Source organism: Phytobacter palmae (genome assembly GCF_039409775.1).
Classification (GTDB): Bacteria; Pseudomonadota; Gammaproteobacteria; order Enterobacterales; family Enterobacteriaceae; genus Phytobacter; species Phytobacter palmae.
The window spans coordinates 115,344-218,415 of sequence record NZ_JBCIVJ010000008.1 but is presented as its reverse complement, the minus strand read 5'-3'; the positions used below and the strand labels follow the sequence as shown (position 1 = coordinate 218,415).

Sequence of the window (103,072 nt, the reverse complement as noted above, 5' to 3'; positions counted from 1 at the left end):
ATTAACTCCAGATGCAGGCGCAGACCTGCCAGCGGCGTGCGTAACTCATGAGCTACGTCGGCAGTAAACAGGCGTTCGCGATCCAGGGTAACGGTAAGACGAGAAACCAGTTGATTGATTGCAGAGGCTACGGCTTCCACCTCACGTACCGGATTTTCCAGCACAATGGGTTCAAGATTACCCGGCGTACGCGCATCCAGCTCGCGCTGTAATGCCGACAGGGGGCGGGTAATGGTTTTCAACGCCTTAAAACAGAGCAGAAGGGCGAGGCCAATGATCAACAGGCTCGGCACCAGCAGACTGGCGACAGCTTCGTGCACTTCATGCTCGATCTGTTTGTGATTGTTATGGTTGTGAATAGCGCTTTCCACCAGGAGCTGGACTTGCTCTTTGCTCTCATGCCATAGCCAGAACACGCTCACCAGTTGACAAACCACCAGAATGGCTCCGACGGTGAGCAGCAAACGGCTTCGCATCGACCAGTTCTTGAGCTGAAATATCGCCATGCTTATTCCTGTTTATCGGCGTGGATCAACATATACCCGTAGCCGCGCACGGTGCGGATACGCGATTTGCCGATTTTGTCACGCAGATTATGGATATGCACTTCCAGCGTATTAGTGGCCGGTTCGTTATCCCAGTTGTAAATGTCGTTATAGAGGATTTCACGGTGCACCGGCGTGCCCACTTTCATCAGCAGGCGTGACAGCAGCGCGTACTCTTTTGGCGTAAGCTCCAGCAACTCTTCGCTGAGCCATACCTGACGGCGGGTCAAATTCAGTCGCAAATTACCATTCGTTAATTCACTGTCCGCCTGATTATTGTGGCGACGCAGCAGGGCACGAATACGCGCGTTAAGCTCTTCGAGTGCAAAAGGCTTGACCAGATAATCATCCGCGCCGGTATCCAGCCCGGAAATACGATCGGCGAGCGTGTCCCTGGCGGTCAAAATCAATACCGGCAGCGTAAACTTCTCGCGGCGGACGCGCTCCAGGAAATGAAGGCCATCTTCATCCGGCAGGCCGAGATCAAGCACCATCAGACTGTAGTGTCCGGTTGCCAGACTCAGGCCCGCTTCATGCGCGGTGGATACGCCATCGCAGGCGTATCCTTCACTTTGCATGGCCAGAATCAATCCCTGTAATAACAGTGCATCGTCTTCTACGACCAGAATTTTCATTTCGGCTCTCCACGGCAGGCAGTCAAAATATCATCTTGCGCACGGTACTCCTTCGTACTGACCCCTGTCATACCCAACATGGTCGAGAAGAGATTATCCTGCGAAAAGTGCTTTTGCTGTGCCTCTTTTTGCAGGCACTGATTATCTACGCCGTAACGCTTTTGATAATCCTCAGACAGCCAAATAAGCATCGGGATATGTTTTTGTGTTTCCGGGGCGATGGAATAAGGCAAACCGTGTAAATAGACCCCGTCTTCACCCAGCGATTCACCATGGTCAGAAAGATAGACCAGGCTGGTGGTGAATTTATCCTGTTTTGATTGCAGTAATTTAATGGCTTTGTCGACAATATAATCAATATACAAAATGGTGTTGTCGTAAGTGTTCACCAGTTGTTCCTGCGTACAGGTCTGAATTTGGCTGGTATCGCAGGTCGGGGTAAATTTACGAAACGCCGCCGGGTAGCGGTTATAGTAGGTCGGCCCATGGCTACCAATAGTGTGCAATACAATGACGCCGTCATGTTGCAGGTTATTGATATAGTCTTCGAGCTGATGAAATAACGCTTCATCCTGGCATTCACCGTCAATACATAACCCTGGCAGATTCAGCGCAGTCACGTCCTGATGAGGAACCCGATCGCAGGCACCTTTGCAGCCACCGTCGTTTTCATTCCACAACACCTGGATGCCTGCGCGCTGAATAATATCCAGCAGCCCTTCCTGATGATGGGCCAGTTCTTCGTCGTAATTCTGGCGCGGCATGTTGGAGAACATACAGGGCACCGAAATGGCCGTTGCCGTACCACAAGAAGTGGTGTTCGGGAAATAGACCACATTATCCTGTTTTAAACGCGGATTGGTGTCATGAGCATAACCGCCCAGCGAAAAGTTAGCGGCACGCGAGGTTTCGCCGACGATCAAAATGGTCAGGTTTTTACGCGGGCCATTTTGCATTTGCGCGCCTTGTTGTGCGTCTTCGCCAATACGCACCAGCGGTAAATTATCCATGCGATGATGGCTATACCAGGATAAGCCTGCGGTGATGCTGTTTGATGGACTGAGCGATTTAACCAGTTCTTTATTATTACGAAATAGTGAGGCGTAATCTTTATAGAATAACAGCGCAACGAAAACGATCAGTAATGCAGAAACCGCAATGCTAACGAGGCGACTGATAATACTGCGCCAGGTCGAGACCGGCGCTTTGATTTTAATCCACCAGGCGATAAGCACCATTAACACGCCTGAAAACAGCAGCACCACAATCATACGAGGTGATAGCAGGGCGAAACTTTCAGCCGGCGTGGTATCCAGAATATTGGTCACCATTGAGCGGTCGATAATAATGCCAAAGCTCATGATGAAATATTGCGCTGCCGCGCTGACCAGAACAAAGAGGCTGATCGTCAGACGGTCCAGGCGTAAAAACGAGGCCAGGGTTAAGACAATATTGATAACGCTGAAAGCCACGACAGGCATTGAGGCAAATACCAGCGCGTTATGCAAAGAGTCCACTGGCAATAAATTAAATGCCTGGCGATAAAATGCGATGTTTAATATCAGTGCGATATAGAGCGCAAATAAAATCAGAAAGCTCAGGCGGCTTAAGGTCGGCCGGGAAAGACGAAAAGTAGGCATGACAACGATCCTGACAAAGACAGGATCACTATTCTGAACAAGAATCTTTAAGACAACCTTAAGAAATTAAGGAAACGTGACGGCGCGAGCACAAATCGTACTCGCAGCGCTATTAACCCAGGGCCTGAACCGCTTTTTCCAGCGCTTCACGCAGCAAATGTCTGTCATGGCGGTAAGGGATATCGCTGGCTTCCAGCACCCCCTGAATAACTACCCGGTCAGAGACAGCAGAGACATCCACTTTTGGCCCAACAATAACGGCATCAATGATCGGTTTACCGACATACTGCTCCATGATTGTCAGCTTATCCTTAAGCGTCAGGTTGGCTGCGGCCACACTCAGCTCTCTGCCGAGGTTACCGATATAGACCACTGGCGCGGGGGTACGGCGCAATGCCTGAGAAAGATCTTCCAGCAGCAGTAACGGCAACAGGCTGGTATAAAAACTCCCCGGGCCAATTAAAATCAGATCCGCTTCGGCAATCGCCTGAACGGCCTCCCGCGTGGCGTGTACTTTAGGGAACAGCATCAGTTCCTGTACCGGAGATTCCAGCAGGTCGATATTCACTTCGCCATAGACCATATGGCCTTCGTTGTCTGTTGCCATTAAATCAACCGGCTGCTCAGACATCGGGATAAGAAAAGCATCCACTTTTAGCAGATTACGAATAAGATTTATCGCCTCCAGAGGGCGCACGCTAAGGTGGTCTAGCGCCTTTAACATCAAATTTCCGAGGTTATGGCCGGAAAGTTCGCCATTACCGCTGAAACGATACTCAAACATCGCCGAAGCGACGCTGGGTTCAGTAATAAGCTGATTTAAACAGTTGCGCATATCGCCCCAGGCAATCCCTCCCTCAGAGCGGCGAATTCGCCCGGTGGAACCGCCGTTATCCGTGGTCGTCACAATGCCGGTGAGCCGCGAGCCTAATGATGATAAAGCCGACATCACGCGGCCCAGACCGTGCCCACCGCCAAGCGCAACGACGCGATCCAGATCCGCAAGAGTGCGATTACGCATAAACCTTCCTTATAAATGATTACCGCGCTACGTTAACCTAAATACCACCTAATGACGATGCTGTGCAGGGTGGAAAATGACGTATATCAAAGCAAAAAAGGGATTTTCACGTACTCTGTAATGAAAATGCACGATCATGTCGCTATATAAAAGTTTATACAGCGTTAATGATGTTGGCGAAACAAAACGCTTCGCGCTACTATCGCCATAACGAATTTATCTCGTTACGCACAACATACACTCTAGCCTCTGTACCTAAGTCTGACGATAGGGTCCTTTGGCCGTGGCGATACCACCGGTATCAGCCACCAGGGTGCAGGAAGAAATGACTGCATCTCCCGTATTTGGAAAGGTGTACATGGCCACACAACTGACTGACCCGTTCGCGCGTAAGTTCTTTTACTTGCGTTTGTCGATCACTGACGTATGCAACTTCCGTTGCACTTACTGCCTGCCCAACGGCTACAAGCCGGGGGGCGTCACCAATAAAGGTTTTCTCAGCCTTGAGGAAATTCGTCGCGTTACGCGTGCGTTTTCTGCTATGGGCACCGAAAAAGTTCGTCTGACCGGTGGTGAACCTTCACTGCGTCGCGACTTTACCGACATTATCGCCGCCGTGCGAGAAAACCACGCTATCCGCCAGCTTGCGGTCACTACTAATGGTTACCGTCTGGCCCGGGACGTGGCGCACTGGCGTGATGCCGGACTGACGGCTATCAATGTCAGCGTCGACAGCCTCGATGCGCGGCAATTTTTTGCGATTACCGGTCAGGATAAGTTCAAGCAGGTGATGGACGGTATCGATGCTGCTTTTGCCGCGGGCTTTGAGAAGGTCAAAGTCAATACTGTGCTGATGCGCGACGTCAATCATCACCAGCTCGACACCTTTCTTTCCTGGATCAAACCTCGCCCCATTCAACTGCGTTTTATTGAACTCATGGAAACCGGTGAAGGCAGCGATCTCTTTCGAAAACACCATATCTCCGGCGATGTGCTGCGCGGCGAACTGCTTAAACGCGGCTGGATACAGAAGCTGCGCAGCCGCAGTGACGGTCCTGCACAGGTTTTCTGCCATCCGGATTATGCCGGCGAGATTGGTCTCATCATGCCCTATGAAAAAGACTTTTGCGCCAGTTGTAATCGGCTACGGGTCTCTTCTGTCGGAAAACTGCATTTATGCCTGTTTGGCGACGGAGGGGTAGATCTGCGCGATCTGCTACAGGATGACAATCAGCAGGCCGCGCTGGAAGCGCGCATTGCCGCGTCCCTTGCGCACAAAAAACAGACCCATTTTCTGCATCAGGGCAACACCGGCATTACGCAAAATCTGTCTTACATTGGCGGATAACGGCCGCAAGGAGAAAAGAAATGAGTCAGGTTAGTACTGAATTTATCCCTACCCGTATCGCGATTCTTACTGTTTCCAGCCGTCGCGGCGAAGAGGATGACACTTCCGGGCATTTCCTGCGCGACTCAGCGCTGGAGGCGGGACATAAAGTGGTGGCGAAAGCCATTGTCAAAGAGAACCGCTATGCCATTCGCGCGCAGGTCTCTGTGTGGATTGCCAGCGATGACGTCCAGGTGGTGCTGATTAACGGTGGCACCGGTTTTACCGATGGCGATCAGGCGCCGGAAGCCTTATTGCCGCTATTTGACCGTGAAGTGGAAGGGTTCGGCGAGGTGTTCCGCATGCTCTCTTTCGAAGAAATTGGCACCTCCACGCTGCAATCACGCGCAGTAGCCGGGATCGCCAATAAGACGCTGATTTTCGCGATGCCCGGTTCCACTAAAGCCTGTCGTACCGCATGGGACAATATCATTGCGCCGCAGCTTGATGCGCGCACGCGCCCGTGTAATTTTCACTCCCACATTAAGCCCTAGTTTATGTCACAACTCACCCATATTAACGCCGATGGCGAAGCGCATATGGTGGATGTCTCTGCCAAAGCCGAAACCGTGCGGGAAGCCCGCGCCGAAGCGTTCGTGACCATGCAACCGCAAACGCTGGCGATGATTATTGACGGCAGCCATCACAAAGGTGATGTCTTTGCCACGGCGCGTATTGCGGGCATTCAGGCGGCAAAACGCACCTGGGATTTAATCCCACTGTGTCACCCGCTGTTGCTCAGCAAAGTGGAAGTGCAATTACAGGCACAGCCTGAGCATAACCGGGTTCGCATCGAATCGCTCTGCCGCCTGAGCGGGAAAACCGGGGTGGAAATGGAAGCGCTGACGGCGGCGTCGGTGGCGGCACTGACAATTTACGATATGTGCAAAGCCGTGCAGAAGGATATGATCATTGGCCCGGTACGCCTGCTGGCGAAAAGCGGCGGTAAGTCCGGCGATTTCAGGATAGAAAAAGATGATTAATGTACTTTTTTTCGCGCAAGTGCGTGAATTGACCGGGTGTGACCGATTAACGCTCAATGAGACGTTTCCGTCTGTGGAAGCGGTGCGTCAGCATCTTGCCGCGCGTAACGATCGTTGGGCGCTGGCGCTCGAAAAGGGCAAACTGCTGGCGGCGGTAAACCAGACGCTGGTGAGTCTTGAAAATCCCCTCGCCGACGGCGACGAAGTGGCCTTTTTCCCGCCAGTGACCGGGGGCTAAGATGGCACAGACACGTATCGTGGTTGACCATGCGCCGTTTAGCGTTGGCGAAGAGTATCAACGGCTTAGCGAGCGAGATGAAGATGGCGCGGTGGTGACCTTTACCGGCAAAGTGCGTAATCATAACCTTGGCGATAATGTCAGTGCTCTGACGCTTGAACACTATCCGGGAATGACGGAAAAGACGCTGGCGGGGATTGTTGACGAAGCGCGAGAGCGCTGGCCGCTGGGTAACGTCACGGTGATTCATCGTGTGGGCGAACTCTGGCCCGGCGATGAAATTGTCTTTGTCGGCGTGACCAGCGCACACCGTAGCAGCGCCTTTGAAGCAGGGCAGTTTATTATGGATTACCTCAAGACGCGTGCGCCGTTCTGGAAGCGTGAAGCCACGGCGCAGGGTGAACGCTGGGTAGAGGCGCGCGATAACGATAAACAGGCGGCGCAACGCTGGTAACGCTTAGTCGGGATTGTGTTAATCTTGAAGCTGGGTATCCACTTTTTCAGGAGTCATTATGGACAGATTCCAGCGTTCCGATTCTATCGTTTCACCTGCCCGCGCCGGTTTGCAAATTTATATGGCGCAGGTCTATGGCTGGATGACCTGTGGGCTGTTGCTGACGGCGTTTATCGCCTGGTATACGGTATTTAATGAAGCCGTATTAATGGCTATCTACTCCAGCCGGATGGTCTTCTTTGGGCTGATCATCGCGCAACTGGCGCTGGTTTTTGTGCTCTCCGGATTGATACACAAACTCAGCGCGGCCATGGCGACCACGCTATTTATGCTCTATTCCGCCCTGACCGGGCTGACGCTCTCGGGCATTCTGTATGCCTACACCGCCGAGTCTATCGCGGCGACTTTTGTCGTGACCGCCGGGATGTTCGGCTCGATGAGCCTTTACGGCTATACCACCAAACGCGACCTGAGCGGTCTTGGCAGCATGCTGTTTATGGGGCTAATCGGTATCATTCTGGCCTCCCTGGTTAACTTCTGGCTGAAAAGTGAAACGCTGATGTGGGCGGTAACCTATATCGGAGTGGTTATTTTTGTCGGCCTGACCGCCTATGACACGCAAAAGTTGAAAAACATCGGTACACAGCTTGATGTGAATGATAAAGCGCACCTGCGGAAATATTCGATTTTAGGGGCGTTAACGCTCTATCTCGACTTTATCAACCTGTTCCTGATGTTGCTGCGTATTTTCGGTAACCGTCGTTAATTCTTATCCCGGATGCGGCGCGGCCCTGTCCGGGCTAAGGATCCACTGGCCCGGATTCTGCTTATTCACCTCAGGGAGAAGAGATGAAACCTTTTGGCTGGCTTTCGCCTGCGCAAATTAAACCCACAGAACTCCTCGTCAATGTCTGCCTGTGGCTGGCGGCGGGCATGGTGCTGGGTATCGGTGTCGCCTGGCTTGCGCTGCGTCTTCCCGTTGTACGGGAGTGGTTTATTCCCGGCCCGGCCATTGTGGTATTGATGATTGCCTTATTTATCAGTGGCCTTATTCTTCACTGCCTGTTTGCGCGCTTTAGTACGCCGGTAGCGCTGTTCTGGCTCATTTTGATGAACCTGCTGACCGGGCTACTTTTCGCCACTCTCTTTTCGCTGGCGGGAACAGCCTTAGCGCTTGGCGTCACTGGCGCGATGTTCGTTGTCAGCGCGGTTATCGCCCATTACGCAGACAGCAATATCAGCGGTGGTGGCTACTATTTGTTGATGTTGCTGGTGGGGCTTAGCGTGACAGCGCTGGTCAATATCGTGCTGCACAATGGTCCGCCGGAATGGGCTGGCTGTGTGGTGATGGTATTGCTGTTCGGATTAACGGCGGCGGGTAGTAGTTCGCGGATCCAGATATCCGCCCGCGAACTCTACATGAAGGAATTTACCACGGTACAGGCCTGCGCCATCCATGGCGCATTGCGGGTCTGGCTGAATATTGCGAACCTGGTGTATGAACTGCTACGTCTGGTAACCTGCGTCATTGATGGTATACGCTCCCGTTAATCAGCCTTTGCCATCGCCTTCTCATTCCTGGCTCGCAATTTCTTCGCCCGGCTTTCCAGTATCAGATAGGCAATCAGTGCCAGCAGAAGCGGGATAAAATAATACAGTACGCGGTAGGCCAGCAGGGCCGCGATAATAATGCCTTGTGACGTATGCTCTCCGGCCAGCAGCGCCAGAAATACGGCTTCCAGTACGCCAATTCCCGCCGGGATATGGACAATCACCCCGGCGATACTGCTGACCAGTAACACGCCCAGTACGAAGAAGAAATTGCTCTGATGCCCCATCAGCAGCCAGATAATCACCCCCATGGCTATCCAGTTGGCGCTGGAAATAGCCATCTGGGCAAGGGCGAATTTCCACGATGGGATCACTAACTTCTGCCCACGAATCGTGAAATGGCGACGTTTCGCAAAACCACAGGCCCACAGATAGAAAGCGATAAAAAGCAACAGCACCACGCCAATAATGCGCAATGTCGTATCGGAAATGTACCAGTGCGCCGGGATGTCCACCACGCCGAACGTGAAGATGATGCCGCCGAGTAAAATATAACCCAGCCAGTTGGTCGTGATACTGAGCGAGAAAATCCGTGTGATGGTACTGCTGGGTAACCCGAGGCGGGAGTAAAGCCGATAACGCATGCCGATCCCGCCCACCCAGGTGCTGAGCGTCAGATTGAAGGCATAGCAGATAAACGACACCAGCATCACCTGGCGTTTAGCCAGTTTGTGCCCGCAATAGGCGCGACCCAGCAGGTCATAGCAGCCATAGATCAGATAACTGACCACGACCAGCGCGGCAGCCCCCATCAGCACCAGGCGGTTATAGTCGTGTATCACCTTCCATACATCATCCCAGTTGACCTTTTGCGCATACAGCACTAACAGGACCGCTACTGCAATAAAAAAGAGCCAGGTAAGAACTTTTTTTGCCAGCCGCCAGCGTGGATGTGATTTCGCCATCAGGATTTTCCCCCCGAATTTTCAGAAGCGATGCGATCCTGAGTCTCTATTTCCGGCTGGACTGGGGGCTTCACCTGGGCCAGCCTTGGCGTATGTGCGGGCAGCCAGCCAACAAGTGCAGGGAAATGGCGCAAGAAGTGGAACACCACCACACTCTTGGCGAGGTTCCACCAGGTACGTTTCGGCGCCATCGACTCGTCTACGCGCAGGCAATCTTTGCTGATAATCGCGTTGAGGTTGTCGCGCAGCGTCTGGTTGAATTCACGATCGTGAATGATCAGGTTGGCCTCCAGATTCAGCGACAAGCTTAATGGGTCCAGGTTGCTCGAGCCGACGGTTGCCCAGTGATCATCCATCAACGCCACTTTGCCATGCAGCGGACGACGGCGATATTCGTAGACCTGTACCCCGCCTTTCAGGAGATAGTTATAGAGCAGCTCGGCACCGACTTTGACGATCGGCATATCCGGCTCGCCTTGTACGATAAGCTTCACTCGTACACCCCGACGAGCGGCGTTTTTCATTGCATGCAGCAGGCGATAGCCGGGAAAGAAGTAGGCATTGGCGATAATCACTTCGCGCTTCGCATTGGCAAGCATTTTCAGGTAATGGCGTTCAATATCATCACGGTGATCATCGTTATCGCGCCAGACGAATAGCGCCTGGGCTTCACCGGGCGTGCGGTTATCCTCTGCCTGATGGCGACGTCGTTGCCACCAGCGTCTGACCGGCGCGTTTTCAGGCAGATTTTCCACTTCGAACTGCAAAATATCGGCCACCACCGGGCCCTCAACCCGCACAGCATAGTCCTGTTTGGCTTCGGGGCCGTAGCTGGTGACATGTTCAGCGGAAAAATTAATGCCGCCGACAAATGCCACCGTGTTATCGATGACCACGATTTTACGGTGCATGCGGCGAAAGACGTTGGTTCGCATACCAAACAGCCGTGGACGGGGATCATAGTAGCGGAAGACAACGCCCGCAGAGGTCAGCGCATTGACGAACTCATCACTGAGATCCGGCGAACCATAGCCGTCGAGCAACACTTCGATATTTACGCCGCGACCGGCGGCTTTGAGTAAAACCGCATGCAGCTCACGACCCACCTCATCTTCAAACCAGATAAAGGTTTCGAGGATAACTTTCTGCTGTGCCTGCTCAATGGCGGCATAGACCGCCGGATAAAAGTTTTCGCCATTTTCGAGAAGCTGGATGCGATTACCCTCTTTCCATGTGCATTTCATAAGTGGATCTCCGCACTTAAAGGGGCATGGTCGGATAAATGGCGCCAGTTGCGCAGCGGCAGCGCTGTGGGCGAACTGACACTGGCATTTTTCACATAGATACGGTCCAGACGTAACAGCGGCAGGCTGACCGGAAAAGTGCGGGCAGGGCGGCCATGGGCGCGGGTAAAGATCTCTTCCAGTCCGGCCTGCACTTTTAACGGATGGTTCGCCCGCTGCCGCCAGTCGTTAAAATCGCCGGCTACCACCACCGGTTCGTTGTCCGGCAGCGAATTTACCCACTCCGCCAGCATGGTGAGCTGTGCCTGACGATGGGCTTCGCGCAAACCCAGGTGCACACAGATCACATGCACAGGCCGATCAATGTCAGGCGGCACAATACGACAATAGAGCAGTCCGCGTTTTTCACTGCCGCCAACGGACACGTCACGGTTCTCATAGTGTTCGATAGGAAAACGAGAAAGCACGGCGTTACCGTGATGGCCTTCCGGATAGACAGCATTGCGCCCATAGGCGTAGTCGCTCCACATCGCGTCAGCAAGAAATTCGTAGTGGGTGGTATCCGGCCAGTTCTCCACATGCAGTGGATGAACCTCATGCGCGCCCATCACTTCTTGCAGGCAAACTATATCGGCGCTGACGGTGCGCACTGCATCGCGAAGTTCCGGTAAAATGAAACGCCGATTGAAGGCAGTAAAGCCTTTATGGGTATTAATGGTGAGTACTTTCAATGAAAATTGACGAGTTTGTTGGGTCATAATTCTCCTGCCAGCCTCACTATCCTGATGAAAATAAATTGTAGTCTCTGTCACAAAAAGATGCGGGGTTACAGAATTTTCTGTAAATATCAGTACTCTTTGTTAAGAGAAAAATTCGTCAGGAGAGATGCCATGAAGTGGCAACAACGTGTTCGTGTCGCAACCGGTCTGAGTTGCTGGCAGATTATGTTGCATATGCTGATTGTGGCGGTGTTAGTAACAGCCTGGATGAGCGGCGCGCTGGTGCGGGTCGGTCTGGGGCTGTGCGTCCTTTATGGCGTTACGGTGCTGCTGATGCTGTTTTTGCAGCGTCACCATGAAGAGCGCTGGCGCGGTATTGGCGATGTCCTGGAAGAGCTGACAACCACCTGGTATTTCGGTGTCGCAATGATCGTGCTGTGGCTACTGTCACGCGTGATGCAAAACAACCTGTTGCTGGCCCTGGTCGGGCTGGTTATCCTCGCCGGTCCCGCCGTCGTATCCCTGCTGGCAAAAGAAAAACGCATCCAGCCCAAATCCTTCAAAGCGCATTAAGGTATGAAGGGCGTAAGGTTACATTACCTTACGCCGGAACATCGCATATGCCACTGAACCCGTTGTGACCGTTATCACCAGTAGCGGCCACACGCTTTGCCAGATAATCGCGAAGCTCGCATCCTTTAGATAGATCTGCTTGGTGATGTCCGTAAAGTGACGGATGGGGTTAATCCATGTCAGATCCTGCAGCCAGATCGGCATATTCTCGACAGGCGATACATACCCCGAAAGCAATATTGCGGGCATCATAAAGACAAACACCCCAATAAACGCCTGCTGTTGCGTCGAGCACAGGGACGAGATCAGCAGGCCGAAGCCTACCAGCGACAATCCGTAGATAAGCATCGTGAAATAGAAGAGCAGTAGCGATCCGGCAAAGGGAATTTTATAGGCGAGGATCCCGGCAAGCAGCACGATAGTGGCCTGGAAGGTGGCGACCACCAGCGCAGGTATCGCTTTACCAACAAAAATCTGCCAGGTCGCCAGCGGTGAGACCAGCAATTGATCCAGCGTACCCTGTTCACGCTCCCGGGCAACCGACAGTGAAGTGACGATCATCACGCCAATGGTGGTGATCATGGCGATAAGCGATGGCACGACGAACCACTTATAGTCCAGGTTTGGGTTGTACCAGTTGCGGATCACCAGTTCGCTATTGTTCGGCTTCGTTTTTCCCTGCATCAGCTCCTGCTGATACTCTTTAACAATCTCTTGCAGGTACCTGGCAGCAATCTGGGCGCTGTTAGAGTTTCGACCGTCGAGAACCAGCTGTAGCGGCGCCTGGGTGAAGGTATCCAGCTTGCGGGAAAAGTCAGCCGGAAAACGCACCAGCAGCAGCGCTTTTTGCTCGTCGATTATCGGGCGAATCTCCTGAGGGCTTTTTAGCATCAGCACATGGGTGAAGGCTTTAGCCCTGGCAAAGCGTTGCGTCAGCTCCACCGCATGTTTGCCATTATCTTCGTTGTAGACGGCGATGGTGGCGTTAGTGACCTCAAGCGTCGCGGCAAACGGGAACAACAGTACCTGGATGACAACCGGCAGGATCAAAATGGCACGGGTCTGCGGTTCACGCAGCAGCGACTGCAACTCTTTGCGAATCAGTGTCCATAAGCGATGAAACATGGTGCCTCCTTAATCCAGCCGCCGTTTGGTTTTCATCCACGTAAGGCCGATAAACATGGTTGCCGAAGCCAGCAGAAACAGCACGTTGATGACCAGTACCACCGGAATATTGCCCGCCAGAAACAGGCTTTGCAGAGTACTGACGAAGTAGCGCGCCGGAATAATGTAGGTCACCGCCCTAATCACCGCAGGCATACTGTCAATCTGGAAGATAAACCCGGATAACATGATCGACGGCAAAAAGGCGGCGTTAAGCGCCACCTGCGCGGCATTGAACTGATTGCGCGTAATGGTCGAAATCAGTAGCCCCATCCCCAGGGTGCTGAGCAGGAACAGGCTGGTGATAAAAAACAGAATCACCAGCGAACCACGATATGGCACCCCGAGAATAAATACTGACACTAACATGCACAGCAGCATTGCCAGCATGCCAAGGAAGTAATAGGGGATAAGCTTGCAGAGCAGGAGCTCTGTACGGGTAACTTCGGTAGAGAGCAGCGCCTCCATGGTGCCGCGCTCCCATTCGCGAGCCACCACCAGCGAGGTGAGGATCGCACCGATCACCGTCATGATGATGGTGACCGCGCCGGGAATAATAAAATGCTGGCTGATAGCCGCCGGGTTAAACCAGTAGCGCATCTGTACGTCTATCAGCGCGTCGAAGCTCTCGCCCCGATCTTCTGCCCGCTGTTGTTGCCAGATCTGCCAGATCCCCTGCACATAGCCCTGAACGAAGTTGGCGGTATTGGGTTCGCTGCCATCGGTGATCACCTGTAGCGGGGCAACCTCACCAGGGCGCGCCATCTGCCCGGCAAAATTCACCGGGATGACCACCAGCCCGCGAATGCGTCCGGCCTGCATCATCTGAATAAGTTGCTGACGATTATCACTGACTGTCGCCTCAAACCAGGGAGAACCGGTCATGGTATGGGCGAAGTCCAGCGCCTCTTCGCTGTGCTGTTCCAGTAAAATGCCCACGCGCAGCTTGCTGGAATCGAGGTTAATGCCGTAGCCAAAAATAAACAGCAGCAATAACGGGATCACCACGGCAATCAGCCAGCTACTGGGATCGCGCACAATCTGGCGCGTCTCTTTGACGCAGAGCGCGCGTACGCGGCGCAGGGAGAGAGGACTATGCATCGTGATGCTCCTTATCCCAGTTATGAATTAGCGTGATAAACGCATGCTCCATGGTCGGGTCGGTGTGCTCTGCATCAGCAGTCTGTGCTTTCAGGGCATCCGGCGTGCCGCTGGCGATAAGCTTACCGCGATAGACCAGCCCGATGCGGTCGCAATATTCGGCTTCGTCCATAAAGTGGGTGGTGACCATTACCGTCACTCCTTTCTCCACCATGCTGTTGATGTGCAGCCAGAACTCGCGGCGGGTCAGCGGGTCGACGCCGGATGTCGGCTCATCAAGAAACAGAATGTCCGGTTCATGCATGAGTGCGCAGGCCAGCGCCAGGCGCTGTTTAAAGCCCAGCGGCAGGGAGTCAGTCGCCTGATTGGCAATCGCTTTAAGGCCAAAGGCGTCCACCATCCGTGTGATCTTATCCTGTTGCGCCCGTCCACGCAGGCCATAGACGCCGGAGAAAAAACGCAGGTTTTGCGCCACCGTGAGGTTGCCGTAAAGGGAGAATTTTTGCGCCATATAACCCAGATGCTGGCGCGCCTGGCCGGAGCTGGTTTTCAAATCCATATTCAGCACGAGTGCTTTACCAGAGGTGGGAACCAGTAATCCGCACATCATCTTAAAGGTGGTGGACTTACCCGCACCATTTGGCCCGAGCAGGCCGAAAATTTCGCCGCGCTTCACGGCAAAGTTGACATGATCGGTGGCAGCGAAATCGCCGAATTTTTTCGTCAGTTGCCGGGCTTCGATCACCGTCTCATCAGGTTTACCGTCCACCGTATGCAGAATAGCCCCCAGTGGCGACTGGGTGAAAGCGGCACCGCCCAGAAGGTCGATAAAGGCGTCTTCAAAGCGTGGCGCGGTCTCGTCAATATCTAACCGGGTCAGTGACGATGCGCTACGCAGAGCATCCACGCTCGATTCCTTTGCCAGAATCACCCGCACAGACCGCCCCTGAATCATCCCATCGCTGACCTGCGGCAGTTTCAGCAAACGTTGCAACAACTGACGGTTATTTTCCTGTGGACTGCTGGCGAGAAAGCTGCGTCCGGCCATGGTTTGCGTCAGCGCGCGCGGTTCTCCCTGGTAAAGCAGTTCCCCTTCGTTCATCAGCAGCACATCGCGGCACTGTTCCGCCTCGTCCAGATAAGAGGTGCTCCATAAGATCAACATGCCGTCTCCGGCGAGAGTATGCACCATCTGCCATAGTTCGCGGCGTGATATCGGGTCCACGCCGACGCCCGGTTCGTCCAGCAACAGCACTTTAGGCTGGCCCACCAGAGTGCAGGCAAGCCCCAATTTCTGCTTCATGCCACCGGACAGTTTACCCGCCAGACGCCCGGTAAAGGGGGCGAGGGCGGTGAATTCCAGCAGTCGGGTAAAGGTCTCTTTGCGCAGATCTCCGGTGACGCTGCGCAGATCGGCGTACAGATTGAGGTTTTCCAGCACCGTGAGATCTTCATACAGGCCAAATTTTTGCGGCATATAACCAAGCGATGCATGCAACTCACTGTTGTTGGCGATGGGATCAAGGCCAATAACCTCCGCGCTGCCTTCATCGGGTTTCATCAGACCGGCGAGCATACGCATCAGGGTGGTTTTCCCGGCGCCATCCGGCCCCACCAGCCCCGTGACATACCCGGCTTTCACGGTGCAGTCCAGGCGGGCGACGGCGGGTTTATCCATCCCGGCGAAGCGCTTGACCAGGCCGTTGAGACGGATCGTTGCCTCACTCATTCCGTGCTCCATTGTCGAAGCGTACGGTAACCGGCATCCCCTGGCGCAGGTCGTCATCGGCGTCGGTGACGATAATGCGCAGCCGGTAAACCAAATCGGTACGCAAATCCGGCGTTTCCACCGTTTTCGGGGTAAATTCAGCCGTCGGGGAGACAAAGCCAATTTTGCCGTGATAAGGCTTATTGGGACGACCATCAACGTAGAGCAACACGGTCTGGCCAGGGCGGGCCTGATGCAAATTGGTTTCGCTGATGTAGGCGCGAACCCAAACCGGGCGGGTCAGGGAGAGCGTCAGAACAGTGCTGCCGGCATTTAACATGCTCCCTGGTTCCACGGCGCGGGTCAGCAGCGTACCGTTCGAAGGCGAGACCAGTTGCGTATCCTGCAAATCCAGCTGTGATTGCGCCAGTTGTGCCTGCGCCTGTTCGAGGCTGGCTTTTGCCTGGGCTATCTCCTGTGGGCGATTACCGGTGCGGTACTGGCTCAGTTTATCCTGCGCTGATTTGAGCGTAGCTTGCGCCTGATCGCGTGATGATCGCGCATTTTCCAGGTCATTAGCGGAAATAGTCCGGCTTTTCCACAGCCCCTGCTGTCGCTGATAAAAATTTTGCGCGTAATCGTAGGCCGCCTGCGCCTGGTTCACCGCCGCTGCCGCCTGGGAAATCTCTTCATCGCGATAACCTGCTGTGACCAGATCGTATTTTGCCTTCGCCGTCGAGACGTTTGCCTTCGCCTGTAAAAGGGCGTTCTCATAAGGGGCTTTGTCAATTTCGCCAAGCGGCTGCCCGGCGGTAATCGCATCCCCTTCATCAACCGCCAGCGAGGCGAGTCGTCCCCCGACCCGGAAACTGAGGTTCACGGTGCGAATATCGACATTCCCGTACAGCGTGAGGGCTGCGGTCTGTCGGCTTTGATACCACATCCAGCCCCCGCCAAGCGCGGCGAGTACGATAACGACAATCAACACGATGACGACAGGCTTTTTCATAACCCGGAACTCCTTGTTAATCCCTGCAGGATAAGATCGATATGGCACGTGATGACCTGGCAAATCAGGTCGGCTTTCTCATCGTCGAATTGCGCCCATCCGGTGCGCAGCAAAATAGTTTCGCGTCCCAGGCGGAAGGCGAGGATCTCGCCGATCAGCGCATGGGTATGCAAAATGGTTTGCGTATCATTGGCTTCTCTGCCGGTGTAAGCCGCAATCAGCCGGGTAAGATGACTGTGCAACGGGGCGATCACCTGGTCATGTACTAACTGGTAGGCGCGGGTAGGGGAGAGCTGTTCGCGCGAAATAAATTTACTCAGATTAAGTGTGTCGTCGTGGGTGAGCAGCACAATCATGTTTTTGCAGGCCTGATGAATCAGGTCTCGTATCGCCTCTTTATCGGGTTCAGCGTGGGTAAACAGCCGTTCGGCAGCTTCGGCGTGGGGACGAAAATTTGCGCCGATAAAATCGGCGATCCACTGGGCGCAGGCGAGATACAGATCCTCTTTTGAACCGAAGTAGTAAGGGATTGCGGCAATATTCTGCCCGGCCAGCGCAGCGATATCGCGTGTGGTGGCATGCAATCCGTATTCGCCAAACTGCGCAAGAGCGGCGGCAATCAACTGGTTTCTGGCCTGTTCACCTTTGCTGGTAGTCGAGTTCATATTCATAGGCGGAATAAAATTAATCAATCGATTGATTAACTTTATGGTGATTTTTTCGCCGTGTCCAGTGGGGGAATATCACCTTTTTAGCGGTAAAAATAACCTGCCGTTGCCCAGGCCACGTGCCATCCGGGTCAGGAGGATCGGAGAAATATTTCTCCAATGATTAGCAGAGCGATATTTTATGCGCTATGTCACAAAAGCTGTTACACTCCGCCCCTTCATGACATTGTGGTTTTTGTCATCCGTCATATTATTATCTCCTCGAAAACTACACCTGTTATGGTCGGGGCGGTGCGGAGTTGTTATGTCTTTTGATTCCCTTGGCCTGAACCCGGAAATTCTGCGTGCTGTTGATGAGCAGGGCTACCGTGAGCCAACCCCTATTCAGCAACAGGCGATCCCTGCCGTGCTGGAAGGCCGCGACCTGATGGCGAGCGCCCAGACCGGTACCGGCAAAACCGCGGGCTTTACCCTGCCGCTGCTGCAACGTCTGGTGCAAAAAGAGCCGCACGCTAAAGGCCGTCGCCCGGTGCGAGCGCTGATCCTGACGCCAACTCGCGAACTTGCCGCGCAAATCGGCGAAAACGTACGCGATTACAGTAAATATCTGAACCTGCGCTCGCTGGTGGTTTTTGGCGGTGTGAGCATTAATCCGCAAATGATGAAGCTGCGTAGTGGTGTCGATATTCTCGTCGCTACACCGGGTCGTCTGCTGGATCTGGAACATCAGAACGCCGTTAAACTGGACAACGTTGAGATTCTGGTACTGGATGAAGCTGACCGCATGCTGGACATGGGCTTTATCCACGATATTCGCCGCGTATTGGCTAAATTGCCTGCGCGTCGTCAGAATCTGCTCTTTTCCGCGACCTTCTCGGATGACATCAAAAGCCTGGCCGAAAAGCTGCTGCGCAACCCACTGGAAATCGAAGTGGCGCGCCGCAATACCGCCTCTGAGCAGGTGACGCAGCACGTTCATATGGTCGATAAGAAACGTAAGCGCGAACTCCTCTCCCAGATGATTGGTGAAGGTAACTGGCAGCAGGTGCTGGTCTTCACCCGCACCAAACATGGTGCAAACCATCTGGCGGAACAACTGAATAAAGACGGTATTCGCAGCGCGGCTATCCACGGTAACAAAAGCCAGGGTGCGCGTACCCGTGCGCTGGCAGACTTTAAATCGGGCGATATCCGCGTACTGGTCGCAACCGACATTGCTGCCCGTGGTCTGGATATCGAAGAGCTGCCACACGTCGTGAACTACGAGCTGCCGAACGTGCCGGAAGATTATGTACACCGCATTGGTCGTACTGGTCGCGCTGCGGCAACCGGTGAAGCGCTGTCGCTGGTGTGCGTTGATGAACATAAATTGCTGCGTGACATCGAGCGCCTGCTGAAAAAAGAGATCCCCCGTATTGCCCTGCCGGGTTACAATCCAGATCCGTCTATCAAGGCCGAGCCGATTGTGAATGGTCGTCAGAGCCAGGGCCGTGGTGGCCGTGGTCAGGGTGGTGGCGGTGGTCGCGGACAACAGCAGCCTCGCCGTAACGATGGTGGTGCGCCGAAAGCGCCACGTGCGCAGGAAGGAAGCAAACCGGCGGGTGAGAAACCGCGCCGCCGTCGCCCGCGTAAACCCGCGGCGAGCGCCTGACGCCTGATGCGACTAACAAGCCCTGCCAACTGGCAGGGCTTGTTGTTTCAGGGTCTTAGCTCACTCCAGAGGGGCGTGAAGAGAAGGGTTATCCCTGCGTTGGTCTGAACTGCGCAATCCACGCCTGGCGCTGTTCCCGCGCCCGTTGCGCTACCCGCGCCTGCGGGTCGGAATTAAATCCGTGATACGCCCCAGGCCATACATTCATCTCTACCGCCACACCCGCGCGAATCAACCCTTGCGCGAAGCGAAGATTCTCATCAAGAAACAGATCCAGCGTGCCCACGCCAAGCCAGGTTGGGGGCAAATGAGTCAGATCCGTAGCCCGTCCCGGCGCGGCATAAACCGACACACCCTCCGAACCCGGCTCGCAGCCCAGAAGGGATGTCCAGCCAAAGCGGTTATATTCACGCGTCCAGACGAACTCGCCGGTGACCGGGTTGGGGTTTTCTTCCGTCACCGTCCGATCGTCGAGCATCGGGAACATCAGGTTCTGAAAGGCAATAGATGGGCCATTGCGATCGCGGGCCAGCAACGCCAGTGAGGCCGCGAGTCCTGCCCCTGCGCTGTCGCCCATTAGCCCAATATGGTCAGGATGAATACCAAGCGCACTAGCCTGTTCGGTCATCCACACCAGTGCGGTATAACAATCCTCCAGCGAGCCCGGAAAGACCGTTTCGGGCGCCAGACGATAATCGACAGAGACAATCACACAGTCGTGTTGCATCGCGGTGGCACCGGTAAGCGACAGCGACTGCTCAGGGCTACCGAACAGATGCCCGCCGCCGTGAATATGCAAAATGCCCATGCGCTTGTGCCCAGGCGCTGCGGGGGCAATAACACAGACTCTGACGGCAGGGTGTGCAGGTGAGGAGATAAGGTGTTCTTCCACCGATAACCCGGTCTCCCGAAAAGTCTGCACGTTAGCCAGCGCTGCCTGCTGGCGCTGTTGGCGAAGGGTGGCGAGAGCATCTTGTGTCAGGGAGAGGGGGCGGCTATCTGCCAGTGCCGGACGTAATTCAGGGTCGACCAAATTCCATGTGTTCATCATGTAGCCTTGTCTGTCATGGTAACGGTGGTGGAGCGGGAAATTTCCCGCTCCGTCATTACCTTACAGCGTTTCGCCATTGCTGGCGATAACCTGTTTATACCAGTCAAAGCTGCGTTTTTTGCTGCGTTTGAGCGTACCGTTGCCGTCATTATCCTTATCGACATAGATAAAGCCGTAGCGTTTTTTCATCTCGCCGGTACCCGCGCTGACGATATCAATCGGCCCCCACCATGTGTAACCCATGATGTCGCAGCCATCGGCCACCGCTTCCGCCATTTCGCGGATATGCTGGCGGCCATAATCAATACGCGCGGTATCATTAATTACGCCATTTTCATCCGGTTCATCCACACCTCCGTAGCCATTTTCGACGACAAACAGGGGTTTACGATAGCGGTCCGCCAGTTCATTGCAGACGATACGGAAACCTTTGGCATCAATCGGCCAGCCCCAGGCGGTTTTTTCGAGAAAGGGATTGTCCTGGCCAACGGTACCGCCGGTGTCGATGCGAAACTCGCCGCCTGCCTGATGTAGTACGCTGCGGTAGTAGCTAAAGCCGAGGTAATCGGATGGGTAGGTAGCGATCAGTTCCAGGTCGCCCTCTTCTATTGCCAGTTCGATATTCTGTTCACGGAAGAGCCGTGGCGTCCAGGCCGGATATTGCCCCAGCATCATCACATCAGAGTAGAACAGAGAACGGCGACGCAGTTGCATGGTCGAGAAGATGTCTTCCGGGTTGCAGGTGGCCGGGTAAACGGTACTCAGCGACAGCATGCAACCTATCTTCGCCTCCGGGATGATCTCGTGACACAACTTGTTAGCCAACGCGTTGGCCACAAACTGGTGATGGTTTGCCTGGTAAAGCTCCTGCGGAGTGGAGTTGGGGTCAACCGCGCCGGTCGCAAAGGGCATACGGTTCATATTGTTCAGTTCATTGAAGGTCATCCAGTATTTGACCTTCTCGCGATAACGGGTGAACACCACCTCGCAGTAGCGGCTGAAAAAGGCCACCAGCTTGCGGTTTTTCCAGCCGCCGTATTCCTGATATAGCGCCAGCGGCGTCTCGTAGTGGGAAAGGGTAATCACCGGCTGAATACCGTATTTCAACAGTTCATCAAACAGGTCGTCATAGAATTTCAGTCCGGCCTCGTTAGGGATGGTTTCATCGCCACGCGGAAAGATGCGCGACCAGGCGATAGAGGTGCGAAAACAGGTGAAGCCCATCTCAGCGAACAGCGCCACATCTTCTTTGTAATGGTGATAAAAGTCGATGGCTTCATGGCTGGCATAGTATTTATGCGGGTCGATAACGGCGTCGTGTTTGCCGGAGGCGATACCGCCGCGTACCACGTCAGCAATGGAGGGGCCTTTGCCGTCCACATTCCATGCGCCTTCTGCCTGGTTGGCGGCAATGGCGCCGCCCCATAAAAAATCTTTCGGGAAAACAGACATATCCACTCCTTAATCCGCCAAATCTTCGCCATTGGAGGCGATCACTTTTTTATACCAGTGGTAACTCTTTTTCAGGGAACGCTTCTGCGTGCCGTTGCCCATGTCGTCCTGATCGACATAGATGAAGCCGTAGCGTTTGGAAATTTGCGCTGTGCCCGCGCTCACCACATCGATCGGCCCCCACCAGGTGTAACCAAACAGATCCACACCATCGGCCAGCGCCTCGCGCATCTGTTCGATATGCAGGCGCAGGTACTCAATGCGGTAATCGTCATGGATGGAGCCATCCGGATTAACGGTATCCACCGCACCAAGACCGTTCTCGGCAATAAACAGCGGCTTCTGGTAGCGGTCATAGAGCTGATTCAGCGCCAGGCGCAGCCCTTTCGGATCAATCTGCCAGCCCCACTGGCTGGTGGGCAGATGCGGGTTGAGAACACCGCCGGTGATCAGGTTACCCTCAGCCCCTGCCAGGTTTTCAGGGTGGGCGCTGACGGTGCTGGACATGTAATAACTAAATGAGACGAAATCCACCGGGTGCTGACGCAGGATCTCATCGTCCCCCACCACTTTTTGCAGTGTGACGCCTTTCTCTGCCAGCATGCGGTCGGTGTAAGCCGGGTAGTAGCCGTGTGCCTGCACATCGCTAAAGAACAACGACACGCGCTGCATCTCTTCGCAGGCCTGTAAATCGTCCGGGTGACAGGTGTGCGGGTAGAGCATCTGGTAGCTGATCATACAGCCGACTTTCGAGTCGGGAATGATCGCATGGCAGGCTTTCGTCGCCAGAGCGCTTGCCACAAACTGGTGATGCGCGCCCTGGTATTTATCCTGCTCAAGGTGCGGGTTATCCTCTTCAATCACCCCGACGCTGACGTACGGGTGGTGTTTCACGCAGTTAATCTCGTTGAAAGTCATCCAGTACTTCACTTTTTTGCGATAGCGGTTAAAGCAGGTCGTCGCGAAGCGCACATAGAAATCCACTAACTGACGGTTCGGCCAGCCGCCGTAATCGGTCACCAGCGCGAGCGGCATTTCATAATGGGACAGGGAAACAATCGGCTCGATACCGTGGGAGAGCAGGGTATCAAACACCTCGTCATAGAACTTAAGCCCGGCTTCGTTAGGCTCGCTTTCATCGCCACGCGGGAAGATACGCGTCCAAGCAATCGACATGCGGAAGCACTTAAAGCCCATCCCGGCGAAGAGGGCGATGTCCTCTTTGAAGTGATGGTAAAAACCATTGCCTTTGCGTTTCGGGTAATATTTGGTGCTGTTCGGATCCTGCGCTTCACGCACCTGGGCATGGGTCATTCCCAGCCACTGATCAAGCCAGCGCTCTTTGGGTGTATTGATGTCAAATGTATACACATCGGATACGGACAGCCCTTTGCCGTCGACGTTCCACGCTCCTTCAAGCTGATTTGCCGCCGTCGCGCCACCCCACAAAAATCCTTCCGGAAATGATTTAGAAAATGTCATGCGCTTGCTCCTCATGCCGCTGATGCGGTCAGTGTCAGAAATTCGTCGCGGCTGGCGATGTCGCCATTCACTTTAACCGGGCTGATATCGCCGTAGTGTTCACTGTTGGTCACCACCAGGATGACGCTCGCATCAATGCCTTCGGCTTTTAATGCGTTGAGATCAAAGGTGACCAGCAGGTCGCCCACTTCGATAACCTGTCCGGCTTCGATATGGCTGGTGAAGTGCCTGCCACCGAGTTTGACGGTGTCGATACCGATATGAATCAGGATTTCTGCCCCGGTATCGCTTTGCAGCGCCAGCGCGTGATGGGTTTCAAAGACCGAGGCCACCTTGCCGTTGACAGGGGAACGTAACTCTCCGGTGGTGGGGAAAATTGCCAGCCCTTTGCCGAAAATCTCGTCGGCAAAAACCGGGTCGCTCAGGGTATTGAGCGCTTTTAGCTCGCCGCTTACCGGCGCAAACAGCTTCTCTTCTGACCGGGCGATGGGCATGGGGCTCACGCCTGCGACGACCGGCTGGGTTGACTCTTCAAACCCCAGAATCACTGTAATAATGGCGGCACAGACAAATGAGATGGCAATACTGACCAGCGCCCATAAGAAAGTGGGACCTACCAGCGCCGGAAGACCGGGCAGACCGCTTAAGGCGAAGGCGTAGGTTTTCACCCCCATCGCCATGGCGAATGCACCGCCGCAAGCCCCGCCTGTCAGCGCTGCGGCAAATGGACGTTTATAGCGGATGTTGACCCCGTACATCGCTGGTTCGGTAATCCCCATCATGGCGCTAAAGCTGGTGGTCAACGCCAGTGATTTGAGCTTCTTATCGCGAGCGCGCAAGAAGACGCCGAAGGCGGCACCGGCCTGCCCGAGATTGGCAATGTAAAAGAGGATCTTGATGGGGTCGAAACCCATGGTACTGATGTTGTTGATCATGATCGGCACGATCACATAGTGCATGCCGGTAATGATGATCAGCGACAAGGTGCCGCCTACTACCACCCCGGCCACGATACCCATATTCTCCACCAGCCAGATAATGCTGCCTGAGAGGGCATTCCCGGTGTAAATCCCCACCGGGCCGATGACGATAAGGGTAATGGGCGTGACAATAAGCAGGCACAGCAGCGGCACAAACATGGTTTTCAGCGGGCCGGGTATAAAGCGGTCAATGAGGCGCTCAACATGACTGAGTAACCACACGGCAAGCAGAATCGGGATCACCGTTGAGGCGTAATTCACGGTTGGAACAGGCAAGCCGATAAAGTTCACCGGCGCGCCTGCTTTAAACAACGTCTGGATAGCCGGGTGAAAGAGAACAGCGGCAAGCGCAACCGCAACGTAAGGGTTCGCACCGAATTTTTTCGCCGCGCTAAAGGAGAGCGCTAATGGCATGAAGTAAAAGACGCCGTCGCTGATTGCCAGCAGGATTTGATAGGTCTGGTTGGTGGTTTCCACCCACTGCATGGCTACCATCAACGCCAGCATGCCTTTCAGAATACCGGCCCCGGCAATAGCCGGAATAATCGGTGAAAAAATGCTCGACAGACCCTCCAGTATGACCGAAACCGGATTACGCCGTTTGGTGGGGCGAGCGGCATGGTCGAGGTCGGGAAGCTCTGCGAGAATGGCTTTACACAAGGGTTCGACGTCGTTACCAATAATGAGCTGGAACTGATCGCCGGAGATATTGACACCCATGACGCCATCAAGGGCTTCGAGGGCCGGGCGGTCGGCCTTGTCGTTGTCTTTAAGCAGAAAACGCAGACGGGTAATGCAGTGAAACAGCGAGAGTATGTTCTCTTTGCCGCCAATCTTGCTGATTATCTGGCGAGCAGTGTCCTGATAATTCATAAAAATTCCTCCAGACTGAAGCCAAAAGCCGGCTTCATCCACAATGACCGGCATTTGCCGGAACCTTGTTTCCTCTGGGGTTTGCCTGAATTTACCCGTCATACTTCGGGTATAAACAGTAACAAGCCTGGATGGAATGAAAACGCATCATACGTCGGGCGATGTTTTGTGCCCTGACGTCATCTGCCTGTTTTCGCCTGCGAACTATATTTTTTTCGCGTCTGGCGATATGCGCTGCACAATATTCTCAATGTGCACCGCAAGATAGAGCTTTTCCGAGTTGCTCATGGCGTGGTGATAATTTTTGCTGACAAACTCATTCATTGCTTCGACACATTTTAACGTGGCCTGATAGCGACGTTGCACCAGAGCAAAGAATTCCTCGTCATCATTATTTAACACCACCCCATCAATCACCCGTTGGGCAAAGAACTTGAGATGGGTAATAAACCGCTGGTAATTTAGACTGTGCTCATCAAGCGGAATATTAAAAAAATACTTCACAATATTTTGTAACTGATAAATAAGCCGCGTAATTTGCGCGGTATTTCCCAGCGTATCGTTGAGACCTGCATTCACAATATGCAAAGCGATACTGCAGGCCTCGCTATCGGGTAAAAGCGTACCGGTGCGTGCGACAATCATCCCAAGCGCCTGGCGACCAATGGCATACTCTGCGGTGTAAAAATGGCGAACTTCCCACTCCAGCGGATTGGGCAGAATTTCATGGTTTTTTTGACGTTGCAGCGCAAAATGCAGGTGGTCGGCAAGGGTTACATAGAGCCCGTCGCTGAGTTTGTGCGTAAGGACGCTGCGGGCGTGGGTGATGATATCGGCAGTGACCTGCAAAATATCCACCGGCACTTCGCTGACCAGATCTTTAAATCGGGCAGAAATTTGTGAATCTTCCAGACGGAATATTTTATCGATGGCGTCGCGGTTGATGCTGGCACCGTTGCGGGTATTAAATCCCAGCCCACGGCCGGTTAAAATAACCTCCAGACCATCCTCATCCACTGCGCTGACAACATTATTATTTAATATTTGTTTGACCAGCATCGCCAACTCCTGAAAACAAAAACGGGCAAGACGTAAATACAGATATGGGCAGATTAGCCCCTCAGTCTGCATTTAGGTTTTGCCCGATAGTCGGTAACAAGCGTAATGCAATTAAAACCTAGCACCGTGACGAAAAATATTCAATGTGACAAAAGGCGTTGCGTAGATTCGTATGCCAAATTGTGATCCGGTTTGCGAAAAGCATTTTTCAGCTGAAACGTCGCCTGTGAAGGACAAAGATTGTCACTTTGCATTGCTGTCGCTACCATACCTGCATGAAAGAGGGAGTTGCGCCAATGATCGATAAACATTCCACCGTGCCAGTCTATTTACAGCTTGAGCAATACCTTACCGGCCAGATTGCCGCGGGCTCACTCAGACCTGGCGACGCTATTCCCTCTGAAAACGAACTTTGTCAGCAGTTTGCCATCTCCCGCATGACGGCGCGCAAGGCAGTGGATTACCTGGTACGTCAGGGCAAAGTGGAGCGCCGCCGGGGGCAGGGGACATTCGTTGTGCAATCGGGTAAAAACGTGCGCATTTCCCTGCCGCTCGACAGGCATCTTTCCTCAAGTGAAGCGACGCTGGGTCTCAATGAGCCGGTAGTAAACCGCCTGATTTGCCTTTGTCATCAGGCTGCCTCGCAGGACATTGCCGATAAGCTTCGTCTTGCGCCTGGCGGCGAGGTGTGGTTTATGCAGCGCCTGCGTCTGGTCGGGGACATTCCCTTTGTTTTTGAGCAATCATGGATGATCAGCGACCCGTTTGACGATCTGAGTGATGCGGATCTGAACCGTTCCAAATATGCTTATATCAGCCGCAAAGGGTTTACCGTTGAGCGTTCGGAAAAAGAGATCCGCGCTGAACTCCCCTCGCAGCAGGTACGCGATATGCTGGGGATCAACCGCGATGAACCGGTCCTTCACGCCACTTCGATAGCTTTTCTGCGCGACAATATTCCTTTTGAGATCTCCGAGATCTACTACAACCAGCAGCACTATCGTTTCACCCTGACCGCCGCACGCCCCTGAGCCGACCAAAGGGCTAACTTTGTGATCGCCACCGCGTTTTAAATTTAGTGGGCTAGACAACTATACATCCACCCTGGCTATACTCCATCCCATGTTCAGCCAGTGCCCTAAAGGAAAATAACAATGAGTCGACCGGGTGAGTTTCTACAGGATTTAGGTAAGGCGTTAATGATGCCGATTTCCGTGATTGCCGCAGCAGGGATATTTCTCGGCCTGGCCGCGGCATTACAAAACCCAGCTATTGTGGGTGAAAGTATTATCCATGCCGAAGTGATGCAGCAGGTTATCGGTTTTATCCGTAAAGTCGCCGGGGCGTTATTTGGTAATTTGCCGTTACTTTTTGCGATTGCTGCGGCTATTGGCCTGGCGCGAGATGAAAAACCCACGGCGGCACTGGCAGCCGTTATTGGGTTTATAACTTTTCATGTCGGCGTTAATTACAGCTTACTGGCGCAAGGTTTAACGCCGCAAACTACCTCAGTGGCCGCATTATTAGAAAAAGGCTACAGCCAGACCGATGCGGTGATGTATTCCGCTGAATTTGCCAACACCTTAGGGATTTTTTCTTATCAGATGAGTGTGCTGGGTGGGGTTATTTCTGGCCTGGTTACGGTAATACTGCACAACCGGTTTTATACGATTAAACTCCCGGCGGCCATCGCCTATTTTGGTGGCCGCCGCTTTGTTCCTATTATTACTGTCATTGTCCTGCCGATTATCGGTGTATTAATGTCACTGGTCTGGCCGGTTATTGCCAGTGCGATTATCCATCTTGGCCAGTTTATTGGCGAGTCAGGTCCCTTTGGTACTTTCATTTATGCCTTTACTGAACGCATCCTGATCCCCACCGGTTTGCACCACATCCTCAATGAAACTGTTCGTTTCACCCCGGTGGGTGGCATGGTACATGTAGACAATGAAAGCGTGATTGGTGCGCTCTCTATCTTCAACTATGCGCTGGCTCACCCTGGCGCGCTGGCTGATGACGTGGTGCGAGAAGCAACCCGTTTCCTGGCGCAGGGGAAAATTCCGGTGATGATGTTCGGCCTGCCTGCGGCAGCGCTGGCGATGTATCACTGTGCGAAGCCGGAGCACAAGCAACGGGTGAAAGCCCTGATGATGGCCGGGGCGCTGGCTTCATTCACCACCGGTATCACTGAGCCTCTGGAATTCAGCTTTATTTTTGTCTCACCGTTGCTGTTTTTATTTCATGCGGTGATGACTGGTCTCTCCTTTGCCTGCGCGCAGCTTTTGCAGGTAATGATCGGCAATATCCAGGGCGGCTTTATTGATTTTATCGTCTTCGGCGTACTGGGCGGCGCTAAAACACACTGGTGGTTTGATTTGCTGCTGGGATGTATTTGGGCCCCCGTTTATTACTTCGCTTTCAAGTGGATTATTCTGCGCACCAGCGCCAGAACACCGGGCCGTGAAGAAGACGAAATGGTACATCAACATAGCGCCCAATTCGTTGATGATGATGCCGCTACGGCAAAAATTATCGCCGGCCTGGGCGGCAAAGAAAATATCCAGAATGTGGACTGCTGCTTCACTCGCCTGCGCGTGAAAATTAAAGATATGCACAAAGTCGACGAGGCCATTCTTAAACAAAGCGGGGCGAACGGGTTTATTCGCGCAACCGACAACGATATCCAGGTTATTTACGGACCACAGGTAGAAAGTATCGCCAGTGCCGTGAAACAAAATTTACTTGTTCAACAGACGCAATAAGAGAACAGATGATATGAAAACTTCTTTTAATATTGTATTAGTTGGTGGTGGTTCCACGTGGACGCCGGGCTTATTAAAAGCGTTATGTAAACTGAAAACGCGTCTGCCGCTGAAGAAACTGGTGATGTTCGATATTAATGAAGAACGTCAGGCGGTCATAGGTGAATATGCTAAAGTTCTTTTTCGCGAAGAGTATCCGGATCTGGAATTTATTTATACCGGCGATGAAAATATTGCGTTCAACGATATGGATTTTATCTTTTGCCAGATGCGAACTGGCGGTTATGCCATGCGCGAGAAAGATGAAAAAATACCGCTGAGTCTTGGTGTGATTGGTCAGGAAACCTGTGGGGCGGGTGGGTTTGCCTATGGCATGCGTTCTATTCGCGACATGATTGCCCTGGTGGAAAAAGTTCGCGTCCGTTCGCCGCGTGCCTGGATCTTAAACTACACCAATCCGGCAGCGATTGTGGCCGATGCGCTCAACAAGCGTTTCCCGCACGACGACCGTATCCTCAATATCTGCGACCAGCCGGTAAACCTGCTGCGCTCCTATGGTCGTTTGTTAAAGCGCGACCCGGCGACTTTCGATCCTGTCTATTTCGGTCTCAACCACTTCGGCTGGTTTACCCACCTGTACGATGAAAACGGCCACGATCTGGCGCCAGAGTTAAAAGCGTATATTGCGAAGAATGGGTTTATTCCGGCAGATGCTGAACAACGCGACCAGTCCTGGCTTGATACTTACGCGGCGGTGGCAGACATGCTTCGCGATTTCCCGGATTATCTGCCAAACACCTATCTGCAATACTACCTCTACCCGGAGTACAAGTTCTCCAGACTGGACCCGAACTTTACCCGCGCCAACGAAGTGATCAATGGCCGTGAGAAGAGGGTGTTCGAGGAGTGCCGCACGGCAGTGGCGCAAGGAACAACGCGCAATGTGCATGTCGTCCATAATGACGCCCATGGAGACATGATCGTCGAACTGGCCGAAGCCATTGCGTTTAACCTGAAAAAGAAATTCATCGTCATGGTGCCGAACAACGGTCTGGTCGAGAATCTGGACGATGATGTGATGGTTGAACTGACGGCGGAAGTAGGCAGCAACGGCCCGCGTCCATATGGCGTAGGTAAAATTCCAGTCTTCTATAAGGGGCTAATCGAACAACAGTTTGCCTATGAGCGCCTGACGGTTGAAGCCTGGTTTGAAGGTTCCTATACCAAAGCCCTGCAGGCATTGACCTTAAACCGGACGATTGTCGACGCCAGGAAAGCGCGCAAAGTGCTTGATGCGTTGATTGAGGCCAACCGAGACTACTGGCCGGAATTGAAATAAGTGAAAGGGAGCCTGCGGGCTCCTTTTTTCGGGCTACTTTCCAGAATACGAAAAAGCGTTACCCCTGAAACGTGAAAAATGCCACAATAGTGGCTGTTTATACAGTGTTTCAGGTTTGCTGATGGCCCTCACCGCCGCGCTAAAAGCGCAAATTGCCGCCTGGTATAAGGCGTTGCAACAACAGATTCCGGATTTTATTCCTCGCGCACCGCAGCGGCAGATGATTGCTGATGTGGCGAAAACGCTCGCCGGGGAAGAGGGGCGGCATCTGGCAATTGAAGCGCCGACGGGAGTTGGTAAGACGCTGTCGTACCTCATTCCCGGTATTGCTATCGCCCGTGAAGAACAAAAAACGCTGGTGGTCAGCACCGCCAACGTCGCCTTGCAGGATCAGATCTTTAGTAAAGATTTGCCGCTATTGCGCAAAATTATCCCCGATTTACGCTTTACCGCCGCTTTTGGGCGCGGGCGTTACGTCTGCCCGCGTAATCTGACCGCGCTGGCGAGCACTGAACCTTCACAACAGGATTTGCTGGCCTTTCTGGATGACGAACTAACCCCTAATAATCAGGAAGAGCAGAAGCGCTGCGCGAAACTAAAAGCCGATCTCGATAGCTACAAGTGGGACGGTTTACGCGATCATACGGATCAGGCTATCGAAGACGATCTCTGGCGGAGGCTCAGCACCGACAAAGCCAGCTGTCTCAATCGGAATTGTCACTACTATCGTGAATGCCCGTTCTTTGTCGCCCGGCGTGAAATCCAGGAAGCCGAAGTGGTGGTTGCTAACCATGCATTAGTGATGGCTGCGATGGAAAGCGAGGCGGTGCTGCCGGAGCCAAAAAACATGTTGCTGGTGCTGGATGAAGGCCACCATTTGCCGGATGTGGCACGTGATGCGCTGGAGATGAGTGCGGAGATTACTGCCCCCTGGTTTCGCCTGCAGCTTGATCTGTTCTGCAAACTGGTAGCGACCTGCCTTGAGCAATTTCGCCCTAAAACCACGCCACCGCTGGCGACGCACGAGCGCCTGAATGCCCACTGCGAAGAGCTCGGTGAGTTGATTGCTTCGCTTAACAACATCCTCAATTTGTATATGCCCGCCGCTCAGGAGACGGAACATCGGTTTACGATGGGAGAGTTGCCCGACGAAGTAATGGCTATTTGTCAGCGGCTGGCCAAACTCACTGATATGCTGCGCGGGCTGGCGGAACTGTTTCTCAACGACCTGAGCGAGAAAACAGGAAGTCACGACATCGTGCGTCTGCACCGGGTTCTGCTGCAAATGAACCGGGCGCTGGGAATGTTTGAGGCGCAGAGCAAATTATGGCGGCTGGCGGCAATGGTGCAGGCCTCTGGCGCGCCGGTGACGAAATGGGCGACCCGGGAAGTACGCGACGGACAACTGCATATGTACTTCCACTGTGTCGGCATTCGCGTCAGCGATCAGCTGGAAAAATTGCTCTGGCGCAGCGTGCCGCATATCGTTGTGACTTCTGCCACTCTGCGTTCGTTGAACAGTTTTTCACGCCTGCAGGAGATGAGCGGGCTGAAAGAAAAAGCAGGGGACCGCTTCGTCACTCTGGATTCGCCGTTTAATCATGTTGAGCAAGGCAAAATTGTCATTCCGCAAATGCGCTATGCCCCGCTGGTTGAAAACGAGGCGGAGCACCTCGCCGAGATGGCGGCCTGGTTCCGCGAACAGGTAGAAAGTAAAGCCCACAAAGGGATGCTGGTCTTATTTGCCAGCCAGCGGGCAATGCAGCTATTTTTGACGTTTGTTACCGACCTGCGTCTGTTGCTGCTGGTGCAGGGCGATCAGCCACGCTACCGGCTGGTGGAACTACACCGCAAACGTATCGACGATGGCGAGCGCAGCGTGCTGGTAGGGCTGCAATCCTTTGCGGAAGGGCTTGATTTAAAAGGCGACTACCTGACTCAGGTGCATATCCATAAAATCGCCTTCCCGCCTGTCGACAGCCCTGTGGTTATCACCGAAGGTGAATGGCTTAAAAGCCTCAATCGCTATCCTTTCGAGGTGCAAAGTCTCCCCAGCGCCTCCTTTACACTGATTCAGCAGGTGGGACGTTTAATACGTAGCCACAGTTGCCACGGTGAAGTGGTGATTTATGATAACCGTCTGCTCAGTAAAAGTTACGGCAAACGTCTGCTGGACGCGCTGCCGGTTTTTCCTATTTCCCAACCTGCTGTACCAGACGTTATAGTGAAGAAACCGAAACAAAGCCGCCGTAAGCGCCGCTGATATTGTGAGCCTGTGAGGAGTTTTGATGGATTACCGCAAAATCATTAAAGAGATTGGCCGGGGGAAAAATCATGCCCGCGATCTGGATTTTGATACCGCCCGGGGGCTTTACGCCCGGATGCTGGATGGCGATGTACCCGATCTGGAATTGGGGAGCATCCTGATAGCTCTGCGTATTAAAGGCGAGGGCGAAGCGGAAATGCTCGGTTTTTACGAGGCAATGCAGCAACGCGCGATGCGTCTGACGCCGCCGGTGGCGAAACCCATGCCGATCGTCATTCCTACCTATAACGGTGCACGTAAACAGGCAAATCTGACGCCACTACTGGCTATTTTATTACACAAACTGGGTTTCCCGGTGGTAGTCCACGGCGTGAGCGAGGATCCGACGCGGGTAGTCAGCGAAACCATTTTCGCACTGTTAGGCATTGAAGCTACCCACCATGCCGGCCAGGCTCAGGCACGGCTCGATGGACACCACCCGGTGTATATTCCTGTGAGCGCGCTGTGCCCGCCGCTGGAAAAACAGCTGGCGCTGCGCTGGATAATGGGTGTGCGTAACAGTGCGCATACGCTGGCGAAACTGGTTACGCCGTTTGAGAAAGACGCCGCGCTGCGCCTTTCCAGCGTATCGCATCCCGAATATGTCCCGCGCGTGAGTAAATTCTTTAGCGATATCGGTGGTCGAGGTTTGCTGATGCACGGAACGGAAGGGGAGGTTTACGCCAACCCACAACGCTGTCCGCAAATCAGTCTGATTGACAGGCAGGGGGCGCGCGTTATCTATGAACGTCAGGATGCCCTGGCGGATGTCATTCTGCCTGCGGCCAAAGATGCCGAAACCACCGCAAAATGGATTGAACGCTGCCTTGCCGGAAGTGAGCCCGTTCCTCAGTCGCTAAAAATCGAGATGGCGTGCTGTCTGGTGGCAACCGGAGAATCGGAGACCCTTGAGAGCGCATTAGCCCGTATCGAAGAAAGTTTTTAACTGCGGTTAAACGAAAAAAAGCCCGTCTCATCACTGGACGGGCCAAAAAGGGTAACAACAACAGGGTCAATGAGGGTTGGAGCAGTGCCCGCCGGAGGGTCGCCGACGGGGTAAAACATTCTTATTTGTAAATAACCGCCGTACCGCTCATTTTGTTATTGCTGTTAGCGGAGGTGATGCTGTAACCCGTTGCGCCAGCAGCGGCTGCTTTCTCAGCCAGCTGTGCTTCAAGACCGTCCAGCGTGGTCGCGCCGTCTGCAGAAACCACACCCACTTTATTCATGTTCTGCGCCTGTGCAGGGCTGATGGCTTGTGCTGCAAAGGCACCGAAAGAAAGGGTTGAAAGAGCGATGGCGGCTACAGCATATTTGATGGTTTTCATGGTCATAATCTCGCAGGTTATTCTGTTAAGGGGACGTTGTTCCGTCGATGTGATAAGTATCACGGTTTTTTGCGAGAGAGAAAATCTAAGAGAATTGACGACCTTGTTCTAAAAAATTGAACAAGCCACAGGTTATTGAAATTATTGTGATTTATTCATGGAGATTATGTATTTTGCCGTTTTGGCAGGTGGGGAATTTTTTTTGGCACAGAATGCTACTTTATCTGCGAAATTTTGTGCGCAAAAAAGCAACCGCTTGCGCTGAGGAAAAAGGTAAAGAACAGTCAACGAAGCTGGCTATCCTTCGATCCTCTACGATTATATCCTGCATGTGTAGAGTTATGTAAATCTTTCTGTTGCTGGCATTGCAGGCAGAAACGTACGCCTGGAATCGCCTTGCGACGGGCTTCCGGAATCGGTTCCCCACACTCTGCACACTCTTTAAGGCTTTCTCCTTTCGGCAGGTCATGACGCGCACGCGCCACCGCATCTTCAATAGTGCTGTCTATTTGATCCTGTACTGCCCCGTCATTTGCCCAACCTGATGCCATTGTGTTTTCTCCTGAATGAGTAACAACATATCAGTATAATATTTATGCAAGTGTTCGCCATTTCAATAGGTGGGTGTTAAACGTTCAGGAATCAGTCGTTCAGCGGCAATGCCCCATTCACCATAACTTCTGAGACTTTTCGATAGCAGTTGATTACGTGAGGCGGCTTCCTTAACAATCCCGGCGGCCACATCTGGTTCGCACTACGTTCGACGCCCATCTCCTGCCTGCGGTCGGTTTGATTCGTGTTACTCACCCCCCGGAGCTCGCCTTTCGGGCCAGCGTGTTGTGATATTCATAATCACTCAGGATGATGTTGTCCTGTTCCGACAAACCTCTGGCCGCCCTCCATCGCGCCCTGACCTTGCCACAGGGTTTACGTCTACCGATTTCAGCAGGGACTCAGCACCTTGCTGCGAAAATTCTGCAAATTGTTAGATGGATTTCGCCGTTGAATACCCCATAAATAAAATGCCGCTCAGTTTGTTAACTGAACGGCATTAACTCAGTACCTGCATAGTCGGGGATGTGGTGTACGCCTTAGCGATCATCCGGACGACGCATATCAAAACGCTGCGCGTCGGTAACGGTGTAATAGGCCGTCGGGCCACCTGCGCGCAGAATCGGCTGCGCTTTGGACGTCTGGTATATGCCATTTTCCAGCAGCGATTCATCAATATGAATGGCGACTGCCTCACCCAGTACCAGCCAGCTGTCCAGCGCCTCACCGTTTGCTTTAGTCAGTTGAATGCACTGGGATAAGCGGCACTCAAAATGCACCGGGCTCTCCGCGACACGCGGCGCTTTAATGATGCGGCTTGCAAGCGGCGTCAGGCCACTAAACGCGAACTCATCTTCCCCGTGTGGCAGTGAGGCAGATGTCTCGTTCATGCGTTCCGCCAGCGCGCGGGTCGTTAAATTCCAGACGAATTCTTTGGTCTCACAGATATTGCGCACGCTGTCTTTCCAGCCGCTGCTGGCGAAGCCGATAACAGGCGGGCGATAATTGAAACAGTTAAAGAAGCTGTACGGTGCGAGATTTTGCCGTCCTTCACCATCCAGCGAGGAAATCCAGCCGATAGGCCGGGGGCCGATAATGGCATTGAGCGGGTCGTGAGGCAGGCCATGGCCTTGAGACGGTTCGTAAAAATACATTGCGAGTCCCTGTGGAAAGCGAGTTTCTTTAGCCTCACTTATTTACCCTGCCGCCGTCAACGGGTATCTTACGCCGCTGCCAACAGGAGAATGCCATGAAAGCCCAGAAGCCGGGATTGCACCCGCGTAACCGTCACCACAGCCGCTACGATCTTGACGCCCTTTGCGCCACGATGCCCCTATTGCGTGAATTTATAATGACCAGTCCGGCGGGCGAACCGACGGTGAATTTCACCGATCCGCTGGCAGTGAAGGCACTGAACAAAGCGTTGCTGGCGCACTTTTATGGCGTAAAAGAGTGGGATATTCCGCCGGGCTTTCTTTGCCCGCCGGTCCCGGGCCGCGCTGACTATATTCACCATCTTGCCGATTTGCTCGCCCAGAACAGCGACGGGGTCGTTCCATCGCAGGCCAGCGTGCTTGATATCGGCACCGGGGCAAACTGTATCTATCCGCTGATTGGTACCCATGAATATGGCTGGCGCTTTACCGGCAGTGAAGTCGACAATGCCGCATTCGCCAGCGCACAGGCGATCATCAATGCCAACCCGGGCCTGAGCCGTGCAGTACGCTTACGGCGACAAAAAGATCCGGCGGCGATCCTTGCGGGCATTATCCATAAAAATGAGCAGTATGATGCCACGCTCTGTAACCCTCCTTTTCACGACAGTGCCCAGGCCGCGCAGGCGGGCAGTGAGCGTAAGCGCCGCAATCTTGGGCTTGATAATGACGCGACGCTCAACTTCGGCGGCCAGCAGCAGGAGCTGTGGTGCGAGGGCGGAGAAGTGGCGTTTATCAGTAAAATGATTGATGAGAGTAAACAGTTCGCGCGTCAGGTGCTGTGGTTTACCTCTCTGGTCTCCCGTGGTGATAATTTACCGCCGCTTTATCGCGCGCTGACGCAGGCTGGTGCCGTTAACGTGGTGAAGAAAGAGATGGCGCAGGGGCAGAAGCAGAGCCGCTTTATCGCCTGGACCTTTCAGGACGAGGCCCAGCGCAAGCGCTGGGCGCAAACCCGCTTTAAGGTGCAGGCTCAACAGGCGGCTGCGGCGCGTTAACCGTTTGTGGCGCAGGGGTACTGCCCGGCATGGGCAGTATCTGGTAGGTTTGTACGGGTGCGCGAACATCGGCTAAATCGAAGTGTTTTTTCACCATGCTGTCCAGCGCGAAGCGCACCGTCCACTGTTTGAGCGGCAGTGTGGTGCATGTCACACGCAGTGTAAAGGCGGTATTGGTTAACCCTACCAGCCCGGCAAATGTCGGTTCGCCAATAATCAGCCCGCGAATATCCTCCATCTCCATCATTTCCGCGACGGCATCTTTCAACGCCTGACTCGCTTTTTCCGTGTTCTCGTGGCGATCCACATCATAGTTGGCGACAACCGAACCAATTCCGCGCACGAAGTTGGCAAAGGTGGTTATCGATGACCACGGAATAATGTGGTACGCCCCGGTATCCTGGCGTACTCCAACGGAACGGATGGACATACGTTCCACCGTCCCGGTGAGCGGGCCAATGGTCACAAGATCTCCGGTATTCATCCCATTTTCGAACTGAATAAAGATGCCGGTAATAATATCTTTCACCAGTGTTTGCGAACCAAATGAAATCGCCAGACCCAGCGCCCCGGCTCCGGCCAGCAGCGGCGCGATATTAACGCCTATCTCCGAGAGCACAATCATCACGGTGATGGTACTGATTACCACCGCCAGCGCATTACGGAACAGAGTTAACAGGGTACGGGTGCGTGCGCTGGGAAGCGGTCTGCCGTGAATATCCGAGGCGAGGCGGTTTTCGATAATGCTTGCCAGCAGCGTCCAGCCCACGGCGGAGAAGAACAGAATCAGCGCGATGCGAATAATGATATCGACCGTTTTCTCGCCTGCGCCGTAGCTCAGCCAGTACCAGAAATCGAACAGCCCCCAGGCGTTGAGCAACAACATTACGGTGGTGCAAACAATGAGAATACGCGCCGCTTTCATCGACGCAGAAAGCCAGCCGTTAAGCCGCTTTTGCAGTTCCGGATAGTTACGTTGCACCTGCGGTGAGAGGGTTATGGTCTTATTTAACCAGCGCGAAAGCATTCCCGAAAGGAAAGCCGCGATACTTAAAATCGACAGGCTGTTTAATGACGCCCCCATCATAAATTTCAGGCTATTGCCGGGATCAAAGAGCGAGAAGAAGAACAGCACGATGAAGTACGCGCTGGCGAGCCAGTGCCAGATAAGCGCAAGAGCACGTATAAACAGGCTAAAAAAGGCAAGCGAGTGATCCGCAAGATGGATCAGGTTGTGCTGGATAATGCGCTTATTGCGAAAGATCAGATATAACGCCCAGACGGTAATACAGAGCATGATGGTCACGTTAGCCAGCGCGCCCACCTGCACATTTACCTGATTGGAGATAATCGGGACGGCGACAAGCAGACCGTAGCCAATCAGACTGCTTAGCGCACTAAGGCGCAGATGCCAGTAGCGGGCGGTGTCGTTCTCGATGCGAAATGGGCGCAGTTCTGCAATACGCGGGCAGAAAATAAGTCGCAGGATGGCTTTAAAGAATTCAATCAGGGCAAAAGCGTTTAAAAACAGGCTTTGCTGAAAGGCGATGGTCCTGTTTCCGTTATTCAGATTTGCGCTGAGGATCTGACCGACAAACAGCGTCAGCGCCAGTAACAGCAGGTCGATAATAAACGCGCCGATAATCATTGCCGGGAGCTGTAGCCAGTTATTTCGCTCCCGGTTTTTATTGCGCCCCCAGTAGCCCATCTTGCGATATAGCGGCATCACGCTAAGGCGCACCAGCAGCCAGAAGGCGAATACCAGTACGGCGAGCAGTAAAAAATGTCCGGCGGCACTGGTAAAGGTTTCAGGATTAAACGCTTTGTGCGGGGAGCTGGTAATGTTGCGATAGAGTTGAGCAAACCGCGACGCAAACTCCTCGCCGTAGCGGCTGCTGACTTCCGTGACGTTCTCCAGTACCGTTTTCTGCTCAACGATTTGGGGGGGCGTAATAACGGGAACAGGTTCCTGCGGTGGTGTCGCCGCGACTTTACGCAGCTGGTCAATCAGCTCCTGGCGTGATTGCTGGTTATCCAGCACATCTGCCAGCGCAGCATAGGCGGCTTTTTTTTGTTCGATATCAGGGGCAGGAGTTTCGGCAATCGGCTGTGTGCTCGTGGTCCCGGTTGTCACGCCGGGAATGCCAGCCGCCTGAGCGGGCAGCCAAAACAGACTGATGAGTAACAGGATCCACGGCATGGGTGCCTCCGGCGAGAAAGTCCAGCAAAATGACAAGTATAGATGGCGGGAAACCCGTCGAAGGAAATGAGATAAATCCGGGGGAGAAGGGGAGAATACCCTCTTCCCGACGGGAAGAGGGTAGAGACGATTCAGGAGACGTGCTGCAGGAATTCCTGTAAGCGCGGGCTCGGGGGATTCTCGATAAGCGTCTGCGGGTTGCCGTCTTCGGCAATCCGGCCTTTATCAATAAAGATCAGTCGAGAGGCAACTTTCTCGGCAAAGCCGATTTCGTGCGTCACGATAACCATTGTCATCCCTTCTTCGGCCAGATCCTGCATGACTTTAAGTACCTCATGGCGCAGTTCCGGGTCGAGTGCGGAGGTCGGCTCATCAAACAGCATCATCTTCGGTTTTACCGCCAGCGCACGAGCGATAGCCACACGCTGCTGCTGCCCGCCGGACAACTCAGACGGATAGTGATGTGCACGCTCGGCAAGCCCTACTTTCGCCAGCAGCTCTTTGGCCAGCTTCTCGGCTTCGTCTTTTTTCGCACCGCGCACGCGCAGAGGGCCAAACATAACGTTTTCCAGCGCGGTCAGATGCGGGAACAGATAAAACTGCTGGAACACCATGCCAGCTTCCTGACGGATCAGACGCTCATCAACTTTTGGATCGTTCACTTTCAGGCCATCAACAATCAACTCACCGCTGGTGATCTCTTCGAGTTTGTTGATGCAGCGCAGCAGGGTTGATTTACCGGAACCCGACGGCCCGATAATAACCACGACTTCGCCCTGGGTAATGTTCAGGTCGATGTTATGCAGCACCTGGGTTTGACCAAAGTGCTTGGAGACATTTTTAAATTCAATCACAGGATTTTCATCCTTCTTTCAAGACGACGCAAAATAAAGCTCAGCACCAGAGTAATGATCAGATAGACAACCGCAACGGCGCTCCAGATTTCCAGGGCGCGGAAGTTGCCGGCGATGATCTCCTGGCCCTGACGGGTCAGCTCGGCGACGCCGATAACAATAAACAGGGAAGTGTCTTTTATGCTGATGATCCATTGGTTACCCAGCGGTGGCAGCATACGACGCAGCGCTAATGGCAGGATAACGTGGCGGATGGTTTCGCCCTTAGATAGCCCCAGTGCCAGGCCTGCTTCACGAAAACCTTTATGAATGGACAGCACCGCACCGCGCGTGATTTCCGCGATGTATGCGCCTGAGTTAATCATGATGGTGATGACGGCGGCGCTAAAGGGGTCAATACGCAAATCGTTGAATGCCATTGGCAGGGCGAAGTAGATAAACATCACCTGAACAACAATCGGGGTACCGCGAATAATCTCAATAAAAACGAGTGCGATGTGGTTGGCGATCCAGCCGCCAAAAGTGCGTGCGAAACCTGCCGCCAGTCCAATAATCAAGCCGCCAGCTAAGCCAAGGACCGAGATCCAAAGCGTCATTTTTGCGCCTTCAATCAGAAGCGGAATGGCAGGCCAGATGGCACTCCAGTCAAACTGCATGATGAGTTCCTGTAAACCGTGGTGGAAATGTACAAACACCCATAGTGCCGGTTTCCCGGCCTACGGGTGATAAGTCTGCTTACGTAGGCGCGGTAAGCTTAGCGCTGCCGGGCAACCCTACTGCACAGAACAAATTATTATTTAGGCTCGGTACCGAACCATTTTTTATAGATTTCGTTATAAGTACCGTTATCGCGCAGTGTTTTCAGCGCACCGTTCACTTTTTCACGCAGCTCGTCGCTACCTTTCGGGAACGCGATACCGTACTGCTGGGCTTCCAGTGAGTCGCCTACCGCTTTGAACTGACCGTTGCCTGCGGTTTTGATGAAATACAGGATGTTCGGGGTATCGTGCAGAACTGCATCAGCACGGTTAGTGCCCAGTTCCATGTAGGCGTTATCAATGTTCGGGAACTGACGCAGGTCTTTGGTTTTGATGTTTGCTTTCGCGTAATCAACAGAACCAGTACCGCTCTTCACCGCGACCACTTTGCCGTCGAGATCTTTGACGCTTTTCACGTCGTTGTTGTTGGCTTTAACCATCACCATCAGACCGCTTTTGTAGTAGCCATCAGAGAACTCGATTGCTTTCTTACGTTCTTCGGTGATGGTGATACCGGCCAGCGCCAGGTCAACGTTTTTAGTTTGCAGAGCCGGGATGATGCCGCTGAAATCCATCGGCTTTAACTCGTAATCCAGTTTCAGTTCTTTCGCGATGGCGGCCCACAGATCAACGTCGAAGCCGACGTACTTATCACCCTGCTTGAATTCGAAAGGAACGAATGCAGTGTCGGTTGCGACAACCAATTTATTTGCGGCCTGGGAAGAAACAGCAAAGGCGAGAGCGAGTGTAGCCAGGGAAAGTTTGAATACAGACTTCATAGTTTTTCCTTTTATATCCACGGGGCGATCCCCTGCGAGAACGTACGCAGTATGAAAAAATCATGCCAGGTTTACAACCCGTTGTTTTGTAAAGAGACGACATTCAGAATCTGTGCACCTGATGAAGCGTGATTAATGCTGTGCACTATTTTGGGGCTTCATATTGGTGCGGAGAACTATTTCGCACAGAAATCATCTTTATTTAGCGCAGGAATGCACCATTAAACAATCTTTTCTTAACAATTTTGTGAAGTGGTGATAACAGTCTGGCGGTGTTTCAGGCAGGAAAAAATAAAAGTGCGCACCAAAAAAGTGCAAACCCCTTTGCCGGGGCGGCAAAGGGGTCATCAGAAGTCTCTATGTCAGAGAGCAAGATTATTCAATGTTGGATTCGATAAACCACAGGAATTTATCCAGGTCCCGTGAAGCGGCCGTAAAGATATCGGCAGTATCTTCATCTTTTGCTTCGCTGATGGCTTTACGCACATCATTCGCTACGATGGCATAACGGTCAGCCAGCTCTTTCAGGTGCTCCTGCACGCTATGGATATCCAGCGGGTAGCTTTTCAGTGCAGTCTTGCTATTGATAACTTGCGTCGTGCCAAGTGCGACGCCACCCAACTGCACGGCACGTTCTGCCATGGTATCAAGGTGATCTACGAGCGCGGTACGGAAGCCGTCGAGCATTTCGTGAACGGCGATGAAGTTAGCACCGCGCATATTCCAGTGAGCCTGTTTCGTGATCAGGGACAGGTCAATGAACTGGATCACCTGGCGATTAAGTAACTCGATAGTCGCTTTTTTATCGCTGTCTGATACATCGTTACGGGTATAAAGCAGATTAGACGCTTTCGTTTTAACCAGTTTAGCGGTACTCATAATCTCATATCCTCTTGATGTTTGTGTCCCAGGTAATTATCGAAACTAAGTATAGCACCAGATTTTTGATTGCTGTTTTGGATATACCTATCGGTTCAATAGCAGCGGTAAACATAAGGGCATAATGGCAGAGAATAATTACTATTTCGTACTATCGCGGCGCGAATAAATTATCAGTGCCGTGGGATAGGGATGTAAAAATATATATTGAAATGTGACAATTTATCGTTGCAGAACAAAGTTTATTGGCATGAATGCTTATTCAGCATGATATGATAACCATGCTGAATAATAATTATTAACCTATATCAACTTTCTCGACTTTAACTTCTCTGCGTAGCGTCATGGTTGAGCCTGTTGAGGCGATCACGATGCACATCAATGCGGCAACTTGTTGAAGAGTAAGCGTTTCATTTAAGAATATCATGCCAGATACCGCTGCCAGGGCCGGTTCCATGCTCATCAGGGTACCAAAGGTACGCGTAGGCAGGCGGGTGAGGGCAATCATTTCCAGCGAATAAGGCAGGGCGGTCGATAATATTGCAACCGCAATGCCCAACGGCAGCACAGACCATTGCCATAATGCTGCGCCGGACTGGAAAGTTCCTAAAGGTACAAATACCAGTGCCGCTATTAATGAACCCAGGGCAACGGTCGCCGGGCCATGTTCTTCTCCGGCTTTATGACCGGAAATAATATAAACAGCCCAGCATGCGCCCGCTCCCAGCGCATATGCCGCACCGGCTAAATCCACATGGGAAACATTGTCACCAAGCGGTAATAAATACCACAGACCCAGCACCGCCATAATAACCCATAAAAAATCAATAGGGCGGCGGGAGCCAAAAAGGGCAACGGAGAGAGGACCGACAAACTCCAGTGCAACCGCTATACCCAAAGGTATCGTCTGAATAGAGAGATAAAACATATAGTTCATCGCACCCAGCGATAAACCATAAGCCAGTAACGGCAGGCGCTGTTCGCGGGTAAAACGCAGACGCCAGGGTTTAAAAATCACCACCAGGATAAGCGTCCCCAGCGCCAGACGTAGCGCAGTCATGCCCGGTGCGCCCACTATCGGAAACAGCGATTTTGCCAGGGATGCGCCCCCCTGTATAGAGCACATCGCGACGAGCAACACCAATACTGATAACCACACAGGTATCTTACGAGACGACCCAGGCATCCTTTCTCCTGTCAAATTGTGTCAATCAAAGTAAAACTTGCAGTCTACTTGAAATAGCCCCGGCTGGTTGAGACTTTGTTGAAAAACAGCGGCTGAAAATAGGTAAAATAGATGACATCTGATGGTTAATTAACCAGGTTGATTAGGAATAATCTGGATGAACATGCCGGGTATTAAGCTCCATAATGGCATGTTCTGCGGAAAAACGTTCGTTTAATGAAAGAGTTAGTAAACGTGTGAAATGTTCTGTTACATGAAATGGCTCTTTAGACATCGTTTATCCCAAAGAGTTTCTTAACAATTTTTGATATATTTAAATCTTAGGATTTACTTGAAGCACATTTGAGGTGGTTATGAAAAAAATTGCATGTCTTTCAGCACTGGCCGCTGTTCTGGCGGTATCCGCAGGTTCCGCTTTTGCAGCAACTTCCACTGTTAGCGGTGGTTACGCGCAGAGCGACGCTCAGGGCGTAGCGAACAAAGCAAACGGCTTCAACCTGAAATACCGCTACGAGCAGGACGACAACCCGCTGGGTGTTATTGGCTCCTTCACGTACACTGAAAAAGATCGCACTGAAGATGGCGTCTATAACAAAGGCCAGTACTACGGTATCACTGCAGGTCCGGCTTACCGTCTGAACGACTGGGCAAGCATCTACGGTGTTGTGGGTGTTGGCTACGGTAAATTCCAGCAGACCGTTGACACGGCTAAAACTTCAGATACCAGCGACTACGGTTTCTCCTATGGCGCGGGTCTGCAGTTCAACCCGATGGAAAACGTTGCACTGGACTTCTCCTATGAGCAGTCTCGCATTCGTAGCGTTGACGTAGGCACCTGGATCGCAGGCGTCGGCTACCGTTTCTAATTCGGCTGGCAATAAAAAATCCGCCTCAAGGGGCGGATTTTTTTTGCCTGTTATTCAGGAAATCACTTAACGATGCGTATCGAAAACATCGGTTGCCAGGCGGTCATAGTCAATTTTCTGTAACTTAAAGTTGGTAATGTACACTGGCCCGACTTTTTGCTCGGACATGAACGGGTACGAATTTTTAATCTCCTGGGTGGTGATGCCTGTCCACTGGGAGAAGAAGCTCAGGAAATCGTTCGCTGAACGGCGCGCTTTAATCTCCCGATGCTTCGTGTCATCGCTCGACAGTACCATAAACGGCACCTGGAAGTTTTGTTTAAACAGGTCGTCATGTGCCAGATATTGCACGTCCGTCCCGCGCTCCCTGAATGTCAGCCCGTGGTCAGAGAAATAAACCATAGAGAAACTGTCATTCGTGGCAACCAGTTGGGAGTAGAGTTTACCCAACAGTTCATCCGTTGCGGTGATGGAATAGAGGTAGCAAGAGGTCTCTTTTGACTGCACGAACTCGCTGTATTTACCGCCGGAGCGCTCGCAGGTTGACGGGTGTGAGCCCATCAGATGCAGCACAATCAACTGCGGCTGGGTGCGTTTGGTAGCCAGTACCTGATTGGTCAGCTTAAGCAAATCTTCATCACGGGTATTTTTATCCGCTTCGAAATCACCGCTTTTCAGGAACTGCACTTCATCTGCACGCTTCGCGATACTGGCAATTGCAGTGTCATACTCGCCGATCTGCCCCTGATTAGAGAACCACCAGGTCTGAAAGCCCGCGCGGTTTGCGAGGGTAACAAAATTATCCTGATACTGCGGCTTATCATCTACCACACGGTTGAGCGTCAGGCCCAGCGATTTCTGGGTCGAACCGCTGGCAGAGATGTAATCCATAAAGAACGTGCCATTGGCCTGGCTTTCGAACGGTGTATTGTTCCAGTGGCCGCCAAAGGCGCCCGCCGCGTCACGGCGTACGCTCTCGCCAATCACCACTACATAGGTATGATACTTCGGTTTGACGCCAAGGACAGTCCAGGTGTCCTTCATGCTGGCGAGCTGCGCCATGTTTTCCTGCTCTTTCACCACTTCATAGTTGTTCACCGCGACATCGCGAACGAAGCGCAGGACCGGAACACCGGTATCAATCAGTCTGAACTCAAAGCCGCGGAAGTGGTTTTGCACAGGGCCAATAAAATAGGATGCGACGCAAAATACCACGCCGAGCGTATCCCATTTGAGCCACGGGGTTGACGGCTGCGTTACCCGGCGACGCATCGACACAATACCCAGCGCAAAAATAAACGCGCCGATAGCGTAATGATGCCATGGGAAAATCGTCAGAATTTCCGTCGACTCTTCCATATTGGTCGAGTGCAGGGCCAGCAGGGTATTAAAGTTCGGTGCGCCATAGGCCTGACCAAACGGGAAATAGCAGGCGGCGACGAGTGACGTAATACCAATGACAATTTTTTGCGCCCGGGGCGCATGTCGCCACAGTACGCACAGAGCACAGGTAAAGACCACGGCGTACAGGACACTAAATTCATAACCAAGAGCAAAATTAATCAACATTGACTGGAGAAAATAGAAACCTGTCCACGGATTGATTGTCTGGCTGCGGAAGGCAACGGATTCTTTAAGGATTATGCTCATAGATTACTTCACGAAAACGCCATGTGCTCACCCTGGCGAAAGGGTCAAAACCTGCCGGACAGTGCGTGGAGAGGGAAAGAGGTCCGCTTCTGCGAGCCGCAATTTGTGCAGGGCTGCGCAAAGATAAAGTTAGCCGTGCTGAAGGTCAACACCTGCTACCGTGTCGTTTTGGGAGGGCGGTTGCAAATCAAACAAATAAGTGAAAATTATGTGCGGGCAATCCGATTATAACGGGTGAATGTGACGGAAAAATGAAGCGGCGTACCGCGACGCCGCATTAATGAGAACTTTTATCGTCTTTCTGTGGCTTGCCGTTAAACATATCACACAGCATGTTCAGCAGCAGCAGACGAACTTGAAACGGGGAGTGAGTAAACACGCTCATGCACCTCTGAAATTCGTTCATGTTGACCTCCTTACTGATTTGTTCACTCCCGGCCATCCATGTCAGGTTGAACGTATTACATACAGATATAGCACAGGCTATATTTTATAGCTATGGCTAAGACGTTAATTTTTTGTGCTGGTTCACCTATGGTTTACAATGTGCCTTCTCTTATATGATGCGGGTATCGCGTCACACCTCAGAGGAAGCACAATGAACCGTCGCGCAGGTAAGCAAACAATAAAAAAAGTGACGCTGGTAAATGTTGAAGAACATGTTGAAGGCTTTCGTCAGGTGCGCGAAGCGCATCGCCGCGAGCTGATCGACGATTATGTTGAATTGATTTCAGATTTAATCCATGAAGTGGGCGAAGCCCGCCAGGTGGATATGGCAGCGCGGCTTGGTGTTTCACAGCCAACAGTGGCAAAAATGTTAAAGCGACTGGCGACGGTAGGACTGATTGAGCAAATTCCATGGCGCGGGGTGTTTTTGACGCCGGAAGGGGAGAGGCTCGCGCAGGCCAGCCGCGAGCGTCATCAAATTGTTGAAAGCTTTTTACTGGTGCTGGGCGTAAGCCCGGAAATCGCCCGTCGTGACGCGGAAGGAATGGAACACCACGTCAGTGAAGAAACGCTTGAGCGTTTTCGTCTGTTCACTTTGCAACAAGGGTTGCCGTCTGAATGAATCTCCCATTCTTTCGCGCGTTGCTGCGCGATCGCTTTTTGCACCTCCTGCTGATTATTGGTTTGGGTCTCTGTTTTGCTGTTCCTTTTGCGCCCGCCACCTGGCCGGGTGCTATTGACTGGCACACCATTATTACCCTCAGCGGTTTGATGCTGCTGACCAAAGGCGTGGAACTGAGCGGCTATTTTGATGTGCTGGGGCGTCGCATGGTGCGGCGTTTTCACACCGAACGGCAACTGGCCATGTTTATGGTCCTGGCGGCGGCGCTGCTTTCAACCTTCCTGACCAACGACGTGGCGCTGTTTATTGTGGTGCCGCTTACCATCACTTTAAAAAAACTCTGTGAAATTCCGGTCAATCGGTTAATCATTTTTGAGGCGCTGGCCGTAAACGCGGGTTCGTTACTAACCCCCATTGGCAACCCGCAAAATATCCTGATTTGGGGACGTTCCGGGATGTCATTCCCGGCCTTTATCTGGCAGATGACGCCGCTGGCACTGGCGATGATGGCGACACTGCTGGCACTGTGCTGGTTCTGTTTTTCCAGTAAGGCGCTTAACTACCATAGCGGCGTTAAAAACCCGGACTGGCAGCCCAGGCTGGTCTGGAGCTGTCTGGGCTTTTACCTGGTCTTTATTACGGCGCTGGAGCTAAAACAGGAGCTGTGGGGTCTGGTCGCGGTGGGTGTGGGCTTCTTATTGCTCGCACGACGTGTTGTGTTGAGCGTGGACTGGACGTTGCTGCTGGTATTTATCGCTATGTTTATCGACGTCCATTTGCTGATCCAACTGCCCGCGTTGCATCATATTTTAACCGACACCAGCCAGCTTTCGCCTTCCGGTCTGTGGTTAACCGCCATTGGTCTGTCGCAGTTTATCAGTAATGTGCCGGCGACCATTTTGTTGCTCAATTATGTGCCGCCAGATACCTTGCTGGCCTGGGCGGTCAATGTCGGTGGTTTTGGCCTGTTGCCTGGTTCACTGGCGAATTTAATCGCCTTGCGAATGGCGAACGATCGGCGCATCTGGTGGCGCTTTCATGTTTATTCCCTTCCCATGCTGCTGTGGGCCGCACTGGTCGGCTACGGATTACTACTTCTCAGATAGTGCTGATTTGTCAGTTTATCCTGGAAAATGTATAGCAACCGCCTAAGTTTAGTAAACGGCGTAACTGTGACGCCGTTCACTGACAGGACTGTTGCGAACTATGGCAGAAAATTCAACCGCCCCTGAGAACGGGCAGGAAACTCAAACAGAAGAGACGCAAAATCGCAAACGCCCCGGTAAGAAGCCCCTCATCATCCTCGGCATTGTGGTGATGGTGATGGTTGTCGTCGCGCTGGTGTGGTGGTTACTTACCCGCAATGAAGAGACGACAGACGATGCGTTTACCGACGGCGATGCGGTCACTATCGCACCGAAAGTGGCAGGCTACGTTACTGAACTGCGCGTAAAAGATAACCAGCAGGTGAAAAAGGGAGACCTGCTGGTGGTGATTGATCCCCGCGATGCCACGGCGCAGCGCGATCAGGCGCAGGCGCAACTTGGGCTGGCGACGGCCCAGCTCCATCAGGCGCAGGCGCAACTGGATTTGTCAAAAGTACAGTATCCGGCCCAGCGTGACGAAGCGCGGGCGCAGGTATTGAAAGCGCAGGCCGATCTAGCCAATGCGCAGGCTGCCTATAAACGCCAGCGCGGCGTCGATCCTCGCGCCACGACACAACAAAATATTGACAGCGCCAATGCGCAGTTACGCAGCGCACAGGCGCAGCTGGCGAGTGCGCAGGCGCAACTGGAAGTGGCGGATCAGGTGCAGTTGCAGATTCGCCAGCAGGAGACCAATGTTGAGGCCCGTCAGCGTCAGGTGGATCAGGCGAAAGCGCAGCTTGAAACTGCTGAGCTAAATCTCTCATGGACAGAGGTTCGCGCGCCATTCGACGGTTTTGTCACTAAACGTAATGTGCAGACCGGCACCCTGGTGCAGGCGGGCACAGCGCTGTTTTCCCTGGTCTCACCGCAAATCTGGGTGACGGCGAATTTCAAAGAGTCGCAGCTTGAACGCATGCGTCCGGGCAATAAAGTGACGGTGAAAGTCGATGCCTGGCCGGATATGGAGCTGGAAGGGCATGTTGACAGTATTCAGCAGGGGAGCGGTTCTAAGTTCTCTGCCTTCCCGTCTGAGAATGCCACCGGCAACTTCGTGAAAATCGTCCAGCGCGTACCGGTGAAAATCGTCATTGATAAAGGGCTGGATGCGAACCGTCCACTGCCACTTGGTCTGTCAGTAGAACCTAAGGTATCTGTGGAATGACTGACGTTAGCCATGAAAACTGGCGACCGGCCAGTAATCCATGGGCCGTCGCCTGGGTGGTGACGCTGGCGGTCTTTATGGAGATCCTCGACACCACCATCGTCAACGTCGCATTGCCGCATGTTGCCGGTTCACTTTCCGCCAGTTACGACGAATCCACCTGGGTACTGACCAGCTATCTGGTGGCTAATGGTATCGTGCTGCCCATTTCGGCATTTCTCAGCCGCGTGTTCGGTCGTAAACAGTTTTTCCTGATTTGCATCGTGATGTTCACCATTTGCTCCTTCTTGTGCGGTATCGCAACGGAACTGTGGCAAATCATTCTTTTTCGCGTATTGCAGGGCTTTTTTGGCGGCGGCTTACAGCCAACGCAGCAGTCGGTACTGCTGGATTACTTCAGGCCTGAGGATCGCGGCAAGGCGTTTGGTCTCTCTTCGATTGCGATCATTGTCGCTCCCGTACTGGGGCCGACGCTGGGCGGCTGGATAACCGATAACTACTCCTGGCGCTGGGTCTTTTTTATCAATATCCCGGTCGGTATTGTTACGGTACTCGCGATTTATCAGCTACTGGAAGATCCGCCGTGGGAGCGTAAGTCAGACAAAAAACTGACCATTGACTGGCCGGGGATCGGCCTTATCGCTCTCGGACTCGGTTGCCTGCAGGTAATGCTGGACCGTGGGGAAGATGAAGACTGGTTCGCCTCTGATTTTACCCGCATTTTTGCTGTGCTGACGGCAGTCGGCATTGTCGGCGCGATTTACTGGCTGCTGTATGCCAAAAAGCCAGTGGTAGATTTGCGCTGCATGGCAGATAAAAACTTTGCTGTCTCCAGTCTGCTGATGGCGGGTATGGCGATGATCCTCTATGGCAGCTCGGTGGTGATCCCACAGCTGGCGCAGCAGGATCTGGGCTATACCGCAACCTGGTCAGGGCTGGTACTGTCGCCGGGTGCAGTACTTATTGTGCTGACTATCCCGCTGGTGCTCAAACTGATGCCCATCGTGCAGACGCGCTGGATTATCGCCTTTGGCTTTTTCTGCCTCGCTGCTTCGTTCTGGTGGTCGCGTACGCTGACGCCGGATATCGATTTTGAAACCCTGATGCTGTTTCGCAGTGCGCAATCGATAGGCCTGGGCTTCCTGTTTGTGCCGCTGACCACGATTGCGTTTATCACCATTCCACGTCAACTCAATGCCGATGCGGCCGCGTTATTCACGATGTTCCGAAATGTCGCGGGATCGGTGGGGATTTCACTTTCTACGGCGGCGATAACCGAACGGTCACAGGCGCACAGCGCCCATCTGGCGTACAACATGTCGCCGCTGAATGAACAGTTCCAGCTGGCGGTGCGCGAATCGGCGCAAGCGATCCGCAATTTCACCGCGCTGGTGGGTGACCCGATGAATACAGCGATGGGGCAGATGTATAAAACGATGATCGCGCAGTCGCGTTTTCTGGCTTATATCGACGTGTTCACGCTGCTCAGTATTGTCGCACTGTTATTGATTCCTTTTTGTTTACTGCTATCGCCGATTAAGAGCGAAGGCAGCGCAGGAGCACATTAATATGTCCAGGCGTGGTGTTTCACTGACATTTCTTTCTCTTTGGCTGGCAGGCTGCAGCGTGGGTCCGGATTACCAGCAGCCGTCGCCGCAAACCCCAACGCACTGGAACGATCCGGGCGATAAAACCGTGGCTTCGCAGACCGTGTCGCAGGCGGTTAACCCGCGCTGGTGGACCACCTTTCAGTCACCGCAACTTAACAGCCTGATTGAGCGTGCTATTGCCGGAAATCTCTCGTTGCAACAAACGGTGCTGCGTATCGCCGGGGCACGTGAACAGATTAATCAGGCTGGCGGCGCGTTTTTACCGGCGGTCAACGGCAGCGTCAAAGCCACGCGCCAGCAACTGGGGCTGGAAGGGGAGCTTAAGTCCCATGATGTCTACGGCCAACTGGATAATGTTGACCCGCAAATCGCCGGGGCGCTGGGGGCATTAACCCAGCCGGTGAATCTCTATCAGGGCAGTTTCGACGCTCAGTGGGAGTTGGACCTCTGGGGCAAAGTGCGCCGTCAGGTTGAAGGGGCGCAGGCGCAGCAGCAACAGGCGATTGAGCAACGTAACGATGCACTGGTGTCGCTGGAGGCGGAAGTGGCGCGCGCGTGGCTGCAACTGCGCGGCGCACAAAGCGTTATCGCCACTTTGCAGACACAAATCGAAACCGCGCAGCAAACTTTCGCCCTGACAGATAACCGTCAGCGTAGTGGGCTGTCGCCGCAGATGGACGTGGAAAATGCCCGGGCTCAGGTGGGTAGTCTGGAGGCGCAACTGCCGCAGTATCAGGCTCAGGAGCGTCAGGCAATGAATGCGCTGGCGATTTTGCTGGGCAAACCGCCAGGTGCGCTGGACGGGGAGCTCAGGAATGTACAGCCATTACCGAAGCTGCCTGAGCTGGTCTCAACCGGCATCCCCTCGACGCTGGCCCGCCGACGCCCGGATATTCGTGAGGCGGAAGCCTCCTTACATGCCGCGACAGCGCAAATTGGCGTCTCTGTCGCGCAGCTTTTCCCGAGCCTGACGCTAAGCGGGCAGTTTGGTTTGCGTAACAGTGAGACCAACTGGCTCACCGACTGGAGCAGCCACTTCTACAGTTTCGGCCCACAGATTTCTGTTCCCATCTTTCAGGGCGGTCGGCTGGTCTCCAGCGTGAAACTTGCCCGCGCGCAGCAGGGCGCGGCGGTGCTTAATTATCGCCAGACGGTGCTGGAAGCGCTGGGTGATGTGGAAAATGCGCTGGTCAGCTATCGCGCCGATCAGCAGCGCGAGGCCGGGCTGGATAAAACCCTCGATGCGTTGCATAACGCTTTTACGTTGGCCAGCGACAGTTACCGGCAAGGTATTGCCAGCTTTATCGATGTGCTTGATGCCCAACGTCAACTGGCGCAGGCGGAACAGCAGCGTGCGCAGGCACGTGTGCAAAGCAGTCTGGATTTAGTGGCGTTGTATAAAGCGCTTGGCGGCGGCTGGGAGCCATATCAGCAGGTGCGTTTGCCGGAGTATTCGGTGTTTGGCGATGCGCCGCGCGGATAAAGTTTGGAGAATTGGGCAAGAAACAGACAGGATCGCCACATTCCACATCACGCCGTATTGCGTATAACTATCTGCGTCAACCAACAGTGTGAGGAGACGCCAAATGCGTTATCAAAAACTCGGCAATACCGGTCTGTTTGTTTCTGAACTGTGCCTTGGCACCATGACGTTCGGTGGTGAGGGCGGCATGTGGGGGAAAATTGGACAGCTGGATCAGGCGCAGGCTGACAAGCTGGTCGGCAGCGCGCTGGACGCGGGCATTAATTTTATCGATACCGCCAACGTCTATTCCGAAGGCCGCTCCGAGCAAATCACCGGCCAGGCACTGAAAAATCTCAAGGTACCGCGTGAAAATGTGGTGGTGGCGACTAAAGTGTTCGGTGAAACCGGCACGGCGGGGGTGAACTCACGCGGCAGCTCCCGCTATCACATTATTGGCAGCGTGAAAGAGAGCCTGCAACGGATGCAACTGGATCATATCGATCTCTATCAATTGCACGGCTTTGACCCGGCGACTCCCATGGAAGAGATGCTCTACGCGCTGGATAACCTCGTACAGCATGGGCATGTCCGCTACATCGGTGTTTCTAACTGGGCAGCGTGGCAAATCGCCAAAGCACTGGGCATATCTGAACGCCTCGGGCTGGCGCGTTTCGCATCGTTGCAGGCCTATTACACCATTGCCGGGCGTGATCTGGAACGTGAACTGGTGCCGATGCTACAAAGCGAGAAGGTTGGCCTGATGGTCTGGAGCCCGCTGGCGGGCGGCCTGCTCAGCGGTAAATACAGCCGCGATGGCAAAGGCGAAGAGGGCAGTCGTCGCCTGGAGTTTGACTTCCCGCCGGTAAATAAAGACCGTGCGTTTGACTGCATCGACGTGATGCGCGTTATCGCCGAGGCAAAAGGTGTCTCTGTCGCACAGATAGCGCTGGCCTGGCTGCTGCATCAGCCGGTGGTGAGCAGCGTGATCATCGGCGCTAAACGCCCGGATCAGCTTGATGACAACATCGCCGCGACCCATATCCGTTTAACGGAAGAGGAGCTGCGCCAGCTTGATGCGGTGAGTGCGTTGCCGCGTGAATACCCCGGCTGGATGCTGGAACGCCAGGGTGAATATCGTCGTAACCAGTTAGCCCACAAGTAACCCCCCCGCTTTTTGATCTTTCCCCGGCGGCATATCGCTGACCGGGGAATTTTATTCCCGCCTGATTTCTCAATCCCGCTCACAAAAACGATCTATTCGTTTTGCCTGACTTTTCACCTTTGTCTATATGACTAGTCATATACATTAAATGACTAGTCATATGATGAGGGAGATGTCCGGATGAGTAAAACACTGCCGTCAGGCTTTTTATGGGGAAATTCCGTTTCCAGTATGCAGACCGAAGGGGCATGGAATGAGGGGGGGAAAGGGCCATCGGTTTACGATATCCGTGAAGCCAGCGAGTTTGCCTCCGACTGGAAAGTCGCGACCGACTCCTACCATCGTTATCAGGAGGACTTTGATTACATGCGCGATCTGGGCATGAACTGCTATCGCTTTCAGATCTCCTGGAGCCGCGTCTGCCCGGACGGTGACGGCGCGTTTAACGAGGAGGGTATCGCCTTCTATGACCGTTTTATCAACGATCTGATTGCTCGCGGCATTGAGCCGATGATCTGCCTGTACCATTTCGACATGCCGTTGGCGCTGGCGGAAAAATACAACGGTTTTACCGAGCGTCATGTGCTGGACGCGTTTGTCCGTTACGGACAGAAGATGATCGACTGTTTTGGCGATCGCGTGACCTGGTGGCTGACCTTTAACGAACAGAATATCTACCATATGCCGGAAGCGTTTCGGGTTAGCGGCTATCTACGCGGTGACAAAACATTGCGCGAACTGTATCAAATACAGCATCACGTGATGATGGCCCACGTACAGCTCACTCAGTATCTGCATGAGACCAAACCCGGCAAGTTGATGGGGGGTATGCTGGCGCATCAACTTATCTATCCTGCGACCTGTAAACCGCGCGATGTTTTTTGTGCCCAACAGTACGATGAGTTTCTCAATCAGAATCTCCTTCGCGTGTTTGCCGGGCAGGGCTATAGCCCGGCGGTAATGGCAGTTGTTGAACGCGAAGGCTTTAGCGACATCTATCGTGCTGATGATTTAGCGCTTATTGCACGTGTGAAAAGCGACTATATGGCATTTAGCTATTACGCCAGTAAAACGCTTAACAGCGATGTGATCGCAGCAGACGTGCCGGTTAACTACTACCTGCAACAGGGCGATGTTCCGAACCCGTATCTGCAGGCCACTGAGTGGAACTGGCAAATCGACCCTCTCGGTTTTCGCGCCATTATCACCCGCTACTACAACGACTGGCGCTTGCCTGTTTTCCCCATTGAAAACGGTATTGGCGTGATTGAGACGTGGGATGGGGTGAATCCAATTAATGACGATTACCGTATTGCCTATCACCGGGATCACCTGCAGGCGATGAAAGACGCCATTTTTATAGATGGCGCGCAGGTAGTGGGCTATCTCGGCTGGGGGCTTATCGACATTCTCAGCTCACAGGGGGATATGCGTAAGCGTTATGGCGTGGTGTATGTCAATCGTGAAAACCATGACCTTAAAGATCTTAAACGTGTGCCGAAACGGAGCTACGCCTGGTTAAAACAGGTGATTCACAGCAACGGCCGCGACCTGTAATAGCAGCGTACCGTTTGATGCCGAACGAAGGGAGACCATGATGCCTGAAACAAACACAACAGCGAACATGCAGTCTTTTGTGGATAAGTTCGTCGATTTTTCCGCTCGCCTGGCCAACCAGGTCCATCTGCGTTCCTTGAGGGACGCGTTTGCCGCCGTAATGCCGATCTTTATCCTTGCCGGTCTTGCGGTTCTGGTTAATAACGTGGTGTTCCCGTGGATTCTGGAGGGCGAGACATTAGTGCGCTTTAAGGTCTGGGGGGAAGCGGTCATCAACGGTACGCTGAACATTGCCGCACTGTTGATTGCGCCCATGACCGCCTGGTCGCTGGCGCGCAATCGCAATTTTAATAACCCGGTTTCTGCGGTGGTTATAGCACTCTCCAGCTACATTATGATGATGCCGATGCATCTGGAGGTCGTCCCGGACGGGGCGAAAGCGACCGTTACCGTCAGCCAGATGCTCTCTTTTGCTAATATCGGTTCCACCGGGATTTTCGCCGGGGTGATTATCGGTTTGTTGTCGACAGAGCTGTTTATTCGCATCGCAGGCATCGAAAAGCTGAATATCTCTCTGGGCGAAAATGTGCCGCCTGCGGTGGGTAAATCCTTTTCTGCTCTGATCCCGACTATTATCACTCTGTCGACGTTCGCGGTGATCGCCGCCGTACTGGCAAATGTGTTGCATACCGATTTAATTCATCTGATCACCACACTTATTCAGCAACCGCTGCGGCTGATTAACACCAGTCTGCCGGGGACCATTTTTATCTATAGCTTTGGCAACTTCCTGTTTACGCTGGGTATTCATCAGTCGGTGGTGAACGGGGTGATTCTGGAACCGTTCCTGCTTATCAACACCAATGAGAATATGCTGGCCTATGCCAGCGGTCAGCCGATCCCGCATATCATTAACAATATCTTTGTGCCGACCTTCGGCATGATCGGCGGGACGGGCAGTACGATTTCCCTGTTGCTGGCGATTTTCATTTTCTCGCGGCAGAAATCGGCGAAACAGGTGGCGCGGCTGTCGATTTCGCCTGGGCTGTTTAATATTAACGAGCCGGTTATCTTCGGTCTGCCGATCGTCTTTAACCTGCCGCTGATGATCCCCTTTGTTTTGCTACCCGCCATCGGCATTTACTTTGCCTGGCTGTGTACCACGCTTGGGTGGATGTCGCGTTGTGTGGTGATGATCCCCTGGACCACGCCGCCCATTTTAAGCGCCTGGCTGGCGACTGCGGGAGACTGGCGAGCGGTGGTGGTTCAGTTGATAATCATCATCTTTGGTGTATTCTTCTACCTGCCTTTCCTCAAAATAGCCGAGAGAGTGGCCTTAAGAAACAATGGGATAGCTGAATAATAAGAAGGAAAGGCAATGGCGTCGAAATACATTTCTATTGCGCGCGAAATTAAACATCGGATCCTGAGTCAGCAATATTCGGCCAGCGAGCCATTGCCCGATCAATTTGCCCTTGCGGCGGAGTTCAGGACCAGCCGCATGACCATCCAGCAGGCAATGCGTCAGCTGATTGTCGAAGGGCTGGTCTATACCCGCAAAGGTCTGGGCACCTTTGTGCGAAAGAATTTTATGCAACTCTCCCGCTGGGATTTACCTGGCAGTGACTATTACGGTGCAACCAAGACCTGGGAAAACGTGGGTCAGGTCACCAGTAAGATCATTAAATTTGAACTGCGTTTCCCGACGGAAAAAGAGCAGGACTCGCTACTACTTGGCCCCGACGAGCCGGTTTACGATTTTAATCGCTTACGCCTGCTGGAAGGGGAACCGGTGTCGCTGGAATTTACCCTGATGCCGGTAAATCTGGTGCCTGGGCTTAATCGTGGGCATCTGGAAAGTTCGGTGTTTCGCTATGTGCAGGAGGATCTGGCGCTAAAAATCATGGGTTCTTACCGCATCGTGCGGGCCCTGAAACCTGGCGTTGAGGACCGCGAATATCTGAACTGTGATGAGACGGACCCGGTGCTGGAAGTGGAGCAGGTGATTTATCTGGAAGATGGCACGCCGCTGGAGTATGCCCATTGCCGCTATCGCTACGATCATGGCGGCATCATTGTGGTCAATAACGGATAAAAAAAGCGGGTTTAAAACCCGCTTTTTTCATTCTTGCGCTAAGGATCAGTTCAGACGAACCGGCATACCGGAACGGTTCTGGATAGCCTGGTCTACGATGTTCTGATCAACATCAGACTGACTGGTCACGCTCTGTACACTCTTGGTCAGCGCGATTGGCACGATTTCGCCGCCGTTGAACTGTGCTTCGGTGGTGGACAGCGGGTTATGTACTTCGATGTAGCGGCTGCCATCCGGCTCGGTGGTAGCTTTTACCGGCTCATCAATAAACTGTACGCGGGTGCCGACCGGCACGTTCTGGAACAGGAATTTGATGTCGTCGTTACGCAGACGGACACAACCGTGGCTTACGCGCAGGCCGATACCGAAGTTGGCGTTGGTGCCATGGATAGCATACAGGCGGCCAATGTACAGCGCGTAAAGACCCATCGGGTTATCCGGGCCAGCCGGAACCACTGGCGGCAGCGGTTGACCTGCGGCGGCATATTCAGCGTGCATTTTCGCTGTCGGCGTCCAGGTCGGGCCAGCTTTCTTACGTTCTACTTTGGTGGTCCAGGCAATCGGGGTGTCTTTACCCAACTGGCCGATACCGATCGGCAGAACGATAACGGTTTTGGTCCCTGCCGGGTAATAGTACAAACGCATTTCGGCGCTGTTGATGACGATACCTTCATGGACGGTATCCGGCAGAATCAGCTGCTGAGGCACGTTCATCACTGTGCCGCCTTTCGGCAGGTAGGCATCAATACCCGGGTTCGCTTCCAGCATGTTGGAAAGACCCATCTGATATTGCGCGGCAAAGTACTCCAGCGGCTGGCTATTGTTCTCTGGAATGGTTACGACCTGGTTCTGACCGATTAATCGGCTGCCATCGGTCGGAAGCGGATAAGTTACAGCAGACGCGGTTTTGCAAAAGCCCACGACGGCAAACGCCGCCGCTAAAAGCGTTGTTAATTTCATATTCATGGTGTGCGAGATTCGTGCCACAGGCCGTTAGGTTAATGGTTCTTTCTAATAGATGGGAGCGCATTATATGTGCATTCCCGCGCACTGGGAATTGAGATGTGTACGAAATCACACTTTTTTCCCTTTGGTTTCATTTTAGCCCTTCGTTTCCGGGCAGGAATCTAATTCGGAATTGTGGCATAATAGGGTGTTTGTCACACATTTCAGGATAATTCCGTGTTAGTCACCAGCAACGTCACCATGCAGTTCGGCAGCAAGCCGCTGTTTGAAAATATTTCCGTCAAATTTGGCGGCGGCAACCGTTACGGCCTGATCGGCGCCAACGGGAGCGGTAAATCCACCTTTATGAAGATCCTCGGCGGCGACTTAGAGCCGACGCTGGGGAATGTCTCCCTCGACCCGAATGAACGCATCGGTAAGCTGCGCCAGGATCAGTTTGCCTTCGAAGAGTTCACCGTCCTCGACACCGTTATCATGGGGCATGGCGAGCTGTGGGAAGTGAAGCAGGAGCGTGACCGTATCTACGGTCTGGCCGATATGAGCGAAGAGGACGGCTACAAAGTCGCCGATCTCGAAACGCAATATGGCGAGATGGACGGTTACTCCGCAGAGGCGCGTGCAGGCGAACTGCTGCTCGGCGTTGGGATCCCGGTTGAACAACATTACGGTCCGATGAGCGAAGTGGCGCCTGGCTGGAAGCTGCGTGTACTGTTGGCACAGGCGCTGTTTTCCAATCCGGACATCCTGCTGCTCGACGAACCGACGAACAACCTGGACATCGATACCATTCGCTGGCTGGAGCAGGTGCTGAACGAGCGTAACAGCACCATGATCATTATTTCGCACGACCGTCACTTTCTGAATATGGTCTGCACCCATATGGCTGACCTGGATTACGGCGAGCTGCGCGTTTATCCGGGCAACTACGACGAATATATGACGGCGGCAACCCAGGCACGCGAACGTCTGCTGGCGGATAACGCCAAGAAGAAAGCGCAAATTGCCGATCTGCAGTCATTTGTTAGCCGCTTTAGCGCCAACGCGTCTAAATCTCGTCAGGCTACATCGCGTGCGCGCCAGATTGATAAAATCAAACTGGAAGAAGTTAAAGCCTCCAGCCGTCAGAACCCGTTCATCCGTTTTGAGCAGGATAAGAAACTGTTCCGTAACGCGCTGGAAGTGGAAGCCCTTTCCAAAGGGTTTGAGGAAGGCCCGCTGTTTAAAGGGGTTAACTTGCTGCTGGAAGTGGGTGAAAAGCTCGCTATTCTCGGTGCCAACGGCGTGGGTAAATCCACCATGCTGAAAACGCTGGTGGGTGAACTGGCTGCGGACACTGGAACCGTGAAATGGTCGGAAAATGCGCAGATCGGTTATTACGCGCAGGACCACGAGTATGAGTTTGAAAACGACCTCACCGTATTTGACTGGATGAGCCAGTGGAAACAAGAGGGCGATGACGAGCAGGCGGTACGCAGCATTCTGGGTCGTCTGCTGTTCAGCCAGGATGATATTAAAAAGCCAGCGAAGGTGCTGTCCGGTGGCGAGAAAGGTCGCATGCTGTTCGGCAAGTTGATGATGGAAAAACCCAATATTCTGGTGATGGACGAACCGACCAACCACCTGGATATGGAATCTATCGAGTCGCTGAACATGGCGCTGGAGATGTATCAGGGCACCCTGATTTTCGTCTCTCACGATCGTGAGTTTGTGAGCTCGCTGGCGACCCGTGTTATTGAAATTACGCCGGAGAAAGTCATCGACTTTACGGGTAATTACGAAGATTACCTGCGCAGTAAAGGTATCGAATAAGCCAATACTCCCTCTCCCCTTTGGGGAGAGGGACGGAGTGAGGAGACTACAGTGTCCACTCGCTCCGTTCTTCGCCATTGATCAGCAGTTTACGTCCTTCTCCTGTCGGTAACGATACCTTAAGCGCCTTCCATGCCGGACGGTAATCACCGGTTGTGGCGATCGTCAGATTGATACAGCGAGCGTCGCAGGCCATCGTCCATTCCAGCCACAGGGCATTTCCGTTCTGATAACCCCAGCTCTCACCGTCATCTTCAAACAGCAACCCGGTTGAGCGTCCCGTTCCTTTCACCGGGAACAGTTTCAGCTCACGGGTATCATCCGCCGTCGCGCTAACATGTCTGATTCGTTCGCTGAGCGGCAACCCTGCTCCTGCGCGAACCAGTAATGGCAGTTTTTCCAGCGGCGCGTCGCGTACAATCCACTGCCCGCCGCAGAACCACTCATGCGTATAAAAATCATACCAGCCGGTCTCATTCGCGGGCAGCCAGACACGGCGTTCACGCTGACCCGCTTCGACCACGCTGGCCACCAGAATATCGCGGCCCAGCAGAAAGTCGTCACACTCTTCAAACGTCTGCTCGTCACTCTCATGATCGAGGAACGTTGGGCGCAGCATCGGTTCGTCATCCGCATGCGCCTGCCACAACAGAGTATAAAAATAGGGTAACAGACGATAACGCAGTTCAATTGCGCTGCGAATAGCTGGTGTCACGCCCGGATACATCCACGGTTCATTCACCGTATGATCGTCATTCCACGAATGGATGGTGAAACGGGGGTGCATTACGCCGTTTTGTACCCAGCGGATAAACAGTTCAGCATCCGGTTTATCACCGGAGAAGCCGCCGACATCGTGCCCCACGTTATACAGTCCGGACAAACTCATCCCCAGCCCCATTCGCGTGTTGAAGCGCAACGTATCCCAGTTGGTCCGGTTATCACCGCTCCAGGTTTGTACGTAACGTTGCATCCCGGCGCAGCCGGAGCGGGAGATCAGGTACGGACGTTTATCCGGGGCAAACCGTTGCTGCGCTTCCAGCGATGCTCGCATCATCAGAAGCGGCATCACCGGGCGAATATGTTTGATGGCAATCTCGCGGCCAAAACCGTAGCAGCGTGCTTCACCGTCCCACACTTCAAACTCGTTGTTGTCATTCCACGTCGAGTCGATGCCCATCTCCAGCAGTTGCGTGGTCACGCCCTCCTGCCACCATTTGACGGTTTGTGGATTGGTAAAGTCGAGGTGAGACCCTTCATCGTCCCAGAAGCTTGAACGTTCAGGCGAATCGGTTTCTGAATCACGAATAAACAGACCTTTTTCGGCCACTTCCGGATAGCGCGGATGGTCCTGCAGCAGACACGGCTTAATATTGGCCGCCAGTTTCAGGCCCGCATCGTGGAACGCCTGGCTCATGACTTTTGGCTGCGGCACCTTGTCGTAGTTCCAGTTAAAGACATAGCGCTTGCCATTAATGGAGGTATAGCCCGAAGAGAGCTGGAACGAATCGCAGGGAATAGCATGTTCGCAACAGAGGCGAATAAAGTTCATCAGCTGGTTTTGCGCATCCGGCGCATCGGTGTAATGCATGGTGGAACCGCTGTAACCCAGACTCCACTTCGGCCCAAACAGGGTTTTCCCGGTCAGGCGCACAAACGCTTTAGTGACATCCAACGCCCGCGCGCCGGTAAACAGGTAGTAATCGATATCGCCCGCTTCGGCCTGCCAGCGGCGGTAGGCGGTATGGTAATTATCGATTTCATTACCCAAATCCAGCCAGCAACTGCTCAGGTTGTCATAAAACAGACCGTAGCTGATGTCGTCCCGGCGGGTGAGGGTAAACGGAATATGTTTATAAAGTGGATCGGTACTGGCCGCGTTATAGCCCATCGCATCCAGGTTGCGCATCTCATAACGCTTACCGTTACGCTGCAGATCGCCAGCCTTCTCGCCCAGACCGTAAAACCGCTCATCTTTTTTACGGCTGAGGTAATGCGCCACACCGTCGCCATGCGCATTGAGTTGATAGGCGCTGGTGGGGCGATCGCTTGCCAGCCATTGCCACTCTCCGGCCTCATTGCGGTAGTGCCATTCCAGCCACAGCGGCTGGTGCACGGTGACCCGCAATGCTTCGGTGGCGATAATTAATTGCTGATCCTGTTGCTCAAGCGTCCAGTCCGGGCAACTGAAACCGCTGATATCTTCGCGGTTACGGCCTTCCCATGGCACATCCTGCCCGGGTGCAATACTCCAGGTTCTGTCCAGCGCCAGCTCACTCTTACGTTTTAACAGTACGCGGAACAGCGTTTTTTCCAGCACATACAGGCACAGCGTGTGCTGCCCATCCACCAACAGTTCAACGTGGTGAGCCGCTTGCTTTAGTAAGGTCCAGTTTTTCAAAATTTTCATATCAGACATCCATTATCAGACGCGTTTTGCGCGACGTTCAGCAATAAATGACACCAGGAAAATGGCCCCAATCAGGTCAAAAAAGCCCATTGCGATAAACAGCGGATTGAAACCTATTTTGTCAGCGGTAACACCGATCAACAGAGAGAAGAGGAAGCTCGCGATCCATGCCGCCGAGCCGCGCATACCGTTAACGGTGGCCATCTGGCCTTTATCAAAGGACTCCACCACCAGCGCACTGAGCATGCAGGAGATGATTTGGTGGCCGAAGCCGCCAATGGAGATCAGCACGATAGTGATATAGGGATCGCGGGTTATCGCGACGATGCCCAGTGAGATCATCAGAAATGCGCCGGTGACGGAGCTTGCGACCACCGAATTTACCCGGGAGCAGCCGAACCAGCGTGTATAGAGTTTGGTGAGGTAGCCGCTTGCCACGCTGCCCAGATCGGCGGCGAGAAAGGGGAGCCAGGCAAACATGGCAATTTGCTTAAGGTCCATCCCGTGCTCTTTCGCCAGATACAGGGGGACCCAAAAGCTCAGCACGGCCCAGGCCGGTTCAGCCATAAACGCCGGAATGGCGATACCGTAAAAACGCTTGTTTTTGGCGACGGTTTTCAGCGCGGTGAAGAAAGGGAGTTTGACCGCAGGCGCTTCGTTATCCTGCTTGATATAGGCAAGTTCATCTTTACTCAGGTTCGGGTGTTTTTCCGGGTTGTAGTAAAACGCCCACCACAGCAGTACCCATACCAGCGCCAGAACGCCGGTAAACATAAATGCGCCCTGCCAGCCAAAAGAGGCATGGGCAAAATAGATGATCGGTGGCGCCAGCATGGCACCAATCGAGAAACCGACGCCAGCCCAACCTGCGGCAACCGGGCGCTCAGATTTCGGGAACCACTCGCCCAGGGTTTTCGCGTTCGCAGGCGTGGCGGCCGCTTCGGATGCCCCCATCGTGAAGCGCAAAATGGCCAGTTGCAACCAACTGCTCGCGCCCGCGTGGAAGATACAGGCCAGCGCCCAGATGATGGCACAGATCATAAAGCCCATTTTCAGGCCAATCACATCAATCAGCCAACCGCATAGCGGCTGAAAAACGGTATAGGCTAACTGAAAAGCGCCCACAATCCATGAGTACTGTTCGGTCATAATGCCCATACTGGTTTTCAGTTCGGGGGCAAGAATGCCGAGAGAGTTACGTGTGATGTAGTTTACCGTGACGCCCAGTAAAAACAGGACCAGCACCCACCAGCGTAATTTTTTGACTATCCGGCGGCTTTTGCTTGCCACCACTTCATTATTGTTGATTCCCTGGCTCATTTTTTTCTCCACGCACCGTTCTGTAGGGAAGTCGTTGCGGGCCATTCGAAATTTGTTATACCGATCTGGACCGCATGGGGATTTTTTCTGCTTTAGCCTGAAATATGCCTACAACTAGTATGGAAGTTGTACGACATCTTTACGTTAGGGGAGAAAAAGGGTCAGCCATAGTGGATTTTGTGCAAGGATTCTCATCAATTCACCAAAGAAAAGGGCATTATGCTTTTCGGACCAGTATTCATGAGACTTCGGTTTCATGAAAATTTTCCCATAGCGGAAACGGAGCAAGATCACAGAATGGATAAAAAGCTAAAAATCACTGAAATCGCCCGGCGTACCAACCTGTCGACCAGCACTGTTTCCCGTGTGCTGGCCGGGAAGGCCAATACCAGCGAAACGGCCAGACGCCTGGTGCTGGAATGTGCGCGTGAGTTAGGGGTAATGGACGGGATTGCCGCCGGGCGGTTATTGCTCAATAACCTGGTGATCTTCGCACCGCAGCGGGCGTTTGATGAACGTTCCGATATCTTTTATTACCGCGTAATTCAAAGTATTAGCAAGGCACTGGATTCCCACGAGGTGCGGCTGCGTTACTGCCCGCTGGAAGAGCTGGACAGCGATGCTAATACCTTCATTGCACGAATGAATGAGCCGGAAACGCAGGCGGCAATTTTGTTGGGGATTGATGATCCGCATATTCATGAACTGGCAGCGGATTTTGCCAAACCTTGCGTACTGATTAACTGTCGCGATAAACGGATGCGCCTGCCGACGGTCGCTCCGGACCATCGGGCGATTGGTGAGTTTGCCGCTGATTATCTGTTTGATTCCGGTCATCGCGATATGGTGGTCGTGATGTGTCTGCGCCGCTATACCATGGACCTGCGGCTGGCAGGCATTAAAGACGCCTGGCAGCAGCGAAATCTGCGCTTTCAGAGTAAGCGCGATCTGATCACTGTCCCGAGTTTTAGCGCAAGAGAAGCACAGGAGCGGGTGGGGGAGTGGCTCGACTGTCCCACACATAAGAATCCGCCGACCGCGTTTTTAGTCGGGGGGGATTTTATGGCAGAAGGGACCGTACGGGCGTTGCAGCAACGTGACTTACGTGTTCCGCAGGATGTCTCGGTGATGAGTATTGACGCGTTCAACCTGGCCGCCATCCAGGATGTACCGCTGACGGCAGTTCATGTGCCGCGCGATGAACTCGGTACTGAGGCGGTCTGTATGTTGCAGCAACGGCTTATTCGCCCGCAGGCGGCAATTGGTTCGCTGTTGATTAATGGCATGCTGGTGGTGAGAGAGTCGGTACGGCGGATACGTCCGGGACAACGACGTACCGCCGTGGAGCGAGAAGGGTTGTATGACGTTTAGATCATCCCGAGCGCCCTTTTTCCATACTCATTCAAATCGGCCAGCGTGAAGCGCCCCTCCCAGTTCGCTTCATAATCTTCGCGCGGAAAATCACCTGGCGATGCGCCATTTTCCAGTGCGACTTTAGCTTTACGCGCCCAGGCGAGGTTTTTCTCACACAGGGGGGCGGCGGGAATATACATCACGTTGCCCCAGCCCTGTTGCTCTTTTACCGGAGCGACGGAGTGAATGACATCGCAATGCCACCAGACGGAGTCCCCCGCTTCCAGCGCCGGGATGGACGTTAACGCTTCTATCAATAGTGGATGCCATTTTTCAGAAATGGGTAGCACTTTACCTGGCGCCACACCACACAACTCATCTTCCGGTACATCGTCCAGCAGTGGGCGAAGCAGAACATAGGCCATCGCTTCCGGGATCGGCACGACATGCAACAACCCCTGGCCCGGGATCATATCGGATAGCGCCGTCCAGCCCTGGAAGGTGCGGAACACCGAACATTTGGTGGTGTTCTCGACGGTGTACTCTTCCACCTCAGTACGATGTGCGGCATCCCACGGATCGTATTCGTCCAGCCTGCCATTAAAAACGCTGGCAAATACCCGTTGATACGCCGGAAGCAGCCAGCGTTCCAGTGCGCCAGAATCGGTATGGGCACCTAAACCTTTTGATGTCGTTCCCGGCGGACGGCGACGAATACGGTCCGGGTAAATTACGCTGACATCCGGGTCAAACCACTTCGTACCTTCGCTTTCAAAGCGCCACAAACGGTTAAGAAACGATTGTACGGCAGCCATTTCGTCGCTCTGGCGCGCCTGCATTTGTGATTGTGACCAGTAGATCGGATAAATTTCCGGGCGCGAGGCATCTAGAGAGCCGAAGAAATTATCGCCTGGCCCTTTGTAGATATCGTCAAAGTGGTTTTGCTCAAGATAGGCCATCATATCGCGGTCCCAGCCGAGCGCTCGCTCGCGAGGAAAATGCCCTTTGATAACCGCACAGCCGCGTTGCTTAATCAGCGCACGCTGTTGCTCGCTTATCCGTCCCTGTTTCACCTCTTCAAAGGGGATCACCGGCCAGACATTCTCACCCTGTGCCTTTAACGCGTTGATCTCTGCGACGCGCTGGCTAATCCGCGCGTGGAGTTGATTGAATACAGCTTTCACGTCACCGATTTGCTGGCGTAATTCCTGCTTCATTTGCCGGATAGCCGCTTTATGGTCGACGGGTAAAGTTTCGCTGGTGAATGTCATAATGGCCTCTCAATCTTTCATTCGAAAGTAATTAAGCTTACAAATGATACTTTAAGTTAAAATTAAGTTAATGCAAGTTTAAAAACTTGATGCGGAGCACAAAGCTGAAAGAAGGAGAGAGAAAGGAAGAAGTGAAACGGCCGGAACGAACACCGGCCGGGAAAATCAGTGGAACGGGGAAGTGCCGTCCAGTACCGCCTGAATCACATTCAGTGCGCCCTGATGGTTGTTGTCATCGGTGCGATGACGGGCAATCGCTTTGATGGCGTCGCTGGCGTTACCCATGGCGAACGAAAACGCCGTCATGCGCAACATTTCGGCATCGTTGCCGCTATCGCCAATTGTCACACACTCTTGCGGTGAAACCTGCCAGCGCTTCAGCAGACGGGTAATACCGTTGGCTTTGTGCAGACCGGGAATGATCAGATCGACAAAACCAAAGCCGCTGGTCACAGGTTTCATAATCCCGTCCAGAGAAACATGTAATTTATCAATTAATTGAGGGATTTCGCTGTCCGGTAAATTGAGCGAAAATTTGAACAGGGTATCGTTGATCTGGTGGTAGTCACTTACGCGTTGCAGGCGATGATAGTGCTTTGCCATCAGGTCGATAAAACTATCCGGCGCGTTTTCGCTGACCCAGGCGCTTTCCAGCCCACAGGCGACAAAATTCAGCTCTTTGTCTTTTAGTAATTCGCCAATCACCACCCGGGCTTCGTGACGGGTAAGCTCACCGTGAAACAGTTGCTGACCATGTTCAAAGACCAGCGCGCCGTTTTCGGCCACAAAAGAGATCTGATCTTTCAGTTCAGGGAAAAAGGAAATGAGCTGGTAATACTGGTTGCCGCTGGCGACGACAAATTCAATATCACGTTGCCTGAGTTGGGCAAACTGCGCCATAAAACGATCGCGGTCGTATTGTTTGGCGTCGTCAAGAAAAGTTCCGTCCATATCAGTGACGATAACTTTTACAGTCATACATATGCTCCTGGTCTGGGTACCACTCGTAACATTGTAATAACAGTGTGACCTGAAGCACAAATTTATTTCATTCGAAAGTAAAAGCAAAACGGCAACCTCAGGTTGCCGTTTCAATTTTTTCCCTCTTACAGGGGGAGAGGAGACGTGTTTCATCTACTTGAGATGCCACGTTGCCCGGCTAAGCGCAGCGCCAGCCGGGGTGGGAAGTTAAAGTGTATGCTCGGTGCGCGCAATAATGTCATCCTGCGCATCCGGTGACAGAGCGGTGAAGAACGCGGAATACCCTGCAACACGCACCACCAGGTCGCGATATTGATCCGGGTGTTTTTTCGCTTCCAGCAACGTCTCACGGGAGACAATATTGTACTGAATATGCCAGCCTTTATGATCCTCAAAGAAAGTGCGCAGCAGCAGCATCAGTTTCTGCCTGTCACTGTCATTCTCAAGCGTTGACGGGTTCAGCTTCTGGTTAAGCAATACGCCGCCGAGAATCGCCGCCGTCGGCAGTTTCCCCACCGAACCGATTACCGCCGTTGGGCCAAGATGATCTGTCCCCGATGCCGGACTTGCCCCTTCGGCGAGCGGAGTTCTGGCTTTACGTCCGTCCGGTGTCGCCATAGTTGCCGCACCAAATGGCACATTCGCGGAGATAGAAGAGGTCCCGGCGTAATAATTGCCGCCAATCGGGCCGCGTCCGAAACGTGGGTTATGGTAATTTTTCAGCTCGTCGATATAGGTCTGGTAAGCGCGAACCAGCAGCGCATCCACACTGTCATCATCATTGCCATACTTCGGCGCACTGTTAATCAAGCGCTGGCGTAACTGCTCATGCGTCAGACCGTCGAAATCAGCGGCCAGCGCCTCAGCGAGCTGCTGTTGCCCGATAGTACCCTGCTCGAACACCAGTTTTTTGACCGCTGCCAGGCTGTTTCCGAGGTTGGCGATGCCCACCTGCAGACCAGAGACCCAGTCATATTTTGCGCCACCCTGTTTTATACTTTTTGCCCGTTCGATACAGTCATCTACCAGTGCGGAACAGAGAATATCGTGGACGTTCTCTTCGAGCATGGTGTCAACAACGTACTCAATTTCAATAGATTTACGGGTGTAGTAGCGTATCTGGCTATCCCAGTCGGCCATCACCTCGTCAAAGCCGGTGAAATTGCCTTTCGACAACGCATGCTCCTGCGGCAGGAACACTTTGCCACTGGTGGCATCACGTCCCCCCTCCAGTGCAGCCAGCATAACGCGGGCAAAGTTGATAAAGCTCATCCCGGTGCAGCGATAACCCCATTTACCGCCGACGGCGGTCTCGATACAACCAATCGCCGCGTAGTCGTATGCATCCTGCGGTTCGACGCCAAGTTTAATAAACTCAGGGATCACGATTTCATCGTTGTTAAACGCCGGCATCCCGAAGCCGCAGCGGATCACCTGTACGCAGGCATCCAGGAAATCGTTACTCATACCCGCGTGATAGCGTACGCTGAGGTTCGGCTGGGTGGAGCGCAGGCGGCCACAGGATTCCAGAATCGCGTAGGAGAGCGGATTGACGGCATCCATTGGCGCATTGTTGACCAGTTTCTGACCGCCAATGGTCACGTTCTGGTACAGCGGGCTGCCCGCAGAGGCTTTGGAGTGCGAGCCGGAGCGGATTTTATTCACTTCCAGTAATTTCAGCCAGCAGCCGTGCAGCATTTCGATGGCCTGCTCGCGGGACACCGACTGGTCCAGCTCCACATCGCGACGATAGTAAGGATACAGATACTGATCCATGCGCCCAAAGGAGACAGAATGGCCGTTGGATTCAATTTGCAGGATTAACTGGATGAAATAGCACAGTTGCAGTGCCTGCCAGAATGTTTTCGGCGGTTCGTGGGCAATCACATCGCAGTTTTCCGCCATCGCCAGCAGTTCATCCCGGCGGCTGACGCGGGTTTCCGCACTGGCCATCTGACGGGCGAGGTCGGCGAAACGTTCAATATGCTGGCTGACGGCATTGAGCACGATATCAATCGCTTTCAGGAACTGTTCGCCGTGCAAATCCTCCAGCACGGTGAGGTTAATGCGTGAACGGCGCTCGCCCACTTTATGACGCAGGCCGTCCAGCCCTTTTTCCAGTAGCAGCGGGAAATTCACTGCCAGATGCGCGTCGCCCGAAGTCATATTGCCTTCGGCCTTGATAATGCCGGTTTCCAGCAGCGCTTTTTGCTCATCGGTAAACATGCCGTAGCAGCGATCCTGCACGGTCTGGCCGCGCCACCACGGACAAATGGCATGCAGTACCTGTTTATTTTCTTCGCTCACCGCAAAGCCAGCACCAGGACGATCCGCCAGGTCATCGATCTCTTTTTCAATCCAGCTGACGGTATATTCCGGGAAGATAGGCGCGGCTCGCACTTCGCTTGCCTGGTTGCCGACGATCAGTTCGTCGTGCTTGATCCAGATGGTGCGCTCAGCCAGATGGTGGGCTAGCGCCAGCGCGCGGCGTACCGGAATGGGCTTATCCATATGCTGCTGATACATCTCGGTATAGTGCTGTGCGCGCTCGGTACAAACCGGCGGTTTTACAATATGCACCAGCGCATTCTTATGCGCCTTAATACGATCGGTCAGGGTCGAAAGTTGCAAAGTTGTCATGAGATTATCCTCGTAATAGTGCTGTCAGCCCTTTCTGGCTGGCGTAGTTCTGGGCGAATGCCAGTAACGCCGGTGCATCAAGCGGCTTGTCAGGAGCGGTGTAGGGTTGACTGAGTAAGGTGTATTTATTCATGCCCAGCGTGTGATAGGGCAAAAAGTGGATCTCGCGGACGTTCAGTTCATCGGCGGCGAAATTGGTGATATCAGAAATGGATTTTTCATCGGCATTGAAGCCAGGAATCAACGGCACGCGGATGGTCATCTGCTTACCGGCATTAGCCAGTCGTTTCAGGTTATCCAGCACGCGTCTGGCGCTGCCGTCAGTCCACTGTTTAAACGCAATGCTATCAACATGTTTCAGGTCGGCGAGAAACAGATCCACATAGGGCAGCGAGCGCTCTATGTAGTGCCAGGGTACGTGCAGGCATGTTTCAACGGCGGTGTGAATGCCTTGTTCATGGCTTGCTTTAAAGAGGGCGAAAACCAGGTCCGGTTGCATAAACGGCTCGCCACCGGAAAGCGTAATACCCCCGCCGCTGCGGGAATAAAAAGCTTTATCGCGCAATACTGCTGCCATGATGTCATCGACGGATTTACCTTCCCCGCAGACGGTCAACGCCTGTGTCGGGCAGCAAGTGGCCAGGGTATTAAGGTCGCTCTCCGTCAACTTTTCACGGGCAATCAGCAGGCCGTTAAGTGCCCGGTGAATAGCCTTCGGGGCGGCCTGCTGGCAAAGATCGCAACCTTCCAGGCACAATCTGGCGTCGAACAGCACTTCGCGTTCGCGGGCGCGGCTTTCGGGGTTCTGACACCAGCGGCAGCCTAATGAACAGCCTTTCAGAAAGACGACGGTGCGAATACCAGGGCCATCATGGGTGGAGTAGCGTTGAATATTGAAAATCATAGGTTGCCCTCATCTTGCGTATGAAGATTAAATTACTTTCGAATGAAAGTTATATTGATTAAGGTCAACTCTCGGGCAGGTTAATGCGTGTTAGTTTTAAAGCATGCTGAATCTCACATTTTGAGGGTGAAAGAATGGAACTCTATCTCGATACATCAGACGTGGCGGCGGTGAAACGGCTGGCGCGCATTTTTCCGCTTGCGGGCGTAACCACCAATCCAAGTATTGTGGCGGCGGGTAAAACGCCGGTTGAGGTGTTGCTGCCGCAATTGTACGACGCGCTGGATGGCAAAGGTCGCTTATTTGCCCAGGTTATGGCGAACACCGCTGAGGGTATGGTGGCGGATGCGCATAAGCTACGCGCTATTATTCCCGATCTGGTGGTGAAAGTGCCGGTGACGGCGGAGGGGCTGGCAGCTATTAAGTGCCTGAAAGCAGAAGGTATCCCAACGCTTGGCACGGCCGTATACGGCGCCGGGCAGGGGCTGTTGTCTGCACTGGCGGGGGCGGAGTATGTCGCACCCTATGTGAACCGCGTGGATGCGCAGGGCGGTGACGGCATTCAGACAGTAAATGACTTACAGCGTTTGCTGAGCCTGCATGCGCCAGGGGCGAAGGTGCTGGCGGCCAGCTTTAAGACGCCACGTCAGGCGCTGGAGTGCCTGCTGGCAGGCTGTGAGTCAATTACGCTGCCGCTGGATGTGGCACAACAGTTTATCGCCGCGCCAGCGGTGGATGCGGCTATCGCGAAGTTCGAGCAGGACTGGCAAACGGCGTTTGGCCGTACATCGATTTAATCCGGTGCGCTCTGGTGTCCCCACTGGACGTGGTTTCAATCAGGTGCACAGGGGGGCACATCAACGTCATTTCCCGGATGGCGGAGTAAACGTCTTGTCCGGGCTACAGGACAAGGCCGATGCCAGGATAGCCCGGCTGGCGCAGCGCCAGCCGGAAGGTATCACCAGTGTCTTATCTCGTGCAGATCGGCTCTCTCTTTGGCGAAGAGGGAGTGAAAACACTAAAAAGGCAACTTACGTTGCCTTTTGCTGTTTAGCTCCGCAGACCTCACACCGAGGGTCACGCATCAGCTTCATTTCGCGAAACTGGCAGGTCATTGCGTCATACATCACGATTTTTCCGGCGGCAGGCACGCCATAGTGTGTCAGCACTTTGATTGCTTCCAGCGCCTGTAGCGAACCGATGACTCCTACCAGCGGTGCCATGACGCCCGCTTCGACACAGGTGAGCGCGTTTTCACCAAACAGACGGCTCAGACAACGGTAGCAGGGCTCGCCGTCCCCCCAGGTAAAGACACTGATTTGCCCCTCCATACGAATGGCGGCACCGGAGACCAGCGGAATATGATGCGCGAAGCATCCGGCGTTAAGCTGATTGCGAATGGCGACATTATCCGTGCAATCCAGCACCAGATCGTGGGCGGCAATCTGTTCTGACAGGGCGCTTTCATGCAGCATGGCGTTAAGGGTATCGAGCTGAACATGCGGGTTAATTCGCGCCAGTGCGGCTCTGGCGGACTCCACTTTCGGCTCGCCAATCGTCGCATCGCTGTGCAGCGTCTGGCGCTGGAGATTGGAGAGCGCCACGGTATCAAAATCCAGAAGCGTCATCTGACCAATACCCGCCGCTGCCAGATATTGCGCAGCAGCGCAGCCCAGACCGCCCAGCCCCACTACCAGCACGCGTGATGCTTTTAACCGCTCCTGCCCGTCAAAATCGAAGCCGCGCAGAATAATCTGTCGGTTATAGCGCAGCATCTCCTCATCGCTCAGCTCAACTGACATCTTAGCCCCCGAAGAGATGGTTAAAAATTTCAACCTCAACCCATTCGCCTGGTTCCACATGACCACGCTCACACTCCAGCACCACAAAGCAGTTGCCCTGACTAAACGAACTGAAGATATGCGATCCCTGCGGGCCGGTGGTGCTGACAATCAGCTCGCCGCTGCTATCGCGGCTGAGGATGCCACGCTGGAAATCAAGACGCCCCGGCGTTTTCTTAAGGCGCGTTGCCGCGCGGGCGCGCAGTCGCAGCGGCAGCGGGCTTGCGGTATTGCCGCTCAGCTTCGCCAGTAGCGGCTGTACTAACTGGTAGAAGGTCAGTGCGGCGGAGACCGGATTGCCGGGCAATCCACAGAACCAGCTTTTCCTGAGGCTGCCGAAGGCGAATGGTTTGCCGGGCTTAATGGCGAGCTTCCAGAAAGTGATTTCACCCACGTCATTGAGGATAGTTTTGGTGTAATCCGCTTCACCCACCGACACACCGCCGGAGCTGATCACCACGTCGGCCTGCTGGTCAGCGGTGATAAAGGTCTCACGCAGAATTGCGGGATCGTCACGCACGATGCCAAGGTTGATGACCTCGCAGCCCAACTGTTCCAGCATCAGGTGCACCGTCAGGCGATTGGTATCGTAGATTTGTCCGTCAGCCAGCGGCTGGCCTGGCAGTTGCAGCTCATCGCCAGTGGAAAAGAGCGCCACGCGGACCCTGCGCACGACCGCCACTTCGGCAATACCCAGCGAGGCGAGCACCGGTAGTTCGGCGGCGGTCAGTTTTTTCCCGGCGCTGAACACGGCAGCGCCCGCGCGAATATCTTCGCCTGTCAGACGGATGTTTTGCCCGGCCCTGACCTTACCGGTGAAGCGCACGCCCGCGTCGGTTTGCTCGGTCTCCTCCTGCATTACCACGGCTTCACAGCCAGCCGGGACCGGGGCTCCGGTCATAATGCGCACGCAGGTGCCGGCAGGCCACTCGCCGTGAAATGGCTGTCCGGCGAAAGCTTTTCCGGCAACCGGCAGCGGTTCACCTTTTTCGATATCGGCCAGGCGGACGGCATAACCGTCCATGGCGGCATTGTCAAAACCCGGCACATTGAGCGGTGAAATCACGTCCTGCGCCACAACGCGGCCAAAACAGTTCAGCAGCGGTAAAGTTTCGCTTTCTGTGAGTGGCGAAACGCGGGAAAGCATTTGCGCCAGGGCCGAATCCAGCGGGATCAAGCCTGCGGTATATTCCATAATTTACTCCAGCACCACGCGTGAAAGGGGCCATTATGGCAGAAAATGAGGCCTGACTGCATGTCCTCCTCAAGTGCCAGAGTGAGATGCCTGCTTTACATCGCAGGATCGACTTTCTATATTCAAAAATTGTATGAAGCTGTGACGACGATAATGATATTTATAGAAAAAGCAGCAAGCTATCCTGACCGGGCGATAAAAAAATGACCAAAGCGGTAATTGCAATTCATGGTGGCGCAGGGGCCATCTCCCGCGCGCAACTGAGCCCGGAAAAAGAACGGCAGTATATTGCCGCACTCTCGGCCATTGTCGAAACCGGCCAGAAGATGCTCAATGCCGGAGAAAGCGCGCTGGATGTGGTAACGGAGGCCGTGCGCTTACTTGAAGAGTGTCCGCTGTTTAACGCGGGCATTGGTTCTGTTTTTACCCGTGATGAAACCCACGAGCTGGACGCCTGTGTAATGGACGGGTACTCACTGCGCGCTGGCGCTGTCGCCGGTGTTAGCCGCTTACGTAATCCGGTGCTGGCGGCACGGCTGGTGATGGAACGCAGCCCGCATGTGTTGCTGGTGGGGGAAGGGGCGGAGAAATTTGCCTTTGCCGAAGGGATGGAGTCGGTGTCGCCCGAAATTTTTTCCACGCCGGAGCGGTACGAACAACTGCTTGCCGCCCGTGCGGCAGGACAGACTGCGCTGGATCATGGCGGCGCGCCGCTGGATGAAACGAAAAAAATGGGCACCGTCGGGGCGGTGGCGCTGGATAAACAGGGAAACCTGGCGGCGGCGACCTCGACAGGCGGTATGACCAATAAATTGCCGGGGAGGGTAGGAGACAGTCCGCTACCCGGCGCAGGGTGTTATGCCAACAACGCAAGCGTAGCGGTCTCCTGCACCGGAACAGGGGAAGTGTTTATCCGCGCGCTGGCTGCCTATGATATCGCTGCGCTGATGGATTATGGCGGATTAAGCCTGCACGAAGCCTGTGAAGCCGTGGTGATGGATAAACTGCCTGTGCTGGGCGGTAGCGGCGGCCTGATTGCCGTCGATCGTGATGGAAATATCGCATTGCCTTTCAACAGCGAAGGGATGTATCGGGCCTGGGGCTATGCCGGAGATGCGCCAAGCGTAGGGATTTATCGTGAATAAGGAGAGTGGGGTGTCGCACGGGTATGAAACAGACGCCGATGTGGTGCTGGATGTCAGCAATCTGAATGTCGCGTTTCGTCATGAAAAACAGCTCACCCAGGCGGTGCGTAACCTGTCATTTACCCTTAAACGCGGTGAAACGCTGGCGATTGTCGGAGAGTCGGGATCGGGTAAGTCGGTTACCGCCATGTCGCTACTGCGTCTGCTGGAACAGGCTGGCGGGGAGGTGAGCTGCGATCATATGCGCCTTTTGCGCCGTAACCGGGAGCGTGTCGACCTGGCGACACTCAACGCCTCTCGCCTGCGGGGGGTTCGCGGGGCCGACATCGCTATGATTTTTCAGGAACCAATGACCTCACTTAACCCGGTCTTTCCGGTGGGTGAGCAAATTGCCGAATCCATCCGTCTGCATCAGGGTCTGGGCAAAGAAGAGGCGTTAGCAGAGGCCCGGCGGATGCTGGATCTGGTACGCATCCCCGAATCAGAGTCCATTTTGTCTCGTTATCCGCATCAGCTTTCCGGCGGCATGCGCCAGCGGGTGATGATTGCCATGGCGCTCTCCTGTCGTCCGGCGGTGCTGATTGCCGATGAGCCGACGACGGCGCTGGATGTGACTATCCAGGCGCAGATTCTGCAACTCATCGCCGTGCTGCAAAAAGAGATGGCGATGGGCGTGATTTTTATCACCCATGATATGGGGGTTGTGGCAGATATTGCCGATCGCGTGCTGGTGATGTATCAGGGCGAAGCGGTGGAGACGGGTAGCGTAGAACAGATTTTTAACGCACCGCAACATATCTACACGAAAGCCTTACTGGCAGCGGTACCGCGTCTTGGCGCGATGAACGGCAGCGATCTACCGCGTCGTTTTCCTCTGGTTTCGTTACAACATCCTGAACACCAGGAGCCGGAAACCGAGCAGGATACTGTCGTGCCGGGCGAGCCGATTCTGCAGGTCCGCGACCTGGTCGCGCGTTTCCCGCTCCGCAGCGGGATTTTAAACCGTGTAACCCGTGAAGTTCATGCGGTGGAAGGGGTGAGCTTCGACCTGTGGCCGGGCGAAACCCTATCGCTGGTTGGGGAGTCCGGCTGCGGTAAATCGACCACCGGAAGGGCGTTGTTGCGGCTGGTGGAAAGCCAGAGCGGGGTCATTACCTTTCAGGGCGAGCGTATCGATACGCTACCCGACGGTAAGTTGCAGCCGCTGCGACGGGACATTCAATTTATTTTCCAGGACCCTTACGCCTCCCTCGACCCCCGTCAGACCGTGGGCTATTCCATTATGGAACCGCTGCGGGTGCATGGCGTGATGAATGAGGAAGATGCCCGGCGGCGGGTGCAGTGGTTGCTGGAACGTGTAGGGTTGAAACCGGAACATGCGTGGCGTTATCCCCATGAGTTTTCCGGCGGCCAGCGTCAGCGTATCTGTATTGCCAGAGCACTGGCCTTAAACCCGCGCGTGGTGGTGGCAGACGAATCGGTTTCGGCGCTGGATGTCTCGATTCGTGCCCAAATCATCAACTTGCTACTTGATTTACAACGGGAGATGGGGATTGCGTTTCTGTTTATTTCTCATGACATGGCGGTCGTGGAGCGAATCAGCCACCGTGTGGCCGTGATGTATCTCGGCCAGATTGTGGAAATTGGCCCACGTCGCGCCGTGTTTGAGAACCCGCAGCACCCTTATACCCGTAAACTTATGGCCGCCGTTCCGGTGGCCGACCCGTCTCACCCGAGGGCGCAGCGGGTGTTGTTGTCGGATGAAATCCCCAGCAACATCCATAAACGCGGCGAGACGGTACAGCGTGTGCAGTTGCAGAACATCGGCCCGGGTCATTTCGTCGCCCGTACGACGCCGGGTAACACACAATCACGTTTTTGACAGAAACAGGCAGGGACACTCAGGAGAACAACATGACACAAGCTTTACCACGTAAATGGCAGATTGCGTTTGCAGTTGCCATCGCGCTGAGCGCCGCGCCAGCACTGGCTGCCAAAGATGTTGTGGTCGCGGTGGCGTCGAATTTCACCACCCTTGACCCCTACAATGCCAATGACACATTGTCGCAGGCTGTCGCTAAGTCGTTCTATCAGGGGCTGTTTGGCCTTGATAAAGATATGAAGCTGCATAATGTGCTCGCTGAAAGTTATACGGTGTCAGATGACGGCCTGGTGTACACCGTCAAGCTGCGTCAGGGGGTAAAATTCCAGGACGGGACCGACTTTAACGCACAGGCGGTAAAGGCTAACCTCGATCGCGCGAGCAATCCGGACAATGCGCTCAAGCGCTACAACCTGTATAAGAACATCGCGAAAACCGATGCGGTGGATGCGACGACGGTCAAAATCACCCTGAAACAGCCATTTTCGGCTTTTATCAACATTCTGGCCCACCCGGCGACGGCGATGATCTCACCTGCCGCGCTGGAAAAATATGGTAAGGACATCGGCTTTCACCCGGTGGGGACCGGCCCTTATGAGCTGGACACCTGGAACCAGACCGATTTTGTGAAGGTGAAGAAATTCGCCGGGTACTGGCAAAAAGGGCTGCCGAAACTGGACACCATTACCTGGCGTCCGGTCGTCGACAACAATACCCGAGCGGCGATGCTGCAGACGGGTGAAGCGCAGTTCGCTTTCCCGATTCCGTATGAGCAGGCGGCGGTGCTGCAGAAAAACAGCAAACTGGAGCTGGTGGCCAGCCCCTCGATTATGCAGCGCTACATCAGTATGAACGTGACGCAAAAGCCTTTCGACAACCCGAAAGTGCGCGAAGCTATCAACTACGCTATTAACCGTCAGGCGCTGGTGAAAGTGGCATTCGCCGGGTATGCGACCCCGGCAACGGGCATTGTTCCACCGTCGCTGGCTAATGCGCAAACTTATCAGCCGTGGCCTTATGATCCTGCTAAAGCCCGCGAATTGTTGAAAGAGGCAGGCTATCCAAACGGGTTCAGTACCACACTGTGGTCATCACATAACCACAGCACCGCGCAAAAAGTGCTGCAGTTTACCCAGCAGCAGTTAGCACAAGTGGGCATCAAAGCTCAGGTGACGGCGATGGATGCCGGACAGCGCGCGGCGGAAGTGGAAGCGAAAGGGCAGAAAGAGAGCGGCGTGAGGATGTTCTATACGGGCTGGTCGGCATCGACCGGGGAAGCGGACTGGGCGCTGTCGCCGCTGTTTGCCTCGCAGAACTGGCCGCCAACACTCTTCAACACGGCGTTCTACAGTAACCCGCAGGTAGATAAAGACCTGGCTGACGCGCTGAAAACCACCAATAATCAGGAAAAAACCAGGCTCTACAAAGAGGCGCAGGATATCATCTGGAAAGAGTCCCCCTGGGTGCCGCTGGTGGTGGAGAAGCTGGTTTCCGCTCACAACAAGAACCTCACGGGGTTCTACATCATGCCGGATACCGGCTTTAGTTTTGACGAGGCCGACCTGAAATAAGAGCGCATCTCCCCTCTTCGCGTTAGAGGGGAGTGACGGAAGAGACGATGCTGAATTATGTTTTAAAACGCCTTCTGGGTCTTATCCCGACGCTACTGATCGTGGCGGTGCTGGTGTTTTTATTTGTTCACCTCTTACCGGGCGATCCGGCACGGCTGATTGCCGGGCCGGAGGCCGATGAGCAGGTGATTGGACTGGTGCGTCAGCAATTGGGTCTCGACAGGCCGCTGTATATCCAGTTCGGGCACTACATTATGAATGTCCTGCAGGGCGATTTCGGTATCTCGATGGCCTCTCGCCGTCCGGTCGTCGACGAGATAGCCAGCCGCTTTTTCCCGACGTTCTGGCTGACCATTGCCAGTATGACCTGGGCGATGCTGTTTGGCCTGGTGGCGGGTATTGCCGCCGCTGTATGGCGTAACCGCTGGCCGGATAGATTAGGCATGGCGCTGGCGGTGACCGGGATCTCCTTTCCGGCCTTCGCGCTGGGCATGCTGCTGATGCAGGTTTTCTCCGTTGAACTGGGCTGGTTGCCGACGGTCGGAGCCGATAGCTGGCGGCACTATATTTTACCCTCGATGACGCTGGGGGCCGCTGTGGCCGCAGTGATGGCGCGCTTTACCCGCGCCTCTTTTGTCGATGTGCTCAATGAAGACTACATGCGTACCGCGCGCGCCAAGGGGCTCAGCGAAAAATGGGTCATACTCAAGCATGGCCTGCGCAATGCGCTGATCCCGGTGATCACCATGATGGGGCTACAGTTTGGCTTTTTGCTTGGCGGCTCGATTGTCGTTGAGAAAGTTTTCAACTGGCCCGGCCTCGGGCGTTTGCTGGTGGACTCTGTTGATATGCGCGATTACCCGGTTATCCAGGCAGAAGTCCTGCTCTTCTCGCTGGAGTTTATTCTTATCAATTTAGTGGTGGATGTGCTGTATGTCGCCATTAACCCCGCTATCAGGTACAAGTAAGGATGCGATTGTTAAACTGGCGTCGAGCGGCGATTTTAAACGCCATGCCTGGGCTGAAACCAGACCAGGTACGTACCCCGTGGCATGAGTTCTGGCGGCGTTTTCGTCGTCAGCCCCTGGCGATGACCGCCGGGCTGTTTGTGCTGATTCTGATTTTGTTGGCGATCGTCGCACCGTGGATTGCTCCTTTCGATGCCGAAAACTATTTTGACTATGACCGTCTCAATGAAGGGCCATCGGCTTTGCACTGGTTTGGCGTGGATTCCCTGGGCCGCGATATCTTCAGCCGTGTGCTGTTGGGGGCGAGGATCTCGCTGGCGGCCGGGGTGCTGGCGGTATTGATTGGCGCGCTGACTGGCACCGTACTGGGTCTGCTGGCCGGGTATTACGAAGGCTGGTGGGATCGCATCATCATGCGCGTTTGCGATGTACTGTTCGCTTTTCCGGGTATTTTGCTGGCGATTGCCGTCGTGGCGGTAATGGGTAGCGGAATGACCAACGTCATTATTGCCGTGGCGGTTTTCTCTGTTCCTGCTTTCGCCCGACTCGTGCGCGGCAACACCCTGGTTCTTAAACACCAGACTTTTGTCGAGTCGGCGCGCAGTATTGGCGCAAGCGACATGACTATTCTGTTTAGCCATATTTTTCCGGGAACGGTGTCGTCGATCGTGGTCTATTTCACGATGCGTATTGGCACCTCAATTATTTCGGCAGCGAGTCTCTCTTTTCTCGGCCTGGGGGCGCAACCGCCTACGCCTGAGTGGGGCGCTATGCTTAATGAAGCCCGCGCGGATATGGTGATCGCTCCCCATGTGGCGCTCTTCCCCTCACTGGCGATTTTCCTGACCGTGCTCGCGTTTAACCTGTTAGGCGATGGGCTACGGGATGCGCTGGATCCCAAAATCAAAGGGTAATTAATACCTCACTCAGGGCCTTGAGAAACGCGGGAAGTACCGGGTTTGGATTGGCCTTTGAGTACACCAGGAAATTGTGCGCCTGAATATTGACCCCTTCGATATTCATAAAGGTGACATTGGCCATGCCCAGCGCCCGCGAAGATCCGGGCACAATCGCGCACCCCAGTCCGGCATTTACCATTCCCAGGATGGTATGGGTCTGGGCCAGTTGATATTTAAAATCTGGGGTGACGTTGTTGAAAACGAACAGGTCGGTAATGCGGTCATAAAAATGGCGCGCTTCATCGGGGCTGTAAAGAAAAAAGGGCTCATTGTTAAAGGCGCTCAGGGGAATTTTTCGCTTGCGTGCCAGCGGGTGATCGCAATGAAAAGCGGCGACGAACGTCTCGCCCTGAAGGGGTTGATACGCCAGCAGCGGGTTTGGTGGGACATGGCGCACAAAACCAACGTCAAGACTGTTATTTTCGACTGAGCTGATTTGTTTGTGAGAGACCTGTTCAAATAGACGAAAATCGACCCCCGGTAATTTCACCGACAGCGCTTTGAGCAATTGCGGAATAAAGCTCCATGCAAATACTGCCGTAAATCCCATTGATAACGTGCCGATTTCGCCGGACGCGCATTGCTGAACGGAGGATTCAAGTCTGTCTGCCAGTTTGAGTATTAATCGTGACTCCGTCAGCAAATGTTGCCCCATATGAGTGAGCTGCACGTGACGGTTATTTCTCTCAAATAGCGCCCCGCCCAGGCTTTTTTCCAGAAGCTGTATCTGGCGGCTCAGCGGCGGCTGGGTCATATGCAGGCGGGCTGCGGCGCGACCGAAGTTCAGTTCTTCAGCCACGGCGATAAAACAACGCAATTGATGCAAATCCATAATTCAATTCTTATATTAATGAATACCGGATTTATATTAGACATGAATTATTAGTCTGTCCATCATCTGCTTAATAACTACGCGACGGATAATGGATATGACAAATAATATGGCTCAACAAAAAGCACACATTTTATTAACCCAGGCGGTGCCCGCACCGATTGATGAAATATTATTGCGCGACTATGAAGTACATCGTCTTTATCAGGCGAACGAACCGAAAAAAATGCTGGCTGAGATTGGCCCCTTGATTGAAGGTGTGGTGACCGGCGGTGCAAAAGGGCTTTCCCGTGAGGTGATGGAGTGTCTTCCGGCGCTTAAAATTGTCGCTATCAGTGGTATCGGCACAGATGCCGTCGACCTGGCTTATGCGGCCAGGCACGGTATCTACGTCACCACAACGCCAGGCGTGCTGACCGATGACGTGGCGGATATGGCGCTGGGCCTGTTGATTTCCACCCTGCGGCAAATGAGCGAAGGCGAGCAGGTCGTACGTGCGGGACGCTGGCCGCACACTAACCTGCCGCTGGCGCGCAAAGTGAGTGGCACCACGGTCGGGATTATCGGCATGGGGCGCGTTGGCCAGGCGATTGCCAGACGCGTCGCCGCCTTCGACGCCCGCATTCTCTATACCGACCTCGCCCCGATCGCCGCCCTTGATTACACCTTTATTGCTGATATTCACGCGCTGGCGCAGGAAGTGGACGTGCTGGTGCTTGCGGCCTCTGCCGATAGCGGCAAGGTGATCATCAGTGAGTCGGTGCTGGAGGCGCTGGGGCCAGAGGGTTATTTCATCAATGTGGCGCGTGGCAAGCTGGTGGATGAAGCTGCCTTGCTCGATGCCTTGATCCATAAACGCATTGCCGGAGCCGGACTGGATGTGTTTGCCCATGAGCCGCATGTACCGGAAGGGTTTTTCACTCTCAATAACGTCACTCTGCAGCCGCACCGTGCCAGCGCGACCGTCCAGACACGCCTTGAGATGGGCAAGATTGTGCTGGCGAACCTGACGGCCTGCTTTAGCGGCAACCTGCCGCCGAACCGGGTATAGCCATCGTCTCTGAACCCTACAAATATAAGAGTGAGAAAACTATGAGCAAACAAATGGATGTCTCGCTGGAGCAGGTCAAACGGGTAGGGCACCACCGCTATTGGGTGCTTGGGCTGATTTTCATCATCACGGTTATTAACTATGCCGACCGTGCCACCATGTCGATTGCCGGAACCTCGGTGGTGAAAGAGTTGGGCCTCGATCCGATGATGCTGGGGATGATCTTCTCCGCCTTCGCCTGGGCCTACGCGCTGGGGCAGATCCCCGGCGGCTGGCTGCTGGACCGTTTTGGCGCCAAAAAAGTCTACGGCATGAGCCTGGTGCTGTGGTCTGTGTTCACGATGCTACAGGGTACCGTGGGCTGGATAGGGATGACCGGCAGTCTTGCGGCGATGACCCTGTTTCTGATGCGATTCATGCTGGGCCTGGTGGAGTCGCCCGCGTTCCCGGCTAATTCCCGTATCGTCTCCAGTTGGTTCCCGACGCGCGAACGTGGCGTGGCCTCGGCGCTCTTTAACTCAGGGCAATATATGGCGGTGGTGGTCTTTACGCCTGTCATGGCGTGGCTTACCCATGCCTGGGGCTGGGAACATGTATTCCTGTGGATGGGAGGCGTAGGGCTGGTGCTGGCCGCAGTGTGGTTTGCCTGGTATAAGGAGCCACATAAAGATCCGCGCCTGACGCAAGAAGAGAAAAATCTGATGCGCGAGGGTGGCGCGCTGGTGGACCTGGACAGTGAGGGGGCGGCAAAGTCGAAGAAAACCTCGTTGCGCGATGCCGGGTGTCTGTTCACCAACCGCAACCTGTGGGCCATTTATCTTGGACAGTACTGCATTACGGCGCTGACCTATTTTTTTATTACCTGGTTCCCCATCTACCTGATTCAGGGACGCGGGATGACCATCATGCAGGCAGGGTGGGTCGCTGCACTGCCCGCCATCTGTGGTTTTACCGGCGGTCTGCTGGGAGGGTATCTGTCTGACGTTCTGATTAGCCGGGGCATGCATGCTTCCCGTGCCCGTAAAACGCCGTTCGTGCTCGGAATGGGGCTCTCCACCATGCTGGTGTTCGCTAACTTTGTTGACAGCAACAGCGCGGTGATTTTCCTGATGGCGATGGCATTCTTCGGCAAGGGCTTCGCGGCAGTGGGCTGGGCCGTATTGTCCGATGTTGCGCCGAAAACGATGATCGGCTTGTGCGGCGGCGTGTTCAACGGCATCGGTAATATTGCCGGGATCGTGACACCACTGGTCATCGGCTATGTGGTGACGGTGACAGGTTCGTTTAATAACGCGTTGTGGTTTGTGGCGGCGCACGGTGCGCTGGCGGTGGTGAGTTACCTGCTGATTGCGACACGCTTTGAACGTGTTGAAGCGGTATAAAGAGAGAAAGACGCCGCCTGGGAACAGGCGGCGACAGGGTCAGACGCGGCTACCCCACAGATCGTACTCGTCGGCGTTTTCGACTTTCACACGAATGATATCGCCCGGTTTCACGTTCGTTTCCCCGTTCAGATAGACCGCGCCGTCGATTTCCGGTGCATCTGCCATGCTGCGGCCGATGGCCCCTTCTTCGTCGACTTCATCAATTATCACCAGAATTTCGCGGCCCACTTTTTCCTGCAAACGCTCAGCGGAAATCTGCTGTTGTAGCTGCATAAAGCGGTTCCAGCGCTCTTCTTTGATCTCTTCCGGCACCTGATCGGCCAGCTCGTTTGCGGTCGCACCATCCACCGGGCTGTATTTGAAGCAGCCAACGCGATCCAGACGCGCTTCTTTGAGGAAATCGAGCAGCATCTGGAAATCTTCTTCGGTTTCACCAGGGAAGCCGACGATAAAGGTCGAACGCAGGGTCAGATCCGGGCAGATTTCGCGCCACTGTTTGATGCGCGCCAGTTGGCGGTCAACGGAGCCAGGACGTTTCATCAGTTTCAGAATACGCGGGCTGGCGTGTTGCAGCGGGATATCCAGATACGGCAGGATTTTGCCTTCGGCCATCAAAGGAATGACATCATCAACGTGCGGGTAAGGGTAAACATAGTGCAGGCGCGTCCAGATACCCAGTTTTGCCAGCTGTTCGCACAGACCGACCATGCTGGTTTTTACCGGTTCGCCATTGTGGAAGCCCATACGGTGCTTCACGTCCACGCCGTAAGCGGAGGTATCCTGAGAGATAACGAGGATCTCTTTCACCCCAGCATCCACCAGACGTTTGGCTTCGCTTAACACTTCACCAATCGGCCGGCTTACCAGATCCCCGCGCATTGACGGAATAATGCAGAAGGTGCAGCGATGGTTGCAGCCTTCGGAAATTTTCAGATACGCGTAATGACGTGGGGTCAGTTTGACGCCCTGTTCCGGCACCAGGCTCAGGAACGGGTTGTGTTTCGGTTTCGGCACATAGTGATGCACGTGCTCAAGCACCTGCTCATAGCTATGCGGACCGGTGATTTCCAGCACTTTCGGATGGACTTCACGAATCTGATCGACTTTGGCGCCCAGACAGCCGGTGACAATCACTTTGCCATTTTCATTAAGGGCTTCGCCAATGGCTTCCAGCGACTCTTGTACCGCGCTGTCGATAAAGCCGCAGGTATTGACGATAACCATATCGGCGTCGTTGTAGCTCGGTACCACGTCATAGCCTTCGGTGCGCAGTTCGGTGAGGATGCGCTCGGAGTCAACGAGGTTTTTCGGGCACCCTAATGATATAAATCCAATCTTAGACATTTTTTGTACAATCAGTTGCTCACAATGCCGGGGATTATATAGACGCCGCAACTTTATAGCTACATCAGGTGGTCAAGTGATCGCCAGGATAAAGGGACAACCAGGAACTGAATCGGCACGGATAATCTGGACACTTCTGAGCCGTCGATAATATTGATTTTCATATTCCGTCGGTGACATTTGATCGCCAGAACCATGCCGACGCTTACTGTTATAAAACATTTCGATGTAATCAAAAATATCGCTGCGGGCTTCTTCCCGCGTTCCATAGATCTTTTTCTTTATCCGTTCACGCTTTAGCAACTGGAAAAAGCTTTCTGCAACTGCATTATCGTGGCAGTTACCGCGACGGCTCATGCTGCCCTCCAGGCCGTGTGATTTCAGGAACGACTGCCACTCATGGCTTGTGTACTGACTGCCCTGATCAGAGTGAACCAGCACCTGTTTTTGGGGATTACGCCGCCATACAGCCATCAGCAATGCGTTCAGGACAATGTCCTTTGTCATCCGGGATTGCATTGACCAGCCGATAATTTTGCGGGAGAACAGGTCAACCACCACGGCAAGATACAGCCAGCCTTCGTGGGTCCTGATGTAGGTGATGTCCGTTACCCAACGCTCATCCGGCGAGTCCGGATTGAACTGCCGCTGGAGCCTGTTGGGTGCAACGATGCTGGCTTCGCCTTTACGTGCCCGCGGGCTCCGGTATCCGACCTGAGCCTTTATCCCGGCACGTTTCATCAGTCGCCAGACTCTGTTGACTCCGCACTGTTGCCCGCTGTCCCGCAGATCCAGATGGATCTTGCGATAACCATAGACGCATCCCGACTCCAGCCAGAACTGTTTAATCTGTCCTGTCAGTCTCAGGTCTGTCTGATGGCGTTGTGAATGCGGCTGCTGAAGCCAGGCGTAAAAGCCACCGGAATGAACATCCAGCACCCGACAGAGCAGGCGAACAGGCCAGCAACATGTGTTGTCACGGATAAAGGCGTACCTCAGTCGGACAGCTTTGCGAAGTACGCCGCTGTAGATTCAATTGGTCAACGCAACAGTCATGTGAAAACATGTAGTTGCGGAGGATTGTTGGATGAGACGGACATTTACAGCAAAGGAAAAAACATCTGTTTTTGAACTGTGGAAGAACGGAAAAGGCTTCAGTGAGATAGCTAATATCCTGGGTTCGAAACCAGGAACCATCTTCACGATGTTAAGAGATACTGGCGGCATAAAACCCAATGAGCGCAAGCGAGCTGTTGCTCACCTGACGCTGTCTGAGCGCGAGGAAATACGAGCCGGTCTGTCAGCTAAAATGAGCATTCGAGCCATCGCTACAATGCTGAATCGTAGCCCTTCGACAATCTCACGTGAAGTCCAGCGTAATCGTGGCAGGCGCTATTACAAAGCCGTTGATGCGAATAACCGGGCCAACAGGATGGCTAAAAGACCAAAACCGTGCTTACTGGATCAGAATATGCCGTTGCGAGAGCTTGTTCTGGAAAAGCTTGAGATGAAGTGGTCCCCAGAGCAAATATCAGGATGGTTAAGGCGAGCGAAACCGCGTCAAAAAACACTACGAATATCACCTGAGACAATTTATAAGACGCTTTACTTTCGTAGTCGTGAAGCGCTACACCACCTGAACGTACAGCATCTGCGCCGATCGCACAGCCTCCGTCATGGCAGGCGCCATACTCGCAAAGGTGAAAGAGGCACTATCAACATAGTGAACGGAACGCCAATCCACGAACGTTCCCGGCATATCGATAACAGACGCTCTCTGGGACACTGGGAAGGCGATTTAGTCTCGGGTACAAAAAACTCTCATATAGCCACACTTGTAGACCGAAAATCACGTTATACGATCATCCTGAGACTCAGGGGCAAAGACGCTTTATCAGTGAATCAGGCTCTTACAGATAAATTCCTGAGCCTACCACCTGAACTCCGGCGATCACTGACATGGGACAGAGGAATGGAGCTGGCCAGACATCTGGAATTTACTGACAGCACAGGAGTTAAAGTTTACTTCTGCGATCCTCAGAGCCCCTGGCAGCGGGGAACAAACGAGAACACTAATGGGCTAATCCGACAGTACTTTCCCAAAAAGACATGCCTTGCCCAATATACTCAGCATGAGCTGGATCAGGTTGCAGCTCAGCTAAACAACAGACCGAGAAAGACACTGAAGTTCAAAACACCTAAAGAGATAATTGAAAGGGGTGTTGCGTTGACAGATTGAATCTACAGCGGCTTTTTTTAATATGTCTCGTTCGTCGGTAACCCGCTTCAGCTCTTTCTGGAGACGGCGGATCTCAGCCTGAGCATCTGACTGTTCTTTATTATTGGAAGAATCCGGACCGTATTTCTTTATCCAGGCGTAAAGGCTGTGGGTGGTGATATCGAGACGTGTTGCAACGCTGGAAACAAAATAACCACGATCAACAACCTGTTTGACTGCTTCAATTTTAAACTCTTCGGGATAACGCTTACCGCTCATGGGCACCTCTCTTTAAGTCATCTTAAATGACTCAGAGGTGTCTGTTAAACCCGTGGCGATTCAAAACCAACTAAACAAAGAACACCCGACGCACAACATTTATTCCTTCATGAAATGATGCATGTATGGCAACATCAGAAGGGAATGTGGGTAAGAACAAGAGGGATGATGTCGTGTGCAGCCGATTATACATATAGTTTAGATAAGAATAATATTCTTAGTTATAGCCTTGAACAACAAGCATCAATTGTAAGTGATTATTGGTTGTTAAAATATTATGGTTTTTATGGTCACAGCAATCTTTATACCTTGAGAGAGTATGATCCATCAGAACCTGCAAGAAATTTATTATCCAAATATGAGAAAGTATTAGGGAGATTTCCGAGATGATAAAATATTTTTTTGTTCTTCCAATAGTTATATTGCTAACTGGATGTCCTGGGAAAGGTCGAGAAGGGGCGGAAACAGGTGAACGGCAATCAATCTATATCGATAATGGGCGGGTTTGTTTTACCGTAAATAAAAAAGATATACTTAGCCGTTATGTTCTCTCTACAAACGGAAGTAATTATAAAGAATTACTGGTTGGTGATGGGGTTCGTCTTTCATATCCAGATAGTTGTTTTTCAGTAAGTTTAGAGAAAGGTATTATATACGGGGTAAGCTACACTTTGAATGAAAAAAATTATTACTACACATTCATTCTTGATAATGATGGAAATGTTCTTGATCTAAAAGGGGAGTAAACGTTACTTCTGTTACCTCTTGTATGTAATGCCCTACAATAAAACCCTCTATAATTGAGGGTCTTACATCTAAATTATTATTAATAGCTTTCCTATACCATAGAAATGGAGCTGTTAAGATTACTTGCCTTCAAAACATAGAATAATCGAAACCCAACCCATCCATTTTTTGATAAAAAATCCAGGCAATAATTTACTCAGGGAAAAGTATAGTCAGTTTTTTACCGTCTGAATTAAAATATTGTTGACTCGAGCCGCTTCAACCCCGCCTACAAAATGCCGCATACCCAGATTACAGAATTAAGGGATTGTACAGATATCGCCGGGAGATTTATAGAGGCTTCTCGGCCGGGCAGGATGAAAAAATGGGGCTGCCTTCTGCAACGGCTTCATTATAATTTTATGGGACAAAAATCGCCGCAATCAAAACTCATCAACCGTATCCCGGTGAGTATTAATAACAGTAAATGCTAAATAGTTGTGCTCGACACTGAAACTGATAGTGGTTTCATAAACATCTTCAATATTCATGTCCTGGCATAAATTAAAGATGAAATAGTTAATTTTATAATAAAGGACGTAAGTATTGTCGTGTAAGTGCACAACCTTGCTGATAATGAAATCGTTAGTCGATCTCGCATGCGGACTGATAAAAGTTAAATCCATATTAAGCACAGGGATAAGCGCCGGGTTTTGCCGGTTTTGTTCAAGGTAATCATGTAGCTGTGCAGCGGCATCTGCATTGTGCGCATTAATTGCGCTTGTCAGGGGAAACGTGTTCATAGCGACCCTTTTCATATTGTGTGTGGAATTAACATAACACGCGCTATGTGGTTCTTCCTAAAGCGTTAACGGGGTATTTTAGGGTACAACATCAGGCCGGGGAAAATACCTCTGAAGAGTACTTTTCTGGTTGGCTTTACGCCGAAATGGCCTGGTTGTTTGTCGCGAAAATAAGGCAAGTAAAAAAAAGCCGCTCGGACGAACGGCATATATACAACACGGGAATTACAAGAAACATAATGATTTTCGATCTAAATAATAGCTTGCTAATGATTGCGTGTCAGCAATCTTTATCGCTTAATTTTGGCTAAATGTGCGCTGTGATGCCTATCACCATTGTATGAAAATCAGACAGAGTATTATTTATGCCGCTGCGTCTGTGTGAAATAGTGGCGGCGTAACGCATCATGCATTTGCATGCCCCCATGAGTAGATCCTGGATTTCATGCTTATGGGGGTTTTTCTCTATAGCGGGATAGCGGGATCGATCACGGGGTACCGTTATTTCCATAGCGCAGAAACGCAGGGCGCAGATTTAAACGTTCAAACCATGCGTTCACTGCCGGGAAATCCGGGTGTTCAAATGGCGTCATCTTCCAGCGATTTACCGACAATCCCAGCACAATATCAGCAAGGGTAAAGGTCTCCCCGGCAGTCCAGGCGCCCGTGCGTTGCAACTGTTGGTCGAGAATACCGATGCAGTGATTCCACTCCTTAATACCGGCAGCAATCGCGTTCTTGTCGTTGTAGTCAGGGTTTTTACGCACCAGAGCCGGAAAAACGTAGCGCCATGCGCTATTAAAGTCGGTGGCCTGCCAGTCCATCCAGTGCTCCACATTCGCGCAAGCTCGCGGTTCGCCTGGAAGCAGATCGTCGCGGCCCGCTTTACGCGCCAGATAACGGCATATGGAGTTGGATTCCCAAAGAATAAAATCATCATCAATCAGTACAGGCACCATCGCATTCGGGTTCATTGCCCGAAAGGCCTCCGTCTGTGTCGAGGCAAAGCCGCTGCCATAGTCTTCCTGTGAATACGCAAGCCCTGCTTCCTCGCAGGTCCACAACACTTTACGCACGTTAATTGAAGATGTTTTACCCAGTATTTTCAGCATGACGCGAATCACCCTTTGCGAGATTAATCGTTTAAAAACAATACACCAGCAACTCATCATATGGCTACATAGCCGTGAAGCACCAGCATGGTGCGCTGCCTCATTCTGGTTCACCAAAATGGGAGTGTTTGCCATGAGTTATCGCTAAGTTACTGAAATGTCATTAATCGCAACCTGGCACAGTGCTTGCAGTAACGCTAGCGCAGTGCAACACACAATTTGACAAATAGCTGGCTAGGGTTCCGGTTCGCCAAGGCGGATGTCTGGTCCAAGAGCTGGCGACCTCTGAGAGGTTACACGGCGGGACAAAAACCCGGGAGACAGCAGCACCAGTGGGTGTCGCGCTGCCCCCTTTTTTTTGTACCAATCAGAGGTCAATAATGAAGAAATCTCCATTACTCCGCTCTCTCGTGCTGTCGCTGGTCATGCTGACCACTCTCCCAACTTTTGCCGCCGTTAAGAAAGAGTTCAATGTCTGCTGGACAATCTATGCAGGCTGGATGCCGTGGGGCACCATCAGTAACAGCAAAATCATTGATAAATGGGCAGATAAATACGGTATTAAAATCAATATCGTACAGCTCAACGACTATATCGAATCGATTAATCAGTATACCGCAGGCCAGTTTGATGGCTGCACCATGACTAACATGGATGCGCTGACCATTCCGGCGGCGGGCGGCGTGGATAGTACCGCGCTGATTCTCGGCAGCTACTCCGAAGGCAACGACGGCGTGGTGATGAAAGGCGAGGGCAAAACCCTTAAGGACCTGAAAGGACAGGAGATCTATCTGCCTGAATTGTCCGTTTCCCACTATCTGCTGGTGCGCGGCCTGGAGAAAGCCGGTCTGGCGGAAAAAGATGTCACCGTGGTGAACACCTCTGATGCCGATATCGTCTCTGCCTTCGCTACCCCCAAAGTGCAGGCGGCTGTTGCCTGGAATCCGCAACTGTCGGTTATCAAAGGCACGCCGAAAACCACCGAAGTCTTTAGCTCCTCACAGGTACCTGGTGAGCTTATCGACATGATGGTGGTTAATACGCAGACCCTGAAAGATAACCCGGCGCTGGGTAAAGCCCTGACCGGGGCGTGGTACGAAATGCTGGCGCAGATGAAGGCGCAGAATAAAGAGGCGCTGAGCGCCATGGCGGCGGCGTCCGGTACCGATCTTGCGGGCTACCAGGCACAGCTTAAAACCACCCATCTCTTCTATACCCCCGCAGATAATCTGGCGTTTATCAGCTCGCCTGATTTACCGAAAACCATGCAGCGCGTTGCGACGTTCTCTTTTGAAAAAGGATTGCTTGGCGACGGCGCACAGAGTGCGGATTTTATCGGCATGGTCTTTCCGGGCAACATTTCTGCCGGGGATGCCGCCAACGTGAAGCTGCGCTTTGACGACAGCTTCGTGAAGATGGCCGCCGACGGCAAGCTTTGAGTCAATGACAGGAACTGACGCCATGCGACACATTAACCGCCATCCGACCCGGGGCATGCGTTTGACGCTTGTTCTGCTGCCTTTCGTCATTTTGCTGGCGGCGTACTTTCTGGGCTCTGCGGTGCGGCTGGAGGCCAACCCGCAGGATAAGCTGCTGCCTGGTATGCAGCAGATGCTGGACGCAATTTCGCGTATGGCGTTCACCCCGGATAAACGCAGCGGCGACTACCTTTTCTGGATGGATACGCTGGTTAGTCTGGCGCGCCTGTTGACGGGGCTGGCGATTGCCTCGCTGATTGGCCTGTGTCTGGGCATTACCGCCGGGGTTTTTCCGATGTGGCGTGCCTCGCTCTCTCCGCTGATGACCGTGCTGTCGATGATCCCGCCGCTGGCAATCCTGCCGGTGTTATTCATCGTCTTCGGGCTGGATGAGCTGTCGAAAGTGATGCTGATTGTTATTGGCATCACCCCGATGCTGGCCCGCGATCTTGAACACCGGGCCTGTGAAATTCCGCCGGAAATCCTGATCAAGGCGCAAACGCTGGGGGCATCAAGCTGGACGCTGGTGCTGCGGGTCGTACTGCCGCAGCTTCTCTCCCGCCTGCTGACCTCCCTGCGCCTGCTGCTGGGATCGGCCTGGCTGTTCCTTATTTCGGCAGAGGCCATCTCCTCGACGGCAGGGCTGGGGTATCGCATTTTTCTGGTGCGCCGCTATATGGCGATGGATGTCATCATCCCTTATGTGGTGTGGATAACGTTGCTGGCATGGCTAATGGATCTTGGTCTGCGTCAGTTGCATAAAACCTGTTTTCCCTGGGCGGAAGGAGGGAAGGCATGAGTTTTATCGAAATCAACAATATCTGGCAGGAATATGGCGCACATGTGGTGCTCGAACGCCTCAACCTGCGGGTCAATGCCGGGGAATTTTGCTCGATGGTAGGCGCATCCGGTTGCGGGAAGTCCACGTTCCTGCGTCTGTTGCTGGGCCAGGAAGCGCCAAGTCGCGGCACCATTTTGCTTGATGGCAAGCCGTTACAGGCTGAGCCGGACCGCAGCCGTGGGGTGGTCTTCCAGCGTTACTCGGTCTTTCCTCATTTAAGTGTGCTCGACAACGTCACCATTGGCCTGGAGCTACCGAATGCGCGCTTGCTGGGGCGTCTTTTTGGTGCCAGTAAGCGTGAAGCGAGAGACCGTGCCGTATGGATGTTGCAAAAAGTGGGCCTTGGACAGGCGCTGGAAAAATACCCCGCTCAGCTCTCTGGCGGTATGCAGCAGCGTCTCGCTATTGCCCAGGCATTCATTATGCAACCGCGCGTGTTGTTGCTTGATGAGCCATTTGGCGCGCTCGACCCTGGCATTCGCAAAGATATGCACGCCCTGTTGCTGCAACTGTGGGGCGAAACCCGGATGACCGTCTTTATGGTCACCCACGATCTCTCCGAGGGCTTTAACCTCGGCACCCGGCTGCTGGTTTTTGACAAGGTGCGTATCGACCCCCACGAACCCAACGCATACGGCGCGCGCATTACTTATGACATTCCGCTCAATGAAGCGCGGCTGGCGGAAATGACCAACCCGCAGCCCGATAACGTCTACGCATTAAGGAGTTAACTTAATGGCTTTATTAGATAAAGAAACATCTGTCCTGCGTGAAGAGACGCTGCCAGGCGGCGGCACTCTCTCCTTTATTCTCAAGCGTGGGCAGATCCTGCGCATGACCGACATCGAAGGTGGGGCAAACGTCAGCCTGATGATGCTTAATCCGCATGAAAAGAGCGAACGTCTGAACCTGCCCGATACCTTAAAAGGCCAGCATACCGCGCGTCTGACGGCAGGCCACTGTTTTTACTCTGATATGGGCCGAGTGCTGGCGGGGATTATCGCCGACACCTGCGGCTGGCATGACCCGTTTGGCGGTGTGCTGAATGCCGCCGAAGTGAAGGAGAAATACGGTCAGGGACGTTATCAGGATTTACGTAACGGCTTTTACCGCAACGGTACCGACAATCTGCTCATTGAGATGGGCAAGTGGGATCTGAACCTCGAAGACCTGCTGATGGTGGTGAACTTCTTTAGCAAAGTCACGGTGGATGAGCAGGGCGCTTTTACCTTCCATAGCGGTGCGTCGAAGACCGGCAGCTACGTTGAATTGTTTGCGCCAATGGACGTGCTGGTGGTGCTTACCGCACTGCAACATCCCATGGACCCCGCCGCAGACTATGCGCCGCGCCCGGTACAGCTGACCTGGCGGCAGGCGACAGACGAAAACGCTGCTATCGGGGCTTTGATGACGCGCCCGGAAAACGAGCGTGCCTTTACCAACACTCGCTTATTTGCCCTGTAAGGAGCCGCACGATGAATATCACCAGCCAGAAGCATCCCGACGAGGCCGTTTTTCGCCATGTGATCCCGGCAGGGGAACCGTATCTGTTTGAAGTAAAAAAGGGCCAGACCCTGCGTTTGCTGGATCTGGAAGGGAACCAGGCCGTGGATACGCTATTTTATAACGCCGACAATAGCCGTGAGCGCTACGATCCGCAGCGTACGTTGCGCCGCCAGGGCAATGCATATCTGACCACAGGCAGTGTGCTCTGGTCCAATATGGGTAACCCGTTGCTGACGATTGTCGCCGATACCTGTGGCCGCCATGACACCCTCGGCGGCGCGTGCGCCCAGGAGAGCAACACCGTGCGTTATGCGCTGGATAAACGCCATATGCATAGCTGTCGCGATAATTTCCTCTGCGCCTGCCTTCACGATGGGCGTCTGCATAAGCGTGATATTGGCGCCAACATCAACTTCTTTATGAACGTCCCGGTGACCCCACAGGGCGGACTGACTTTCGAAGATGGTATCTCTGCGCCAGGGAAATACGTTGAACTGCGCGCCGAATGCAACGTCATCGTGCTCATCTCCAACTGCCCCCAGCTTAATAACCCGTGCAATGGCTGGAACCCGACCCCGGCAGAGGTACTGGTATGGAACTGACACGCTGTGCGCGTTTGCGCCGTCTGATTTACCGTCTGTTTGAGGTGCGTGCCAACCGTTTACCTCTCACTCAGACGCGCGAGACACCACCGCGTCCGTAAACGACCAGCCCCTTATGGACGGCCATAAGGCGAGCCGAATTTCGGCGGGACGACCCGCCACGATTGAGTCATGACTATGTTTACGAAACTCCTTATCGCTAACCGTGGTGCGATTGCCTGCCGTATCCTGCGCACCTTACGCACACTCAATGTCACCGGTGTTGCTGTCTGGTCTGAGGCCGACGCCAGCAGTCTGCATATTCGTGATGCCGATGAAGCCATTAGCCTGGGCGACGGCCCGGCGGCACAGACCTATCTGGTCAGCGAGAAAATTATCGCTGCGGCCCGCAAGAGCGGCGCGCAGGCGATTCATCCTGGCTACGGTTTTCTTTCGGAGAACGCGGCCTTTGCCGAAGCCTGCGAAGCAGCAGGGATTGCATTTGTGGGTCCGACTCCGGAACAACTGCGGGTCTTTGGCTTAAAACACACGGCCCGTGCGCTGGCAAAAACCCATGGCGTACCGATGCTGGAAGGCACAGAGCTGTTGGCTAACCTCGCTGAGGCGCAGCACGCTGCCGCACAGGTGGGCTTTCCGGTGATGCTGAAAAGCACTGCGGGAGGCGGCGGTATCGGGATGCGGGTATGTTACAGCGCCGATGAACTGGCCGACGCCTTTGACGCAGTAGTGCGGCTGGGCAAAAACAACTTTAGCGATGCGGGCGTCTTTATCGAGAAGTACATCGAGCGCGCGCGTCATCTGGAAGTGCAAATTTTTGGCGATGGCGAGGGAGAGGTGATTGCCCTGGGCGTGCGCGACTGTTCGGTACAACGCCGTAACCAGAAGGTGCTGGAAGAGACGCCCGCGCCGAATCTGCCGGATGGCATGGAAGCGGCGCTGTGTGCGGCGGCCATCAAACTGGGTAAAGCGGTGAAATACCGCAGCGCCGGAACCGTCGAATTTGTCTATGACAGCAACGCAGAACGCTTTTACTTCCTCGAAGTGAATACCCGTTTGCAGGTGGAGCATGGCGTCACCGAGCAGGTCTGGGGGGTGGATCTGGTGCGCTGGATGATTGAACTGGCCGCAGGCGATCTTCCACCGCTGACTGAACTGGTTGCCGGGCTTACGCCGCAGGGGCATGCCGTACAGGCGCGCCTCTATGCCGAAGATCCGGGCCGCCAGTTCCAGCCGTCGCCGGGGCTGCTGACCGAGGTGGCATTTCCTCCCGACGATCGCCACACGCTGCGCATTGACAGTTGGGTGGAAGCCGGCTGCGAAGTGCCGCCGTTCTTTGATCCGATGCTGGCGAAAATCATCACCTGGCAGCCAACGCGTGAGCAGGCGATTACCCGACTGGATGCTGCACTGGAGGCGACCCGTCTTTACGGCGTGGAGACCAACCGCCAGTACCTGCGCCAGATTTTAGCCTTCTCCCCGTTTGCGCATGGCGAGCCCTGGACGCGTTGCCTGGAAGGGTTGCGCTACGAGGCCACCACTCTTGAGGTATTGAGCGCCGGAACTCAAACCACGGTACAGGATTATCCCGGTCGTCAGGGCTACTGGGCGGTAGGTGTGCCGCCGTCCGGCCCGATGGATGACCGTGCGCTGCGCCTGGGTAATGCGTTATTGGGGAATGCCGTAACCGATGCCGCGCTGGAGATCACCCTCACCGGTCCGACGCTGAAATTTAATACCGACGCCGTGGCGGTGGTGACCGGCGCGGCGATTAGCATCACCCTTGAGGGTGACGATGTCGCCATGAACAGCGTCTTTACCATCCCGGCAGGCAGCACGCTGCGTCTGGGCGAGGTGAGCGAGGCCGGCGTGCGTAGCTATCTTTGCCTGCGCGGCGGCATTAATGTGCCGGATTACCTTGGCAGCAAAAGCACCTTCACCCTCGGGCAGTTTGGCGGTCACGCCGGGCGTGCGCTGCGTACCGGCGATGTGCTGCATCTCAATCCTCTGGTCGATCGTGCAAGCGGTGCGGTACTCACGCAGGCGTTGCGCACCACACTGCCCGCAGTGCGTGAACTGCGCGTGATCTATGGGCCGCACGGGGCGCCGGAATATTTCACCCGCGAGTATATCAACACCTTTTTTGCCACTGACTGGGAAGTGCACTTTAACTCCAGCCGCACCGGGATCCGCCTGATTGGGCCGAAGCCGGAGTGGGTACGTGAGAGTGGAGGGGAAGCGGGGCTGCACCCGTCCAATATCCATGACAACCCGTATGCGATTGGCGCGGTGGATTTCACCGGAGATATGCCGGTTATCCTCGGCCCTGACGGCCCAAGCCTCGGCGGCTTTGTCTGCCCGGTGACGGTTATCGAAGCCGACCTGCACCAGCTTGGGCAACTGAAAGCGGGCGACAACGTGCGTTTCGTTCCGGTGGATGTGGCAACGGCCCGGCTGCTGGCGCAGGCCAGTCGTCAGGAGGTGGAAACCCTGCAGCCTGTGGCCTTCAACTGGCATCCTGCCGAGCTGGCCTCGCCGGTGGTGCTGGAGACCGGAGAAGGGGATAAACGACTGGTGGCGCGTCTTTCTGGCGATACCCACTTACTGCTGGAAATTGGCGAGCCGGAGCTCGACCTGGTACTGCGTTTTCGCGGCCACGCCCTGATGCAGGCGCTGACGTCCCGGGCGTTGGACGGGGTAATCGACCTGACGCCGGGTATTCGTTCGTTACAGGTACATTACCAGCCGGAAACCCTGGCGCTGAGCCGCCTGCTATCCATGATTGAGGCGCTGTGGGCGGATGTCTGCCAGCGTGAGGATCTGGATGTGCCGTCGCGTGTGGTCTGGTTGCCGCTCTCCTGGGATGACCCGGCCTGTCAGAAGGCGATTGAAAAATATATGACCACTGTGCGCCGCGACGCGCCATGGTGTCCGAGCAACCTCGAATTTATCCGCCGGATTAACGATCTGGAAAATATCGACGAGGTCTACAAAACCGTCTTTGATGCCCGTTATCTGGTGATGGGGCTGGGAGATGTTTATCTTGGCGCGCCGGTGGCGACACCGCTCGACCCGCGCCACCGTCTGGTGACGACCAAATACAACCCGGCGCGTACCTGGACGGCGGAAAACTCCGTCGGTATTGGCGGCGCATATCTCTGTGTGTATGGCATGGAAGGGCCCGGGGGATATCAGTTTGTGGGCCGCACCCTGCAAATGTGGAACCGCTATCGCGATGTAGCCGATTTTGACGGCAAGCCGTGGCTGCTGCGCTTTTTCGATCAGATCCGCTTTTATCCGGTCTCTGCCGATGAACTGCTTACCATCCGCCGGGACTTCCCGCTTGGACGCTATCCGCTGCGCATCGAACAGACCACGCTGCGCCTGGCGGAATATCAACAGTTTCTCGCCGATGAAGTGCAGAGCATTGCGGAATACCGCACCCATCAACAGCAGGCGTTTGCCGCCGAGCGCGATCGCTGGATTGCCAGCGGCCAGGCCCATTTTGACAGCAGTGACGTGATGGCCGACGACGGGGATGATGCCCCGCTCAGGGGCGGTGAAAGGGGCGTTGACAGCCCGGTTTTCGGCAACCTCTGGCAGGTCAATGTGTCACCAGGCAGCGTGGTGAAAGAGGGGCAGGTGCTGGTGGTGCTGGAGTCGATGAAGATGGAAATTCCCTTAACCGCGCCGCATGACGGCGTGGTCAGTCAGGTACGGGTGCAGCCGGGAACCTCCGTGCGCGCCGGGCAATGCGTAGTGGTGATGGAGAAAGCACAATGACACAGGCCTTTGATTTGCGCCTCAATACACTGGCGAAACGCTATCGTAGCGGTGAGATAACGCCGCGTGCGCTCATCACGCAATTGCGCGAACGGGCGATTGCGCTAAACCCGGAATTTCATCTGTTCATTCATATTCTGAATGAAGCTGAGCTGGAGCCCTATCTGACTGCGCTGGAACAGCATCAGCCGGATGACCTGCCGCTGTACGGTATTCCGTTCGCCATCAAAGATAATATCGATCTTGCTGGCGTCCCTACCACGGCAGCCTGCCCGGCATTTGCGTATATGGCCGGACAGGATGCCACCCTCGTACGGCAGTTGATTGCCCTGGGGGCCATTCCCGTGGGTAAGACCAACCTCGATCAGTTTGCCACCGGTCTGAACGGCACCCGCTCGCCCTACGGCGCCTGTCGCAATAGCGTACATCCTGAGTATCCGTCGGGCGGTTCCAGCGCCGGGTCGTCGCTGGCAGTAGCGCTGGGCGTCGCCAGTTTTTCATTAGGCACCGACACCGCTGGCAGCGGGCGCGTCCCCGCATCCCTGAACAATCTGGTGGGGCTCAAAGCCACCAAAGGGCTAATTTCAACGGCGGGCGTTGTGCCTGCATGCCGGACGCTGGATTGTGTCACCTTCTTTACTGCCACAGCCGCTGAGGCCAGCACTTTGCTGGCATTGACCGCAGTCCAGGATCCGAATGATGATTACAGCCGCCACAACCCGCTATGGAACAGCAAGCAGGCGTTTGGCGTGCCGCAGGCCGGGTTCCGTTTTGGCGTGCCGGATAAGCTGGAGTTTCTGGGTTGTGCCGAGAGTGAGGCACTGTTTTATCAGGCTAAAGCGCAGCTTGAAGCGCTGGGCGGTATACCGGTTGAGCTTGATTTCACCCCCTTCCTGGCAGCGGCAAAACTGCTTTATGAAGGACCCTGGGTGGCAGAGCGCTACCATGTGGCAGGTCAACTGATTGAACAGCAGCCGGATGCGGTACTGCCCGTTATCCGCGATGTTCTGCAAAAAGCCCCGACCACCGATGCCGTCAGCGCTTTCGACGGTCTCTATCGGTTGCAGGGCTATAAACGGCAATGCGATGCCTTACTCAACGGCCTGGATTGCGTACTGACACCGACCTATCCGCGCCCGGTAACGCTGGCCGAACTGCGCGATGAGCCGGTGAAGCGCAACTCTGATCTCGGGTATTACACCAATTTCATGAACCTGCTCGATTATGCTGCCGTCGCTGTTCCGGTCGGGTTTATGTCCAGTGGATTACCTTCCGGCGTGACTCTGTTTGGCCGCGCCTTTACCGATCAGTATCTGTTGAGTGTGGCGGATGCATTGCAGCGTCAAAAGCCGCTGAACTTGCCTGGGGGCAATACCATTGAAGCCGATATCCCTGCGCATGCCGCCGCAAATGATCGGGTAAAAGTGGTGGTCTGCGGTGCGCATCTGGACGGTCTGGCGCTCAATTATCAATTGCGTCAGCGTCAGGGATATCTGGTGGAGGCCGCACTGAGCGCACCGGCCTATCGCCTCTATGCGCTGGCGGATGGCAAACGTCCTGGTATGGTTCGCGTCGCCGAAGGCGGCAGGGCTATTGCCGTTGAGGTGTGGGCGCTACCGTCCAGCGAGCTGGGATCGTTTCTCGCAGGTATCCCGGCGCCGCTGGGGTTAGGCAAAGTGGAACTCGAACAGGGCCAGTGGCTGACTGGATTCATTTGTGAAAATAATGGATTAGAGGGCGCAACGGACATCACGGAATATGGCGGCTGGCGCGCATGGCTTGCCAGCCGGGAGATTGTTAAGCAGCTCTAAAGTGTAAAGAAGTTTCGTCAGCGGTTAATAATTGACGTTGCGCATGCTTTCGCTCAAAAAACAGCCATACTATAAGTTGTACCTGATGGCTGACAAGGGGGGGGGACGTATGACCGTTGACGAACTTACACAACGTCTGTTGGACAAACTGGTTGATGCCAGAGCTGATCTTGCGATTTATATCCAGATGCGAAAAGCGAAAGGGTATATGTCCGTCAGCGAAAACGATCAATTACGCGAGCACTTCTTCGATCTTGCCAGGGAAATACGCGATAACGGTGTGCAATTGAATACCTTGCAGGATGCCGATACCCGAGGTGCTTTGTATCGTGCGGAAGAGGCTATCTCCTCCGTGGCAGTTTGCCTGTTAAGCGGGCGTCAGGATTGCCCAACCTATATAGCGGTGAATGTCGAGAAACTGGAAAAAGCCTTTAATGTGCTTAATTTCAGTATCAAGTATCTTTGCGAACATGTACCGCTCGCCGAAATCTAAACGCGGGGGAGGCCACTCCCCCCTTTCTTTTTAAGCTTTTGTAAAAATCCTCTTTCCCCTGGCCGTGCTGGCTACCCTTTATGCACACCATGAATAAAGGAGTGCGTCATGCATCGTTCCGCCGCGTTTGTTATTCCTGCGATATTCCTTTCTGCCTCTGTCATGGCGGCACCCGCCCCCGTTAAGGTTGAGGTGTTACAAACCAAACTCGATCATCCCTGGTCTCTGGCTTTTTTGCCCGGCGATCAGGGCATACTGATAACGATGCGCGGCGGGCAGTTGCGGCAATGGCGGCCGGGGAAAGGCCTTTCTGATCCGATAACCGGCATTCCGAAGGTATGGGCTAATGCGCAAGGCGGGCTGCTGGATGTGGTACTGGCCCCGGATTTTGCGCAGTCGCGTCGGGTCTGGCTGAGCTATGCCGAAGCCGGGCAGGACGGTAAAGCGGGCACGGTGGTAGGGTATGGACGCCTTAGCGATGATGCAAAACACCTTGAAGCTTTTAAGGTGGTGTTTCGCCAGCAGCCAAAATTGTCGACCGGCAATCACTTTGGTGGGCGCATGGTGTTTGACGGTAAAGGCTATCTGTGGATTGCGCTTGGGGAAAATAACCAACGCCCCACCGCACAAGATCTCGGCAAACTACAGGGCAAGCTGATTCGCCTGACCGACCAGGGTAACGTCCCGCCGGATAACCCCTTCGTTGGCAAGCCCGGCGCACGACCGGAAATCTGGGCATACGGGCTTCGTAACCCACAGGGGATGGCGATGAACCCGTGGAGTCATACCCTGTGGATGCATGAGCATGGCCCGCGTGGCGGCGATGAAATCAATATTGCCGGGAAGGGGAAAAACTACGGCTGGCCGCTGGCGACCTGGGGAATAAATTACAGCGGATTGCCTATCCCCGAGGCGAAAGGCGGCAAGGTCGACGGCACCGAGCAGCCCATCTTCTACTGGAAAAAATCTCCGGCTATCAGCGGGATGGCGTTCTATAACGCCGATCTCTTCCCCGAGTGGAAAAATAAACTTTTTATCGGTGCGCTGAAAGATGAAGACGTCATCGTGATGAGCGTAAACGGCAACACCGTTACCGAAGACGGACGCATCCTCAAAGACCGAAAGGCGCGCATTCGCGATGTTCGCGTCGGGCCTGATGGCTATCTGTACGTGCTGACCGATGCGTCAGACGGGGAACTGCTGAAAGTCAGCCCGGCGCGGTAAGGGGCACCGGGCAGGCTTATCAGGTCACCGGAATCATGACCACGTCACGAAATGCCGGGCGCTGCGTCAGTGCCTGGTACCAGCGCTCAAGGTGTGGACGTGGCGTCCAGCTCAGACCGATGTTGTAGAGGTTGTAGATAAAGGGCGCGACGGCGATATCACCGGGGCCGAATTCTGTGCCTGAGAGCCAGGGCTGTTGCGCCAGCGCGTCGTCAAGGAGGGCAAACAGCGCTTCGCAGGCATTGATGCCCGCTTCGATGGCCGCATTGTCGCGTTTATCCACGGGCGTACGCACCAGGCCTACGAGCAAAATACCGTGTTTCGGTGCCAGCGTGGACAGCGCCCAGTCCATCCATTTTTCCCCCTGCGCGCGTACCGCAGGTTCATCATTCCACAGGCGGCGTTGACCGTACTGTGCGGCCAGGTAGCGAACAATGGTATTGGATTCCCACAGGACGACATCGGTTTCGTCATCGCGCAGCAATGGCACGAGACCGTTGGGATTCATTGCCAGAAATTCGGCTTCGCGATTCAGGCCAAACGCGCCGCCTGCGAGTATATGTTCATACGGCAGTTCCAGCTCTTCGAGTATCCAGCGCACTTTTTTGACGTTGGATGAGTTATTCCTGCCCCATAGCGTAATCATGTTACCCCCTTGCGTTTACACTCCTGTCTGAGGCCTTCTATGTTGAGATAAAGTTAACGTTCTGGCAACGATTTACAAAATTATCCACGCGCCAGAGCACAACAATATGTTATTGCATAAACTTTACCTTTCAGTGCTTTTATTCACGCTGGTTCTGCGCTATTACTCACGGCTTGTTGCTGCACGGTGGTGCGACGTTGATTTCAGAATGGATACCTGGGTGGCCTATATGACGCATTTTTCTCTCTTTTCACGCGGCCTGGCGGCGGGAGCCGCATTGCTCGTTCTCTTTTCACCTTCTCTGTATGCAGTGGAGCAAACGCCGGAGGCTCCGCCTGTTGATGCCCGCGCATGGATCCTCATGGATTACGCCAGCGGGAAGGTGCTGGCAGAAGGGAATGCCGATGAGAAGCTGGACCCTGCCAGCCTCACCAAATTAATGACCAGCTATGTAGTCGGGCAAGCATTAAAGGCGGGCAAGATTCACCTGACCGACATCGTGACGGTGGGTAAAGATGCCTGGGCCACCGGCAACCCTGCATTACGTGGCTCTTCTCTGATGTTCCTCAAACCGGGCGATCAGGTCTCGGTGGCTGACCTCAACAAAGGGGTCATTATTCAGTCCGGCAACGACG

The 103,072-nt window shown here is 53.8% G+C and carries 89 protein-coding genes, 2 pseudogenes and 2 riboswitches (1 of these 93 running past the window's edge); of the genes and pseudogenes, 47 read left to right on the top strand and 44 right to left on the bottom strand.

Annotated features, from left to right (window positions below):
• From AAIG39_RS12415 to yvcK, 4 genes are all read right to left on the bottom strand, one after another.
• On the bottom strand, window positions 1-506 hold a 506-nt coding region (locus AAIG39_RS12415), incomplete at its 3' end, for a histidine kinase dimerization/phospho-acceptor domain-containing protein (protein WP_343193969.1).
• A 2-nt stretch (window positions 507-508) separates the two neighbouring features.
• Window positions 509-1,180: a two-component system response regulator PmrA gene (gene pmrA, locus AAIG39_RS12410; protein ID WP_047371194.1), complete on the bottom strand. Its 672-nt coding sequence runs from the start codon at window positions 1,178-1,180 to the stop codon at window positions 509-511.
• Window positions 1,177-2,820: a phosphoethanolamine transferase EptA gene (eptA, locus tag AAIG39_RS12405; protein WP_343193968.1), complete on the bottom strand. Its 1,644-nt coding sequence runs from the start codon at window positions 2,818-2,820 to the stop codon at window positions 1,177-1,179. Before eptA ends, pmrA begins: the two co-directional genes overlap by 4 nt.
• 112 nt (window positions 2,821-2,932) lie before the next feature.
• Entirely contained in the window at window positions 2,933-3,841 is a 909-nt protein-coding gene (gene yvcK, locus AAIG39_RS12400; RefSeq protein WP_079498591.1) for a uridine diphosphate-N-acetylglucosamine-binding protein YvcK, read from the bottom strand.
• 226 nt (window positions 3,842-4,067) lie between these two features.
• Window positions 4,068-4,212: riboswitch (molybdenum cofactor riboswitch) on the top strand.
• On the opposite strand from yvcK, the gene moaA reads away from it, so the two are divergent.
• The 7 genes from moaA to AAIG39_RS12365 all read left to right on the top strand — a co-directional run bounded on the left by moaA (window position 4,200) and on the right by AAIG39_RS12365 (window position 8,454).
• Entirely contained in the window at window positions 4,200-5,189 is a 990-nt protein-coding gene (gene moaA, locus AAIG39_RS12395; protein WP_249568655.1) for a GTP 3',8-cyclase MoaA, read from the top strand. It overlaps the preceding riboswitch by 13 nt.
• A gap of 20 nt (window positions 5,190-5,209) precedes the next feature.
• Window positions 5,210-5,722 (top strand): molybdenum cofactor biosynthesis protein B, encoded by a 513-nt coding sequence (moaB, locus tag AAIG39_RS12390; protein WP_090086882.1) that lies wholly within the window; start codon window positions 5,210-5,212, stop codon window positions 5,720-5,722.
• A 3-nt stretch (window positions 5,723-5,725) separates the two neighbouring features.
• Window positions 5,726-6,211, top strand: coding sequence for a cyclic pyranopterin monophosphate synthase MoaC (gene moaC / locus AAIG39_RS12385; RefSeq protein WP_343193967.1), 486 nt, complete (start codon window positions 5,726-5,728; stop codon window positions 6,209-6,211).
• Window positions 6,204-6,449, top strand: a complete 246-nt coding sequence (moaD, locus tag AAIG39_RS12380; protein WP_090086886.1) for a molybdopterin synthase sulfur carrier subunit — start codon at window positions 6,204-6,206, stop codon at window positions 6,447-6,449. The genes moaC and moaD overlap by 8 nt, the downstream gene beginning before the upstream one ends.
• Window position 6,450: 1 nt before the next feature.
• Entirely contained in the window at window positions 6,451-6,903 is a 453-nt protein-coding gene (gene moaE, locus AAIG39_RS12375) for a molybdopterin synthase catalytic subunit MoaE (protein ID WP_343193966.1), read from the top strand.
• A 58-nt stretch (window positions 6,904-6,961) separates the two neighbouring features.
• Window positions 6,962-7,669 carry a Bax inhibitor-1/YccA family protein gene (locus tag AAIG39_RS12370; protein WP_090086890.1) on the top strand — a complete coding sequence of 236 codons (708 nt, stop codon included), beginning with the start codon at window positions 6,962-6,964 and terminating at the stop codon, window positions 7,667-7,669.
• Between the two features lie 83 nt (window positions 7,670-7,752).
• A complete protein-coding gene (locus AAIG39_RS12365; protein WP_343193965.1) occupies window positions 7,753-8,454 on the top strand; it encodes a Bax inhibitor-1/YccA family protein in 702 nt (233 codons plus the stop codon).
• On the opposite strand, the gene AAIG39_RS12360 is transcribed toward AAIG39_RS12365, so the two are convergent.
• The 3 genes from AAIG39_RS12360 to AAIG39_RS12350 are packed head-to-tail and all read right to left on the bottom strand — an operon-like array spanning window position 8,451 to window position 11,421.
• Complete coding sequence (locus AAIG39_RS12360) at window positions 8,451-9,419, bottom strand: lysylphosphatidylglycerol synthase domain-containing protein (RefSeq protein ID WP_343193964.1); 969 nt, start codon at window positions 9,417-9,419, stop codon at window positions 8,451-8,453. The two genes, AAIG39_RS12365 and AAIG39_RS12360, sit on opposite strands and share 4 nt — an antisense overlap.
• Complete coding sequence (gene clsB / locus AAIG39_RS12355) at window positions 9,419-10,663, bottom strand: cardiolipin synthase ClsB (RefSeq protein WP_090086897.1); 1,245 nt, start codon at window positions 10,661-10,663, stop codon at window positions 9,419-9,421. Before clsB ends, AAIG39_RS12360 begins: the two co-directional genes overlap by 1 nt.
• The gene (locus AAIG39_RS12350; RefSeq protein ID WP_090086899.1) at window positions 10,660-11,421 is read right to left on the bottom strand and encodes an endonuclease/exonuclease/phosphatase family protein; all 762 of its coding nucleotides are present in this window, start codon (window positions 11,419-11,421) and stop codon (window positions 10,660-10,662) included. Before AAIG39_RS12350 ends, clsB begins: the two co-directional genes overlap by 4 nt.
• Before the next feature lie 132 nt (window positions 11,422-11,553).
• On the opposite strand from AAIG39_RS12350, the gene AAIG39_RS12345 reads away from it, so the two are divergent.
• The gene (locus AAIG39_RS12345; RefSeq protein WP_090086900.1) at window positions 11,554-11,955 is read left to right on the top strand and encodes a YbhQ family protein; all 402 of its coding nucleotides are present in this window, start codon (window positions 11,554-11,556) and stop codon (window positions 11,953-11,955) included.
• A gap of 18 nt (window positions 11,956-11,973) precedes the next feature.
• On the opposite strand, the gene AAIG39_RS12340 is transcribed toward AAIG39_RS12345, so the two are convergent.
• Genes AAIG39_RS12340 through cecR form a run of 5 tightly spaced genes read right to left on the bottom strand, consistent with a single transcriptional unit; the run spans window position 11,974 to window position 17,608 of the window.
• Window positions 11,974-13,080: an ABC transporter permease gene (locus tag AAIG39_RS12340; RefSeq protein WP_090086902.1), complete on the bottom strand. Its 1,107-nt coding sequence runs from the start codon at window positions 13,078-13,080 to the stop codon at window positions 11,974-11,976.
• Between the two features lie 9 nt (window positions 13,081-13,089).
• Window positions 13,090-14,220 (bottom strand): ABC transporter permease, encoded by a 1,131-nt coding sequence (locus tag AAIG39_RS12335; protein ID WP_090086904.1) that lies wholly within the window; start codon window positions 14,218-14,220, stop codon window positions 13,090-13,092.
• Window positions 14,213-15,949 (bottom strand): ATP-binding cassette domain-containing protein, encoded by a 1,737-nt coding sequence (locus AAIG39_RS12330; RefSeq protein ID WP_090086906.1) that lies wholly within the window; start codon window positions 15,947-15,949, stop codon window positions 14,213-14,215. Before AAIG39_RS12330 ends, AAIG39_RS12335 begins: the two co-directional genes overlap by 8 nt.
• Window positions 15,942-16,937 (bottom strand): secretion protein HlyD, encoded by a 996-nt coding sequence (gene hlyD / locus AAIG39_RS12325; protein WP_249568648.1) that lies wholly within the window; start codon window positions 16,935-16,937, stop codon window positions 15,942-15,944. The genes AAIG39_RS12330 and hlyD overlap by 8 nt, the downstream gene beginning before the upstream one ends.
• Window positions 16,934-17,608 (bottom strand): transcriptional regulator CecR, encoded by a 675-nt coding sequence (cecR, locus tag AAIG39_RS12320; protein ID WP_090087150.1) that lies wholly within the window; start codon window positions 17,606-17,608, stop codon window positions 16,934-16,936. Before cecR ends, hlyD begins: the two co-directional genes overlap by 4 nt.
• Before the next feature lie 301 nt (window positions 17,609-17,909).
• Here cecR and rhlE point away from each other — a divergent pair, with 301 nt between their 5' ends.
• Window positions 17,910-19,256: an ATP-dependent RNA helicase RhlE gene (gene rhlE / locus AAIG39_RS12315; RefSeq protein ID WP_343193963.1), complete on the top strand. Its 1,347-nt coding sequence runs from the start codon at window positions 17,910-17,912 to the stop codon at window positions 19,254-19,256.
• Window positions 19,257-19,344: 88 nt separating this feature from the next.
• Here the strand turns inward: rhlE and AAIG39_RS12310 are convergent, their stop codons facing one another.
• From AAIG39_RS12310 to licT, 5 genes are all read right to left on the bottom strand, one after another.
• A complete protein-coding gene (locus AAIG39_RS12310) occupies window positions 19,345-20,304 on the bottom strand; it encodes an alpha/beta hydrolase (protein ID WP_343193973.1) in 960 nt (319 codons plus the stop codon).
• A 63-nt stretch (window positions 20,305-20,367) separates the two neighbouring features.
• Window positions 20,368-21,759, bottom strand: coding sequence for a glycoside hydrolase family 1 protein (locus AAIG39_RS12305; RefSeq protein WP_090086914.1), 1,392 nt, complete (start codon window positions 21,757-21,759; stop codon window positions 20,368-20,370).
• Window positions 21,760-21,768: 9 nt separating this feature from the next.
• Window positions 21,769-23,241, bottom strand: coding sequence for a glycoside hydrolase family 1 protein (locus AAIG39_RS12300; RefSeq protein WP_343193962.1), 1,473 nt, complete (start codon window positions 23,239-23,241; stop codon window positions 21,769-21,771).
• Between the two features lie 11 nt (window positions 23,242-23,252).
• Entirely contained in the window at window positions 23,253-25,094 is a 1,842-nt protein-coding gene (locus AAIG39_RS12295) for a beta-glucoside-specific PTS transporter subunit IIABC (protein ID WP_343193961.1), read from the bottom strand.
• A 204-nt stretch (window positions 25,095-25,298) separates the two neighbouring features.
• Entirely contained in the window at window positions 25,299-26,153 is an 855-nt protein-coding gene (gene licT, locus AAIG39_RS12290; RefSeq protein WP_343193960.1) for a BglG family transcription antiterminator LicT, read from the bottom strand.
• Window positions 26,154-26,449: 296 nt separating this feature from the next.
• Between licT and AAIG39_RS12285 the strand changes: the two genes are divergently transcribed.
• The 5 genes from AAIG39_RS12285 (at window position 26,450) to ybiB (ending at window position 33,505) form a co-directional block, all read left to right on the top strand.
• Window positions 26,450-27,184, top strand: coding sequence for a GntR family transcriptional regulator (locus tag AAIG39_RS12285; protein WP_343193959.1), 735 nt, complete (start codon window positions 26,450-26,452; stop codon window positions 27,182-27,184).
• Window positions 27,185-27,307: 123 nt separating this feature from the next.
• On the top strand, window positions 27,308-28,915 hold the full coding sequence (locus tag AAIG39_RS12280) for a PTS transporter subunit EIIC (RefSeq protein WP_090086922.1): 1,608 nt from the start codon (window positions 27,308-27,310) through the stop codon (window positions 28,913-28,915).
• Window positions 28,916-28,928: 13 nt separating this feature from the next.
• Window positions 28,929-30,254: a 6-phospho-alpha-glucosidase gene (locus AAIG39_RS12275; RefSeq protein ID WP_090086924.1), complete on the top strand. Its 1,326-nt coding sequence runs from the start codon at window positions 28,929-28,931 to the stop codon at window positions 30,252-30,254.
• A gap of 121 nt (window positions 30,255-30,375) precedes the next feature.
• Window positions 30,376-32,517 (top strand): ATP-dependent DNA helicase DinG, encoded by a 2,142-nt coding sequence (dinG, locus tag AAIG39_RS12270; protein WP_343193958.1) that lies wholly within the window; start codon window positions 30,376-30,378, stop codon window positions 32,515-32,517.
• A gap of 25 nt (window positions 32,518-32,542) precedes the next feature.
• The gene (ybiB, locus tag AAIG39_RS12265) at window positions 32,543-33,505 is read left to right on the top strand and encodes a DNA-binding protein YbiB (RefSeq protein ID WP_090086928.1); all 963 of its coding nucleotides are present in this window, start codon (window positions 32,543-32,545) and stop codon (window positions 33,503-33,505) included.
• Between the two features lie 121 nt (window positions 33,506-33,626).
• On the opposite strand, the gene ybiJ is transcribed toward ybiB, so the two are convergent.
• The 3 genes from ybiJ to AAIG39_RS12250 all read right to left on the bottom strand — a co-directional run bounded on the left by ybiJ (window position 33,627) and on the right by AAIG39_RS12250 (window position 35,593).
• On the bottom strand, window positions 33,627-33,887 hold the full coding sequence (gene ybiJ, locus AAIG39_RS12260; RefSeq protein WP_090086930.1) for a DUF1471 family protein YbiJ: 261 nt from the start codon (window positions 33,885-33,887) through the stop codon (window positions 33,627-33,629).
• A 284-nt stretch (window positions 33,888-34,171) separates the two neighbouring features.
• Window positions 34,172-34,438, bottom strand: coding sequence for a DksA/TraR family C4-type zinc finger protein (locus tag AAIG39_RS12255; RefSeq protein WP_039077210.1), 267 nt, complete (start codon window positions 34,436-34,438; stop codon window positions 34,172-34,174).
• Window positions 34,439-34,978: 540 nt separating this feature from the next.
• On the bottom strand, window positions 34,979-35,593 hold the full coding sequence (locus tag AAIG39_RS12250) for a flavin reductase family protein (RefSeq protein WP_090086932.1): 615 nt from the start codon (window positions 35,591-35,593) through the stop codon (window positions 34,979-34,981).
• A 95-nt stretch (window positions 35,594-35,688) separates the two neighbouring features.
• Between AAIG39_RS12250 and rlmF the strand changes: the two genes are divergently transcribed.
• On the top strand, window positions 35,689-36,651 hold the full coding sequence (gene rlmF, locus AAIG39_RS12245) for a 23S rRNA (adenine(1618)-N(6))-methyltransferase RlmF (protein ID WP_343193957.1): 963 nt from the start codon (window positions 35,689-35,691) through the stop codon (window positions 36,649-36,651).
• On the opposite strand, the gene ybiO is transcribed toward rlmF, so the two are convergent.
• The 6 genes from ybiO to rhtA all read right to left on the bottom strand — a co-directional run bounded on the left by ybiO (window position 36,614) and on the right by rhtA (window position 43,307).
• A complete protein-coding gene (gene ybiO / locus AAIG39_RS12240; RefSeq protein WP_343193956.1) occupies window positions 36,614-38,851 on the bottom strand; it encodes a mechanosensitive channel protein in 2,238 nt (745 codons plus the stop codon). The two genes, rlmF and ybiO, sit on opposite strands and share 38 nt — an antisense overlap.
• A 131-nt stretch (window positions 38,852-38,982) precedes the next feature.
• Entirely contained in the window at window positions 38,983-39,705 is a 723-nt protein-coding gene (gene glnQ / locus AAIG39_RS12235) for a glutamine ABC transporter ATP-binding protein GlnQ (protein ID WP_039077206.1), read from the bottom strand.
• Window positions 39,702-40,361, bottom strand: coding sequence for a glutamine ABC transporter permease GlnP (gene glnP, locus AAIG39_RS12230; protein ID WP_090086937.1), 660 nt, complete (start codon window positions 40,359-40,361; stop codon window positions 39,702-39,704). The genes glnQ and glnP overlap by 4 nt, the downstream gene beginning before the upstream one ends.
• A gap of 137 nt (window positions 40,362-40,498) precedes the next feature.
• Entirely contained in the window at window positions 40,499-41,242 is a 744-nt protein-coding gene (gene glnH, locus AAIG39_RS12225; RefSeq protein ID WP_090086940.1) for a glutamine ABC transporter substrate-binding protein GlnH, read from the bottom strand.
• A 375-nt stretch (window positions 41,243-41,617) separates the two neighbouring features.
• Window positions 41,618-42,121, bottom strand: coding sequence for a DNA starvation/stationary phase protection protein Dps (dps, locus tag AAIG39_RS12220; protein ID WP_090086942.1), 504 nt, complete (start codon window positions 42,119-42,121; stop codon window positions 41,618-41,620).
• Window positions 42,122-42,419: 298 nt separating this feature from the next.
• Complete coding sequence (gene rhtA, locus AAIG39_RS12215) at window positions 42,420-43,307, bottom strand: threonine/homoserine exporter RhtA (protein ID WP_249568638.1); 888 nt, start codon at window positions 43,305-43,307, stop codon at window positions 42,420-42,422.
• 353 nt (window positions 43,308-43,660) lie between these two features.
• On the opposite strand from rhtA, the gene ompX reads away from it, so the two are divergent.
• Window positions 43,661-44,173 carry an outer membrane protein OmpX gene (gene ompX, locus AAIG39_RS12210; RefSeq protein ID WP_090086947.1) on the top strand — a complete coding sequence of 171 codons (513 nt, stop codon included), beginning with the start codon at window positions 43,661-43,663 and terminating at the stop codon, window positions 44,171-44,173.
• Window positions 44,174-44,239: 66 nt separating this feature from the next.
• Here ompX and AAIG39_RS12205 read toward each other — a convergent pair whose 3' ends face one another.
• Together AAIG39_RS12205 and mntS are read right to left on the bottom strand one after the other, a co-directional pair.
• A complete protein-coding gene (locus tag AAIG39_RS12205; RefSeq protein WP_090086949.1) occupies window positions 44,240-45,823 on the bottom strand; it encodes a phosphoethanolamine transferase in 1,584 nt (527 codons plus the stop codon).
• A gap of 277 nt (window positions 45,824-46,100) precedes the next feature.
• Window positions 46,101-46,229 (bottom strand): manganase accumulation protein MntS, encoded by a 129-nt coding sequence (gene mntS / locus AAIG39_RS12200; RefSeq protein WP_090086951.1) that lies wholly within the window; start codon window positions 46,227-46,229, stop codon window positions 46,101-46,103.
• 192 nt (window positions 46,230-46,421) lie between these two features.
• Between mntS and mntR the strand changes: the two genes are divergently transcribed.
• From mntR to AAIG39_RS12155, 9 genes are all read left to right on the top strand, one after another.
• Complete coding sequence (mntR, locus tag AAIG39_RS12195) at window positions 46,422-46,892, top strand: manganese-binding transcriptional regulator MntR (RefSeq protein WP_090086953.1); 471 nt, start codon at window positions 46,422-46,424, stop codon at window positions 46,890-46,892.
• A complete protein-coding gene (locus AAIG39_RS12190) occupies window positions 46,889-47,998 on the top strand; it encodes an anion transporter (RefSeq protein WP_343193955.1) in 1,110 nt (369 codons plus the stop codon). The genes mntR and AAIG39_RS12190 overlap by 4 nt, the downstream gene beginning before the upstream one ends.
• Before the next feature lie 100 nt (window positions 47,999-48,098).
• Window positions 48,099-49,202: an HlyD family secretion protein gene (locus tag AAIG39_RS12185; protein ID WP_343193954.1), complete on the top strand. Its 1,104-nt coding sequence runs from the start codon at window positions 48,099-48,101 to the stop codon at window positions 49,200-49,202.
• Window positions 49,199-50,770 (top strand): DHA2 family efflux MFS transporter permease subunit, encoded by a 1,572-nt coding sequence (locus tag AAIG39_RS12180; RefSeq protein ID WP_090086961.1) that lies wholly within the window; start codon window positions 49,199-49,201, stop codon window positions 50,768-50,770. Before AAIG39_RS12185 ends, AAIG39_RS12180 begins: the two co-directional genes overlap by 4 nt.
• A 1-nt stretch (window position 50,771) precedes the next feature.
• A complete protein-coding gene (locus AAIG39_RS12175) occupies window positions 50,772-52,295 on the top strand; it encodes an efflux transporter outer membrane subunit (protein WP_090086963.1) in 1,524 nt (507 codons plus the stop codon).
• A 103-nt stretch (window positions 52,296-52,398) separates the two neighbouring features.
• Window positions 52,399-53,439: an aldo/keto reductase gene (locus AAIG39_RS12170; protein WP_090086965.1), complete on the top strand. Its 1,041-nt coding sequence runs from the start codon at window positions 52,399-52,401 to the stop codon at window positions 53,437-53,439.
• Window positions 53,440-53,619: 180 nt separating this feature from the next.
• A complete protein-coding gene (locus AAIG39_RS12165; RefSeq protein WP_343193953.1) occupies window positions 53,620-54,996 on the top strand; it encodes a glycoside hydrolase family 1 protein in 1,377 nt (458 codons plus the stop codon).
• Window positions 54,997-55,036: 40 nt separating this feature from the next.
• Window positions 55,037-56,359: a PTS sugar transporter subunit IIC gene (locus AAIG39_RS12160; protein ID WP_090086970.1), complete on the top strand. Its 1,323-nt coding sequence runs from the start codon at window positions 55,037-55,039 to the stop codon at window positions 56,357-56,359.
• A 15-nt stretch (window positions 56,360-56,374) separates the two neighbouring features.
• Window positions 56,375-57,091 (top strand): GntR family transcriptional regulator, encoded by a 717-nt coding sequence (locus tag AAIG39_RS12155; RefSeq protein ID WP_090086971.1) that lies wholly within the window; start codon window positions 56,375-56,377, stop codon window positions 57,089-57,091.
• Window positions 57,092-57,136: 45 nt separating this feature from the next.
• Here the strand turns inward: AAIG39_RS12155 and ldtB are convergent, their stop codons facing one another.
• Complete coding sequence (ldtB, locus tag AAIG39_RS12150) at window positions 57,137-58,057, bottom strand: L,D-transpeptidase (protein ID WP_090086973.1); 921 nt, start codon at window positions 58,055-58,057, stop codon at window positions 57,137-57,139.
• Window positions 58,058-58,273: 216 nt separating this feature from the next.
• On the opposite strand from ldtB, the gene AAIG39_RS12145 reads away from it, so the two are divergent.
• Window positions 58,274-59,866, top strand: coding sequence for an ABC-F family ATPase (locus AAIG39_RS12145; protein WP_343193952.1), 1,593 nt, complete (start codon window positions 58,274-58,276; stop codon window positions 59,864-59,866).
• A gap of 46 nt (window positions 59,867-59,912) precedes the next feature.
• On the opposite strand, the gene AAIG39_RS12140 is transcribed toward AAIG39_RS12145, so the two are convergent.
• On the bottom strand, window positions 59,913-62,276 hold the full coding sequence (locus AAIG39_RS12140; protein WP_343193951.1) for a glycoside hydrolase family 31 protein: 2,364 nt from the start codon (window positions 62,274-62,276) through the stop codon (window positions 59,913-59,915).
• Window positions 62,277-62,291: 15 nt separating this feature from the next.
• Complete coding sequence (locus AAIG39_RS12135; RefSeq protein WP_343193950.1) at window positions 62,292-63,596, bottom strand: MFS transporter; 1,305 nt, start codon at window positions 63,594-63,596, stop codon at window positions 62,292-62,294.
• Window positions 63,597-63,893: 297 nt separating this feature from the next.
• Between AAIG39_RS12135 and AAIG39_RS12130 the strand changes: the two genes are divergently transcribed.
• Entirely contained in the window at window positions 63,894-64,967 is a 1,074-nt protein-coding gene (locus AAIG39_RS12130; protein ID WP_343193949.1) for a LacI family DNA-binding transcriptional regulator, read from the top strand.
• Here AAIG39_RS12130 and AAIG39_RS12125 read toward each other — a convergent pair.
• The 4 genes from AAIG39_RS12125 to AAIG39_RS12110 form a co-directional block, all read right to left on the bottom strand.
• Window positions 64,964-66,220 carry a DUF1479 domain-containing protein gene (locus AAIG39_RS12125; protein ID WP_090086981.1) on the bottom strand — a complete coding sequence of 419 codons (1,257 nt, stop codon included), beginning with the start codon at window positions 66,218-66,220 and terminating at the stop codon, window positions 64,964-64,966. The two genes, AAIG39_RS12130 and AAIG39_RS12125, sit on opposite strands and share 4 nt — an antisense overlap.
• A 165-nt stretch (window positions 66,221-66,385) precedes the next feature.
• On the bottom strand, window positions 66,386-67,198 hold the full coding sequence (locus AAIG39_RS12120; RefSeq protein WP_343193948.1) for a Cof-type HAD-IIB family hydrolase: 813 nt from the start codon (window positions 67,196-67,198) through the stop codon (window positions 66,386-66,388).
• Window positions 67,199-67,408: 210 nt separating this feature from the next.
• Complete coding sequence (locus AAIG39_RS12115; protein WP_090086985.1) at window positions 67,409-69,841, bottom strand: formate C-acetyltransferase/glycerol dehydratase family glycyl radical enzyme; 2,433 nt, start codon at window positions 69,839-69,841, stop codon at window positions 67,409-67,411.
• A gap of 4 nt (window positions 69,842-69,845) precedes the next feature.
• Window positions 69,846-70,745, bottom strand: coding sequence for a glycyl-radical enzyme activating protein (locus AAIG39_RS12110; RefSeq protein ID WP_343193947.1), 900 nt, complete (start codon window positions 70,743-70,745; stop codon window positions 69,846-69,848).
• A gap of 134 nt (window positions 70,746-70,879) precedes the next feature.
• Here AAIG39_RS12110 and fsa point away from each other — a divergent pair, with 134 nt between their 5' ends.
• Entirely contained in the window at window positions 70,880-71,542 is a 663-nt protein-coding gene (gene fsa / locus AAIG39_RS12105) for a fructose-6-phosphate aldolase (RefSeq protein WP_090086989.1), read from the top strand.
• A gap of 234 nt (window positions 71,543-71,776) precedes the next feature.
• On the opposite strand, the gene moeB is transcribed toward fsa, so the two are convergent.
• Together moeB and moeA are read right to left on the bottom strand one after the other, a co-directional pair.
• On the bottom strand, window positions 71,777-72,547 hold the full coding sequence (gene moeB, locus AAIG39_RS12100; RefSeq protein ID WP_343193946.1) for a molybdopterin-synthase adenylyltransferase MoeB: 771 nt from the start codon (window positions 72,545-72,547) through the stop codon (window positions 71,777-71,779).
• 1 nt (window position 72,548) lies between these two features.
• A complete protein-coding gene (gene moeA, locus AAIG39_RS12095; RefSeq protein WP_090086993.1) occupies window positions 72,549-73,781 on the bottom strand; it encodes a molybdopterin molybdotransferase MoeA in 1,233 nt (410 codons plus the stop codon).
• Between the two features lie 203 nt (window positions 73,782-73,984).
• On the opposite strand from moeA, the gene iaaA reads away from it, so the two are divergent.
• Genes iaaA through gsiD form a run of 5 tightly spaced genes read left to right on the top strand, consistent with a single transcriptional unit; the run spans window position 73,985 to window position 80,261 of the window.
• Window positions 73,985-74,926, top strand: coding sequence for a beta-aspartyl-peptidase (gene iaaA / locus AAIG39_RS12090; protein ID WP_090086995.1), 942 nt, complete (start codon window positions 73,985-73,987; stop codon window positions 74,924-74,926).
• Between the two features lie 10 nt (window positions 74,927-74,936).
• On the top strand, window positions 74,937-76,808 hold the full coding sequence (gsiA, locus tag AAIG39_RS12085; RefSeq protein ID WP_343193972.1) for a glutathione ABC transporter ATP-binding protein GsiA: 1,872 nt from the start codon (window positions 74,937-74,939) through the stop codon (window positions 76,806-76,808).
• A 32-nt stretch (window positions 76,809-76,840) separates the two neighbouring features.
• Window positions 76,841-78,379 (top strand): glutathione ABC transporter substrate-binding protein GsiB, encoded by a 1,539-nt coding sequence (gsiB, locus tag AAIG39_RS12080; RefSeq protein ID WP_090086999.1) that lies wholly within the window; start codon window positions 76,841-76,843, stop codon window positions 78,377-78,379.
• Window positions 78,380-78,426: 47 nt separating this feature from the next.
• Complete coding sequence (gene gsiC / locus AAIG39_RS12075; RefSeq protein ID WP_343193945.1) at window positions 78,427-79,347, top strand: glutathione ABC transporter permease GsiC; 921 nt, start codon at window positions 78,427-78,429, stop codon at window positions 79,345-79,347.
• 2 nt (window positions 79,348-79,349) lie between these two features.
• Complete coding sequence (gene gsiD, locus AAIG39_RS12070) at window positions 79,350-80,261, top strand: glutathione ABC transporter permease GsiD (RefSeq protein WP_090087003.1); 912 nt, start codon at window positions 79,350-79,352, stop codon at window positions 80,259-80,261.
• Here gsiD and AAIG39_RS12065 read toward each other — a convergent pair.
• Window positions 80,251-81,138: a LysR family transcriptional regulator gene (locus tag AAIG39_RS12065; RefSeq protein WP_249568625.1), complete on the bottom strand. Its 888-nt coding sequence runs from the start codon at window positions 81,136-81,138 to the stop codon at window positions 80,251-80,253. The genes gsiD and AAIG39_RS12065 overlap by 11 nt on opposite strands.
• A gap of 97 nt (window positions 81,139-81,235) precedes the next feature.
• On the opposite strand from AAIG39_RS12065, the gene AAIG39_RS12060 reads away from it, so the two are divergent.
• The gene (locus tag AAIG39_RS12060; protein ID WP_343193944.1) at window positions 81,236-82,189 is read left to right on the top strand and encodes a 2-hydroxyacid dehydrogenase; all 954 of its coding nucleotides are present in this window, start codon (window positions 81,236-81,238) and stop codon (window positions 82,187-82,189) included.
• A 41-nt stretch (window positions 82,190-82,230) separates the two neighbouring features.
• The gene (locus AAIG39_RS12055; RefSeq protein ID WP_343193943.1) at window positions 82,231-83,571 is read left to right on the top strand and encodes an MFS transporter; all 1,341 of its coding nucleotides are present in this window, start codon (window positions 82,231-82,233) and stop codon (window positions 83,569-83,571) included.
• A gap of 39 nt (window positions 83,572-83,610) precedes the next feature.
• On the opposite strand, the gene rimO is transcribed toward AAIG39_RS12055, so the two are convergent.
• Window positions 83,611-84,918, bottom strand: a complete 1,308-nt coding sequence (gene rimO, locus AAIG39_RS12050) for a 30S ribosomal protein S12 methylthiotransferase RimO (protein ID WP_343193942.1) — start codon at window positions 84,916-84,918, stop codon at window positions 83,611-83,613.
• A 72-nt stretch (window positions 84,919-84,990) separates the two neighbouring features.
• A pseudogene (locus tag AAIG39_RS12045) lies at window positions 84,991-85,938 on the bottom strand (IS3 family transposase); the annotation flags it as partial.
• 67 nt (window positions 85,939-86,005) lie between these two features.
• Here AAIG39_RS12045 and AAIG39_RS12040 point away from each other — a divergent pair.
• Window positions 86,006-87,157, top strand: coding sequence for an IS30-like element IS30H family transposase (locus AAIG39_RS12040; protein ID WP_039025592.1), 1,152 nt, complete (start codon window positions 86,006-86,008; stop codon window positions 87,155-87,157).
• Window positions 87,158-87,166: 9 nt separating this feature from the next.
• Here AAIG39_RS12040 and AAIG39_RS12035 read toward each other — a convergent pair.
• A pseudogene (locus tag AAIG39_RS12035) lies at window positions 87,167-87,415 on the bottom strand (transposase); the annotation flags it as partial.
• Between the two features lie 386 nt (window positions 87,416-87,801).
• On the opposite strand from AAIG39_RS12035, the gene AAIG39_RS12025 reads away from it, so the two are divergent.
• Window positions 87,802-88,161, top strand: coding sequence for a putative T6SS immunity periplasmic lipoprotein (locus AAIG39_RS12025; RefSeq protein WP_343193941.1), 360 nt, complete (start codon window positions 87,802-87,804; stop codon window positions 88,159-88,161).
• A 423-nt stretch (window positions 88,162-88,584) separates the two neighbouring features.
• On the opposite strand, the gene AAIG39_RS12020 is transcribed toward AAIG39_RS12025, so the two are convergent.
• Together AAIG39_RS12020 and AAIG39_RS12015 are read right to left on the bottom strand one after the other, a co-directional pair.
• Window positions 88,585-88,944 (bottom strand): hypothetical protein, encoded by a 360-nt coding sequence (locus tag AAIG39_RS12020; RefSeq protein ID WP_343193940.1) that lies wholly within the window; start codon window positions 88,942-88,944, stop codon window positions 88,585-88,587.
• Between the two features lie 488 nt (window positions 88,945-89,432).
• Entirely contained in the window at window positions 89,433-90,056 is a 624-nt protein-coding gene (locus tag AAIG39_RS12015) for a glutathione S-transferase family protein (RefSeq protein WP_090087016.1), read from the bottom strand.
• Between the two features lie 223 nt (window positions 90,057-90,279).
• A riboswitch (guanidine-I (ykkC/yxkD leader) is annotated at window positions 90,280-90,378 on the top strand.
• A 58-nt stretch (window positions 90,379-90,436) separates the two neighbouring features.
• On the opposite strand from AAIG39_RS12015, the gene AAIG39_RS12010 reads away from it, so the two are divergent.
• From AAIG39_RS12010 to AAIG39_RS11970, 9 genes are all read left to right on the top strand, one after another.
• Complete coding sequence (locus tag AAIG39_RS12010) at window positions 90,437-91,495, top strand: putative urea ABC transporter substrate-binding protein (RefSeq protein WP_343193939.1); 1,059 nt, start codon at window positions 90,437-90,439, stop codon at window positions 91,493-91,495.
• Between the two features lie 22 nt (window positions 91,496-91,517).
• The gene (locus AAIG39_RS12005) at window positions 91,518-92,333 is read left to right on the top strand and encodes an ABC transporter permease (RefSeq protein WP_249568621.1); all 816 of its coding nucleotides are present in this window, start codon (window positions 91,518-91,520) and stop codon (window positions 92,331-92,333) included.
• Window positions 92,330-93,106 carry an ABC transporter ATP-binding protein gene (locus AAIG39_RS12000; RefSeq protein WP_090087022.1) on the top strand — a complete coding sequence of 259 codons (777 nt, stop codon included), beginning with the start codon at window positions 92,330-92,332 and terminating at the stop codon, window positions 93,104-93,106. The genes AAIG39_RS12005 and AAIG39_RS12000 overlap by 4 nt, the downstream gene beginning before the upstream one ends.
• A gap of 4 nt (window positions 93,107-93,110) precedes the next feature.
• Window positions 93,111-93,839, top strand: coding sequence for an urea amidolyase associated protein UAAP1 (locus AAIG39_RS11995; protein ID WP_343193938.1), 729 nt, complete (start codon window positions 93,111-93,113; stop codon window positions 93,837-93,839).
• 11 nt (window positions 93,840-93,850) lie between these two features.
• On the top strand, window positions 93,851-94,483 hold the full coding sequence (locus AAIG39_RS11990; protein ID WP_090087026.1) for an urea amidolyase associated protein UAAP2: 633 nt from the start codon (window positions 93,851-93,853) through the stop codon (window positions 94,481-94,483).
• Window positions 94,484-94,660: 177 nt separating this feature from the next.
• Window positions 94,661-98,263, top strand: coding sequence for an urea carboxylase (gene uca, locus AAIG39_RS11985; protein WP_343193937.1), 3,603 nt, complete (start codon window positions 94,661-94,663; stop codon window positions 98,261-98,263).
• Entirely contained in the window at window positions 98,260-100,074 is a 1,815-nt protein-coding gene (gene atzF / locus AAIG39_RS11980; RefSeq protein WP_343193936.1) for an allophanate hydrolase, read from the top strand. The genes uca and atzF overlap by 4 nt, the downstream gene beginning before the upstream one ends.
• A gap of 109 nt (window positions 100,075-100,183) precedes the next feature.
• On the top strand, window positions 100,184-100,567 hold the full coding sequence (locus tag AAIG39_RS11975) for a biofilm formation regulator BssR (RefSeq protein WP_090087032.1): 384 nt from the start codon (window positions 100,184-100,186) through the stop codon (window positions 100,565-100,567).
• 108 nt (window positions 100,568-100,675) lie between these two features.
• Window positions 100,676-101,791, top strand: a complete 1,116-nt coding sequence (locus AAIG39_RS11970) for a PQQ-dependent sugar dehydrogenase (protein ID WP_343193935.1) — start codon at window positions 100,676-100,678, stop codon at window positions 101,789-101,791.
• A gap of 19 nt (window positions 101,792-101,810) precedes the next feature.
• Here the strand turns inward: AAIG39_RS11970 and AAIG39_RS11965 are convergent, their stop codons facing one another.
• Window positions 101,811-102,437 (bottom strand): glutathione S-transferase family protein, encoded by a 627-nt coding sequence (locus tag AAIG39_RS11965; RefSeq protein WP_343193934.1) that lies wholly within the window; start codon window positions 102,435-102,437, stop codon window positions 101,811-101,813.
• Between the two features lie 229 nt (window positions 102,438-102,666).
• On the opposite strand from AAIG39_RS11965, the gene dacC reads away from it, so the two are divergent.
• Window positions 102,667-103,072, top strand: partial view of a serine-type D-Ala-D-Ala carboxypeptidase gene (gene dacC / locus AAIG39_RS11960; protein ID WP_090087156.1) — the 5' portion only. It continues 794 nt past the right edge of the window; the window shows 406 of its 1,200 coding nt (coding positions 1-406); its start codon is at window positions 102,667-102,669; the stop codon falls past the right edge of the window.

Coding starts and splice junctions, on each gene's coding strand:
- pmrA (WP_047371194.1), bottom strand. CDS start 1,180: ATGAAAATTCTGGTCGTAGAAGACGATGCACTGTTATTACAGGGATTG.
- eptA (WP_343193968.1), bottom strand. CDS start 2,820: ATGCCTACTTTTCGTCTTTCCCGGCCGACCTTAAGCCGCCTGAGCTTT.
- yvcK (WP_079498591.1), bottom strand. CDS start 3,841: ATGCGTAATCGCACTCTTGCGGATCTGGATCGCGTCGTTGCGCTTGGC.
- moaA (WP_249568655.1), top strand. CDS start 4,200: ATGGCCACACAACTGACTGACCCGTTCGCGCGTAAGTTCTTTTACTTG.
- moaB (WP_090086882.1), top strand. CDS start 5,210: ATGAGTCAGGTTAGTACTGAATTTATCCCTACCCGTATCGCGATTCTT.
- moaC (WP_343193967.1), top strand. CDS start 5,726: ATGTCACAACTCACCCATATTAACGCCGATGGCGAAGCGCATATGGTG.
- moaD (WP_090086886.1), top strand. CDS start 6,204: ATGATTAATGTACTTTTTTTCGCGCAAGTGCGTGAATTGACCGGGTGT.
- moaE (WP_343193966.1), top strand. CDS start 6,451: ATGGCACAGACACGTATCGTGGTTGACCATGCGCCGTTTAGCGTTGGC.
- AAIG39_RS12370 (WP_090086890.1), top strand. CDS start 6,962: ATGGACAGATTCCAGCGTTCCGATTCTATCGTTTCACCTGCCCGCGCC.
- AAIG39_RS12365 (WP_343193965.1), top strand. CDS start 7,753: ATGAAACCTTTTGGCTGGCTTTCGCCTGCGCAAATTAAACCCACAGAA.
- AAIG39_RS12360 (WP_343193964.1), bottom strand. CDS start 9,419: ATGGCGAAATCACATCCACGCTGGCGGCTGGCAAAAAAAGTTCTTACC.
- clsB (WP_090086897.1), bottom strand. CDS start 10,663: ATGAAATGCACATGGAAAGAGGGTAATCGCATCCAGCTTCTCGAAAAT.
- AAIG39_RS12350 (WP_090086899.1), bottom strand. CDS start 11,421: ATGACCCAACAAACTCGTCAATTTTCATTGAAAGTACTCACCATTAAT.
- AAIG39_RS12345 (WP_090086900.1), top strand. CDS start 11,554: ATGAAGTGGCAACAACGTGTTCGTGTCGCAACCGGTCTGAGTTGCTGG.
- AAIG39_RS12340 (WP_090086902.1), bottom strand. CDS start 13,080: ATGTTTCATCGCTTATGGACACTGATTCGCAAAGAGTTGCAGTCGCTG.
- AAIG39_RS12335 (WP_090086904.1), bottom strand. CDS start 14,220: ATGCATAGTCCTCTCTCCCTGCGCCGCGTACGCGCGCTCTGCGTCAAA.
- AAIG39_RS12330 (WP_090086906.1), bottom strand. CDS start 15,949: ATGAGTGAGGCAACGATCCGTCTCAACGGCCTGGTCAAGCGCTTCGCC.
- hlyD (WP_249568648.1), bottom strand. CDS start 16,937: ATGAAAAAGCCTGTCGTCATCGTGTTGATTGTCGTTATCGTACTCGCC.
- cecR (WP_090087150.1), bottom strand. CDS start 17,608: ATGAATATGAACTCGACTACCAGCAAAGGTGAACAGGCCAGAAACCAG.
- rhlE (WP_343193963.1), top strand. CDS start 17,910: ATGTCTTTTGATTCCCTTGGCCTGAACCCGGAAATTCTGCGTGCTGTT.
- AAIG39_RS12310 (WP_343193973.1), bottom strand. CDS start 20,304: ATGAACACATGGAATTTGGTCGACCCTGAATTACGTCCGGCACTGGCA.
- AAIG39_RS12305 (WP_090086914.1), bottom strand. CDS start 21,759: ATGTCTGTTTTCCCGAAAGATTTTTTATGGGGCGGCGCCATTGCCGCC.
- AAIG39_RS12300 (WP_343193962.1), bottom strand. CDS start 23,241: ATGACATTTTCTAAATCATTTCCGGAAGGATTTTTGTGGGGTGGCGCG.
- AAIG39_RS12295 (WP_343193961.1), bottom strand. CDS start 25,094: ATGAATTATCAGGACACTGCTCGCCAGATAATCAGCAAGATTGGCGGC.
- licT (WP_343193960.1), bottom strand. CDS start 26,153: ATGCTGGTCAAACAAATATTAAATAATAATGTTGTCAGCGCAGTGGAT.
- AAIG39_RS12285 (WP_343193959.1), top strand. CDS start 26,450: ATGATCGATAAACATTCCACCGTGCCAGTCTATTTACAGCTTGAGCAA.
- AAIG39_RS12280 (WP_090086922.1), top strand. CDS start 27,308: ATGAGTCGACCGGGTGAGTTTCTACAGGATTTAGGTAAGGCGTTAATG.
- AAIG39_RS12275 (WP_090086924.1), top strand. CDS start 28,929: ATGAAAACTTCTTTTAATATTGTATTAGTTGGTGGTGGTTCCACGTGG.
- dinG (WP_343193958.1), top strand. CDS start 30,376: ATGGCCCTCACCGCCGCGCTAAAAGCGCAAATTGCCGCCTGGTATAAG.
- ybiB (WP_090086928.1), top strand. CDS start 32,543: ATGGATTACCGCAAAATCATTAAAGAGATTGGCCGGGGGAAAAATCAT.
- ybiJ (WP_090086930.1), bottom strand. CDS start 33,887: ATGAAAACCATCAAATATGCTGTAGCCGCCATCGCTCTTTCAACCCTT.
- AAIG39_RS12255 (WP_039077210.1), bottom strand. CDS start 34,438: ATGGCATCAGGTTGGGCAAATGACGGGGCAGTACAGGATCAAATAGAC.
- AAIG39_RS12250 (WP_090086932.1), bottom strand. CDS start 35,593: ATGTATTTTTACGAACCGTCTCAAGGCCATGGCCTGCCTCACGACCCG.
- rlmF (WP_343193957.1), top strand. CDS start 35,689: ATGAAAGCCCAGAAGCCGGGATTGCACCCGCGTAACCGTCACCACAGC.
- ybiO (WP_343193956.1), bottom strand. CDS start 38,851: ATGCCGTGGATCCTGTTACTCATCAGTCTGTTTTGGCTGCCCGCTCAG.
- glnP (WP_090086937.1), bottom strand. CDS start 40,361: ATGCAGTTTGACTGGAGTGCCATCTGGCCTGCCATTCCGCTTCTGATT.
- glnH (WP_090086940.1), bottom strand. CDS start 41,242: ATGAAGTCTGTATTCAAACTTTCCCTGGCTACACTCGCTCTCGCCTTT.
- dps (WP_090086942.1), bottom strand. CDS start 42,121: ATGAGTACCGCTAAACTGGTTAAAACGAAAGCGTCTAATCTGCTTTAT.
- rhtA (WP_249568638.1), bottom strand. CDS start 43,307: ATGCCTGGGTCGTCTCGTAAGATACCTGTGTGGTTATCAGTATTGGTG.
- ompX (WP_090086947.1), top strand. CDS start 43,661: ATGAAAAAAATTGCATGTCTTTCAGCACTGGCCGCTGTTCTGGCGGTA.
- AAIG39_RS12205 (WP_090086949.1), bottom strand. CDS start 45,823: ATGAGCATAATCCTTAAAGAATCCGTTGCCTTCCGCAGCCAGACAATC.
- mntS (WP_090086951.1), bottom strand. CDS start 46,229: ATGAACGAATTTCAGAGGTGCATGAGCGTGTTTACTCACTCCCCGTTT.
- mntR (WP_090086953.1), top strand. CDS start 46,422: ATGAACCGTCGCGCAGGTAAGCAAACAATAAAAAAAGTGACGCTGGTA.
- AAIG39_RS12190 (WP_343193955.1), top strand. CDS start 46,889: ATGAATCTCCCATTCTTTCGCGCGTTGCTGCGCGATCGCTTTTTGCAC.
- AAIG39_RS12185 (WP_343193954.1), top strand. CDS start 48,099: ATGGCAGAAAATTCAACCGCCCCTGAGAACGGGCAGGAAACTCAAACA.
- AAIG39_RS12180 (WP_090086961.1), top strand. CDS start 49,199: ATGACTGACGTTAGCCATGAAAACTGGCGACCGGCCAGTAATCCATGG.
- AAIG39_RS12175 (WP_090086963.1), top strand. CDS start 50,772: ATGTCCAGGCGTGGTGTTTCACTGACATTTCTTTCTCTTTGGCTGGCA.
- AAIG39_RS12170 (WP_090086965.1), top strand. CDS start 52,399: ATGCGTTATCAAAAACTCGGCAATACCGGTCTGTTTGTTTCTGAACTG.
- AAIG39_RS12165 (WP_343193953.1), top strand. CDS start 53,620: ATGAGTAAAACACTGCCGTCAGGCTTTTTATGGGGAAATTCCGTTTCC.
- AAIG39_RS12160 (WP_090086970.1), top strand. CDS start 55,037: ATGCCTGAAACAAACACAACAGCGAACATGCAGTCTTTTGTGGATAAG.
- AAIG39_RS12155 (WP_090086971.1), top strand. CDS start 56,375: ATGGCGTCGAAATACATTTCTATTGCGCGCGAAATTAAACATCGGATC.
- ldtB (WP_090086973.1), bottom strand. CDS start 58,057: ATGAATATGAAATTAACAACGCTTTTAGCGGCGGCGTTTGCCGTCGTG.
- AAIG39_RS12140 (WP_343193951.1), bottom strand. CDS start 62,276: ATGAAAATTTTGAAAAACTGGACCTTACTAAAGCAAGCGGCTCACCAC.
- AAIG39_RS12135 (WP_343193950.1), bottom strand. CDS start 63,596: ATGAGCCAGGGAATCAACAATAATGAAGTGGTGGCAAGCAAAAGCCGC.
- AAIG39_RS12130 (WP_343193949.1), top strand. CDS start 63,894: ATGGATAAAAAGCTAAAAATCACTGAAATCGCCCGGCGTACCAACCTG.
- AAIG39_RS12125 (WP_090086981.1), bottom strand. CDS start 66,220: ATGACATTCACCAGCGAAACTTTACCCGTCGACCATAAAGCGGCTATC.
- AAIG39_RS12120 (WP_343193948.1), bottom strand. CDS start 67,198: ATGACTGTAAAAGTTATCGTCACTGATATGGACGGAACTTTTCTTGAC.
- AAIG39_RS12115 (WP_090086985.1), bottom strand. CDS start 69,841: ATGACAACTTTGCAACTTTCGACCCTGACCGATCGTATTAAGGCGCAT.
- AAIG39_RS12110 (WP_343193947.1), bottom strand. CDS start 70,745: ATGATTTTCAATATTCAACGCTACTCCACCCATGATGGCCCTGGTATT.
- fsa (WP_090086989.1), top strand. CDS start 70,880: ATGGAACTCTATCTCGATACATCAGACGTGGCGGCGGTGAAACGGCTG.
- moeB (WP_343193946.1), bottom strand. CDS start 72,547: ATGTCAGTTGAGCTGAGCGATGAGGAGATGCTGCGCTATAACCGACAG.
- moeA (WP_090086993.1), bottom strand. CDS start 73,781: ATGGAATATACCGCAGGCTTGATCCCGCTGGATTCGGCCCTGGCGCAA.
- iaaA (WP_090086995.1), top strand. CDS start 73,985: ATGACCAAAGCGGTAATTGCAATTCATGGTGGCGCAGGGGCCATCTCC.
- gsiB (WP_090086999.1), top strand. CDS start 76,841: ATGACACAAGCTTTACCACGTAAATGGCAGATTGCGTTTGCAGTTGCC.
- gsiC (WP_343193945.1), top strand. CDS start 78,427: ATGCTGAATTATGTTTTAAAACGCCTTCTGGGTCTTATCCCGACGCTA.
- gsiD (WP_090087003.1), top strand. CDS start 79,350: ATGCGATTGTTAAACTGGCGTCGAGCGGCGATTTTAAACGCCATGCCT.
- AAIG39_RS12065 (WP_249568625.1), bottom strand. CDS start 81,138: ATGGATTTGCATCAATTGCGTTGTTTTATCGCCGTGGCTGAAGAACTG.
- AAIG39_RS12060 (WP_343193944.1), top strand. CDS start 81,236: ATGACAAATAATATGGCTCAACAAAAAGCACACATTTTATTAACCCAG.
- AAIG39_RS12055 (WP_343193943.1), top strand. CDS start 82,231: ATGAGCAAACAAATGGATGTCTCGCTGGAGCAGGTCAAACGGGTAGGG.
- rimO (WP_343193942.1), bottom strand. CDS start 84,918: ATGTCTAAGATTGGATTTATATCATTAGGGTGCCCGAAAAACCTCGTT.
- AAIG39_RS12040 (WP_039025592.1), top strand. CDS start 86,006: ATGAGACGGACATTTACAGCAAAGGAAAAAACATCTGTTTTTGAACTG.
- AAIG39_RS12025 (WP_343193941.1), top strand. CDS start 87,802: ATGATAAAATATTTTTTTGTTCTTCCAATAGTTATATTGCTAACTGGA.
- AAIG39_RS12020 (WP_343193940.1), bottom strand. CDS start 88,944: ATGAACACGTTTCCCCTGACAAGCGCAATTAATGCGCACAATGCAGAT.
- AAIG39_RS12015 (WP_090087016.1), bottom strand. CDS start 90,056: ATGCTGAAAATACTGGGTAAAACATCTTCAATTAACGTGCGTAAAGTG.
- AAIG39_RS12010 (WP_343193939.1), top strand. CDS start 90,437: ATGAAGAAATCTCCATTACTCCGCTCTCTCGTGCTGTCGCTGGTCATG.
- AAIG39_RS12005 (WP_249568621.1), top strand. CDS start 91,518: ATGCGACACATTAACCGCCATCCGACCCGGGGCATGCGTTTGACGCTT.
- AAIG39_RS12000 (WP_090087022.1), top strand. CDS start 92,330: ATGAGTTTTATCGAAATCAACAATATCTGGCAGGAATATGGCGCACAT.
- AAIG39_RS11995 (WP_343193938.1), top strand. CDS start 93,111: ATGGCTTTATTAGATAAAGAAACATCTGTCCTGCGTGAAGAGACGCTG.
- AAIG39_RS11990 (WP_090087026.1), top strand. CDS start 93,851: ATGAATATCACCAGCCAGAAGCATCCCGACGAGGCCGTTTTTCGCCAT.
- uca (WP_343193937.1), top strand. CDS start 94,661: ATGTTTACGAAACTCCTTATCGCTAACCGTGGTGCGATTGCCTGCCGT.
- atzF (WP_343193936.1), top strand. CDS start 98,260: ATGACACAGGCCTTTGATTTGCGCCTCAATACACTGGCGAAACGCTAT.
- AAIG39_RS11975 (WP_090087032.1), top strand. CDS start 100,184: ATGACCGTTGACGAACTTACACAACGTCTGTTGGACAAACTGGTTGAT.
- AAIG39_RS11970 (WP_343193935.1), top strand. CDS start 100,676: ATGCATCGTTCCGCCGCGTTTGTTATTCCTGCGATATTCCTTTCTGCC.
- AAIG39_RS11965 (WP_343193934.1), bottom strand. CDS start 102,437: ATGATTACGCTATGGGGCAGGAATAACTCATCCAACGTCAAAAAAGTG.